General features: G+C 58.4%; 85 protein-coding genes and 4 pseudogenes. 42 read left to right on the top strand and 47 right to left on the bottom strand.

Annotated elements, in window-relative coordinates; genetic code table 11:
• Positions 1-145: 145 nt before the first annotated feature.
• Both EI969_RS13085 and EI969_RS13080 read left to right on the top strand, forming a co-directional pair.
• Positions 146-1,666, top strand: a complete 1,521-nt coding sequence (locus EI969_RS13085; RefSeq protein WP_160388185.1) for an APC family permease — start codon at positions 146-148, stop codon at positions 1,664-1,666.
• A 172-nt stretch (positions 1,667-1,838) separates the two neighbouring features.
• Positions 1,839-3,263, top strand: a complete 1,425-nt coding sequence (locus EI969_RS13080; RefSeq protein ID WP_160388184.1) for a gamma-aminobutyraldehyde dehydrogenase — start codon at positions 1,839-1,841, stop codon at positions 3,261-3,263.
• Between the two features lie 147 nt (positions 3,264-3,410).
• Here EI969_RS13080 and EI969_RS13075 read toward each other — a convergent pair whose 3' ends face one another.
• The gene (locus tag EI969_RS13075; RefSeq protein ID WP_160388183.1) at positions 3,411-3,647 is read right to left on the bottom strand and encodes a hypothetical protein; all 237 of its coding nucleotides are present in this window, start codon (positions 3,645-3,647) and stop codon (positions 3,411-3,413) included.
• A 180-nt stretch (positions 3,648-3,827) separates the two neighbouring features.
• Here EI969_RS13075 and EI969_RS13070 point away from each other — a divergent pair, with 180 nt between their 5' ends.
• The 6 genes from EI969_RS13070 (at position 3,828) to yghX (ending at position 11,044) form a co-directional block, all read left to right on the top strand.
• Positions 3,828-5,591, top strand: a complete 1,764-nt coding sequence (locus EI969_RS13070; protein WP_160388182.1) for an L-lactate permease — start codon at positions 3,828-3,830, stop codon at positions 5,589-5,591.
• A 182-nt stretch (positions 5,592-5,773) separates the two neighbouring features.
• Entirely contained in the window at positions 5,774-7,273 is a 1,500-nt protein-coding gene (gene glcD, locus EI969_RS13065; RefSeq protein WP_160388181.1) for a glycolate oxidase subunit GlcD, read from the top strand.
• Positions 7,273-8,337 (top strand): glycolate oxidase subunit GlcE, encoded by a 1,065-nt coding sequence (gene glcE / locus EI969_RS13060; protein ID WP_160388180.1) that lies wholly within the window; start codon positions 7,273-7,275, stop codon positions 8,335-8,337. The genes glcD and glcE overlap by 1 nt, the downstream gene beginning before the upstream one ends.
• Before the next feature lie 3 nt (positions 8,338-8,340).
• On the top strand, positions 8,341-9,558 hold the full coding sequence (gene glcF / locus EI969_RS13055) for a glycolate oxidase subunit GlcF (protein ID WP_160388179.1): 1,218 nt from the start codon (positions 8,341-8,343) through the stop codon (positions 9,556-9,558).
• A gap of 19 nt (positions 9,559-9,577) precedes the next feature.
• Positions 9,578-9,979 carry a heme-binding protein gene (locus EI969_RS13050; protein ID WP_160388178.1) on the top strand — a complete coding sequence of 134 codons (402 nt, stop codon included), beginning with the start codon at positions 9,578-9,580 and terminating at the stop codon, positions 9,977-9,979.
• A 177-nt stretch (positions 9,980-10,156) separates the two neighbouring features.
• Entirely contained in the window at positions 10,157-11,044 is an 888-nt protein-coding gene (gene yghX / locus EI969_RS13045) for a YghX family hydrolase (RefSeq protein ID WP_160388177.1), read from the top strand.
• 149 nt (positions 11,045-11,193) lie between these two features.
• Here yghX and EI969_RS13040 read toward each other — a convergent pair whose 3' ends face one another.
• On the bottom strand, positions 11,194-11,847 hold the full coding sequence (locus EI969_RS13040; RefSeq protein WP_150715062.1) for a peroxiredoxin: 654 nt from the start codon (positions 11,845-11,847) through the stop codon (positions 11,194-11,196).
• A gap of 122 nt (positions 11,848-11,969) precedes the next feature.
• Positions 11,970-12,914 (bottom strand): aldo/keto reductase, encoded by a 945-nt coding sequence (locus EI969_RS13035; protein WP_178120654.1) that lies wholly within the window; start codon positions 12,912-12,914, stop codon positions 11,970-11,972.
• A 129-nt stretch (positions 12,915-13,043) separates the two neighbouring features.
• On the opposite strand from EI969_RS13035, the gene EI969_RS13030 reads away from it, so the two are divergent.
• The 3 genes from EI969_RS13030 to EI969_RS13020 all read left to right on the top strand — a co-directional run bounded on the left by EI969_RS13030 (position 13,044) and on the right by EI969_RS13020 (position 15,227).
• Positions 13,044-13,832, top strand: a complete 789-nt coding sequence (locus tag EI969_RS13030) for an alpha/beta hydrolase (RefSeq protein ID WP_160388176.1) — start codon at positions 13,044-13,046, stop codon at positions 13,830-13,832.
• Positions 13,833-13,960: 128 nt separating this feature from the next.
• A complete protein-coding gene (locus tag EI969_RS13025) occupies positions 13,961-14,590 on the top strand; it encodes a hypothetical protein (RefSeq protein ID WP_160388175.1) in 630 nt (209 codons plus the stop codon).
• Positions 14,591-14,609: 19 nt separating this feature from the next.
• On the top strand, positions 14,610-15,227 hold the full coding sequence (locus EI969_RS13020; protein WP_160388174.1) for a metalloregulator ArsR/SmtB family transcription factor: 618 nt from the start codon (positions 14,610-14,612) through the stop codon (positions 15,225-15,227).
• 2 nt (positions 15,228-15,229) lie between these two features.
• Here EI969_RS13020 and EI969_RS13015 read toward each other — a convergent pair whose 3' ends face one another.
• Positions 15,230-16,117, bottom strand: a complete 888-nt coding sequence (locus EI969_RS13015) for a LysR family transcriptional regulator (protein ID WP_160388173.1) — start codon at positions 16,115-16,117, stop codon at positions 15,230-15,232.
• A gap of 91 nt (positions 16,118-16,208) precedes the next feature.
• Between EI969_RS13015 and EI969_RS13010 the strand changes: the two genes are divergently transcribed.
• The 7 genes from EI969_RS13010 to EI969_RS12980 all read left to right on the top strand — a co-directional run bounded on the left by EI969_RS13010 (position 16,209) and on the right by EI969_RS12980 (position 24,322).
• The gene (locus EI969_RS13010) at positions 16,209-17,651 is read left to right on the top strand and encodes an aldehyde dehydrogenase family protein (protein ID WP_160388172.1); all 1,443 of its coding nucleotides are present in this window, start codon (positions 16,209-16,211) and stop codon (positions 17,649-17,651) included.
• A gap of 13 nt (positions 17,652-17,664) precedes the next feature.
• Positions 17,665-18,651 (top strand): dipeptidase, encoded by a 987-nt coding sequence (locus tag EI969_RS13005; RefSeq protein ID WP_160388171.1) that lies wholly within the window; start codon positions 17,665-17,667, stop codon positions 18,649-18,651.
• Positions 18,652-18,757: 106 nt separating this feature from the next.
• Positions 18,758-20,311 carry a BCCT family transporter gene (locus EI969_RS13000; RefSeq protein WP_160388170.1) on the top strand — a complete coding sequence of 518 codons (1,554 nt, stop codon included), beginning with the start codon at positions 18,758-18,760 and terminating at the stop codon, positions 20,309-20,311.
• 25 nt (positions 20,312-20,336) lie between these two features.
• A complete protein-coding gene (locus EI969_RS12995; protein WP_160388169.1) occupies positions 20,337-22,049 on the top strand; it encodes a hypothetical protein in 1,713 nt (570 codons plus the stop codon).
• A gap of 1 nt (position 22,050) precedes the next feature.
• A complete protein-coding gene (locus EI969_RS12990) occupies positions 22,051-22,773 on the top strand; it encodes a DUF3726 domain-containing protein (protein WP_160388168.1) in 723 nt (240 codons plus the stop codon).
• Between the two features lie 32 nt (positions 22,774-22,805).
• Positions 22,806-23,180 carry a RidA family protein gene (locus tag EI969_RS12985; RefSeq protein WP_160388167.1) on the top strand — a complete coding sequence of 125 codons (375 nt, stop codon included), beginning with the start codon at positions 22,806-22,808 and terminating at the stop codon, positions 23,178-23,180.
• 281 nt (positions 23,181-23,461) lie between these two features.
• Positions 23,462-24,322: a CAP domain-containing protein gene (locus tag EI969_RS12980; protein ID WP_160388166.1), complete on the top strand. Its 861-nt coding sequence runs from the start codon at positions 23,462-23,464 to the stop codon at positions 24,320-24,322.
• 837 nt (positions 24,323-25,159) lie between these two features.
• Here the strand turns inward: EI969_RS12980 and EI969_RS12975 are convergent.
• The 10 genes from EI969_RS12975 to EI969_RS12930 all read right to left on the bottom strand — a co-directional run bounded on the left by EI969_RS12975 (position 25,160) and on the right by EI969_RS12930 (position 35,883).
• Positions 25,160-25,798 carry a DUF5074 domain-containing protein gene (locus tag EI969_RS12975; protein ID WP_160388165.1) on the bottom strand — a complete coding sequence of 213 codons (639 nt, stop codon included), beginning with the start codon at positions 25,796-25,798 and terminating at the stop codon, positions 25,160-25,162.
• A 35-nt stretch (positions 25,799-25,833) separates the two neighbouring features.
• Positions 25,834-27,054: a helix-turn-helix domain-containing protein gene (locus tag EI969_RS12970; protein WP_160388164.1), complete on the bottom strand. Its 1,221-nt coding sequence runs from the start codon at positions 27,052-27,054 to the stop codon at positions 25,834-25,836.
• A gap of 98 nt (positions 27,055-27,152) precedes the next feature.
• Entirely contained in the window at positions 27,153-27,449 is a 297-nt protein-coding gene (locus EI969_RS12965; RefSeq protein WP_160388163.1) for a hypothetical protein, read from the bottom strand.
• 32 nt (positions 27,450-27,481) lie between these two features.
• The gene (locus EI969_RS12960) at positions 27,482-28,015 is read right to left on the bottom strand and encodes a molybdopterin-dependent oxidoreductase (protein WP_160388162.1); all 534 of its coding nucleotides are present in this window, start codon (positions 28,013-28,015) and stop codon (positions 27,482-27,484) included.
• 80 nt (positions 28,016-28,095) lie between these two features.
• A complete protein-coding gene (locus EI969_RS12955) occupies positions 28,096-29,460 on the bottom strand; it encodes an OprD family porin (RefSeq protein ID WP_160388161.1) in 1,365 nt (454 codons plus the stop codon).
• A 282-nt stretch (positions 29,461-29,742) separates the two neighbouring features.
• On the bottom strand, positions 29,743-30,510 hold the full coding sequence (locus EI969_RS12950; protein ID WP_160388160.1) for an amino acid ABC transporter ATP-binding protein: 768 nt from the start codon (positions 30,508-30,510) through the stop codon (positions 29,743-29,745).
• The gene (locus tag EI969_RS12945) at positions 30,507-31,166 is read right to left on the bottom strand and encodes an amino acid ABC transporter permease (RefSeq protein ID WP_150715069.1); all 660 of its coding nucleotides are present in this window, start codon (positions 31,164-31,166) and stop codon (positions 30,507-30,509) included. Before EI969_RS12945 ends, EI969_RS12950 begins: the two co-directional genes overlap by 4 nt.
• Positions 31,167-31,176: 10 nt before the next feature.
• Positions 31,177-31,824, bottom strand: a complete 648-nt coding sequence (locus EI969_RS12940) for an amino acid ABC transporter permease (protein ID WP_150715070.1) — start codon at positions 31,822-31,824, stop codon at positions 31,177-31,179.
• A gap of 63 nt (positions 31,825-31,887) precedes the next feature.
• The gene (locus EI969_RS12935) at positions 31,888-32,676 is read right to left on the bottom strand and encodes an ABC transporter substrate-binding protein (protein ID WP_160388159.1); all 789 of its coding nucleotides are present in this window, start codon (positions 32,674-32,676) and stop codon (positions 31,888-31,890) included.
• Positions 32,677-32,835: 159 nt separating this feature from the next.
• Complete coding sequence (locus EI969_RS12930) at positions 32,836-35,883, bottom strand: aminotransferase class III-fold pyridoxal phosphate-dependent enzyme (protein WP_160388187.1); 3,048 nt, start codon at positions 35,881-35,883, stop codon at positions 32,836-32,838.
• A gap of 139 nt (positions 35,884-36,022) precedes the next feature.
• Between EI969_RS12930 and EI969_RS12925 the strand changes: the two genes are divergently transcribed.
• Together EI969_RS12925 and EI969_RS12920 are read left to right on the top strand one after the other, a co-directional pair.
• Complete coding sequence (locus EI969_RS12925) at positions 36,023-36,463, top strand: Lrp/AsnC family transcriptional regulator (protein WP_150715073.1); 441 nt, start codon at positions 36,023-36,025, stop codon at positions 36,461-36,463.
• 257 nt (positions 36,464-36,720) lie between these two features.
• A complete protein-coding gene (locus EI969_RS12920; protein ID WP_160388158.1) occupies positions 36,721-37,089 on the top strand; it encodes a hypothetical protein in 369 nt (122 codons plus the stop codon).
• A 207-nt stretch (positions 37,090-37,296) separates the two neighbouring features.
• Here the strand turns inward: EI969_RS12920 and EI969_RS31000 are convergent.
• A pseudogene (locus EI969_RS31000) lies at positions 37,297-37,875 on the bottom strand (methyl-accepting chemotaxis protein); the annotation flags it as partial.
• Between the two features lie 276 nt (positions 37,876-38,151).
• A pseudogene (locus tag EI969_RS30995) lies at positions 38,152-39,087 on the bottom strand (cache domain-containing protein); the annotation flags it as partial.
• A gap of 1,163 nt (positions 39,088-40,250) precedes the next feature.
• On the opposite strand from EI969_RS30995, the gene EI969_RS12910 reads away from it, so the two are divergent.
• Positions 40,251-40,829 carry a flavin reductase family protein gene (locus EI969_RS12910; protein ID WP_160388156.1) on the top strand — a complete coding sequence of 193 codons (579 nt, stop codon included), beginning with the start codon at positions 40,251-40,253 and terminating at the stop codon, positions 40,827-40,829.
• Between the two features lie 96 nt (positions 40,830-40,925).
• On the opposite strand, the gene EI969_RS12905 is transcribed toward EI969_RS12910, so the two are convergent.
• From EI969_RS12905 to EI969_RS12890, 4 genes are all read right to left on the bottom strand, one after another.
• Entirely contained in the window at positions 40,926-42,218 is a 1,293-nt protein-coding gene (locus tag EI969_RS12905) for an NAD(P)/FAD-dependent oxidoreductase (protein ID WP_160388155.1), read from the bottom strand.
• 106 nt (positions 42,219-42,324) lie between these two features.
• The gene (locus EI969_RS12900) at positions 42,325-43,068 is read right to left on the bottom strand and encodes an SDR family oxidoreductase (RefSeq protein WP_008145375.1); all 744 of its coding nucleotides are present in this window, start codon (positions 43,066-43,068) and stop codon (positions 42,325-42,327) included.
• A 74-nt stretch (positions 43,069-43,142) separates the two neighbouring features.
• Positions 43,143-44,246, bottom strand: coding sequence for an alkene reductase (locus EI969_RS12895; protein WP_160388154.1), 1,104 nt, complete (start codon positions 44,244-44,246; stop codon positions 43,143-43,145).
• A gap of 53 nt (positions 44,247-44,299) precedes the next feature.
• Positions 44,300-44,881, bottom strand: a complete 582-nt coding sequence (locus tag EI969_RS12890) for a TetR/AcrR family transcriptional regulator (RefSeq protein ID WP_160388153.1) — start codon at positions 44,879-44,881, stop codon at positions 44,300-44,302.
• Between the two features lie 230 nt (positions 44,882-45,111).
• Between EI969_RS12890 and EI969_RS12885 the strand changes: the two genes are divergently transcribed.
• The 3 genes from EI969_RS12885 to EI969_RS12875 all read left to right on the top strand — a co-directional run bounded on the left by EI969_RS12885 (position 45,112) and on the right by EI969_RS12875 (position 47,342).
• Positions 45,112-45,765, top strand: coding sequence for an SDR family oxidoreductase (locus tag EI969_RS12885; RefSeq protein ID WP_160388152.1), 654 nt, complete (start codon positions 45,112-45,114; stop codon positions 45,763-45,765).
• Between the two features lie 97 nt (positions 45,766-45,862).
• Positions 45,863-46,915 carry an NAD(P)-dependent alcohol dehydrogenase gene (locus EI969_RS12880; RefSeq protein ID WP_160388151.1) on the top strand — a complete coding sequence of 351 codons (1,053 nt, stop codon included), beginning with the start codon at positions 45,863-45,865 and terminating at the stop codon, positions 46,913-46,915.
• A 73-nt stretch (positions 46,916-46,988) separates the two neighbouring features.
• The gene (locus EI969_RS12875; protein ID WP_160388150.1) at positions 46,989-47,342 is read left to right on the top strand and encodes a LysR family transcriptional regulator; all 354 of its coding nucleotides are present in this window, start codon (positions 46,989-46,991) and stop codon (positions 47,340-47,342) included.
• Between the two features lie 93 nt (positions 47,343-47,435).
• Here the strand turns inward: EI969_RS12875 and EI969_RS30540 are convergent.
• Positions 47,436-47,534 (bottom strand): annotated as a pseudogene (locus EI969_RS30540) (LysR family transcriptional regulator); the annotation flags it as partial.
• Positions 47,535-47,699: 165 nt separating this feature from the next.
• Here EI969_RS30540 and EI969_RS12865 point away from each other — a divergent pair.
• Positions 47,700-48,353 (top strand): TetR/AcrR family transcriptional regulator, encoded by a 654-nt coding sequence (locus tag EI969_RS12865; RefSeq protein ID WP_160388149.1) that lies wholly within the window; start codon positions 47,700-47,702, stop codon positions 48,351-48,353.
• Positions 48,354-48,422: 69 nt separating this feature from the next.
• On the opposite strand, the gene EI969_RS12860 is transcribed toward EI969_RS12865, so the two are convergent.
• Complete coding sequence (locus tag EI969_RS12860; RefSeq protein WP_160388148.1) at positions 48,423-49,625, bottom strand: pyridoxal phosphate-dependent aminotransferase; 1,203 nt, start codon at positions 49,623-49,625, stop codon at positions 48,423-48,425.
• 347 nt (positions 49,626-49,972) lie between these two features.
• On the opposite strand from EI969_RS12860, the gene EI969_RS12855 reads away from it, so the two are divergent.
• The 6 genes from EI969_RS12855 (at position 49,973) to EI969_RS12830 (ending at position 53,387) form a co-directional block, all read left to right on the top strand.
• Positions 49,973-50,614 (top strand): TVP38/TMEM64 family protein, encoded by a 642-nt coding sequence (locus EI969_RS12855; protein ID WP_371925940.1) that lies wholly within the window; start codon positions 49,973-49,975, stop codon positions 50,612-50,614.
• Between the two features lie 81 nt (positions 50,615-50,695).
• Positions 50,696-51,079, top strand: a complete 384-nt coding sequence (locus EI969_RS12850; RefSeq protein ID WP_160388146.1) for a nuclear transport factor 2 family protein — start codon at positions 50,696-50,698, stop codon at positions 51,077-51,079.
• A 57-nt stretch (positions 51,080-51,136) separates the two neighbouring features.
• Entirely contained in the window at positions 51,137-51,523 is a 387-nt protein-coding gene (locus EI969_RS12845; protein WP_008145393.1) for a nuclear transport factor 2 family protein, read from the top strand.
• Positions 51,524-51,586: 63 nt separating this feature from the next.
• Positions 51,587-52,258 (top strand): NAD(P)-binding oxidoreductase, encoded by a 672-nt coding sequence (locus EI969_RS12840; protein WP_160388145.1) that lies wholly within the window; start codon positions 51,587-51,589, stop codon positions 52,256-52,258.
• Positions 52,255-52,899, top strand: a complete 645-nt coding sequence (locus EI969_RS12835) for an NAD(P)H-binding protein (protein WP_160388144.1) — start codon at positions 52,255-52,257, stop codon at positions 52,897-52,899. Before EI969_RS12840 ends, EI969_RS12835 begins: the two co-directional genes overlap by 4 nt.
• 44 nt (positions 52,900-52,943) lie before the next feature.
• Complete coding sequence (locus EI969_RS12830) at positions 52,944-53,387, top strand: SRPBCC family protein (RefSeq protein WP_160388143.1); 444 nt, start codon at positions 52,944-52,946, stop codon at positions 53,385-53,387.
• A gap of 49 nt (positions 53,388-53,436) precedes the next feature.
• On the opposite strand, the gene EI969_RS12825 is transcribed toward EI969_RS12830, so the two are convergent.
• The 3 genes from EI969_RS12825 to EI969_RS12815 form a co-directional block, all read right to left on the bottom strand.
• Positions 53,437-54,018 carry a TetR/AcrR family transcriptional regulator gene (locus EI969_RS12825; RefSeq protein ID WP_033053207.1) on the bottom strand — a complete coding sequence of 194 codons (582 nt, stop codon included), beginning with the start codon at positions 54,016-54,018 and terminating at the stop codon, positions 53,437-53,439.
• Positions 54,019-54,161: 143 nt separating this feature from the next.
• The gene (locus tag EI969_RS12820) at positions 54,162-54,548 is read right to left on the bottom strand and encodes a nuclear transport factor 2 family protein (RefSeq protein WP_160388142.1); all 387 of its coding nucleotides are present in this window, start codon (positions 54,546-54,548) and stop codon (positions 54,162-54,164) included.
• Between the two features lie 44 nt (positions 54,549-54,592).
• A complete protein-coding gene (locus EI969_RS12815; protein ID WP_256678309.1) occupies positions 54,593-56,065 on the bottom strand; it encodes an APC family permease in 1,473 nt (490 codons plus the stop codon).
• Between the two features lie 407 nt (positions 56,066-56,472).
• On the opposite strand from EI969_RS12815, the gene EI969_RS12810 reads away from it, so the two are divergent.
• Together EI969_RS12810 and EI969_RS12805 are read left to right on the top strand one after the other, a co-directional pair.
• Positions 56,473-57,486: a helix-turn-helix domain-containing protein gene (locus EI969_RS12810; protein ID WP_160388141.1), complete on the top strand. Its 1,014-nt coding sequence runs from the start codon at positions 56,473-56,475 to the stop codon at positions 57,484-57,486.
• 63 nt (positions 57,487-57,549) lie between these two features.
• Positions 57,550-58,425, top strand: a complete 876-nt coding sequence (locus EI969_RS12805; protein ID WP_160388140.1) for a LysR family transcriptional regulator — start codon at positions 57,550-57,552, stop codon at positions 58,423-58,425.
• A 61-nt stretch (positions 58,426-58,486) separates the two neighbouring features.
• Here EI969_RS12805 and EI969_RS12800 read toward each other — a convergent pair whose 3' ends face one another.
• Complete coding sequence (locus EI969_RS12800; protein WP_160388139.1) at positions 58,487-59,356, bottom strand: oxaloacetate decarboxylase; 870 nt, start codon at positions 59,354-59,356, stop codon at positions 58,487-58,489.
• Between the two features lie 566 nt (positions 59,357-59,922).
• Between EI969_RS12800 and EI969_RS12795 the strand changes: the two genes are divergently transcribed.
• The gene (locus EI969_RS12795; RefSeq protein ID WP_160388138.1) at positions 59,923-60,708 is read left to right on the top strand and encodes a hypothetical protein; all 786 of its coding nucleotides are present in this window, start codon (positions 59,923-59,925) and stop codon (positions 60,706-60,708) included.
• A gap of 186 nt (positions 60,709-60,894) precedes the next feature.
• Here the strand turns inward: EI969_RS12795 and EI969_RS12790 are convergent, their stop codons facing one another.
• From EI969_RS12790 to EI969_RS12755, 8 genes are all read right to left on the bottom strand, one after another.
• A complete protein-coding gene (locus EI969_RS12790; protein ID WP_160388137.1) occupies positions 60,895-61,923 on the bottom strand; it encodes an ABC transporter permease in 1,029 nt (342 codons plus the stop codon).
• 9 nt (positions 61,924-61,932) lie between these two features.
• A complete protein-coding gene (locus EI969_RS12785; RefSeq protein ID WP_160388136.1) occupies positions 61,933-62,901 on the bottom strand; it encodes an ABC transporter permease in 969 nt (322 codons plus the stop codon).
• Entirely contained in the window at positions 62,898-64,469 is a 1,572-nt protein-coding gene (locus tag EI969_RS12780) for a sugar ABC transporter ATP-binding protein (protein ID WP_160388135.1), read from the bottom strand. The genes EI969_RS12785 and EI969_RS12780 overlap by 4 nt, the downstream gene beginning before the upstream one ends.
• 56 nt (positions 64,470-64,525) lie before the next feature.
• Positions 64,526-65,686: an ABC transporter substrate-binding protein gene (locus tag EI969_RS12775; protein WP_160388134.1), complete on the bottom strand. Its 1,161-nt coding sequence runs from the start codon at positions 65,684-65,686 to the stop codon at positions 64,526-64,528.
• Positions 65,687-65,894: 208 nt separating this feature from the next.
• Positions 65,895-67,016, bottom strand: coding sequence for an LLM class flavin-dependent oxidoreductase (locus tag EI969_RS12770; RefSeq protein WP_160388133.1), 1,122 nt, complete (start codon positions 67,014-67,016; stop codon positions 65,895-65,897).
• Between the two features lie 46 nt (positions 67,017-67,062).
• The gene (locus tag EI969_RS12765; RefSeq protein WP_154863223.1) at positions 67,063-67,479 is read right to left on the bottom strand and encodes a carboxymuconolactone decarboxylase family protein; all 417 of its coding nucleotides are present in this window, start codon (positions 67,477-67,479) and stop codon (positions 67,063-67,065) included.
• A 96-nt stretch (positions 67,480-67,575) separates the two neighbouring features.
• Positions 67,576-68,223, bottom strand: a complete 648-nt coding sequence (ribB, locus tag EI969_RS12760; RefSeq protein ID WP_160388132.1) for a 3,4-dihydroxy-2-butanone-4-phosphate synthase — start codon at positions 68,221-68,223, stop codon at positions 67,576-67,578.
• A gap of 67 nt (positions 68,224-68,290) precedes the next feature.
• Entirely contained in the window at positions 68,291-68,794 is a 504-nt protein-coding gene (locus EI969_RS12755) for a flavin reductase family protein (RefSeq protein WP_160388131.1), read from the bottom strand.
• A 148-nt stretch (positions 68,795-68,942) separates the two neighbouring features.
• Here EI969_RS12755 and EI969_RS12750 point away from each other — a divergent pair, with 148 nt between their 5' ends.
• Together EI969_RS12750 and EI969_RS12745 are read left to right on the top strand one after the other, a co-directional pair.
• Positions 68,943-69,569, top strand: a complete 627-nt coding sequence (locus EI969_RS12750; RefSeq protein WP_160388130.1) for a glutathione S-transferase family protein — start codon at positions 68,943-68,945, stop codon at positions 69,567-69,569.
• A 16-nt stretch (positions 69,570-69,585) separates the two neighbouring features.
• On the top strand, positions 69,586-70,347 hold the full coding sequence (locus tag EI969_RS12745) for an SDR family oxidoreductase (protein WP_160388129.1): 762 nt from the start codon (positions 69,586-69,588) through the stop codon (positions 70,345-70,347).
• Between the two features lie 119 nt (positions 70,348-70,466).
• On the opposite strand, the gene EI969_RS12740 is transcribed toward EI969_RS12745, so the two are convergent.
• The 6 genes from EI969_RS12740 to EI969_RS12715 form a co-directional block, all read right to left on the bottom strand.
• The gene (locus tag EI969_RS12740; protein WP_160388128.1) at positions 70,467-71,708 is read right to left on the bottom strand and encodes an alpha/beta fold hydrolase; all 1,242 of its coding nucleotides are present in this window, start codon (positions 71,706-71,708) and stop codon (positions 70,467-70,469) included.
• A gap of 208 nt (positions 71,709-71,916) precedes the next feature.
• Positions 71,917-72,654 (bottom strand): GntR family transcriptional regulator, encoded by a 738-nt coding sequence (locus EI969_RS12735; protein ID WP_160388127.1) that lies wholly within the window; start codon positions 72,652-72,654, stop codon positions 71,917-71,919.
• Between the two features lie 401 nt (positions 72,655-73,055).
• Positions 73,056-74,792, bottom strand: a complete 1,737-nt coding sequence (gene ggt, locus EI969_RS12730; RefSeq protein ID WP_160388126.1) for a gamma-glutamyltransferase — start codon at positions 74,790-74,792, stop codon at positions 73,056-73,058.
• A 184-nt stretch (positions 74,793-74,976) separates the two neighbouring features.
• Positions 74,977-76,236, bottom strand: coding sequence for a cation:dicarboxylate symporter family transporter (locus EI969_RS12725; RefSeq protein ID WP_160388125.1), 1,260 nt, complete (start codon positions 76,234-76,236; stop codon positions 74,977-74,979).
• Between the two features lie 110 nt (positions 76,237-76,346).
• The gene (locus tag EI969_RS12720) at positions 76,347-76,772 is read right to left on the bottom strand and encodes a VOC family protein (protein ID WP_154863206.1); all 426 of its coding nucleotides are present in this window, start codon (positions 76,770-76,772) and stop codon (positions 76,347-76,349) included.
• A gap of 223 nt (positions 76,773-76,995) precedes the next feature.
• The gene (locus tag EI969_RS12715) at positions 76,996-77,922 is read right to left on the bottom strand and encodes a LysR family transcriptional regulator (RefSeq protein WP_160388124.1); all 927 of its coding nucleotides are present in this window, start codon (positions 77,920-77,922) and stop codon (positions 76,996-76,998) included.
• Between the two features lie 313 nt (positions 77,923-78,235).
• On the opposite strand from EI969_RS12715, the pseudogene EI969_RS12710 reads away from it, so the two are divergent.
• Both EI969_RS12710 and EI969_RS12705 read left to right on the top strand, forming a co-directional pair.
• Positions 78,236-79,611 (top strand): annotated as a pseudogene (locus EI969_RS12710) (transposase).
• A 511-nt stretch (positions 79,612-80,122) separates the two neighbouring features.
• Positions 80,123-80,395, top strand: a complete 273-nt coding sequence (locus EI969_RS12705; protein WP_160388123.1) for a DUF2790 domain-containing protein — start codon at positions 80,123-80,125, stop codon at positions 80,393-80,395.
• A gap of 56 nt (positions 80,396-80,451) precedes the next feature.
• Here EI969_RS12705 and EI969_RS12700 read toward each other — a convergent pair whose 3' ends face one another.
• The 5 genes from EI969_RS12700 to EI969_RS12680 are packed head-to-tail and all read right to left on the bottom strand — an operon-like array spanning position 80,452 to position 86,544.
• Positions 80,452-81,384 carry a LysR family transcriptional regulator gene (locus EI969_RS12700; RefSeq protein ID WP_160388122.1) on the bottom strand — a complete coding sequence of 311 codons (933 nt, stop codon included), beginning with the start codon at positions 81,382-81,384 and terminating at the stop codon, positions 80,452-80,454.
• A 55-nt stretch (positions 81,385-81,439) separates the two neighbouring features.
• Entirely contained in the window at positions 81,440-82,390 is a 951-nt protein-coding gene (locus tag EI969_RS12695; RefSeq protein ID WP_160388121.1) for an aldo/keto reductase, read from the bottom strand.
• Between the two features lie 23 nt (positions 82,391-82,413).
• Positions 82,414-83,892, bottom strand: coding sequence for an efflux transporter outer membrane subunit (locus EI969_RS12690; RefSeq protein WP_160388120.1), 1,479 nt, complete (start codon positions 83,890-83,892; stop codon positions 82,414-82,416).
• 19 nt (positions 83,893-83,911) lie between these two features.
• Positions 83,912-85,408 (bottom strand): DHA2 family efflux MFS transporter permease subunit, encoded by a 1,497-nt coding sequence (locus tag EI969_RS12685; RefSeq protein ID WP_160388119.1) that lies wholly within the window; start codon positions 85,406-85,408, stop codon positions 83,912-83,914.
• Positions 85,408-86,544 carry an HlyD family secretion protein gene (locus EI969_RS12680; RefSeq protein ID WP_160388118.1) on the bottom strand — a complete coding sequence of 379 codons (1,137 nt, stop codon included), beginning with the start codon at positions 86,542-86,544 and terminating at the stop codon, positions 85,408-85,410. Before EI969_RS12680 ends, EI969_RS12685 begins: the two co-directional genes overlap by 1 nt.
• A gap of 259 nt (positions 86,545-86,803) precedes the next feature.
• On the opposite strand from EI969_RS12680, the gene EI969_RS12675 reads away from it, so the two are divergent.
• Together EI969_RS12675 and mug are read left to right on the top strand one after the other, a co-directional pair.
• The gene (locus tag EI969_RS12675) at positions 86,804-87,430 is read left to right on the top strand and encodes a TetR/AcrR family transcriptional regulator (protein ID WP_160388117.1); all 627 of its coding nucleotides are present in this window, start codon (positions 86,804-86,806) and stop codon (positions 87,428-87,430) included.
• Positions 87,423-87,944: a G/U mismatch-specific DNA glycosylase gene (gene mug / locus EI969_RS12670; protein WP_160388116.1), complete on the top strand. Its 522-nt coding sequence runs from the start codon at positions 87,423-87,425 to the stop codon at positions 87,942-87,944. Before EI969_RS12675 ends, mug begins: the two co-directional genes overlap by 8 nt.
• Before the next feature lie 152 nt (positions 87,945-88,096).
• On the opposite strand, the gene EI969_RS12665 is transcribed toward mug, so the two are convergent.
• Entirely contained in the window at positions 88,097-89,179 is a 1,083-nt protein-coding gene (locus EI969_RS12665) for a sterol desaturase family protein (RefSeq protein ID WP_160388115.1), read from the bottom strand.
• Between the two features lie 77 nt (positions 89,180-89,256).
• The gene (locus tag EI969_RS12660) at positions 89,257-89,919 is read right to left on the bottom strand and encodes a hypothetical protein (RefSeq protein WP_160388114.1); all 663 of its coding nucleotides are present in this window, start codon (positions 89,917-89,919) and stop codon (positions 89,257-89,259) included.
• A gap of 151 nt (positions 89,920-90,070) precedes the next feature.
• On the opposite strand from EI969_RS12660, the gene EI969_RS12655 reads away from it, so the two are divergent.
• Positions 90,071-90,430, top strand: coding sequence for a DUF3302 domain-containing protein (locus EI969_RS12655; RefSeq protein ID WP_160388113.1), 360 nt, complete (start codon positions 90,071-90,073; stop codon positions 90,428-90,430).
• Between the two features lie 3 nt (positions 90,431-90,433).
• Positions 90,434-91,393 (top strand): HlyD family secretion protein, encoded by a 960-nt coding sequence (locus EI969_RS12650; protein ID WP_160388112.1) that lies wholly within the window; start codon positions 90,434-90,436, stop codon positions 91,391-91,393.
• The last annotated feature ends 169 nt before the right edge of the window (positions 91,394-91,562 follow it).

Below are 91,562 nucleotides of genomic sequence, written 5' to 3'. Positions count from 1 at the left end.
GCTGGCGATGGCGATTTCACGGACGCCATCGCCAGCAAGCCGGCTCCTACAGATAGGCGTGTTCATGACAATAAGCCCCAAAGGGGCACTGGCGGGCCAACCCGCCAACCTTGCAATCCACTGCCATTGATAATGAGGAAATAACATGAGTGGCTCATCCAATACGCGTGCAAGCAGCAGCGCCGATCAGGACGCGGAACAACTGCGCGCCCTCGGCTACAGCTCGGATTTCAATCGCAGCATGAGCCTGTGGGAGAACTTTTCCCTGGGCTTCACCTATCTGTCGCCGGTCGTCGGCGTCTATACCCTGTTCGGCCTGTGCCTGGCCGCCGGCGGCCCGCCGATGTTCTGGTCCTACCTGCTGATCGGCGCCGGGCAAATGCTGGTGTGCCTGATCTTCGGTGAAGTGGTTTCGCAGTTCCCGATTTCCGGTGGTGTCTATCCGTGGGCCCGTCGTCTGGTGGGCAAGCGCTGGGCGTGGATGGTCGGCTGGGTGTATGCCTGGGCGCTGTGCGCGACCATCGCCGGCGTCGCCGTGGGGGCCGGGCCGTACCTGGCAATCATGATGGGCTTCCACCCCGGACCCGAGGCGAATATCTACATCGCCCTGAGCATCATCCTGCTCTCGACCGCACTCAACCTGGTGGGCACCAAGCTGCTGGCGCGTGTGGCGATGTTCGGTTTCCTCTGCGAACTGGTCGGCGCGATTCTGGTGGGCGGCTACCTGTTGATTTTCGAGCGCCACCAGCCGTTCAGCGTGCTGTTCGACACCTTCAACCTGCAAGTCAACGGTTCGTACTTGCCGGCGTTCCTCGCGGCGTCCCTGGCGGGCCTGTTCCAGTACTACGGTTTCGAGGCCTGTGGCGATGTCGCCGAAGAAACCCCGAACCCGGGCAAGCGCATTCCCAAGGCCATGCGCATGACCATCTATATCGGTGGCGCGGCAGCGATGTTCGCTTGTCTGGCGCTGATTCTGTCGGTGCCGGACATGGCCAAGGTGCTGGCCGGCGAAGACACAGACCCGGTGGCGACCATCCTCGCCAACGCCTTCGGCCCGGTCGGTTCGCGCCTGGTGATGGCGGTGGTGATGGTCTCGTTCATCTCCTGCGTGCTGAGCTTGCAAGCAGCGGCCAGTCGCCTGTTGTTCGCCTATGCCCGCGACGAAATGATCGTCGGCAGTTCGCTGTTCAAGCGCCTGTCGGCCAACCATGTGCCGTCCTTCGCCCTGGTGGTCAGCGGTCTGGTGCCCGCCGCCATCGTTTGCCTGGGCATGTTCATGGCCGATGCCGTGGCGACCATCGTCGGTTTCGCGGCGATTGGTATCTACGTGGCGTTCCAGTTGATCGTCGTCGCAGCACTGATCGCCCGTGCCAAGGGCTGGCGCCCGAACGGCCAGTTCACCCTCGGTGCCTGGGGCCTGTGGGTGAACCTCGCCGCCCTGGTTTACGGCGTGTGCGCAATCGTCAACATGGTCTGGCCGCGTTCGCCGGATGCGCCGTGGTACATCAACTACTCGATGATCCTGACCACCCTGGTGGTGATGGGCGCAGGCCTGGTCTACATGCTGCTGGGCAAGCCTTACGACAAAGGCACCGCACCGGCGGGTGATGCCTGGAAGTTTTCCAAACCGGTGAAAGCACCACGGGCTGTGGCGGTCAGTAACTGACAACCAATTTCCAATATGGGAACCGGATCAATGTGGGAGCAAGCCTGCTCGCGAAGAGGCCGTCACATCCAGCATTGATGTCGACTGACACACCGCTTTCGCGAGCAGGCTCGCTCCCACAGTTTTGATCCGGTTTCGGCAGAAAAATAAAAGTGTTAGTGAGGAAAAAACCATGCAAACCAAATTACTGATCAACGGCCAACTGCAAGACGGCGAAGGCCCCGCCCAACCCGTCTTCAACCCTGCCTTGGGCCGTGTGCTGGTGGAAATCAACGAAGCCAGCGAAGCCCAGGTCGATGCCGCCGTACGCGCCGCCGATGCCGCGTTCGACAGCTGGTCGCAGACCCCGCCGAAAGAACGTTCGCTGCTGCTGCTCAGACTCGCCGACGCCATCGAGGCCCACGGCGAAGAACTGGCCAAGCTGGAATCGGACAACTGCGGCAAGCCCTACAGCGCCGCGCTGAACGACGAGATCCCGGCGATTGCCGACGTGTTCCGCTTCTTCGCCGGCGCCAGTCGCTGCATGAGCGGTTCGGCCGGTGGCGAGTACCTGCCCGGCCATACCTCGATGATCCGCCGCGACCCGGTGGGCGTTATCGCCTCCATCGCGCCGTGGAACTACCCGTTGATGATGGTCGCCTGGAAAATCGCCCCGGCCCTGGCCGCTGGCAATACCGTGGTGCTCAAGCCGTCGGAACAGACCCCGCTGACCGCCCTGCGCCTGGCCGAACTGGCGTCGCAGATCTTCCCCGCCGGCGTGCTCAACCTGGTGTTCGGCCGTGGTCCTAGCGTCGGCAGCCCGCTGGTCACCCACCCGAAAGTGCGCATGGTGTCGCTGACCGGGTCGATCGCCACCGGCTCGAACATCATTTCCAGCACCGCCGACAGCGTCAAACGCATGCACATGGAACTCGGTGGCAAGGCGCCGGTGATCATCTTCGACGACGCCGACATCGATGCCGCCGTGGAAGGCATCCGCACCTTCGGTTTCTACAACGCCGGGCAGGACTGCACCGCGGCCTGCCGCATCTATGCCCAGGCCGGCATCTACGAGAAGTTCGTGGAGAAACTCGGTGCCGCCGTCAGCAGCATCAAGTACGGCCTGCAGGATGACCCGTCGACCGAACTCGGCCCGCTGATCACCGCGCAACACCGCGACCGCGTGGCCGGTTTCGTCGAGCGCGCCATCGCCCAGCCGCACATTCGCTTGATCACTGGCGGCAAGGCTGTCGAAGGCAACGGCTTTTTCTTCGAACCTACCGTGTTGGCCGATGCACAACAGGACGACGAAATCGTCCGTCGCGAAGTGTTCGGGCCGGTGGTGTCGGTGACCAGGTTCAGCGATGAAGCGCAAGTGCTGGGCTGGGCCAACGATTCAGACTACGGCCTCGCCTCCTCCGTATGGACCGCCGACGTTGGCCGCGCCCATCGCCTGGCGGCGCGCTTGCAGTACGGCTGCACCTGGGTGAACACGCACTTCATGCTGGTCAGCGAAATGCCCCATGGCGGTCAGAAGCTGTCCGGGTATGGCAAGGACATGTCCATGTATGGGCTGGAGGATTACACCGTGGTTCGGCATGTGATGTTCAAGCATTAAGAGCTTCGCCTGTAGGAGCGAGCTTGCTCCGGGCGGCGTTCCGACGATGGACGTTAACGATGACGCGGCGTACCTGGCACACCGTGTCGTCCCATTCGCCAGCAAGCCGGCTCCTACAAAAAAAACCGATCTCCACGCAACCACCGCTCACAACGTCCGCTGGCTATTACCAATCCCCTTGGCAATATCGATCCCCCAGTCCATCGCCGCTTCCATGTCCAGCATGTGCGGCCGTGGGTCGTGGTTTTCATCGATGGCCGTGCCGTCCGGCCGATAGACGCCGATGAACATGCCCAGCGAGCCGTCTTTCAATATTTCCGCTTTGACTTTGATATTGCATCCATTCGATAGCGTTTCCTTGTGCTCCAGATGGCGCTCGGTCATGACTGCATTCCTCCCCTGACTGGATTGAAACCCTACTGGCCATGCTAGCTCAGCACTCTGAAATGCGCTGATTGGCAGGACCGAAGGCCGGCCCTGACAGCTGCGCAATGCCACCTATACTCAAGCCCACCTCCCCCCCAGGGGATCTGCACGTCCAACAATAAAATGCAGAGGTGGAACATGGTCTGGCAGCAAGTCTACGATCCGTTCAATAACCCGGTGCTTTCAACGCTGATGGCGGCTGTGCCGGTGGTGGTGATGCTGGCGTCCCTCGCGTTTTTTCATGTCAAGGCGCACCTGGCGGCGTTGCTCGCGTTGGCCTCGGCCTTGCTGATCGCGATCTTCGCCTTCGGCATGCCGGCGGACATGGCAGGTTCCGCGGCACTGTTCGGCGCGGCCAATGGTCTGTTGCCGATTGGCTGGATCGTGTTGAACATCATCTTCCTGCACCGCCTGACCACCGAGAACGGTTCGTTCAAGGTGCTGCAGGACTCCCTGGCGCGCATCACCGATGACCGACGCCTGCAATTGCTCCTGATCGCTTTCTGCTTCGGTGCGTTCTTCGAAGGCGCGGCCGGTTTCGGTACGCCGGTGGCGGTGACCGGGGCGATTCTGATCGGGCTCGGGTTCTCGCCGCTTGCCGCCTCGGGGCTGGCGCTGATCGCCAACACCGCGCCGGTGGCATTCGGTGCCCTCGGCACGCCGATCATCACCCTGGCCAAGGTCACCGGGCTGGATGAAATGGAGCTGTCGATGATGGTTGGCCGGCAGTTGCCCTTCTTCTCGGTGCTGGTGCCGTTCTGGCTGATCTGGGCCTTTGCCGGCTGGCGCAAGATGCTGGAAATCTGGCCGGCGATCCTCGTGGCCGGGGTCAGTTTTGCCGTTCCGCAATTCCTCGTATCCAACTATCACGGGCCGATGCTGGTGGACGTGATCGCCGCACTGATTTCCATGGCCTGCCTGACCGGTTTCCTCAAGGTCTGGAAACCGGCCACCGTGCACACCTCCGCTGCCCTGACCGGCCGGGTCGATAATTCGAAGATCGACGCCGAGCACGACGAAAAGCCCGTACCGACTGCAACCTTCGCCAACGAGGCGAAACCGGCGGTGATGCGCGCATGGATGCCGTGGATCATCCTCACGGTCTTCGTGTTCATCTGGGGCACCCAGGGCTTCAAGAACACCTTCGACACCCGCCCCGCCATCGACCCGCAAACCAGCGCCGCCAAGCTCGATCCCCAGGGTAAACCGCTGCGCGAGGCCAACCCGCTGTTCGCGCCGGTCGTGACCTTCACCACCCTGCACCAGCAGGTCGAGAAAGTGCCGCCCGTGGTGCCCGCGCCGAAAACCGAAGAAGCGGTGTACAAGTTCACCTGGTTCACCGCCACCGGCAGCGGCATTCTGCTGGCGGCGATTGTTGGTGGTTTGCTGATGGGGTACTCGATCCCGCAGCTGATCCGCCAGTACCTGCGCACCCTGTGGGTGGTGCGATACTCGCTGATCACCATTGCGGCGATGCTCGCCCTGGGCTTTCTCACGCGCTACTCCGGCCTGGACGCGACCATGGGCCTGGCCTTCGCCGCGACGGGCATTTTCTACCCCATGTTCGGCACCCTGCTTGGCTGGCTCGGCGTGGCGCTGACCGGCTCGGACACGGCATCCAACGTGCTGTTCGGCGGTTTGCAACGAGTGACCTCCGAGCAGTTGGGCATCAGCCCGGTGTTGATGGCCGCCGCCAACAGCTCCGGCGGGGTCATGGGCAAGATGGTCGACGCGCAGTCGATCGTGGTCGCCTCCACGGCCACCCGCTGGTACGGCCACGAAGGGGAAATCCTGCGCTACGTGTTCTTCCACTCGATCGTGCTGGCGATCCTGGTCGGTGGCCTGGTGACGCTGCAGGCCTATGTCGCACCGTTCAGCCATATGGTGGTGGGCGGTCATTAAATCGAATACCTGTGGGAGCGGGCTTGCCCGCGATGGCGGAGTGTCATTCAACATAGATGTCGAATGGTCTACCGCCATCGCGGGCAAGCTCGCTCCCACAGTGGAGACAACGATCCCATGGACAGCTGAGCCTGACAGGCCAATGATGAAGGTCATTGGCCTGCTGCGAGAGTCGAGAACCGATGAACATTCTCTACGATGAGCGCGTCGACGGCGCCCTGCCCGACGTCGACAGACAGGCACTGTTGCACGCCTTGAAAACCAGGCTGCCGGCCCTGGAAATCCTGCACCAGCAGGAGGAACTCAAGCCCTACGAATGTGATGGACTGTCGGCCTATCGCACCACGCCGATGCTGGTGGTGCTGCCCCGGCACATCGACGAGGTGCAAGGGGTGCTGCGCATCTGCCATGAGCTGCGCGTGCCCGTGGTGGCCCGCGGCGCCGGTACCGGATTGTCCGGCGGTGCGCTGCCCCTGGAGAAAGGCGTGCTGCTGGTGATGGCGCGCTTCAACAACATCCTGCACATCGACCCCGCCGCCCGAACCGCGCGGGTGCAGCCCGGTGTGCGCAATCTGGCGATTTCCCAGGCGGCGGCCCCGTTCGGCCTGTATTACGCGCCGGACCCGTCCTCGCAAATCGCCTGCTCCATCGGTGGCAACGTCGCGGAAAATGCCGGTGGCGTGCATTGCCTCAAGTACGGCCTGACCGTGCACAACGTGCTCAAGGTCGACATCCTCACGGTCGATGGCGAACAGTTGAGCCTGGGCTCCAACGCCCTCGACTCCCCCGGGTTCGACCTGCTGGCACTGTTCACCGGTTCCGAAGGCCTGCTCGGGGTGATCACCGAGGTCACGGTCAAGCTGCTGCCCAAACCGCAGTCCGCCAAGGTGCTGCTGGCGGCCTTCGACTCGGTGGAAAAAGCCGGGCGCGCGGTCGGCGACATCATCGCCGCCGGCATCATCCCCGGTGGCCTGGAAATGATGGACAACCTGGCCATCCGCGCCGCCGAGGATTTCATCCACGCTGGTTACCCGGTGGATGCCCAGGCCATTCTGTTGTGTGAACTCGATGGTGTTGAAGCCGATGTCGCCGACGATTGCGAGCGGGTGCGCCAGGTACTGCAACAGGCCGGCGCAACCGAGGTGCGCCAGGCCAGGGACGAAGCCGAGCGCGTGCGTTTCTGGGCCGGGCGCAAGAATGCCTTCCCGGCGGTGGGCCGCCTCTCGCCGGACTATTACTGCATGGACGGCACCATCCCCCGCCGCGAACTGCCCGGCGTGCTGCACGCCATCGCCGAACTGTCGAACGAATACGGCCTGCGGGTGGCCAACGTGTTCCATGCCGGCGACGGCAACATGCATCCGTTGATTCTGTTCGACGCCAACCAACCCGGTGAGCTCGACCGCGCCGAAGCCCTGGGCGGCAAGATCCTCGAATTGTGCGTGAAGGTGGGCGGCAGCATCACCGGTGAGCACGGCGTGGGCCGCGAAAAGATCAACCAGATGTGCGCGCAGTTCAACAGCGATGAGCTGACCCTGTTCCATGCGATCAAGGCCGCCTTCGACCCCGGCGGCCTGCTCAACCCCGGCAAGAACATCCCGACCCTGCACCGTTGCGCCGAATTCGGAGCCATGCACATACATGCCGGTCAACTGCCCTTCCCCGAGCTGGAGCGTTTCTGATGCACGGCCCTGAAGATTTCGACGACAGCCCGTCACTGCTGGAGCAGGTCAATCAGGCACTGGACAACGCCACGCCGTTGCGCATCCAGGGGTCCAACAGCAAGGCCTTTCTCGGGCGCACCACGGCCGGGGAAATTCTCGATACCCGCGCGCACTGCGGCATCGTCAGCTACGACCCGACGGAACTGGTGATCACCGCCCGTTGCGGCACGCCGTTGGCGCAGCTGGCGCAGGTGCTCGACGCCGCGCAACAGATGCTGCCCTGCGAACCGCCGGCCTTCGGCGAAGACGCCACGGTGGGCGGCATGATCGCCTGCGGACTGTCCGGACCACGGCGCCCGTGGTCCGGCTCGGTGCGGGATTTCGTCCTCGGCACGCGCGTCATCACGGGGCAAGGCAAGCTGTTGCGCTTCGGTGGCGAGGTGATGAAAAACGTCGCCGGCTACGACCTGTCGCGCCTGATGGCCGGCAGTCATGGTTGCCTCGGGCTGATCACCGAGGTCTCGCTCAAGGTACTGCCCAAACCCCGGCAGTGCCTGAGTATCAGCCTGGAACTGGACATCGAACGGGCCTTGCTGCACCTGGCGCAATGGGGTCAGCAGCCGTTGCCGATCAGCGCGGCCTGCCACGACGGCTCACGCCTGCACTTGCGGCTGGAAGGCGGTGAAGGCTCGGTGGCGGCGGCCCATGAGCGCCTCGGCGGCGAACGGCTCAACGCCTCCTACTGGGACGACCTCAACGAACAGCGCTTGAGCTTCTTCGATGAAGACCAGCCACTTTGGCGCCTGTCACTGCCGCACAACACGCCACGCCTGTCGCTGCCCGGCCGGCAGCTGGTCGACTGGGGCGGCGCCCAGCGCTGGCTGAAGTCCGATGCCGAAGCGGCGTTCATCCGCCAGGTCGTCGACGAGGTCGGCGGTCATGTCACCTGCTTCAGTCACGGCCTGACTGACACCCCGTTCCAGCCGCTGCCGCCGGCGCTGATGCGCTATCACCGCAACCTCAAACAACAACTCGATCCACGGGGCATCTTCAACCCCGGACGCCTGTACGCGGAGCTTTGAACCATGCAGACGACCCTGAGTGAAAGCGCCAGCCATCTGCCCCGCGCCGCAGAAGCCGAAAGCATCCTGCGCACCTGCGTGCACTGCGGCTTCTGCAACGCCACGTGCCCGACCTATCAATTGCTCGGCGATGAACTGGACGGACCTCGGGGCCGCATCTACCTGATCAAGCAAGTGCTGGAAGGCAACGACGTCACGCAAAAGACCCAACAGCACCTGGACCGCTGCCTGTCGTGCCGCAACTGCGAAACCACCTGCCCGTCGGGCGTCGACTACCACAACCTGCTGGACATCGGCCGGGCCGTGGTCGATGCGGCGGTGCCGCGCCCGCTCGGGCAGCGCCTGTTGCGCGAGGGCTTGCGCCAGACCGTGCCGCATCCCGATCTGTTCAAGGGCCTGGTCAATGGCGGACAGATGTTGCGCGCGCTGTTGCCCGGCCCGCTGCAAAGCAAGTTGCCGCGCAGTGTCTATCCGGCCAAACCGCGCCCCATGACCCTGCGCGCGCGGCAGGTGCTGATGCTCGAAGGCTGCGTGCAGCCCAGCCTGTCCCCCAACACCAATGCCGCTGCGGCGCGGGTGCTGGACCGGTTGGGGATCAGCGTCATCGGCAGCCGCGAGGCCGGCTGCTGCGGTGCCGTGGACTATCACCTCGACGCCCAGGCCGCCGGCCTCGATCGCGCCCGGCGCAACATCGACGCGTGGTGGCCGGCCATTGAAAAAGGCGCCGAAGCGATTGTGCAGACGGCCAGCGGTTGCGGCGCCTTCATCAAGGATTACGGCCATCTGCTCGCCAGCGACCCGGCCTATGCCGACAAGGCGAAAAGGGTCAGCGCGCTGGCCCGTGACCTGGTGGAAGTGTTGCGTGACGAACCACTGGAACAACTGGGCATCCACGCCTCGCAACGCCTGGCCTTCCATTGCCCCTGCACCCTGCAACACGGGCAAAAACTCGGCGGCGCCGTGGAAGCGCTATTGAAGCAAATGGGTTTCAACCTTACGTCCGTCCCCGACGGACACCTGTGTTGCGGCTCGGCGGGCACCTACTCGCTGACCCAGCCGGAACTGTCGCGACAACTGCGCGACAACAAGCTCAACGCCCTGGAAAGCGGCTACCCCGAGGTCATTGTCACGGCCAACATCGGCTGCCAGACCCACCTCGACGGCGCAGGCCGAACCCCGGTGCGGCACTGGATCGAACTGGTCGAGGCCGCCCTGCCTTGACCGAGCACTGGAGACGCCCATGAACAGCAAAGCCGTCCTGAGCCAGACCGAAGTCGGCCAGATCATCAACGCCGCCCGCGCCGAAGCCCAGGCCAATCAATGGGCCGTGACCATCGTAGTGGTCGATGACGGCGGCCACCCGCTGGCCCTCGAACGCCTCGACGGCTGTGCGCCGAGCAGCGCCTACATCGCCACCGAAAAGGCACGCACCGCGGCCCTCGGGCGGCGCGAATCGAAAAGCTATGAGGACATGGTCAACAACGGGCGCTACGCTTTCCTGTCAGCACCCTTGCTGACTTCGCTGGAGGGTGGCGTGCCGATTGTCTTCGATGGCCAGGTGATTGGCGCGGTCGGTGTGTCGGGCGTCAAGCCCGGGCAGGATGCGCAGGTGGCGAAGGCCGGGGCGCAGTGCCTGGAATGAAATTTTGGCTTCACCCTTTTTCCCCTGTGGATGGGCTTGTGGCGAGGGGGCTTGCCCCCGTTGGACTGCGCAGCAGTCCCATTTTCGGGGGCCGCTTCGCGACCCAACGGGGGCAAGCCCCCTCGCCACAGGCCCGCTCCAGGGCCCATGTCAAACCAGTCGAGAGGAGTTGCACCAATGACCCGTCTAACTGCAAAAGACTTCGCCCCCGAACTGCTGGAACTCTACGACTACTACGCCCACGGCAAGATCAACCGCCGGGAGTTTCTCGACCGCGCGGCGTTGTTCACCTTCGGCGGCATGACGGCCGGCGCCCTGCTTGCCGCGCTGAGCCCCAACTATGCGCTGGCCGAGCAGGTCGAGTTCACCGACCCGGACATCATTGCCGAGTACGTCACCTACCCGTCGCCCAAGGGCCACGGCCAGGTTCGCGCTTACCTCGTGCGCCCGGCCAAGGCCACCGGCAAAGTGCCGGCGGTGGTGGTCGTGCACGAAAACCGCGGGCTCAACCCCTACATCGAAGACGTGGCCCGGCGTGTGGCCAAGGCCGGGTTCATCGCCCTGGCCCCGGATGGCCTGACGTCGCTCGGCGGTTATCCCGGCAATGACGACAAGGGTCGCGAACTCCAGGCCACGGTCGACCCGGAAAAGCTGATGAACGACTTTTTCGCCGCCGTCGAGTGGATGATGAAACACCCTGCGGCCACCGGGAAAGTCGGCATCACCGGCTTCTGCTACGGCGGTGGCGTGACCAACGCCGCCGCGGTGGCCTACCCGGAACTGGGCGCCGCCGTATCGTTTTATGGTCGTCAGCCAACGGCCGAGGAAGTGCCCCGGATCAAGGCCCCGGTGATGCTGCACTACGGCGAGTTGGACACACGGATCAACGAAGGCTGGCCGGCCTATGAGAAAGCGTTGAAGGCCGGGGGCAAGACCTATGAGGCCTACATTTATCCGGGCTGCAATCATGGTTTTCACAATGATTCGACGCCGCGTTATGACGAGGCGGCGGCGAAGCTGGCGTGGGAGCGGACGGTGGGGTGGTTTAAAAAGTATCTGGTTTGAGGGGTCAGCAGGGCTGGCCCCATCGCGGGCAAGCCCGCTCCCACAGGGGGCTCCAGTGGACACAAAATCTGTGTCCGACACAGATCCAGTGTGGGAGCGGGCTTGCTCCGGGCGGCGTTCCGACGATGGCGATCTTAAGGTCGCCTCAATTACTTCGGCTGAGCCACCGTCCGCAAATACGGCTTCAACGTCTTGAACCCATCCGGGTACTTCTTCTTCGCATCTTCATCAGACACCGAAGTCGGAATGATCACGTCCTCACCCGGCCGCCAGTTCACCGGCGTGGCGACGGTGTGCTTGGCATTGAGTTGCAGGGAGTCGAGCAGGCGCAGCACTTCATCGAAATTACGCCCGGCGCTCATCGGGTAGATCAGCATGGCCTTGACCTTCTTGTCCGGGCCGACGAGGAACACCGAACGCACCGTCGCGTTGTCCACCGCCGTGCGCGCGCCGCCGCTGGCGTTGGGGTGGATCATGTCGTAGAGCTTGGCCACCACCAGGTTTTCGTCGCCGATCAGCGGATAGTTGACCGCGCTGCCCTGGGTCTCGGCGATGTCACCGACCCAGCGGTTGTGGTCACTGACCGGGTCGACGCTCAGACCGATGACCTTGGTGTTGCGCTTGTCGAATTCCGGCTTGAGCTTGGCCAGGTAGCCCAGTTCGGTGGTGCACACCGGGGTGAAATCCTTGGGGTGGGAAAACAGGACGGCCCAGCCATCGCCGATCCATTGGTGAAAATTGAGCGTGCCTTCGGTGGTGTCGGCGGTGAAATCCGGTGCTTCGTCGCCAATGCGAATTGCCATGTTCGATCTCCTTGCAGTGATGGACAGGGACGCCGTCAGGGCAACGAATGCGCGTTGGACGGCATGGACGCCGACAGTATAGGAGAGGTTGCGGGACTCGCCGGACCGCTTCGGGTGCGTCGCTAGCCGACCAGCGCAATCAGCTGCTGACGCTGGGCGTCGGTCAGCATCGGGCCGAATCCGGCGCGGGCGTTTTCCGCCATGTAGCGCGGGTTGCCGGTGCCCGGGATCACGCAGGTCACCGCCGTATGCGACAGCAGGAACTTCAGCGCCAGTTGCGGCCAGCTCTTGACCCCGACTTGCGCCGCCCAGCCTGGCAACGGTGTGTCCTTGAGTTTGGCCAGCAGGCCGCCACCGCCAAACGGCCGGTTGCAGATCACCGCCACGCCCCGCTCACGGCATAACGGCAGCAAACGTTTCTCGGCGCCGCGGTCGTCCAGGGCGTAGTTGATCTGCAGGAAATCCAGTGGCTCGGCCCTGAGCACCGCCTCCACTTCTTCATAGGCCGCCGCCGTGTAGTGGGAGATGCCGATGTAGCGGATGCGCCCTTGCTCCTTCCAGTGGCGCAGGGTCGGCAGGTGAGTCTGCCAGTCCAGCAGGTTGTGGATCTGCATCAGGTCGATGCGGTCGGTCTGCAACAGGGCGAAGGATTGTTCCATCTGCGCGATGCCTTCTTCGCGCCCGCGGGTCCACACCTTGGTGGCCAGGAACGCCGGCGAGCGCGGCTCGTGGATCGACAGCAATTCACCGGTGGTCTGTTCGGCGCGACCGTACATCGGCGAGCTGTCGATCAGCTTGCCGCCCTTGTCGAACAACGCATCCAGCACGGCGGACAAGTCTTTGTAGGCCGGTTGCGCAGGCTCGACATCGAACCCGCGATAAGTGCCCAACCCTACGATCGGCAAGGACTCGTTGCTGGAAGGAATGGCGCGGGTCTGCATGGTCTTGCCTCCTGTTCCCGTCGACGGCACGGCTTGTGCTCCCGCCGGACCGAACGTGAAGACCGCCGAAGCGCCGGCAGCCAGCGTGAGTATTTCTCTACGGGTGTAACCCTCAGGATGGCTCATAAAACGCTTCTCACCAGTCGCTCGGGTTCGACCTGTTGCGCCGACAACCCGGATATCCCGCGCCAAGGGTCGATTGACTACACTGAGAAAGCCTTGCGGCGCCAGCCACATTCAAACCTCGAGCAGTCAATGCCGCCTCCTAACGTTAGTCGAATGTCACGCACCCTGGTGTTACTCGTCGTCATCGTCGCAGCGTTGTACCTGGCGCTGTGCGTGGCGCTGTTCGTGTTTCAGCGGGCGCTGATCTACTACCCGCAACCGCGCACCGTCGGCTCGGCCGCTACCCTGCTCACCCTGCCGGTTGCCGACGCCCGGGTGCTGGTCTCTGTGCGCCCCCACGACGGCCCGAACGCGCTGATCTACTTTGGCGGCAATGCCGAAGACGTCTCGCGCAACCTGCCTTCCTTCTCGCAAGCCTTCCCGGACTACGCGCTGTACCTGCTGCATTACCGTGGTTATGGCGGCAGTTCCGGATCGCCTTCGGAAGAAGCTATTGCCCGCGACGCCTTGACCTTGTTCGACCAGGTCCACGCCACCCATCCGCACGTGGCGGTGGTCGGGCGCAGCCTGGGCTCCGGGGTTGCCGTGCGCCTTGCCAGCCAGCGGCCGGCCGCGCGGCTGGTGCTGATCACCCCCTACAACAGCCTCGAAGGCCTGGCCGCCCGACAGTTTCGCTGGTTTCCGGTGCGCTGGTTGTTGAAGGACAAATTCCAGTCCTGGCGCTACGCCGCACGCATCACGGTGCCGACGGTATTGATCGCGGCCGGAGATGACGAAGTGATTCCGCGCTCCAATACCGAGCGCCTGTTGAGTCATTTCACCAAAGGCGTGGCTTCGATGCAGGTCATCGAGGGGACGGGGCATAACTCGATCGGCGAAAGCCCTGAATACCTCAAGGCGCTGGGGGATGGGTTGTAACGGGATCAGCGGTCTTTGTAGCGACAGGCTATGGCCGTTCATCCGAGAACTCACCTGCGCCCAATAAAAACATATTTTTATGCCTATATTGATATTGTCGAACGTTCCCACTCTCTGAGGGTGCCGTCATGAATATCAAAACCCTGGCTTTGCTCCTGCTGGCTTTGTGTGCACAACCGGTCTGGAGCCAGACGCCTGCCGCTTCACCCGCCGCTGCCGACAGCCCCGCGCTGACCACGCGCCTGGCCCTGCGTGACCTTTGGGTCGAGCACATTTTCTGGATCCGAAACTACGCGCTGGCCAATCAATCCGCCGACCAGAAACAAGCCAAGGTCGCCGCCGACCAGGTCGTCGACAACGCCACCAAAATCGCCAACAGCATTGCCCCGCTCTACGGCCAACCGGCGGCGGATCAACTGCTCAAGCTGCTTGCCGGTCACTGGGGCGCGGTGAAACACTACAGCGATGCCACCGTCGCCAAGGATGCGAAAGGCAAGCAGGCCGCCGTCACCGAATTGACCAGCAATGCCAAGGCCATTGCGGCGTTCCTGGCCGGCGCCAACCCCAATCTGCCTGAGGCGACACTGGTCAACATGCTGTCGGCCCATGGCGGTCACCACATCGCCCAGATCGATGAGTTTGCCGCCCACGATTACGCCGCAGAAGCCGCTACCTGGGCGATGATGCGCACGCACATCCTGGCCCTGGCCGACGCGTTGACCGGCGCGCTGGTCAAGCAATTCCCGGACAAGTTCTGATATCGCACGAGGGCACCCCATGCTGGAAGGATTGGGCCGAACACAGCAGGACCTGCTCAATGCGCTGCTGCACCATGCCGGTGGCATGAGCATTGACGAGCTGGCGGAACACCTGGCCGTCACGCGCACGGCGATTCGCCAACACCTGGCGGCGCTGGAGCGTGACGGCCTGGTGCTGCGCGGCGACACCCGGCCAACGGGCCGTCGTCCGGAGCAGCTGTATCGGCTCACCGACCACGCGCGGGAGCAGTTCCCACGCCACTATCAGCTGCTGGCCAGCGTATTGATCGATGAAGTCGCCGCCATCATCGGCCCCGAAGCCCTGGCCTCGCTGATGCGCAGCATGGGCCGCAAGCTGGCGCTGGACCGTGAACAACAGGTCGTGGACGAAGCCAGGATCGTGCAGCACATGAACCAGGCGGGTTATGAAGCCGAGGTGTTTTTCCGCTCAGGCGACAGCCCGGAAATCGTTGCGCATAACTGCGTGTTCCATCGCCTGGCCGCCGAGCACCCGGTGGTCTGCGAACTGGACCTGGCCTTGATCGGCGCGCTGGGCGGCGCTGAAGTCGAGCACAGCGAATGCATGGTGCGTGGCGGGCATGTCTGCCGCTTCAGGCTGCGACCGACAGAACCCTGACCTTACAGATCGACCCTCTGCATGTTCGCCTTGAGAAACCCCATCAACTCGGCCGCCGCGGGCGACAGGCTCTGTCCCTTGCGGCACAGGATGCCGATCTGGCGCTCCACCCGCGGCTCTGACAGCGGCAGGAACACCAGCTTCTCGTTACCCTGCGGGAACGCCAGGGACGGCAGCGTGGTGATGCCGATGCCCTCTTCGAGCATCGCGATCAGCGAAATCATGTTGGAGACGAACAGCAGGCTGCTGTCCAGCAACCCCGCAGCTTCCGTGCCTGCAAGCAAGCGCGAGGTGCCATTGCGTACCAACGGATAAGCTTGCAGGCTCGACCAGTGCAACGCCTCGCCACTGGCCACCAACGGATGATCGTGGCGACAGACCACCCCTACCCGATCACTCAGGACCGGCACGAACTCGATGTTTTCGTCCGCCGTCCACACGCTGCTGATTGCAAAATCCACCTGCCCCTGGACCAGCAGCTGCTGCACGCTGTCGGCATTGCCGTCCTGCATGCTGATCTGCATTTTCGGGTGCTCGCCGACAAACCGTGCGAGCAGATGCGGCAACAACCGGCTGGCCACCGACGGCACCGTGGCGATGCTCACCTGACCGATTTCATGCCGCGCCAGCAGGCTGACTTCGCGGGCGATACGGTCGTGATGCGCGAGCAAATCCTCGAACAGCGGCAAGCAGTGTGCGCCGAATGGCGTCAGTTCGGTCTTGCCGCCCTTTTCGAACAATGGCTGGCCGAGTTTCTGCTCCAGCTCACGCACCGCCAGCGACAGCGCCGGTTGCGTGCGATAGGCCTGCCTTGCCGCGCCGTGAAAGCTTTTCAGCTGGGCGACCAGGACGAAATAGCGCAGTTGGGTAATCTTCAGCTCGGGCAGCACGGTAAGTTTTCCTTATCATTTCATATTTATTATTAATTTTTATTTGCAGACTAATACTCTCAAGATGGGACCAACGCAATCGGAGGTTCCCATGGCACTGCAACCCTACAAAAACTACATCGGCGGCAACTGGTGCGAAGGCCAGGGCGTCATCGCCAACCACAGCCCTTCGGATGTTCAAGACCTCATCGGCCACTACCAGCAAGCCAGCGCCGAACAGACGCTCGACGCCATCGCTGCCGCCCGCGACGCCCAGCCGCAATGGGCCGCCAGCGGCCTGGAACAGCGCCAGCAAGTGCTGATGGCCATCGGCAACGAGCTGATGGCGCGCAAGGACGAACTCGGCGAACTGCTCTCCCGGGAGGAAGGCAAACCGCTGGCCGAGGGCATCGGCGAGGTCAATCGCTCCGCGCAGTTCTTCCACTACTACGCCGCCGAAGTGCTGCGTCAGATGGGCGAGACCGCCGCCTCGGTACGCCCCGGCATCGAGATCGAAGTGCAGCGTGAACCGGTCGGCGTGGTCGGCATCATCACCCCGTGGAATTTCCCCATGGCCACCGCCGCCTGGAAGATTGCCCCGGCCCTGGCCTTCGGCAACGCCGTGGTGTTCAAGCCGGCCAACCTGGTGCCGGCCAGCGCCTGGGCCCTGACCGAGATCATCAGCCGCCAGGCCTTGCCCGCCGGCACCTTCAACCTGGTCATGGGCAGCGGCGCGGTGGTCGGCGAAAGCCTGATCCAGTCCGCCGACATCGACGCGTTGACCTTCACCGGTTCCCTGCAGACCGGTCGCCGCGTCGCGGTCGCCACCGCCGGCAACCTGGTGCGTTGCCAACTGGAAATGGGCAGCAAGAACGCCCTGGTGGTGCTCGATGACGCCGACCTTGAAATCGCCGTGGAATGCGCGTTGAACGGCGCCTTCTTCGGCACCGGACAAAAGTGCACGGCCTCCTCGCGATTGATCGTCTGCGACGGCATCCATGACCGTTTCGTCGAAGCGCTGGTGGCGCGCATGCGTCAATTGAAGGTCGGTCATGCCCTCGGCCAGGGCGTACAGATCGGCCCGGTGGCCGAAGCCCGGCAACTGGAGCAGAACCTGCATTACCTGCAACTGGCCGAAGACGAAGGCGCGACCCTGGTCGAAGGCGGCGAACTGCTGAACCTGGAGCCGGCCGGGCACTACATGCGCCCCGCCCTGTTCATCAACACCCACAACAGCATGCGCATCAACCGCGAAGAGGTTTTCGGGCCGATCGCCTGTGTGATCCGGGTCAGCGATTACGAACAAGCCCTGTCGGTGCTGAACGACACCGAATACGGCCTCACCGCCGGGATCATCACCCAGTCGCTGCGTTATGCCAGCGACTTCAAGCGCCGTGCCCGCACCGGTTGCGTGATGGTCAACCTGCCCACCGCCGGCACCGATTACCACGTGCCGTTCGGCGGCCGCAAAGCCTCCAGCTTCGGACCCCGCGAGCAAGGGCAATACGCCCGCGAGTTCTACACCGTGGTCAAGACCACCTACGTGCGACCTTGAACGGGAGACCAGCATGCACGACTTATTGATGATCGACGGCCTGCAGTATTCCCACTGGAACGAAGAGATTTTTCGCCAGATGCGCGAAGGCGGCCTGAGCGCGGTGCACGCCACCATCGCCTACCACGAGAACGCCCGGGAAACCCTGTCGCGCATCGGCGAATGGAACCGCCGCTTCGAAACCTGGCCGCAGCTGATTCGCCCGGTGCGCGAGGCTTCAGACATTCGCCTGGCCCATCAGGAAGGCCGCGTGGGGATTTTCTTCGGTTTCCAGAACTGCTCGCCGATCGAAGACGACATCAGCCTGGTGGAAGTTTTCCGCCAGCTCGGCGTGCTGATCATGCAGCTTACCTACAACAACCAGAGCCTGCTGGCCAGCGGTTGCTACGAGAGCGAAGACAACGGCATCAGCCGCTTCGGCCGCCAGGTGATCCGCGAGATGAACCGCGTCGGCATGCTCATCGACATGTCCCACAGCGCCGAGCGCAGCACGCTTGAAGCCATCGAGCTGTCGAGCCGGCCCGTGATCGTCTCCCACGCCAACCCGTCGAGTTTCCACGCGGCCAAGCGCAACAAATCCAACGCGGTGCTGCGCGGTATCGCCGAGTCCGGCGGCCTGCTCGGTTTCAGCACTTACCCGTTCCACCTCAAGGGTGCGTCGGGCTGCACCCTGGAAGACTTCTGCGACATGGTCGCCAGCACGGCGGAATTGATGGGCGTCGAACACATCGGCATCGGCACCGACCTGTGCCAGCAACAACCGCTGCAAGTGCTCGAATGGATGCGCAACGGGCGCTGGAGCAAAGACAAGGATTACGGCGAAGGCTCGAAGGACAACGCCAACTGGCCGGCACCGCTGCAATGGTTCCGCGACAGCCGGGATTTCCCGGTCATCGCCCAGGGCCTGCGCGCCCGAGGCTTCGCCGAGGACGAGGTACGCAACATCATGGGACTCAACTGGCTGCGCCTGCTGGAAAACGCTACGACGGCGCAAAACTGACTCTTGATCGACACCGTGAGGACAGCATGAAAAATAACAACAATAGCCTCCCGTTCATCTCCCCGACCGGCGATGCACAGCCCCAGGCGCGTATTTTGGAGGCATCATGAAAACTTCCGACACCCTGCAATCCGACGTCCAGCCAATGGACCTTGCACCGCCGAAAAAAGACATCGACTGGCCGCTGTTCCTGATCAGTGGCGGCTTCCTCGGCGCCTTCCTGATCGCGGCGCTGGTCGACATCGATGGCGTGTCGCACCTGGTGAACACGCTGTTCGCCTGGTCGACGAAGTTCTTCGGCCTGTACTGGCAGATCCTGATGCTCGCGACCTTCGCCATGAGCCTGTTCATCTGCTTCAGCAAATGCGGGCGGGTACGCCTGGGCGGCGTCGACCAGCGCCCCGATACCAGCACCTTCAACTGGATCGCCGTGATCATGTGCGCCCTGCTCGCTGGCGGCGGCGCGTTCTGGGCGGCAGCGGAACCGATGATGCACTTCGCCAGCCCGCCGCCGCTGTTCGCCGGGGTGCAGCCGCACACCGAAGCCGCCGGGCATGCTGCGCTCGCGCAATCGTTCGTGCACTGGGGCTTCCTGGCCTGGGCAGTGCTGGGCAGCCTGCTGGCCATCGTGCTGATGCATCTGCATTACGACAAAGGCCTGCCGCTGGCACCGCGCACCTTGCTCTATCCGTTGTTCGGCGAACGCGCGCTCAAGGGGCCGATCGGCACCCTCGCAGACGCCACCTCGATCATCGCCGTGGTCGCCGGCACCATTGGCCCGATCGGTTTCCTCGGCCTGCAGATCAGCAGCGCGTTGCACTCGGTGTGGGGCATTCCCAACGACCTGGTGGTGCAGTCCATCACCATCGTGCTGGTCACGGTGATGTACACCATCTCCTGCCTGGTCGGGCTCGAGGGCATCCGCTTCGTCAGTGGGATCAACGTCTGGCTGATGATCGGCCTGGCGGTGTTCATGGTGCTGCTCGGGCCCACCGCGTTCATTCTCGGCGGTTTTCCCAGCGCGTTCGCCTTGCACCTGGAGCAGTTCATCCCGATGACCCTGTTCCGCGCCGACCCGAAATGGCTCGACTGGTGGACGGTGTTCTACTGGGGCTGGTTCATTGGCTACGCGCCGATGGTTGCCCTGTACGTGGCGAAGATTTCCCGTGGCCGGACCATCCGCGAAGTGATCATGACCCTGTCGATCATCGCCCCGCTGGTGACCATGTTCTGGTTCACCATCGTCGGTGGTGCCGGCATCGGCATGGAATTGCACACGCCGGGCATCGTCACCGCCCACGGCGCACAACCCGAAGACTTGCTGCTGGGCGTGACCCAGAACCTGCCACTGGGCGGGCTGATCTCGGCGCTGTTCCTGTTCCTGAGCTTCATCTCGGTGGCCACCAACGGCGATGCGATGGCGTTCACCGTGGCGATGGCGATGTCCCGCAATGACAAACCCAAGGCATGGCTACGGGCCTTCTGGGCCATCGGCATGGGCCTGGCCGCCGTGGTGTTGATCACCATTGGTTCGGGCGGGGTCACGGCGCTGCAATCCTTTATCGTAATTACCGCCGTACCGGTTTCACTGCTGATCCTGCCATCGCTCTGGGATGCACTGCGCATCGCCCGGCAGATGGCTCGCGAACAGGCAGTCTGATATGAACCGTTCAGGAATCGCAACGATGTCGCACACCGACACACACACCGCTTCAGCCTTGCGGCCCGCCACCCGGGTCATGGACCTGGAGCGGCTGGGCAGTCACTTTCAAAGCCGCTTGAGTTTCGTGCGCAGCAGCATGCGGCGGATGATGAACGAGCAATGGCGCATCCAGCGCACCTGCTTCGATCTGGACGCCGAGGGCTTCGGCACGGCGATCTACCGCATCGACACCGCCAGTGCCCGTTATCACTGCGTGATTTTCTCCATGTACCTGCCCCCGGAAAAGCGCAGCGACCGGGTCATCGCCGATCAGTGGGACGTCAGTTTTGTCCTGCTCGCCGGCGATGTCGACGAGCAGCAACTGGCCGACCTGCGACGCAATGTGCCGCTGCAGGAAGCCGGGCGATTCGATTCGCGAGTGCTGGTGCTGTCGCGGGCCAACCGCAGCCTGCGCAACTTCGAGCGATTCCTCGAAGCGCTGGCCGAAGGCTGTCAGCCGGACCCTCGGCAACTGGCCGAGGTCGGCTACCTGTATCGCACCACCGCGGTGTACGGCAACGGCAAGTTCGGCATCGCCGACTTCAGTTGCCTGCAAGACACGGCGGACTTCACGCAACCCTTCAGCGCGCAGATGTTTACCGTGTACCTGCTGCGGCATTTCAGCATCGAACAGATCGAACACATGGCCCGGGCGCGCAACCCGCAGCGGGCGGTGGGCCTGGACCCTGCCCTGCAGCGTTACCTTGGAGTCGGCAACTCCACGGGGCTGGGCATGGCGCCGTTCCTGATCAATCACCCGCAACTGGTCAGCCAGTGGATTTGGGCTCGAGAAACGGCCTTGGGGTTGGTGCTGGCCCAAGCGGCTGACGTGCCTCGGGCGCAGCGCTTTCAGGCGTTGCTGCTTCGAGCCCGCCGGCACTTGCAGCAAACCAGCACCGAGGACCAACGGCAAAGCGCAATCGACCAGCAGACCCTGGCCGATCTCGAACAACTGGCCGAGTGGTTCGCGGGCCAGTCCGTCAACGCCGGTTTGTGGTCGCAACTGCAAGCCTGGGCCGACGTGAACGTGGGTGCCGGTTGCCAGGAACTGCTGGTCAGCCTGCTGCTGGAGTTGTACCCCGAACAGGTCGATCCGCTGGCCGGGCAGATGTCGGTCAACGAAGGCTTTCGCCTGAACGCCGAGATGCCACTCGATGAGCTGTGCGGGCTCATCGAAAGCACCTACCGCTGGGCGCTCGATTACGACTTGAACGACGCCGAGGCCAACCACTTTTTCTGGTATCGCTCGGCGGAAAAGGAAGAACCACGCCTGGGCGAACGGGCCATGGAACCGGGTGCAGAAAAGGAAATGCAACTGGGGATCGCACACAACATTCAACGCTGTCATCGCGCCCTGCTGGCCTATCGCGAGCAACACCCACGGCAATTGACCGCGCACTTTCTGCTGGCACAGCCGCAGTTCAAAGGCACGGTCTGCCGCCTGCAAGGCATGGCCCGCTGCGCCTTCGGCGAGATCCGCGCCAACCTGATGGACCGCAGCATGCTGCCGATCCACTTGCTGCGCTGCAAGCTGGCGTTCTTCGGCGCCGGCAAGTTCGACCCCAAGTCCAGCCGCTGGGTGCGCATCACTCTGTTCCAGGGGGCCCCACTGGTCAGCGAGATCGGCCAGCCGTTCGCCGACGACTGGAATTTCGCCGTCATGCCTGAACTGACCAACGCTGCCGGAGCACTCTGAAATGCGTGTATCGCTCAATGAAATCCAGGTGATCTGCCGCAAGGCCTTCGAAGGCATCGGGTTTGCGCCCGGTGATTGCGACGACGCCGCCGAGATGATCGCCAGGCTGCAACAGCAAGGCCTCGACGGCATCGGCGCGCTGAAAAAGGCCTTGGACTTTCTTCACGATGAAGTCGATCGCCCCATCGACACCTGCTACGAAGACGCCACGCAACTGACCCTCGATGCCCATGGCCAAAGCGTGTTGCGCTGCGCCGCCCAGGCTATCGAACTGGGGGTGGGCAAGGCCATGCGTGGCGGCACTGCACTGATCCGCATCCGTCATTGCCACAACCGCATCCTGCTGCTGGGCTACCTGGCGCGCTGTGCCGGACAGGGCCTGAATTTTTGTGTGTACTGGCGCGATGCCCGCCAGGAACTGGTCGCCACCTTCAGCGCCGGGCAGACCAGCCCGGCCTTGCGCGTGTATGACCTGCCGCAACCGGCACAGGGCGACGAGCAAAGCATCAATGTGCTGATTTCCAGGCACTTCGCGCTGCTGCCACGGCTGAGTGCCGAAGACGCGACCCCGACGTTCGAACACAGCCAGGCCACACCCGCGGGCGGGCTGCAGGTCGATGATGAAGTCTGGGCCCAACTGAAAAAACTCGGTGAGCGGGTGCTGGTGGAAAGCACCGAAGAATCCCGTCGCCGTGGCGCCGGCGAAGGCAGCGACACCCGGTAAAACCCCTTTCAAAATTGCATCAGGAATCATCAATGAAACAGGCGATCAAGACCGATCTCTTTGCCTCGCGCGCGCCTCTGGAATGGGCGATTGTCGGCAACGGCACGCTGTACACCGCGCAAATTCCCATCGACCGCCAGGGCCAGGTGGTGAGCGGCGGCATCGAAGCGCAAACCCGACAGACCCTGGACAATCTGCGCCATACCCTCGAGGCCGCCGACAGTTCGCTGGACGCGGTCACCCAGGTGCTGATCTACGTCACCGACCGCAGTTACCTGGCAACGGTGAATGCGGTCTATGCCGAGTATTTTCAGGCGCCCTACCCCAATCGCGCCGCCATGGTCGTGGCAGGGCTGGCCCGGGAGGAAATGCTGGTGGAGTTGGTGGTGTACGCCTGCGTGGGCTGACACGCCCCTGTACTCTGTACCCTGTAGGAGCGAGCCTGCTCGCGATGGACGTTAACGATAACGCGTGCTTCCTGATTCAACGCGTTGTATTTGAGTCCATCGCGAGCAGGCTCGCTCCTACAGGGGGGCCGTGTTGCCCAGCCGTTTCAATACCCTTCGTCGGACATTTGACTCCGACAATAAACAGGTTCACGCCCGCCGTGAACCTTGTTCCAGGACGCCAGTCATACCCCAGCGTTTTTCCTCTCCTATCGTCGTCATCTCATCCGAGTTGTCCGTCCATGCGCCAAACCGTCGTTGCCTTGCGCTTTTCTTCGCTGTGCCTGTTTACCCTGCTCCCCGTTTTCGCCAGCCCCGCCCACGCCGATGGGCAACGGCAACTGGTCGACGCCATCAACGACTACCGCGCCCATCCGCAACGCTGCGACCGGCGGCCCGCGCAACGCTTGTCACCCCTGACGCTCAAGTCGAACCTGGCCTTGCCCGTTGGCTATGGCGGCGGGCTGCGGGACCGGCTGAAGGCTTCCGGCTATCAGGCAACCATGGTGCGCTCTATCCGCGTGGTGGGTGCACGGGACGCCGAAGAAGCCTTCGATATGTTCCAGGACGAGCACTGCGCCGCACTGCTCGACAACCAGTACGCAGACATCGGCGTCAGCCGTTCGGGGAGCGAGTGGCAGGTGGTGCTGGCCAAGCCGGTGCTCGACGGACAGACCGGCGATCCACGCAGCGCCGCACAGGCGTTGCTCGCGCAGGTCAACGCAGCCCGGGGCAAACCGCGCCTGTGCGGTCGCCAGCGTTTCGCCGCCGCGCGACCGCTGTCCTGGAGTTCGGCCTTGGGTTCCGCTGCACAAAGCCACAGCAAGGCCATGGCCTACGGCAACTATTTCGCCCACCAGGATCCCGACGGCGACATGCCTTCCGACCGCGCCCGGGCCGCCGGTTACCGTGGCCGGCAGATCGGTGAAAACATCGCCGCCGGCCAAGGCTCCCCAAGCAAGGCCATGGCCGGCTGGCTCGCCAGCCCCGGGCACTGCGCCAACCTGATGAACCCGATGTTCACCCAGGTCGGTGCCGCTTACGCCGCCAACGCTCGCAGCGACAATGGTGTTTACTGGACAATGCTGTTCGGCGCGCCTTGAACCGCCGGCCAGCCTCACCGTGCGGGCATTAACAGGTTTGGAGGTCACTTCATTTCGGCGTGGGCAGGTCCCTTGTAGGAGCCGGCTTGCTGGCGAGGGTCGTTAACGATAACGCGTGCTATCTGGACTCACTCGGCGCACTTGGGTCCATCGCCAGCAAGCCGGCTCCTACAGGTACTTGAATCCCCGGCCAGCCCCACCGTGCGGGCATTAAAAAGCCCGCATTGAGCGGGCTTTGTGGGTGAATGTAACAAGTAGGTGGCCGGTGCTGGTCTCCGGCTTACAAGGTTTATCAGGCCTCCCACAAAAGAGTCGTGAAACTGTAATGGAACTCTTCTGCTTCACACGGCATAAGGGCTGGATCCCAGCGCGGGGATCTTTCTAACCGTGTACCCTTCGGAACGCGCCCCACGTCTCCTTGCTATCCTTTTGCGCATCAGTCTGCGTCTTCACCTACAGGGTTGAGGATAGCAAAACAGGAGCGTTTTCCAACCGGGCTTTTAGACCGATTTCGACCAGCAGAAAACCCGGCAGGAAACAAAAATACTATCGACAGGGAGATGACGCATGTCGACTCGAAAGCGGATTGGTATCACGTCAACGATCAGCATCCACAGAGCGACTGAGGCACTTTCAATATTTATGGTGCCTGACCCACCGCCATCGCGGGCAAGCCCGCTCCCACAGGGTTATTGGGTGTACGCGGAATCTGCGAGCAACCGAAATCACTGTGGGAGCGGGCTTGCCCCGGGCGGCGTTCCGACGATGGCGTCAAATCAGTCAATATCGATGGTGCCTGACACTCTGCAATCGCGAGCAAGCTCGCTCCTACAAGGATTATCCCCGCGAAGGCCGGCGCACCACCCTCACCTTGCCGCTATCCCCGCCACCGCAGAACAACCGCTCGCCGCCATCGGACTCCAGTCCCGACACGCCGACGCCCTCCGGCATCTTGAGGCTTTCCAGCACTTCACCGGTTTGCGCGTCGATGCGCCGCAGTTCGCTTTCATCGCCCTCCCAGGTGCCATGCCACAGCGAACCTTGCACCCAGGTCACCCCGGTCACAAAGCGGTTGGATTCGATGGTGCGCAGGATCTTGCCGGTCTCGGGGTCGATCTGGTGGATCTTGCGTTCGCGGTACTGCCCTACCCACAGCGTCCCTTCGGCCCAGGTCAGCCCCGAATCGGTGCCCGCGCCGGGCGCAGGAATCGTCGAGAGGATGCGGCCGCTGCGCGGGTCGATCTTGTGGATGCGGTCTTCGGCGATCTGGAACAGATGCTCGCCATCGAACGCCGTGCCGGCATGGGCAGCGACATCGATGGAGCCCAGCACCTTGCCGCTTTGCGGGTCCAGGGCGTTGATTTTGTCGTTGCAGGCGAACCAGACCTTTTCGCCGTCCCAGGTGACGCCGCACACATGGTCGACATCGGCAAACGGGCCATATTCACGAATGATTTCAGCAGTTGCGTGTTTCATTCCGGCATTCCTCGTTGGGGTTGGTGGCCTTCATCCTAGCCACCGGGCAGCGGCGCCGGGAGTAACAAGGTCGTCGCGAATCCCGGCACCGGCGGTGTCATCCAGCGCCGAGTGCGACCACGGCCAAACCATTGCACCTTGCCCTGTACCGCCAGTGCGTCGAGCGCCCGTTGCACCGTGCGCTGGCTGGTACCCAGCGCCAATGCCAGGGCGGAACTCGACCACGACTCGCCATCGGCGAGGCAGGCAAATACCGCGGCAAATTTTTCCTCGATCGGTTGCGCCAACGTCACCACATCCGTACAGACCGGCGATTGCAGAGCAAAACCGCGCTTCGTCGCGATGACCCCGGCCAACGGCTTGAGCGCCTGGCGCAACCTGCCGATTTCCACCCGAAGCCGGGCGCGATGGGATTCATCCGCGAGTTTCAAGCGGAACGCCCGGGCGATCAGCGTTTCCCGCGCAACGTCGGCGGGCCACGCCTCGGCCAGTGTGCGGGCAAGCACGAACAGGATCGGCCGCGTCGCGAGCGACACCGACATGCCACAGCCACGCACGACGTACCGGCAGGCATCCACCACCAGCGCCGTGGAACCGAGCAACGCTTCAACTTCATCGAGCAGCAGCGGTCGTTCCTCACCCTGGGCAATCAGGCGTGCCGCGGGGGCGTCGAGCAGGCGTACAGCCTGTTCGACCTCGGCCATCAGCGCGGCAATCCCCGCCTGTCCGGCCGCCTGCCCGGCCCTGGTCAACGCGTCCCGCGCCGCGTTTGATTGCAGGCGTCGAATGGCGATCCCCGCCAGCACCAGCTCATGGGTTGCGCGCAACGCCGGCGGCAATGGGCCGGGGTCGAGCCCGGCCATCAACTGCTGCGCCTCATCGAGCTGACCGAGCAACAGCAGACGGCGGATTTGCAGATAACGCGCATGGGCGGCATTGACCCGGTCACCGTGCTGTTCAAGCGTGACCCGCGCCGTTTCGAGCGCCTTGACCGGCCAGCCGAGTTCGCGCGAAGCCAGGGCGATTTCGGCCTCGGCCACCACGCATCGGGCACGGGCCAGCACTTCCTTGGGCGCAAAGGCCCGCTGCGCACGCTTGACCAGCGCCCGGGCCCGCAGCAGATCGCCCAACTGCGCCATGGCGATACCGCGCAGGGCCAGCGCCGGGGCGTCGTCGCGCAAGGCCACGCGGTCCAGTGCGCCCAGTGGATCGCCCGCCGCCAGCGCCTGGGCGGCGGCCGTGATCATCGAGTCCATAGCAATCGCGCCACGCTTGTCACTCCCATGATTCGATACCCGGGTTTAGTCTAAATCACGACCTTTCACCAGGCTGCTAGCTACTGGATGCGGCGGTGTCATTGACCACCGATGAAGACATCCGCCAGCTTGTCCACCAGCGCCGGTTTGGTCTGCGAGACCCAGCGCCGGGTCGCCCATTCCTGCCATTCCTCGGCACGATCGAGGGTGTAGCGCGGCACAAAGTCACCGAGGAAGCGGCCGAGGTTGTGCAGCGTGACCTCATGTCCGGCATTGGCCATTTGCTCGAGCAAATCCTTCAGGGCCACTTCGAATTCGGGCGGCCACTGTTCGCCGGCCAATACCTGCTCGACCGACGGGTGTCGATCGTAGCCAAGCGAATTGCGGACTGGCATGTGCGTGTCCTCGGTCCTGCGTTATGAGTGAGTCAGCCAAAGATGCTGCACAGTTCAATGCTGCGCAACCACTTCACCTGACGCGCCCCGGAATGACGATCGCTGCCCGAGACCAATGAAAGGTGTTCGCCGCAAGCGTCCTGCTCTGGCGAGTGTTGTCGGTACACCACCAGCACCGCATCGCCCACGTCGGTGTTGATCAGTTCGTTCCAGCTGAACAGCGCGACATAGCCGTCACTGGAGCGCGCCACCACATAGGCGCGCTTCCAGCCCTTGGGATCGTCGCTCTGCAGCCCGGCCTTGAGGACGATTTCGCGCAGCAGTACCCCGCGATAACCCTTTTTCCGGGCTTTCTGCGGATTACCCTCGCAGGTGTTGCTGGTCAGCGTCACCCAGTCATAACCCGGCATGGCTTGCAAGTCGGCCACGCTCAGGCGCAGCGGGTTCTGCACCTGCCCGACCACCTCCAGTGCCTGCCCGGCCACATCGATGCTCGCGGCGGGCAACGACACGGGTTTGGCGCCGGGGCGAATAAGGCTTTGCACAGTCGAAAAAATGGAACGCATGGCGATGCTCCTGTCGTGGTTGACCAATCACCTGCAGGTCCCGGAGAGCGCACCGCCAGCCCGGGACCGCTACGCCGTGGTTAAAGCAGCGGCAGGCTGTAGCTGAGGATCAGGCGGTTTTCATCCAGATCGCTGCTGGCATTGCCGCGCAGGCTGGCGTTGCGCCAGGAAACGCCCAACCCTTTGAGCGGGCCGCTTTGCAGCGCGTAGTCGATGCGCAAATCGCGTTCCCATTCCTTGCGATCGCCGGCGGCGGAATCGATGTTGTCGCCGCTCAGATAAGTGACCACGGTCTTGAGCCCCGGCACGCCCAGCGCGACGAAGTCATAGCCATACTCGGCCAGCCAGGTGCGCTCGCCGGCACTGAGGAACTTGCCGATCTGCCGGTCGGTGATCAGGTACGCCGTGGCGCCGTCGCCCTGGTTGACGAACGGGAACGCGCTGTCGCCGGACACTTGCTGATAGCCCGCGCTGAAGGCATGGCCGCTCAGGCTGTAGGTGAACAGCGCGCTCCAGGTGTTGTTGTCCACCTCGCCGGCGTGGGTATCCCCCGCGCGCCAGAAACCGCTGCTTTTGTAGCCCTGGGCACGTCCGGCCGCGTTGCCGTTCTTGCCATCGGCGCTGCTGTTGAAATAGCGCAGGTCCGTCTTCAGCGCGCCGGGGCCTATGGCCAGGGTGTGGATCAGGCCGAGGAAGTGCTGCTTGTAGAAATCCTCGAGACTGCCGTAGTAGTACTGGGCCGTCAGGTCCTTGCTGATCTTGTAGTCGCCGCCGGCGAAAACGAAGCTGTCCGAATCGGCCAGCGCGGTGCTCGCCGGGGTGCCGGCGGGACGCGTCGCACCGCCGATGCGCAGGTCGATATCGTCGGTGGAGCTGCGGGTCTTGGTGCTTTCCAATTGGCCGGCGGTGAGGGTCAGGCCGTCGATCTCGCTGGAGGTGATCTGCCCGCCTTCGAAGGTCTGCGGCAGCAGGCGACCGTCGTTGAAGTTGATCACCGGCAGCTTCGGCTGCAACGTACCCAGGCGCGCCTCGGTCTTGGAGATGCGCACTTTGCCGGTCACCCCCCCCTTGGAATATTCATCGACCGCGTGGCCGTCGCTGTCCGTAGGAAACAGCGCGCCCGGCGTGCGGTCGATCCCCACCTTGCCCGCACGACCGCCGCTGTCGAGCTTCAGCCCGGTCATGGCGATGGCATCCAGGCCAAAACCGACGGTGCCCTGGGTGAATCCGGAGATCACGTTGAGTTGCAGCCCCTGCCCCCACTCCTTGGCCTGGCTGGTGTAGGCGGCATTGCCCACGTTGCCCTGGCTTTCGCGGTTATCAGAGTTGAAATAGAAATTGCGCAGGCTCAGCGAGGCCTTGCTGTCATCGATAAAACCGGCGGCGATGGCCTGGTGGGTCAAGCCACCCAGGGTGATGGCCAGGGCCAGGGGTTGCAGCTTCATTGTGTTTACTCCGGTGTGGGGCTCTTGTTTTTTTGGTGTCCATGGACCTGATTCCCTCGTGATCTGACGTTTTCGCCTATCGCTATATATTTTTGTATATAGCGATAGGCGAAATTTAACGCCTGCGGGTTCGCAGGCGTGGTCAGTGCTACGTGATTGAGGTTCGCAAAGATCGAAACAGGTCTGGCGGCCTGCATCTTTCTAGAAGCTGACTTTGAAGTCAATAAATTTAACAAGGCGTTAATCACGCCAGCCGCCGGGGTTCAGAAGCGAAAGCGCACCTTACCTATCGTGCAAATGCTTCTTCAAGAACGACCGGGTTCGCTCCTGAACCGGGTTTTGCAGGATCTCTTCGGGTGCCCCCTCCTCGACCACCACCCCGCCGTCCATGAAGACAATCCGGTCTGCCACTTCGCCGGCAAAACGCATTTCATGAGTGACGATCAACATCGTCATGTGCTCCGCAGCGAGTTGCTTCATGACCAGGTTGACCTCTTCGACGAGCTCGGGGTCCAGTGCCGATGTCGCCTCGTCGAACAGCATGACTTTCGGCTGCATCGCCAGTGCCCTGGCGATGGCGACACGCTGTTTCTGGCCGCCCGACAGGCGAGAAGGATACTCATCGAACTTGCTGGCCAGGCCGACTTTCGACAAGTATTCCATTGCCAGTTCACGAGCGGCTTTTTTGCCGAGGCCCTTGAGTTTCACCGGGCCAAGGGCAATGTTTTCATACACGGTCAGGTGCGGAAACAGGTTGAAGTGCTGGAACACCATGCCCATCTGCTGACGCACGGCATTGATGTGCTGTTCGAACGCACGACCTTTCAATGGCCGGTTGACCTGCTCGCCCTCCAGCCAGATCTCGCCGTCGTCGAGCACTTCCAGGTGATTGATCGAGCGCAGGAGCGTGCTTTTGCCAGAACCGCTCGGGCCGATGATGGCGATGATTTGTCCGCGAGAGATGGAAAGATCGATGCCCTTGAGTACTTCAAGTGCTCCGTAAGCCTTGCGGGCGCCCTTCACTTCAACCATGAATTGCTTGCTGATCATCGTGACATCTCTACCTTGTTTTCGAGAAGATGCAGGCCGCCTTCCAGAACAAGATTGGCTGCATAGTAAATAACCGCAACAGTCAGGTAAAACTCGAACGGGCTATAGGTCTCGCTGACGGCAAGTTGCGCGCTGTAGACCAACTCGGCAATACCGATGATGGAAACCAGCGAGGTGTCCTTCAACAGCACAATCAGGTTGTTTCCCAGCGGCGCAATAGTCCTGCGCAGTGCCTGCGGCACGATGATGTAACGCTGGGTCTGTCCACGGCTGAGACCAATGGAACGCGCACCTTCAACCTGCCCCGGGTCTACCGACACCACGCCGGCACGAATGACATCGGCGTTGTAGACGGCAAAGTGCAAACTAAGACCAATGATGCCCGCCACCAGTGCGGGAATATCGATGCCCACTTGCACAAGACCATAATAAATCACGTACAACTGCAGCAGCAGTGGCGTACCCATCAACAACCAGGTCATGAAACGCACGGGCAGCGCCAACACCTTGGGCGCATAAAGAACGATGAGTGCAAAGGCTATCCCGGCCATCAAGCTCAACAGGCTGGAACTTACAAACATCACGACCGTCCACCAAAGACCGGTCGCAAGCAGCTCGGAATAAGGTGTAACTATACTGAGGTCCAGGCTTTGCATAGGAATGCTCTCACCTTGCCGCGAAGCGATTATCGAGATAGTCAATAATGAATCTGACCGAGTAGACCATCACGATGTAAAGCAGCGCAGACACCATGAAAATCTCAAAAGGCTTGTACGTTGAACTGATAAAGCGTTGCGCCGTATATGAAAGTTCAACCACAGAGATCGTCGACACCAGTGCAGAACCTTTGATAAGCGCCACGGCGTTCACCCCCAGCGGTCTTATCATCAACTTCGCAGCTTGTGGCAGCTTGATAAACCATAACGTCTGGCCGCGCCCGAAACCGATCGAGCGCGCAGCTTCTTCCTGGCCAGGGTCTACGTTGCTGATGGCGCCCCGAATGGATTCGGCCATGTAGGCAGCGATGTTCAGGCCCAGGCCGATTACGCCTGCCGCAAACGGCTCCAGTTCAAGCCCTATCTGCGGCCCGCCAAAGTAGATGATGAACAGCTGGACCAGGCAGGGAGTGCCGCGAAAAACGCTGATGTAGAGTCTGGCAAGGCATCGAAAGGCGAGAACCGTGGACAACCGGCCAGCCACCAGCACGATGGCGACCAGAAACCCAAGCACAAGAGCAAGCACAGAGATCTGCACCGTAATCCAGGCCGCCTCCAGGAAAAACGGGAATGTGCGTTGTATGAGAGTCAGATCCATGAGCACACTCGGAAAAGTCTGATTGGCTGGCTCGACGGTAAGTCGAGCCATGCTAAATACGAATTAGCGGATATCGTTGCCAATCCACTTCATCGAGATCTTTTCGTAGGTGCCATCGGCAAGCATGTCTTCAAGTGCCTTCTGCATCGACGCCTTGAGTTCAGGGTTATTCTTGCGCAACGCAATACCCATTCCCTCAAGAGCACCATCGCTATCCGGTGGAGTAATGATGCGCACTTTCTGCCCGGTTTCCTTGACGGCGACCAGCACCGGAACACTGTCCATCACAATCGCATCGATACGCCCGGCCTCCAGGTCGACCAGCATTTCCGGAAGGCCCTTGTAGGTTCTGACCTTCAGGTTGCCGCGAGCCCTGGCCCATTTATCGTGAGCGTCGCCGAGGGTCACGCCGACAGACACATCCTTGAGATCATCGAGGCTTTTGATCGAAGAATCGTCCTTCACCACGATCGTGCGGCCGGCATGATAATAGGGCCCGACGAAATCCACGGCCTTCTGCCGTTCCGGGGTAATGGTCATGGACGCGATAATGGCGTCATATTTTTTCGCCAGAAGACCGGCAATGATCCCGTCGAACGGCGTGGTGATGATCTTCACTTTTACCCCCATCCGCTCAGCCAGTGCCTCGCTGATGGAAGCGTCGAATCCGACAATCTGGTTCTGCTCGTTGGCAAAGCTGAAGGGCGAGTATTGACCGCTCATTGCGATACGGATTTCCCTGGAATCCTGGATCGACTTCAAATCATCAGCATGAACAACCGCAGTGGACAGTAGCGCCGCTGCCGCCACGGTAGAAGCGACAATCAAACCCTTGAGCTTTTTGGTTAGCATTGGATGGCACCTTGGAAGAATTGTTTTTTATTTTCTTGGAGTTATTCAGCCGGCCTTCATGAAAAGTCTTGCATAGGCACTTCTGGAAAGCACCCGGCAAGGTGTCAGCCTGCCTGACACATTGCCGGAGTTGGCCGACACTATGCCGGGCCTGCGAAACTAGCGGAGTGCGGCCCTGAAACTGTCGTCCAGGACCTCGAGCAGAAAATCAGCATTGGCCTGACTGAAGATCATCGATGGGCGCATCTTCAGGACGTTGTCATGGGGGCCTTCAGTACCGATCAAAATGCCCCGCTCCCTGGCACCATCGGCTACTTGTTTGGCCAACTGCGTGGCCGGCACTTTGCTCTTGCGGTCCGTGACAAGTTCTATCCCGAGGAAAAGACCCTGCCCACGCACATCCCCAATTGCCTCGTAGCGCTGCTGCAACTTGCGAAAGCCATCGAGCAGATAGTTGCCGATAGTCAGTGCGTTGAGCTTCAGGTTATCGCGCTCGATCACATCGAGTACCGAGAGCCCTACCGCACATGAAACCGGGCTGCCGGCAAAGGTATTGAAGTACTCCATGCCGTTATTGAAGCTGTCGGCAATTTCCCGCGTGGTCACCACTGCCGACATGGGATGGCCGTTGCCAATGGGCTTGCCCATGGACACTGCATCGGGCACCACACCCTGGGTTTCAAAAGCCCACCAGTGACTGCCTACACGACCAAAGCCGACCTGGACTTCGTCAGCCAGGCAAAGACCGCCCTCCGCACGCACCATTGCATAGACTTCTTTCAAGTAGTTTTCCGGGAAGAACAGTTGCCCGGCGACACTGGGAATGGACTCCGCCAGAAAGAACGCCGGCGCCCTGCCCTGCTTGCGCATGAGCTCGATCTGATCCGCCACGCTCTCGGCGTAACGCTTGCCAAGTTCCTCGAACGCCCACTGATCCACACCCCGGTAGGCATCCGGGACCGCCGCCTCGAACACATGGTCTGCCCGCCCCTTACCGGCTTTACGCTTGTATTTGTAGGGGCTCAGGTCGATCAGTTCCTGGGTCGTGCCGTGGTAAGCCCAATCCAGCACGATCGCATCGTTACGCCCGGTGTGATTGCGCGCCATACGCAGCATGAGGCTGTTGGCTTCGCTTCCCGAACAACCGAAGGAAGCGACCGCCAGACCTTCAGGCAAAGTGGCGGTGAGCCGCTCTGCATACTCGACGATATTGTCGTGCAGGTAGCGCGTGTTGGTGTTCAGGCGTGCAGACTGCCGCGAAAGCGCTTGCACCACGTCCGGGTGAGAGTGGCCGAGATGGCAGACGTTATTGAAGCAGTCCAGATACGCCCGGCCAAAGTTGTCGATCAACCAGACCCCGTCACCGCGAACGAACTTGATCGGGTCCGAATAGGAGATCGACAGGTTGGGCAGCAACAGCTCCTTGCGCTTGGCCACAAGCTCGGCCTTGGTGCGTCCGTCCTGGCTGTAGGTTTCCGCAGGAATCCCCGCGAGGGTCGATGCATCAGGGAACAGGTCCGCCCATACCTCAAGATAAGCCCGCTCACCCACGCCGATGAACTCGCCCGCTTTCAGCCCGGTGTCGGTGGACATCTGAAAATGCACATGGGGGATCCACCCGCCATTTTCCGTATCCGCGCCCATGTATCCGACCAGCGCACCAGCCTCCAGGCAGTCACCGGGCTTGAGCCGCGCCAGGGCTTCATGGGCCATGTGCCCCCACAGCGTCAGGAACGGCGGGCAACCTTCGGGCGAGTGCTTGAGCATGATCAAGCCGCCATAACCCAGCGGCTCATGCTCGACCTCGACGCTCTGCACCACACCGGCAACCGGCGTATAGAGCGGCGTTCCGGCGGGCATGATCAAGTCGACACCGAGGTGAATGATCCGCCGCTGCCCTTCGATGAACCGCGACTCAAACGCCGTGTCGGTGTAGATGGTCCGTTCCTCGCCCCATGGCCCGATGCCGAGCGGCACCTTGTGCTCGGCAGAAAAATCACTCCACCACTGGGTTGCCTGGGCTGGACGCCGCTCGGCTGAAGCGATGGTCATCACATGCGAAGCGTCGCCGAACGGGGCAATGACCTTGTTCATGGTCGCCGCCGATGGACGCACGATATCGGCGAAGGACTTGCTGTTTTCCGCCACCCAGCGACGCACCGCACCCGCGCCTTCGATCGCGTCAAAACCGCAGGCTTTGCGCAGGATCGCCGTCGCCAGCCGGGGGTTCATGCGGTCCATCCTTTCCAGCAGTCGCCAGGCCGGCGCTTCGCTGATGCCAAGGTAGGGATTGTCTTGCGTACGGTCGCAGCGCGAGGCCGACAAGGTGACGCTGGTGACCAGGCGCATCGCAATGAGATTGAACAGGACGTCAAGCTCCTCCGGCTGCAGAGGGTACTTGTCATGGAAACCGGCAGTGAGGGCGGCGGCCGCGCCGATCGGGTCTTCCATGTCGAGAATGGAATAGGCGCAGGTAATGGCGACTTCGGCAATCAGGATCGTATGGACCGCATCGCCAAAATCGATGACGCCGGAGACGCGCTGATGATTGTGCGAGTCGACGAGGATGTTCCAGTCATTGCCGTCATTGTGAATGACTTGCGCACGCAGGCGCGAAAGCTTCGGCTGGACGTTTTGTTCGAAGCTTTCAATGAAGCGTTCCAGAATCGCCCTTCTGCCGGGATCCTTGACGAAGTGCAGGCGCGACCGCGAACGTGCGGCGTGACGCAAATCCCAGTCGAGATCCCGCACCGCGCCCGGATGAATGAAGCCCTGAAGCGCACGGTCGATCTCACCGAACGACTGGCCCAGGCTGCGCATCAATTCGAAGGTACGCCTGACCTCGGCCAGCGGCGTTCCGTGCAACCAACTCACCAGGCGCACCGCATGGCTTTCGCCCGAGGGCGCTAGCGCAGTGGCAAGGAATTCACCGGCAAGGCTTTTCTTCAGGAAAGGCACGGCAAGCTCGGGATTATGAGTGGCGAGATGGCTGAGAATGGCCGTCTGAAACTCGCTTTCAACGCGCGGCTCCGTCGAGTTGACGACCTTCAGAATCCATCCCGCATCGGTTCCGGTGTTCAACCGGTAGTTGCGGTCGCGCTCGCCATCCAGCGGCGTGGCCGTACCAATAACGTTGAAAAGCTGCTCACTGAGTTTTTCGGCATCCCCGGTCGAGAACTGGGGGGCAGGATGCGAGAGATTTGTCATGGTAGTTGTTTTCCAGGCCATTTTTTTCAGATAGCTTGGCACGCAACGCCCGGGACGGCAGTAGGTATACGGTCGGCTTGCGCCTGCATATTGCCGGAATCGACCGGCACAATTTCGGCAGCAAAATTAGGGAGTTCTGATGCGCGACCTGGATGCGAAAGACCGCGAAATTCTCGAAATTCTTTCCAAGGAAGCCCGCATTGCCCTGAAGGCTCTGGCAGCGAGAATCGGGCTCTCAAGAAGCGCGACCAGCGAACGGGTCATCAACCTTGAACGCAATGGCGTGATCAGGGGATACCGGGCGGATATCGGCGAAATCGACGCCAACGTGATTCGCGCCATCCTGCTGGTCTGCCTTAAGCGCACGCCTGCAATGGGCCTGCTCGACCTGCTTGCGCAAAACTCGCAGGTCCGCCGCGTGTCCTCGGTCAGTGGCCAGCTCGACCTGGTCATCGAGATCGAATCGCGAACCATCGATGACCTGAACCGGGTCAGAGATGCCGTCGCCAGTCACGATTATGTTGAGGACATTACTACCGCTGTTGTTCTGCGGCGCGATATTGATCGGCAGAGTTCGTGATTTGTGTGGGGGAGAAATTGCACTGCATTTGATCAGGCGTTTGCGTTCGACCTGATCAGTGAGTTGCATTCGTTCTGACCACCCACTGCATCGGATTTGAGCCGGTTGCTTCTTGGCCATGATCGGCAGAGAACGGCCAGAAGCGGTCATTCCACCTGCCTGCCAAATTAGGGCGTTCCAGACTTCGGTGCGCGTGCTCGCAGTGCGTCGTAAGCGTGCAACTACACTCTGTGTAGTGAGCACCTTAAGGACAGCACATGGACATCACCATTCAGCGCAAGAAAGGAATGTTTGACAGCGCCTATGGCCAGGCTATCCCGCTGGCAATCTTGTTTGATGGAACGGTCGTGGGCCGCCTGGCAACGGGTGAAACATTATCTTTGGACCTTCCGGACGCTTGCGGGACGTTGCAAGTCGGTTTGCTTGACCCCAGAAACTCGCCTTACATTGGAAGCACGTCTGGTGAGGTCATATCGACCAGCAATGCACAGAGGGTTACCCCCGGACAAGCCGTTCAGTCTTTTTCGGTAAAGACTCGGAAATGGGTGTTCTTTGACGTGCTGGGTTTGGCGGGCTCAGCGCCGTTCAACCGCTGGGTACTGGCTCTTGAGACAGATCAACTTTAGGAAGCTTCTGACAGGCTTCAATCGGCCAAAAGCGAACCAAGAAGCTTGGCGAAATGAGGAATGCTGAACTCAAGCGCTCCGATCAGATAATCACGCAAAGGCCGCAGATATCGCCCGTGATAAAGCTCCAGAAACCGCGAGCGAAGCTCAGGAACGTTGACCTTGATCGGACATTGGCCCGCGCACGTTTTACTTTGGTGAGGTTTATCAGGTCCGAAAACGTCGTACCAAGCTGTCCAACTCACTGGAGAGTCCGGCCAAGCCATCGGAGTTAAGTCGCGCAGACTCCGCCAGTTCGGCCACCCGCTGTGCATCCCCATGAATCTGACTGATGTGCAGGTTGATGCCTTCGGCTACCTGATGTTGCTCTTCGGCAGCAGTGGCGATTTGAGTGTTCATGTCCCGAATCACGTCCACAGAATCTCGGATCTGTCCGAAGCTGGTCCGCGCCACGCCGATACGGTTAACGGACTGCTGCGAAACCTCCAGGCTGGCGCGCATTTGGTGGGTGACAGCACCGGTGCGTTTGGCCAGGTTGCCTAGCAGACCGTCGATCTCTGCAGTAGAGTCGGCAGTGCGTTTGGCCAGCGCTCGGACTTCATCGGCGACCACGGCAAACCCACGTCCCTGCTCGCCCGCACGGGCAGCCTCAATGGCGGCATTTAGCGCCAACAGGTTGGTCTGCTCGGCGATCGAACGAATCGTCCCGAGAATTGACTGGATGTCACTACTGTCGCGCTCCAGTTGCTGCATCGACTGAGCGGACTTTCCGATTTCCAGGCTCAGTTGATCGACACTACTGACCGCTGCATCAATCTGTTGCTGCCCCTCGCGGGCCTTTAGCCAACCGCTATCGGCTGACTCGGCGGCCTGGCTGCAGGAGCGCGCAATTTCATTGGCGGTGGCGACCATTTCATGGAATGCAGTCGAGACCATATCCACTGCTTCACGCTGACGCCCGGCGGCTTCAGCCATGTCGCTGGAGACCTGGGTCGAATCCCGTGAAGTCGCGAGGATATTGTTCGCAGCTTGGCCGATACGGTGGATCAGATCGCGGATGGCGGCCAGGAACTGGTTGAACCAACTAGCCAACTGCGCGGTTTCGTCGTTCCCGCGCACCTGCAAATTCTGCGTCAGATCCCCCTCACCCTGGGCGATGCCTTGCAAACCGCTGGCTACGCTGCGAATCGGTCGCACAATCAGGCCAGCAAAGCTAGCCCCGACCAACGCAAAAACGAGCGCCAGCACCCCGGCAATCAGGGCAATCAACCAAGCGAGTTGGGTGGCGGAACTCATGACCTCTTTGTGCTTGATCAGGCCAACGAAACTCCAACCCAATCGCTCGGACGGCCAAACGTAGGCCATGTAACGCTCGCCATTCAGTTCAACTTCAACCACGCCTTTGCCTGCCTTGGCCAACTGTTCGTAGCCTTTGCCGATTTCCGCCAGGTCTTTGAAGTTGTGCCCCGGCTGTTGAGGGTCGACCAATACCTTGCCGTCGCGCTCGACGAGCATCAGATAACCACTTTCGCCGAGTTTGATTTGCTTGATAATTTCAGTGAGCTGCTGGAGTGACACGTCAATACTGATTACGCCGCTGTTGCTGCCCAGTCGAGTATCAATACTGCGTACGACACTGACATAGACGGCGTCTTTCGGGGCGAAGTAGTACGCGTCGGTGCGCACGGTCTTGCCTGGATTACTCTGGGCGGACTTATACCAAGGGCGCTCGCGCGGATCGTAACTGGCACGCTTCGGATTATCCGGCCAGGAAACGAAGCCTCCGGCACTGTTGCCGAAAATAATATTGGAGTACGCCGGGTGGCTACTGGCCAAGTGCGCATAGAAAGCAAAGACTTGCTTATCCAGCGCGCCTTGCGGGATATCAGCGGCGTTCGCGCCGGTATAGTTTTTAAGGCTGCCGTCAGTGCCTTTCAGTAGCGGTTGGGAGGCGAGATACTCGACGTTCTGGCCGATACCTTCAAAGTACAACTGCATGGCATTGTCGACCTGACGGATTTCACGGTTACTACCGTCTATAAAACTGTCGATCGCTTCAGTACGCAGATTCATGACAACGAGCGTCGCGACTACGCAAATGGGAAGGCACGCGATGACAACAAACGCCCAGGTCAATTTCTGTTTGACGTTCATCTACACTCCAGAATTTTATCAAGTCGTTTTTATAAGAGCATTGCGTAGAGAAAGGTGGCGCTGGCAGTGGTAGCAGCTTGTTTACGCGAGGGTGGAACCTTAGCGGGCACTAACAAATAAAAAAAACAATAATAATTCATACTTAGCACAAATATAATTTATAAATCATTGCCTGATGAAGTCGCTCACTACCGACTATCTTTCGTCAAGCAACCCGATATCTGTCACGTTCCATTTTATCGAATTTAACAGCGAAGTCGCGGACTGCGGCATCTCCTTGCGCTTTGATAGGCAAGGATTGTTTCAACGGTATCGAGAGCTTGACCGCCGGCAGATATCCACGACTCCCTACAGATAATTCAATGCCCTGTGAAGATGGGCTTGTGTCTCTCAGCAAACGCCTTACGCCCTTCGGCGTAATCCTCGCTATTTGCCTGCCACTTCATCAGAAGTTAGTGGGGCAGCATTAGCACAAAGACTGTTGAGCATCATCTTGTTGGCGCCACCGATAGATAGAGGTGCGTTGCCCGAGAGAATCTGCCCCATCCGATACGCCTGGCTGTGTATGTTCAAAGGGCTACACCCAGCTTGAAGGGATCATAGCGCCGCGTAAGCCAACACCCACCATCTCTTGAGTGGTCTCGACACAATCAAAATTCTTGACATAATATGTAGTGATCACTATAAAACTTGATTTTATAGGTATCTCTCACCTCACATATGGTTCGGCCTTGCGCATCCGCTTCACGACTGGTGGAGCCCCCCTGAGCAAGCTGACCGTAGTCGCCCTGACCAACACAGCTTTCGAGGACATGTCTGGAGTGTTTCCGCTGGCGGTGCGCAGTGCCGCCTATGGGCCTACCGATCGCTGAAAGTTATGACACGCCGCCCATCAGGAGGTGCGTTATGAGAAACGTATTTTTTCCAGGTTGCGCAGAATCGACCTCCGCATGAACCCACCCTGCCCGGTCCAGCGATGGGATCGGGGCATTGATTTAGGAATTGAAATGGACGAACACATTGCCGCCGTGCCTCTGGAAAAGGCATACCGGCTCATCAATCACGGCCCGACCATACTGGTGTCCGCTCAAAATGAGGGCGTGAAGAACGTCATGGCCGCCGCATGGGCCTGCGCACTCGACTTTTCACCGCCAAAAGTGACCGTGGTTTTGGACAAGATGACCAAAACCCGTGAGCTGGTAGAACGCAGCGGCGTTTTCGTCGTTCAGGTCCCGACCGTGGCACAGCTCAAACTGACGAGCGATGTCGGCAGCTCAAGTCTTTCCAACGATCCCGGCAAGCTTGCCCATTGCGGTGCCGAGCTGTTCGACATCAATGGTTTTGACGTGCCATTCGTTGCAGGCTGCTCCGCTTGGCTTGCATGCAAGCTGTTACCCGAGCCACACAACCAGACGACTTATGATTTGTTTATCGGCGAGGTCGTTGGCGCTTGGGCAGACACACGTGTCTTCAAGGACGGGCACTGGCACTATGAAACCGCCAACCCGGATTTTCGTAGTCTGCACTACATTGCAGGAGGGCACTTTTACGCAATCGGTGAAGCGGTGAATATCGACGGGAAGTAAATTCCCCAGCAAGCGCCCGCCCCTGTCGGCTCACGGCACTAATAGGGTGAATGAGCGCAACGCCCGAGTGGCGCTGCGCTTAAACATCGTTACAGCCTAGTGCAGCTTCAACCGCGGCTCAGTCCCTCGACCAATCCGATTGCCCAACATCAGCAGCAGGGTCGGGAACAGGCCATACAGAGCGACCTGGTGCATGCGGTACAACGACGCATAAAACACCCGCGCCAACCAACCTTCGAGCATTACGCTGCCGGTCAAATTACCCATCAGGTTACCCACAGCCGAGAAGCGTGATAGCGAAACCAGTGAGCCGTAGTCCTTGTACTTGTAGGTCGGCATTGGCTTGCCTTGTAGCCGAGCTTTCAGGCTCTTGGAAAGCATCGACGCCTGTTGGTGAGCGGCTTGAGCCCGAGGCGGTACGTTTTGCTCGCTGCCAGGCTGCGGGCACGCGGCACAGTCACCGAAAGCGAAGATATTGTCGTCAAGTGTGGCCTGCAAGGTCGAGCGTACCAGCAGTTGGTTGATGCGATTGGTCTCCAGGCCGTCGATACTCTTGAGGAAGGACGGTGCACGAATGCCAGCAGCCCAAACCTTCAGGCTGGCCTCAATCACATCGCCGTTACGGGTCTTCAGATGCTCGGCGGTGACCTCACTGACTGTTGCGTTGGTCATCACCCTCACGCCGAGTTTTTCAAGGGTTTGATGCACTGGCGTACTGATGCGATTCGGCAGCGCCGGGAGCACTCGCGATCCGGCCTCGATCAAGGTGATGCGCATGTCCTGCGGCTTAATGCGATCCAAACCATAAGCGGCCAACTCATGAGCAGCGTTGTGCAGTTCGGCAGCCAATTCCACACCGGTTGCACCCGCACCGACAATCGCCACGCTGATGTTCTCGTTTTCACTCCCCGCGTGGGCGCGCAGATAATGGTTGAGCAACTGCTGATGGAAGCGCTCGGCCTGTTCACGGGAGTCAAGGAACAGGCAGTGCTGCGCAGCACCCACGGTACCGAAATCGTTGGTGTTGCTACCCACGGCGATGACCAGAGTGTCGTAGCTAAGGGAGCGTGCCGGCACCAGTTCGTGCCCGGCATCGTCGAAGGTAGCCGATAGCTGGATTTGCTTAGCGGTACGGTCGAGCCCGCTCATGCGGCCAAGTTGGAACTGGAAGTGATTCCACTTGGCCTGGGCCACGTAATTCAGCTCGTCTTCGTGAGCGTTCAGTGAACCGGCGGCCACTTCATGCAACAGAGGCTTCCAAATATGGGTCAGGTTGGCGTCGACAAGGGTGATGTGAGCAGCGCCACGCTTGCCCAGGGTCTTGCCCAGACGCGTCGCAAGCTCCAGACCGCCAGCGCCACCGCCGACAATCAAAATACGGTGTGTCATTGAAAGGTCTCATTGCTTTTACGGGAGAGACAGGAAAGATCCTGTAGCGCCCGAACACCGTGCATCGCGACAGTGTCCGGGCTTGGTAGGTGTTGCTGGGTTCTGCTTACCAATCCTGGCGGGTAGGCGAAATGATCACCTCGTTGACGGTGACGTTTGCAGGCTGGTCCAGGGCATAGACCACCGCTTTACCAATATCGTCGGGTGCGATGGCAATCTTGTTCAGCTCTTGGGCAGCCTTGCGCCCTGCTGGATCGGTAACTTTGTCTGCCCAACCGGTATTGGTCACACCCGGGCTAACGGTGTTAACCCGAATTCCGTGGTGGACACCCAACTCCTTGCGCATCGACTCAGTCATTGCCTGAACGAAGAACTTGGTCGCGCTGTATACGCCAGCCGAAGGACCCACTTGGTGGCCCGCTACGGAATCCATGTTCAAGATCTGACCAGACTTCTGTTTCAGCATGAACGGCAGCACAGCCGCGACGCCATTCAGGTAACCCTTGATGTTCACGTTGATCATCTTTTCCCAATCATCGACGGCCAGGTCCACCCAAGTGGAAAACAGCATCAGGCCGGCATTGTTGATCAGGATGTCTACCGAACCGAAGGAGTCTTGAGCGAACTGAGCCAACGCCTTCATATCTTCCAGATTGGTGACGTCGCTGACACGACCCACCGCCTCACCACCGTTCGCTTTCAGCTCGCTCACAATGGCATCCAGACCTTCTTGATCCAACGCAGCTGCGACGACTCGAACGCCTTTCGCGGACAGGGCGCGAGCCGATGCAGCACCCAGACCTGAAGATGCGCCAGTGATGATCGCTGTCTTGTTTTGCAAATAGTTCATGGGAGTTCCTCTCGAGAATGACTGCCCACACGTGTCGGGCAGTGGGTTGGGGTATCGCGGGTGTTGGTTAGTAATCAGTAGTTGCCGACAGGCCAATCGGTGTAGCCCTTGGCTCCACCGCCGTAGAACGACTCACGCGATGCAATGGTGAGTTCGGCACCACGACGCAGGCGTTCGACAAGGTCAGGGTTGGAAATGAACAGACGGCCGAAGGCAACCGCGTCGATCGTGCCCTGCGCTCGACGCTCGATAGCCATTTCCAGGTCGTAGTTGTTGTTGCCAATGAATGGCCCCGCGAACTGTGCGCTCAGAGCGTCCATATCCACGCCCACCGGCACCTCACGCGAAGTCGCGGTAGCACCCTCGACGAAGTGCAGGTAAGCGAGATCGAATTTGTTCAATTGCTGAATGAGGTAGCCATACATCGCCATCACGTTGCTGTCTGGCGGCGTGTTGCCGGCATCGGGCGTGACGGGCGACAAGCGAATGCCCACGCGTTCATTGCCCCAGATTTTGACGATCTCTTCGGTCACTTCCAGGGTGAGGCGCGCGCGGTTCTCAATCGACCCGCCATATTGATCGGTGCGGTGATTAGTCGAATCACGCAGGAACTGATCCAGCAAATAACTGTTGGCCGAGTGAACCTCTACGCCATCAAACCCAGCGCGCTTGGCATTTTCGGCGGCACGCTTGTACTGCTCGATGATTCCCGGGATTTCATCGGTTTCGAGAGCCCGAGGCATCGACACAGGAACAAAACCATTCACGGTATAGGTATCGCCTTCGGCCTTGATGGCGGAGGGAGCGACCGGCGCTGCGCCATCTGGCTGCAACTCCACGCTGGAAAACCGGCCCACATGCCAAAGCTGGCTGACGATCTTGCCGCCAGCGGCGTGCACTGCGTCGGTCACTTTTTTCCAACCAGCGACCTGCTCATCGCTCCAGATGCCTGGTGTCGCAGCGTAGCCGCGTCCCTGAGCGGAAATATTGGTTGCTTCAGCTACGATCAAACCCGCACTGGCCCGCTGGGCGTAGTACTCGGCGTGCAATTCATTGGGAATGCCATCTTCGGCATAGCGGCTACGTGTGACGGGCGCCATTACGATTCGGTTGGCAAGTTCCATCGCCCCCATGGTGACGGGAGTGAACAAGTCAGTGCGGTTACTGTTATCTGTCATGGTGAACCTTAGATAAATAGACCAGTCGTCTAGTAATGTGATAAATAAAATGACTACGACAAGAGTCGCTTTGCCATCGTCAGAGAGTCTTCAAAAGCACTGCTGCGTTTGCCAATCTTCATCATCAAAGAGGCACCGAGCCAAATCTGATAGAGCGACTGCGCAAGCGTCGAGTTAGGAATGGCGGATGTGATCGAGCCATCAGCGTGACCCTGCTCGATGCAGCGCTCCAGCCGCACGTGAACCGCTTGCGTACCTTTGTCGAGCACCTGGCGCATACCTTCAGAAAGGTCACACACCTCAGCTCCCAATTTGACCACCAGGCATTTGTCAGTCGGTAAATCTGAACATTGGGTTTGCGCCCAGTAATGGAAATAACCAAGCAGTCGATCAGCAGCCGGGGTGGTGCCGGCCAGCAGCGAATCGACTACGGCCAGGTAGTCGGCAAAATACTGTTCAAGCAGCGCTTGGCCGAATTCATCCTTGGATTTGAAGTAGTGGTAGAACGAGCCTTTCGGCACTTGTGCTGTAGCCACCACTTCTGCCAGGCCGACACCGGTATAGCCCTTATGGGTCATCAACGCCCTGGCGATATCCAGGATGTGTTGGCGTGTTTCGGAATGACGTTTTTTCATAATACCACAACCATAGTAAAAAATAGACCAGTCGTCTAGTTTCTATTTCAACGATCACATCCACGCCCGACCAACGGAGCAGATATGCAGGGAAGCCTTAGCTCGTGTGAACTGGTATGCCAACGACTCCTGCATTTTTTGCATTATATAAATGCGATTTCCATAAATTATCTCTATTTGCGCACCTGTTAGCCTTGATTACAGGCTCCACCCCGTTATCAAGGACTCACATGAAAACATTTCTAAGCATCGGTACTGGCCCCGGAATCGGATTTGCGACAGTCGAACGTTTCGCCCGTGAAGGCTATCGCGTGGTGCTCAGTGCTCGAAATATGGATAGGACGCTCGCACTCGCCGAACGCTTGATATCCCAGGGCTATGAGGCCCACACCCGCCAAGTTGATGCCGGCAATGCACAGGATGTAGCGGCGCTGGTGACCCAAGTCGAAGCGCAATTTGGCGCATTGGATGTGCTGCACTACAACGCCGCGATCATTCGGCAGGCAACTGTCGCTGAACAACCGGTCGACACCTTCAACAGCGATCTGGCTGTGAATATTGGTGGAGCACTAGTCGCCACTCAGACGGGGCTGCGCTCGATGTACAGTCGCAACGCGGGGACCCTGCTGCTGACCGGTGGTTTTTTCGGGATCACTCCAAATCCTGACTTTCTTTCTCTGAGCCTGGGTAAAGCCGGCATCCGATCGCTGGCGCTCGGCCTGTTTGAACCGGCCAAAACCCAAGGCGTCCATGTGGCAACCGTGACTGTCGCCGCATTCGTCAATCCGGAGTCCGAGGAAGCCCTTGGCGTCGCCGAAGCATTCTGGACATTGCACAGCCAGCCAAAAGAAAACTGGACCGCGGAAGTCACCTACTCTCGCTGATTGCTCCCGGGGATGGCGTACCAACGCGTCCCATGAATGCACGTTCGGCACAGCCCAACGCGGCGCCGACCCGTTTTTGACGCATCAGGAATTCGCTATGCAATACAAAGCTTATGCAGCGCAATCGCCCACGACGCCCTTGACCCCGACCAACATCCCTCGACGCCAAACCGGCGAAAGGGATATGGCGATCGAGATTCTCTACTGCGGCGTTTGCCATTCCGATCTGCACGCCGCGCGCGGTGAGTGGCCTGGAATGCGCTACCCGCTAGTCCCGGGACACGAGATCATCGGTCGAGTGTCTGCCATCGGCACTTCGGTCTCGAAACACCAAGTGGGAGACATCGTGGGTGTCGGATGCATGGTGGGCAGTTGCCGCCATTGCCAATCTTGCGACGACGGCCTGGAACAGTATTGCGAAGGTCCCCATGGTTGGCAGCAGACATACAACGGCTGGCTCGACGGCAGTGGCGAAAATACTTACGGCGGTTACGCCGATGGCATCACCGTTGACGAACACTTCGTGCTGAAGATTACGCACCCTGAATCGGACTTGGCGGCGGTAGCGCCACTTCTTTGCGCAGGCATCACAACCTGGTCTCCACTTCGCCATTGGAAGGCAGGGCCCGGCAAGAAAATCGGCATCGTCGGTATCGGTGGTCTCGGCCACATGGGCATAAAACTGGCTCGCGCGATGGGCGCCCATGTCGTGGCATTTACAACCTCCCCCTCCAAAATCCAGGACGCGTGCGACCTTGGCGCTGATGAGGTCGTTGTTTCACGCAATTCTGAGGAAATGGCAACTCATACCAAAAGCTTTGACTTCATCCTCAACACCGTCGCCGCACCTCACGATCTCGACGCATTCATGAGTCTGCTCAAACGCGACGCAACCATGACCATGGTCGGGGTACCTGACAACCCTCACCCGTCGCCTAGTGTAGCCAATCTGATTTTCCAGCGCCGTCAACTGGCCGGTTCACTGATCGGGGGCATTTCTGAAACTCAGGAGATGCTCGATTTCTGCGCAGAGCACGGCATTACTTCAAACGTCGAAATGATCAAAATGAAGGATATCGAACTGGCGTTCCAGCGTATGCAGAAGAGCGACGTGAAGTACCGCTTTGTCATCGACATGGCAACCATTTGATTCGCCTGGGGCGGAATGCTTTGCAAGCCGCCCCGGCACAGCCAGAATTCCCGACATGCGCAAAGGAAACAGGATGAGCGACAACGTCTCCAGAGAGACAGCACCCACATCGTTCAACGCAGGATATCTCGCAGGATTCAACCTTAATTGTCTGGTGATATTCGCCACTCTCTACCGAGAGAAAAGCGTTACCCGAACGTCGGAGCTTTTGAACATAGGGCAACCCGCTGTCAGCAATTGCCTGTCCAAGCTAAGGCTGGCGTTTCAAGATCAACTGTTCCATCGAAAAGAGGGTGCAATGGCTCCCACTCAGGTCGCCGATAATATGGCGAAGCTTCTGATACCGCTTTTGAGCGGTATCCAGTGCGTGCTGGAACAACATGCGGATAACGATCGGGGGCGTGAGCCTGCTGTGATGAAACGGTGAGATTAAAAGCGTGCTGCCAAAGCTGAGTCCGAGGCGGTCACAAGCCCCAACACCCAGTCAACTCTGATCAGGTAAAACCCTCGCTGGGAATGCTTACTCGTTCAGCTTTTCCATGACCATTGCAATGAACGCTGATACCGCCAGCGGCAAAAGTTGCCGACTGAGGTAAAGCACATGCAAGCCGTCACCCGTGCTGTGGTAATTCGGTAGCACAGAGTGATAAACCCAATCGACTGTCTGCTATGAAGGGGCTAGCAAGGCCGGTATCCATGCCTTTTGTGTATCATTCGATTCTACAGACCATAACTGAGCAGTTTCTTCAGCTGATTGGCCCTGCATCATCGAGGCAACGCACGAATGACCGACCCCATACCCACGCTGGCCGTGCGCCCTAAAAAAGGACGTCCACGCGCCTTTGATCGCGAGCAAGCCCTGTTTAATGCGCTCGAAGTGTTCTGGAAACGCGGATACGAACCGGCCTCCGTGGCGGAATTATGCACGGCCATGGGCATCAACCCACCAAGCCTCTATGCCGCGTTTGGCAATAAATCAAAGCTCTTCCTCGAAGCGGTCAATTATTACGAAGCCAGATTCTGGGATGCCACTTGGGAACGCATGGATAGCGAGCCGGACCTGTACCGTGCCATCACCGATTTTTTCCATTCCGCTGCTGCGATCGTCACTGAGCCCGAGGCACCATGCGGCTGTATGGTCGTATTGGCGGGTGTCAATGTGTCAGAGAGCGCTCAAGAGATCACCAACGCCCTCAAGGCACTTCGCCAGGAAGGTCGGGATTATCTGCAGCAGCGCCTCGACCGCGCCGTGGAAGATGGGCAACTGGCGGCTGATGTCGACACCCTCGTCCTTGCCGCCGCGTTGAATACACTGTTGGAAGGCATGTCGTTGCAGGCGCACGATGGACTTTCACGGCAAACCCTGGAAGGTATCGCGGCAACGGCCGTCGGCATGCTGCCATTACCTGCAATTCGCTCAACCCAGGAATACTCGTAGCGCTTGCTCCTTCGACAGCGGCAACCTCTCGGCCTCAGCGCTAAGCCTCGGTATCATCCGGAAAGCGGATCAGACGAGTTGGTCACAAGCCTGGCGTATCCGCGAACAAGCGTGTTCAAGCACTGCTGTGGAGGTAGCAAAGGAAATTCGGAAGTACCCCTCCAAACCAAATGCACTACCCGGCACGACCGCCACCCTGGCCGCCTCCAGCAAATAGCGACTGACCTCTACATCATTTGTGAGCTCGACACCCACAGGCGTCTTGCGCCCGATAAGGCCGGCACAAGAAGGAAACAGATAAAACGCCCCCTCGGGACGGCGACACATCAAGCCGGGAGTATCGTTGAAAGCATCCAGGCATAGATCTCTGCGCTGACGGAACACTTCGTTGCGTTCGGCCAGGAAGTCAATCGGGCCATCCAGAGCGGCAACCGCGGCGGCTTGGGATATCGCGCAGGGATTGCTGGTGGTTTGGGATTGGATAGTTGCCATGGCCGCTATCAGATCCTTTGGCCCACCGGCGTAACCGATGCGCCAGCCGGTCATCGAGTAAGCTTTGGACACCCCATTTACTGTCAGAACACGATCGCGTAACGCCGGCACCTGCGAAGCCATGGTGGAAAACACCCAGCCGTCGTAACTGAGGTGCTCATACATGTCATCCGTCAGCACATAGACCTGCGGATGGCCGAGAAGCACGGCGCCCAATTCCTTCAGTTCAGTCGCGCTGTAGCCGGCCCCGGTTGGATTGCTCGGGGAGTTCAGGATCACCCACTTGGTTCGCGCAGTAATGGCCTTCTGGAGCTGAGCTGCCGTGATTTTGAAATGTTGATCCGCCGGGCAACTCACCTCCACCGGGGTCCCCCCCGCCAAGCGGACCATGTCCGGGTATGACACCCAATAAGGTGCGGGAATGATGACCTCATCTCCCGGATTGAGAGTAGCCAGCAAAGCGTTGATCAGGACTTGCTTGCCACCGGTCCCTACGCTGATTTCACTGGTGTCATAAGTCACGCCGTTTTCGCGCTGAAATTTGCGCACGATCGCAGCCTTGAGCTCGGGGGTGCCATCGACATCGGTGTAACGGGTTTGTCCTGCATCAATCGCAGCCTTTGCCGCTGCATTGATGTGGTCGGGTGTCGGAAAGTCGGGCTCTCCGGCCGACAGACTAATCACATCAACACCTCGCCGGCGCAATTCAGCCGCCTGACGTGTGATCGCCAGCGTTGGCGATGGTTTGACCGCGTGCAGCAGATGTCCCAGCAATTGCATGAAGCCACCCTTCAGTTGTTGTTGATTGCTGAAGGGATCCTAACGGGCTTAAAACAGCAATAAAAACAATATATTTCTGTGTAATACATCATATTTATTTGCTTATTACCCCCTGCGTACTACCCCGCTCTCCCGTCCATCCACGCGTTTTGTCAAAGAACAATCCAGCGAAGCGATCAAACGCCTTGACACTATCTGTAGTGATCGCTATAGAATGAGACCTAATATATAGCGATCGCTACAAATAGATTTTTGATCAACGCCGTTCGGATGCGGTCGGAGTACCCAATGCTGCAATGTGCCATGTCATTCACCGTAGACCGATGGGTGTGCGCGGAGTCGATGGTGTGATCGAAGTGATCATGCAGTCAGCCACCCAATGGGTTGAGGCTTTGCACTCAATGGGCGGAACAGGCAGCGCCTTGTATGCGCTGGTCTTCCTGCTGGCAACAGTGGCCTTCGTGCCCGCCTCGCCCCTTACGGCCATTGCCGGATTTTTATATGGACCGGTAGGGGGGACTCTGCTTGTGTCGCCTGTCGGTATGGCGTCGGCAATGATCGCATTCGTCATGGGGCGCACTTTTTTGCGCCCATTTGTACTGAGACGACTGGCAACTCGCCCTCGGCAAGCCGCGATTGACAGAGCGCTCGCCCGAGATGGCTTTCGAATTGTCCTGCTTCTGCGCCTGGCTTCCATCGTGCCCTTCGCCCCTCTGAGTTACGCCCTCGGCGCAAGCCGTATCAGTGCTCGGGACTTTCTACTGGCGTCCTGGCTCGGGCTGCTGCCAGGCACTTTTTTGTACGTTTATCTGGGGTCACTGGTTTCCAGTGTCAGCGACATCCTCAGTGGCGAAGCCACTGCCGGCAATGCAACCCACGTGCTGACTGGAATGGGTTTGGCGGCAACGGTGCTGACATTGCTAAGCATCGCTCATTGCGCACGCAAGGCCGCCAACCAATCCATCGAGAAAGAGTTGATGCACGAATGAACGGTGGAAAGCGGCCCCCTCAATTCAGGTTTCGGCGTGAACCGAGCCTTGTCATTCCCCCCTTAAATCAGGAGAAACACCATGACCAAGCCTACTTATGTGCAGGAATACAACGCCATCGTTGAGGTACTGAACCAGTACAACGAAGGTGGTAAACAGGCCAAGAGCAGCATCATGAAACCGGCCTTCAGCGAGCAGGCGACCATCTTTGGAGTCGATGCCGATCACAAATTGACGGGCGGCCCCATCCAGGGTTTGTTCGACATCATCGACAGCGCGTTTCGTCCGTCGCCTGAAGCCCAGGGCGTGATTGTCAATATCGATATCGTCGGCACTGCCGCCAGTGCTCGCATCGACACAAACGATATCTCGGGCTTCTGCTTCACCGATTTTTTCAACCTGCTGAAAGTTGAAGGCAAGTGGACCGTGGTGAGCAAGATCTACCACACCCACGTTGCCCCTTAACCCTGAGCGCAAGCCAAGCGGGCGCCGCGGGCGCCCGCTCCAAGAAGGATATTGACGATGAGCAAGAACATCAAAGCGGTACCTACCCAGGAATACAACGCCGTTATCGCCGTCGCCCAGCAGTATGCCGACAGCCTCAAAGTAGGCAGTGCAGACGGTTTGGCTGAAGCCTTTCACAAGGATGCGGTCATGTACGGCTTCACCAACGGCAAGCTTTTGGGCGGCTCGATCACCAACCTGTTCGACTTCGTCCGTAGCAACGGCAAGGCACCGGACATTACCACTCGCCTCGACGTCCTGGCCATCACGCCTACGACTGCGGTGGTGCGTGTGGACATGGAAAATGATGCCATTGGCGCCGACTACAACGATTACCTGACGTTGATCAAAATCGACGGTAGCTGGAAAGTCATCGCCAAGGTCTACCACCAGTTCGAAGGCTGATCAGTCTGTATCGGCCCGCCGTAGCGGGCCGGTCTGTGCCGCGTCGCTCGATCAGGAGGAACCATGAACACAGTTTTTATCGTCGGTGGTGCGGGCAAAGTCGCCCGACGCCTTGCTCAGCAACTGGTGGCACGCGGTCACGAACCTCGCTCGCTTTACCGACATTCGGAACAAGCCGAGGAGCTCAAAGCACTGGGTGCCACACCGATCGCCGGCAGTTTGCTTGAACTCGATGCGAAGGGTCTGGCTGGACTCATGACCGGCAGCGACATCGTGGTATTCGCGGCCGGTGCTGGCGGCAAGGGCGGATCGCAAATGACCAACGCCATTGATGGCCGCGGACTTGAAGTGGCCGTGGCGGCCGCCCGGCGTGCGAACATCAAGCGCTTCATTCTGGTATCTGCCTTTCCGGAAGCCTCACGTGGCGAAACTGTCTCCGAGACCTTCGAAAACTACATGAAGGTCAAGAAGCTCGCGGATATCCATCTGGCCGAGACTGATCTTGACTGGGTCATCGTGCGTCCTGGCACGCTACGGGATGCACCCGGCACCGGCAGAGTCCGTGCAGGCCTCGCAATCCCCTATGGCGATGTGCCCCGCGACGATGTAGCGGCAACCTTGCTACAGATTATCGAAAGGCCCGCCGTGAACCGAATCATCATCGAACTGACCCAGGGCGATACACCGGTCGGTGAGGCGATTCAGCGACTCACTCGCGATTGGAGCCAACAGTGAAATTGCTGCTCATCGGTGCGAGCGGATTCGTCGGACGCCACGTTCTGGAACTGGCACTGTCGGATCCACGCGTCAGCATCGTATACGCTCCGACACGTCGTGCGTTACCTCAAGACCCGAAGCTCATCGCTCCTGACATAGATTTCGATCGCCTCGACCAGCAGGCCCCTTGGTTGCATGTCGATGCGGTGATCTGCACGCTGGGCACGACCCTCAAAACGGCTGGGTCCAAAGCGGCATTCAAGCAAGTCGACCATGATTATCCGCTGGCCGTTGCCCAACTGGCACGAGCGCATGGTACGCCCACTTATGTGCTCAATTCGGCCATCGGCGCCAATGCCCAATCCCCTTTCTTTTACAACCAGGTCAAAGGCCATCTGGAGAAGGATCTGGCGGACTTGGGCTTTGAGTCACTGACGTATGTACGGCCAGGGGTCATTGGTGGAAAGCGTGAGGAAGTTCGTCATGGAGAACGCTCGCTGGTGTTCTTCCTCAAGGCGGCATCTGCACTCTTACCTGCACGTTGGCGGCTCAATCCGCCTTCTGCCATCGCTCATGCATTGCTGGAGGCGGCCATTGATCCTGCCTCTGGCGTTCATGTGGTGCCGTCCGACCGTCTGGTCCAGATCGGCAAGCAATAACGAATTCAAATTTGCAACATAACGACAGACAGAGGTTTTAAACCATGGCAAAAGTTGAGTATTGCGCCCTCATTGACGGCGAAGCCAGTCGTGTCTGGGATGTGCTGAAGCAATTCGGCCAGATCAGCAAGTGGCACCCTGCGATTCCTGAAAGCATTATCGAGGATGGCCAACCTGACGGACTGGTTGGCTGTATTCGCCGACTGACCTTGCAAGACGGAGCGGTTTTGCGCGAGAAGCTGCTGGCGGTTGACGAAACCAACCTGATGTTCTCCTACCGCTTCGAAGAGGCGCCGCTGCCGGTGGACAACTATGTGGCCATCGTGAGACTGCTGCCACTGACAGGGCAAGACAAGACTGTTGTCCTATGGTCGGCAAGTTTCGACACTCGCGATCCCGATCCTAAGGGCGAGCAGACTGCTGCTATTCAGTCGCTGATTGTTGGCGGCCATGAAAGCCTTCAGCGCTATCTGAACGAGACGGCGTAAGCAAAATGCCCCGGACAACCATGCGGTTGCCGGGGCGTTTAACTCTGGGCTAAGACAGAAGACGTCGACTCATCTCAAGCGCGCCTTCAAAAGGTTGATGGGTTCTGCCGACCTTGACGAGCAACGAGGCCCCTAACCACATCTGGTAAAGCCCTTCTGCCAGCGTGGGTGCGTCAGCAGTTGCCGTGATGGACCCGTCCGCCTTCCCCTGCTCAACACATCGTGTAATCCGCTGAATGATCAGCGCGGTGCCTTTTTCAAGAACGGTGCGCATGTTTTCGGACAGATCACAAACCTCAGCACCTAATTTGACCACCAGGCATTTCTGGTCAGTGTGATCGAATGCCTGTGTCTCAGCCCAATATCGCAGATAGCTCAGCAGTCGCTCAGCCCCTGTACCCTCCCCGGCCAACAGCAAATCGACCCGCCCGATGTACTCCTGAAAGTACTCATCAAGCAGGGCCTGGCCAAACTCGTCCTTGGAGCGGAAGTAGTGATAGAAGGAGCCTTTGGGCACGCCAGCCGTAGCGAGGATTTCGGTCAGGCCGACAGCCGTATAGCCCTTATGGGTCATAAGCGCTCTGGCGACATCAATGATGTGCTGACGCATGTCGTGGAGGGGTTTCTTCATAATGCGCCGCATGCTATCAAAAAATCGATCAATCGTCTGGTGCCTAGGGACGCAGTCGTTTGTTCGAACTTTCGCATGGGTGCATGTTAGTGCGCAAAAAACTGCCCGCTTGAAAAGCGGGCAGCGTGCAAGCTGGCGGTCAATCAGTCCTGAAACTGGTGATACACCTTGGCGATCACCTTCCAGGCGCCATCAATGCGGATCAACGTCAGGTAATCGTTATAGTCAGCGCCGATGGCGTCCTGCTCCATGTCCACGCGCACTACGGCAGTGCTTGGCGTGATGGCCAGAACGTCCAGTCGGGTGGTGATGTTCGGGGCTTTACCATTGTCGCGAACGAACTCGTACAAGTTGCTGATCGAACCTCCCAGCAACTCTCCATTGGTGAAGCCATACATCACCGCTTCCTGATGAAACGCCTCCTCCAGGCGCTCAGGACTGCCAGTACGCAAGCCATCGACATATTTCTCGGCAACAGCAATGACCGCGTTGTATTCACTTGTTGCGACCGCTTTAACATTCTTGCTCATGATTATTTTCCCTCTTCAAATGTTGACGACAGGCATAAAAACTTTCAGCCTACTTGTTTTAACAAAGCGAACCGTGCAGGACTCATGACTTTCATCAACAACGCTGCAATACACCCGACCACAAAGGAGACCATAACAATCATTTCCATGATGGATGCCGCGACGGCTGCATTATCGCCCCCGATTAAAGCGGGCAAATTCTGCACCGCAACGATTAAACAAGCGACCAATCCGATAAGACCACCAATGGGTGCTATGACAGTATTCAAGACAGGGTGAAATTCAGTGCTCTTTCTAAAAAACACCAGCACAGAAACGCAAGTCAGGGAGAGAATCACCATATATCCGAGTGTTCCCGCGGTTGCACCCCAGGCGTAAATCTGTGTGACTGGATCCATTCCAATGATTGCGCAAAGGGCGACCGCCAGTAAGGACATTGTCGTTTGCAATACAGAGGAGACAAAAGGTGAGCCGTGCTTCTCATGGACACTGCCAAGCTTCGAATGCAGCACCCCAAAGCGTCCCAATACGTATTGATAACGCACTACAATGTTATGCAGAGACAGCACACAGGCAAACAGACTGGTCACCAACAGCACCTGCATAACATCGACAAAAGCTTTGTTGGTATATCTTTCCACCATGGTCAAATACATGTCGCCAGGATGCTCAGTCGCCTGCTGTACGACCTGTGATAGTCCAATACCGTTTACCTGGCACCACATGGATACAGCGTAAAACACGCCAATCAGGAACACCGCAATGTAGGTTGCCTTAGGGATCGTCACATTGGGGTTTTTCGCTTCCTCCCTGTAGACCACCGTCGATTCAAAACCGGTAAAACAATAAATTGCAAACATGATCCCCAGGCCCGGCGAACCTGAAAGAATGGTCGCTGATGAAAAAGGTTCCAGAGCATCCGAGCCGATATTCCCACTGCCTATAATCGCCGCGTCTACCACCAGTACAATAACGATCTCGAGCACCAGCGCCACGCCCAGAAACTTACTGCTCAATTCAATTTTCTGATAACCCAAAACACCCACAACGGCCGTAATCACTAGCGCAAGCAGCCACCACGAGATATTAATTCCCAAGGTAGTCAGTAGAAGCTGAGACAGTGCGTAGCCAATATAAGCCTCCAGCGCGACCAGTATCATAAAATATGAAATCACTGCCATCGTCGCCGAGCCCAACCCTATGGATCGACCCAACCCTTTCTGGATATATGAGTAGAACGCTCCTGCATTGGTGATATATCTCGACATGTAGATAAATCCTACACTGAAGAGAAACATGATCACCGTTGCAACCATTGCATCAAACGGTGCCGCCGCCCCGTTACCCATCGAGATAATCAAGGGGGTATTGGCCACCATGACCGTCAGAGGTGCGGCCGTTGCGACGACCATCAGCACTATCGAAGTGACACCCAAGGATCCGGACAGCCCCGGTTTATTATTAATAGTTTCAGGTTCTGAAGTGTGCATATTCGCCCCTATGGATATCTTTTCCATACAAATAGATCACTGAATATTCCAGACTTCCCTGCCCTGGCGGCGAGTTGGATTTCGTGGAGCGAGCAAACGTATTCAGCGCTCTTTAAACTTATCAAATCGCCGCTTCAGTAAGTCTGCATAAGTCTCTAGAGCGATGAGGCATTAGAACCAGGCGCTGTGGGCTACCTGAAACTTTAGTTGTTTGCCTATCATTCACTTAGACTAAGTGCATTGCGTTCATTCTTACGCCTGGGGCGAAGGGTCCGCTATCAAATATCGGCGCGTTTTGATGCGTCGTGCGTCTCTTTTTTCAGAGCGCACTAAAATGACGCACCCATGAGCGGTGACTATGCTTTAAATGCGTTGAATGACTCGAGGTTGGAACGAAGATTGCTGCATTACAAGCAGTCCACGGAGATTGCAAAATGCAGCAAAGTCCAAATACGACCTATTCCTCTTCGATCCCCGCGAGAGTGGCGTGCGTCAGGTCAAATGATCCGTTTCTACAATCAAGAATTCTTCCCGACTGGGAGCAGGATTACACTCAACTCTCATGTGGCAACTTCGAGGGAGGTGTCGCACGTGCCTCTCTCGGACGAGTCCAGGTATTCCGGGAATGGATCAATCAGGCCATTGACCAACGATCGGTGGCCGACACCGATATTCTGATGATTGGAGTCACCCTGCACCAAGGCACGTGCTCCTGGCAGAATCGTGAGATGCAGGCTGATTCGTTATTCATCATGCGCCAAGGTGAGGAAGCGCGCTTTCGTGCGACCGCTGAATCGGACATCCTCGCCGCGACCATCGACGCCTCGTTTCTCGAAACACTTTCTCAAGGCCTCTACGGAGTTGGCACAAGCCGCCTGATCAACGGCGCGTGCATGCTCAAGGGGGACGCTCAAGGGATATCTCGATACAAATCCCTTCTGCTCTCGGCACTCGGTTCAGCCGTCCAGAACCCGCAATCGATGGACAGTGAGTCGGCGCGACTACAGCTGTCCGAGGATGTCGCCGTAGCAGCGCTTCAAGCGATGGGGAGTCTGTCGGTAAACACAACACACTCACCCAGGGACCATCGAGTTCATCGAGCGATGGTGGACCGGGCTCGGTTGTTTATTTTGAGTCATCAGACAGGCAGCCCGACGGTAGAGGATCTGTGTGAACACTTGCACATGAGCAGGCGCGGACTCCATAGCGCTTTTATGCAAGTGGTCGGGGTAAATCCTTGCACCTACATTCGCCAGATCCGCCTCCATGAAGCCAGAAAAGACATCATCAATGGCGCGCCCTCGGTATCCGAAGCGGCCATGCGATGGGGGTTTTGGCACTTCGGAATGTTCTCTCAGTACTACAAAAACCAATTTGGAGAGTTACCTTCCGAAACGCATCGCAACCCTCCAGGCGTTGCAATGGGAACTTGGCCCCCATTGTCCTGACGCACCACCAAATCGCAAAAAAAATAAATGTATTTTAGCCAAAAACACAATTAATATTTGCCGATGATTAAAGAACTGAAAACATTTATCGCCGTGGCGAGAGAAGGCACTTTTGCTGCTGCCGGTAGCAAAATAGGACTTACACAAGCGGCAGTCAGCGCACAAATGCAACGCCTCGAGGCAGAGCTAGGGATCGAGCTGTTCGATCGCAAAGGACGCTCAGCGCATCTGAACCGAATGGGGCATCAGGTTTTACTGCAGGGGCAGGAACTGGTCCGCCAGTTCAGTAATCTGGGCACTACGACGGTAGGTCTCCCCGCCAGCATTTTGGTCACTGTCGGAGCCATTGCCTCCGTGCAGCGCTCTTTTTTGCCCGACGCCCTCGCTCACTTTCATCAGCAATGTCCTGAATGCCGAACTCGCGTCATTCCTGGCCTGTCCATGGAATTGGTCAACCAGGTCGATGCTGGCGAGATCGATATGGCTGCAATCATCCGCCCTCCGTTCTCACTTCAAAGCGATTTGCGCTGGACCACACTGGCGCGCGAACCCTACCGCCTGATTGTCCCGGTCGACATGCCGGGAGATGACTGGTCCGAACTGGTTTCCAGTCAGCCTTTCATTCGCTATGACCGATCTTCTTTTGGTGGTCGGCAGGTCGACCGATTCTTGCGACAAACGCATGTGTCTTTACGTGAGGTATGCGAGCTCGATGAGCTGGATGCGATCATCAAACTGGTCGCCAATGGGGTCGGCGTAGCACTGGTCCCAGAAACAGCGACACATCAAGGATGGCCAGCAGAGGTACGCGCTGTAGACTTGAAACAACGCACCTTCCACCGAGATATAGGCCTCGTACACCGCGCACGCAGAAGCCTGACGGAACCGGTGAAGGTGCTTGTTCAATTGATTACCGAACAGGTTCAGAAAAATCAGTAAACACCGCCACGGCTAACTTGCGGTTTTTGTACTGGCAGGCGTGACAGTCAAAAGTAATTCACTACTCATCAACGTTCATGAATTCTTTGGCCCACACCTGGAAACGCTCAGGTCGCGTATAGGTATGGGTCAATTCTGTAGCGCTCAGGTCAGATGTGCTGCGAGTGATATTACGCTGTTCGCGCAAACAGTCATATGTCGCTTTGATCGAAGCAAAATAGGCGGCATGGCCAGCAACAACAATCCGTACACCCAGCGAACCTAGACGTTCGCTGTCGCAAAGTTCAGGATTTCCATAAGTCACCAGCATCAGAGGGAGCGTCATGCCTTCGGCAATCTGCTCCAAATGCTCAAAATCCTTCACACCTACGAGACAAATGGCATCTGCACCAGCATCTGTGTAGGCCTGAATACGGCTCGTCACTTGTGCGACGGATAACGAGCTTGCATTGGTACGGGCAATGATAGCGAGCTGCGAATCAACTCGAGATTCAACGGCCGCTTTGATTTTTCCGCTGCCCTCCTCAATGGATATGAGATCCGTCGATTTACGGCCAAACTGTGCCGGCAAGAGCGTATCTTCGATAGTCAGTGCAGCGACTCCAGAACGCTCCAGCTCAGCCACTGTACGCATGACATTCAGCGCATTGCCATAACCATGATCGGCATCGGCAATGATCGGCAGTTGTGCGACTCGTCCAATCCGCGTCGCCTGCTCTGCAAATTCACTCAGCGTAATAAGGGCGAAGTCGGGCGCAGCCAATACCTGCAATGAAGCGACGGATCCGCCGAGAATGCCGACTTCAAATCCCAGGTCAGCAGCAATTCTTGCGGACATAGGGTCGAACACAGATGCAGTGTGATAACAGGCACACGATGCAAGCAGCTTACGAAATTCGCACCTCAGCTCTTGATGGGAAACTCTAGACATAATCGCTCCTCTGGCGAGTGAAACTGACTGTGGCCTTAAAACTGGAGTAGCGATCTGGCATGGAGATAGACTCACGTAATTAATCATTTTTGCGCTATCTACTACTCATTTTACGTATTGAAAAAATGATTAAAAAGCTGATATTTTTTTATCTGATCATAAATTTTATCGATGAATCACGTCTGTGATCAGCGAGTTCAAAACCGTATTGACCCAGGGCAGAACCCAGCTTCAGCCCTGGTAGACGTCGTTGAAGCTGCGAACCTCCGCCATAGCCACGAAGGTCACCAGTCCATCCGGGCCAACTCTACCCAGTAAATCGTGCATTTTTTGCATGACAGTTATGCGCCAAAGGCCCGTTACTTTCTGTTTATGCAGCACTTACACTTCACCTACCGACCCAGTCGGGAAGGTACAGGCATGAAAGCTTATTCAGCATTGGGTGGCGTACCTGACAGTCCACCCCATCTTCCTGCTGGCTCCTGGCGAGCTGAAATCCAATATAAAAAATGCGTTCTCGCGCAACTCCCGCGATTTAACTGTTCTCACTTTGCAGGAATCGATCAATGACCCAAGACCTTTGTTCTTCCCAAGGCCCAGACGCATTGTTTTTGCTCGACAACGCAGCGGGTAACTACAAAATCCTGCCTGGCGGTATGGCGTATTGCACCGGCATCGTGCCCCATGAAGGTTTCGAGGTGGTCCGGGTACAGTTGCAGACATGGCTACCACTGGATCAGGCTTATCCATTCATCGAAGCTTTTCTGAACAAAGTCGGTCGACCTGTGCAAGCCTTCTGTGGCATCGAGATGCGCGTGCCAGCGCAATTGACCTCGGAAGACTGGACTAACTTCAATACTCCATACTTGGCGCAATTGCGTCGCTGGGGATTGATGTATGGAGACCTCAGTGGAGTGTGCCGTTCGAACATCGCGCTCGCGGACCACCCACCGCAAACAGCATCTTTGTGTGCCTTCAGCTACACAGCACCTACGACGTCGAAGGACGGAGGCTTTTGTCTGTCTGGCACAGCGGATATTGCGCCGGATGGCAGTGTCATCGCCGAAGGCGACACTAGCACGACGGCCATGCATCAACGTGCCAGGTACACAATTGACGTGATCAGCGCGAGCCTCTCCAGACTGGGCCTGTCGTGGCGAGATGCCAACCAGATCGCGATTTTTCATGTGCATGAGATTCCCAATCTCTGGGAAAGCACGTTACTTGGAGAATTGGGCGAGACACTGAGTCGGGGGGTGGTCGTATACAGGGCACGCCCACCGATTTCGGGTGGTGAAGTGGAACTTGAGGCGAGAGGGGCAAGGCGCGAACTGATTTTGGCAGGAAGTTAGCGTTTTACATTTCACCCACAAGATACACCCTTCAGACCAATTAACTAGTCACTCCTGCCCTCCTGCGAATAACATGCCTTATATTGCAACTCATTAGGCATCCTGCTGTATGAGTTGCACATTATCTGTTCGGCCTGCAGTGCGTTCCATTATGTTAGGAGGCAGCGCCCCTATCACTGCTACTTATCAGATTTGATTACGGATATGAGGAAGACGTGCATATACCGCAACCATGGGCACGATTAGCAATCCAATCACCGCCTGCTGGCCTGCATAAGTCATCCCCATGCCAACCAGCAATGAACTCAGAACGGTGAGTACCAGTACACCCAAAACTGTGGCACCGTACCCCCCCGCGCCCCCCAGAAGGGACGTACCGCCGATGACTACTGCGGCAACGGTGCTGAATAGGTAAGGATCTCCTACACCGACATAACCGCCCCCGGAAAATCCCAGCAGCAGCACACCCGTAAGCGCTGACATCACACCGGCGATACCGTGCACCGCTGTCCAGGTGCGTATTTCCGATATCTGCAGGCGTGATGCTGCAGTACGACTTCCACCGAGGGCATAGATACCCCGGCCAAACCACGTGTTTTTCATAACCCAGATTATGGTAAGGCTAATAACTAACCAAATAATCACAACAGGTGGAATTGGCAGGCCAAAAAACTTTCCGTTAAAAGCCGAGAGGTTAGTGAGCCACGCCGGAACCGGCGCGAAACTATTCCCACCGAATGCAGAACCAAGCGCTGTATAGATCTCGGTTGCTCCAACTACCGCGAAGCCCACACCCAATGACATGATCAGTGCCTGGCCTTGCAATCGATAGCTAAGCAAGCCATTGATGCAACCAACCACCATCCCCAGTGCCAGAATGATGATGATCGCTGCGGCAGGCGGTATTCCGTTATTAAGCAGTCTAGGCAAAAGAATATTGGCGGCGCCGATCACAAATGGAATGGAAAGATCCAATCCACCCAACAGCGAAACCATTGTCTGCCCGATCGACGCCAAGCCCAAGAACGCAGCGAGCAACAGAATCGATCTAGCATTTTGCAAAGAAAGAAATCCACTTACCGTCAATGCACCGCACACTACAAGCATAATCAACAGAGCAGTACCGATGGCGATGGCTCGATTCTCGCGCAGGCTATCGTGCAGTCGGCTCGCGGGGGCTAGCTTCAACTGCGAAAAAAGTTGGAACACAGGCATATGAGACTCCTATCGGGCTCGCACCCGGCTAACCGCCAGTACATTTACCAAGAGGGAAATAATCAGAATTAGCCCGAATGCGAGCTTGGTCGCTGACCCCGAAATAGTCCCAAAGTTGAATGTCGCCAGTAGGTTGGCAATCAGGAACATATTCAAAGCGCCAAGGATCGACCCTATTGCCCCACCACGTCCTCCGGCCAAACTTGCGCCCCCGAGAACCAAAGCCGTCACCGCCTGAAGCGTGTAGGTGCTGCCCTGGGTCGGATCTCCAGAAGAAATTAATGCGGTGTAACTCACTGCCGCCAACCCTACAAAAACTCCACTCAAGATATGAGCACCAATACGTACGGTCTCAATCTTGATTCCCGCGGTATAGGCCATTCTTTCATCGGCCCCAGTCAAGCGCAGATGGGTGTGAAAGGCCGACCTCCAAAAAAGGAACCACAGAGCAATAGCCCCTAACAGCACAAAACTGACCGGGGACAGAAGACTGATACCGGCCCCCCAGCTCATCATCCAATCAGGCGCCAAACCGCCAGCCCGTTGCATGATCAGTAGATTGACGCCTGTTAATATGAGGTAGCTGGACAACGTAACGATGATCGGTGCGACGCGGACATGGATAATGATTAAGGCTTGTCCTATTTGCCACAAGACCCCTACCAACATGGCCCAGCCAAAAATTGCAATTGGATGAGTGACTCCGCTCTTTGTGAGCCAGGCTATCAACGTAACGTTGATGAATCCCATTAACGGGCCCACTGACAGGTCTACGGTTCCTCGCCCTGCCATCACTGTTGGAGTAAGCGCTAGGGTGCAAAGGATCAGAGGGGTCGCCACCAGTACCGCACCCGCCAGACCACTGAACGAAAATAAGTTGGGCGTGCGCAACAACGCCAGCACCGCCAAGGCAAAAAACAGTGCGCAAGGCACCGCAAGGTAGCGATACTGCGCCAGCAATCGTTGTGAATGACTCATGCGCTTACGCCCTCCCGACGGTCAGAAAGCTGATGCTCGCAGGATTCCTGCCCAAACATCGCTGCCAACATTTCATCCTCATTAATAGAGTTGCCACTCAGGGATCGGAAGACCGTGTTTTTTACAAACACTTCAACCCGGTCTACGAACCCCTGGAACTCCTCCATTTCAGAAGACATGTAAATGACCGCACCACCTGCATCGGCGAAGCGTCGTAACTCTGCGTAGAGGTCACGTTTCGTGCCTAAATCGACGCCACGGGCGGGATCGTTCAAAACGATCACCCTCGGGTTGCGCGCAAACGCACGACCAATCAACACTTTCTGTTGATTGCCCCCTGACAGCGACGTGATTTTATTCGACGCCAGGCCGATCTTGATGTGCAGACGACTCACCTCGGCCTGGTAGATCTCGTTGATACCAGACCGTCGAATGACTCCAAGCGGGCCAAGGCAACGGCGGTATATTCCGATAGCCAAGTTTTCGAAGATGCTTTGATCGGGAAAAATTCCTTCGCGTTTTCGATCGCCCGATACATAGGCGACACCCAACCGCTCGGCATCCGCGAGGCTAGACAGTCGGGAGGTACCGTCCTCAGCGTGAACCTCAAGTACGCCGCTGTTAGCCACCTCGATTCCGGCGACTACACGCAAGAACGCATCTTGCCCCTGCCCGTCCAAGCCGGTCACACCGATAATCTGTCCTTGCAGGAGTGAAAAGTTGAACGGTTCGGTACCCGCCGATAACTGCAGATCATTGACCGCCATGATTTGCGGACCCTCGATCCTCCGCGCGGTACCCGCCACGTGGCACGCCGAAATCACCTTGCGCTCGTGCGGCGTCATCATCGCCAGCAGATTCTCTTCAGTGATCTGCGACTTCTCAAGAACGCCGATGCTTTCGCCGTCACGCAAAATCGTTGCACGATCAGCAATGCGTACAAGTTCTGCGATTCGATGCGTCACGATCAAAATTGTTGCGCCGTCAGAGCGCAAACGATCTATTTCCGTGTGCAACCGAGAAGTTGCATCAAGATCCAGCGCCGCGGAAGACTCATCAAGAATCAGCACCTTGGGACAACGCAAAATAGCGCGGGCAATAACAATCCACTGCTTCACACTTAGAGGCAACGTGCCAACCAGTGCATTTATGTCCACTGGTTGACCGACTAAACGCGCCATCAATTCGGCCGCTGCGCTCTCACGTTCTGCTCGGGTAGAGACTGTTCGAAAAAGCTTGTCGTGACCGACATAAAGGTTGTCAAGAACGCTTGCCTCCTGAGCGATGAGAACCTCCTGAAAAATCGTCGCCAGGCCCGCGTCACGTGCCTCAATCGGTGAACGAGGGCTTCGACCCAGAATGGTGACCTCCCCCAGGTCCGGCAAAAGTACGCCGGACATGATTTTTGCCAGCGTGCTTTTTCCTGATCCATTCTCCCCCACTATTGCATGTACCTCACCGGCACGAGCCTCTAGATCCACTCCTTTGAGTGCTCGTGTTTCTCCGAAGGACTTGGCAACACCTTTTAGGCGCACAGTGGTAATACCGACAATCTGTTCAGAACTCATAGCAGGTCCCTTCTTCCAGGCTGGCTAGTTGAGCGTTAAGCGAATTGGCTTTTGGATTAAGGCTTGGGACGCCAAGTGAGCGGATCTTCAGGGCGCAGGAAGTAACCTGCTGCCACTTCCTTTGGCCACCAACCATCATTCGCCGGCTCTAACCATGCCGTAGAGTTGGGATCACAGTTTTGCCCAAGGGCCGCGTTCACTTCATCAATGCTGTAAGTGATAACCGGGCGCGGAATAGATTGAACCTTGGGACCCTGCCCCTCCAAGGTGCGCATCATTACGTCCCAGACCATGCGAGCTTCGGCTCGAGGGGGCCAGAAATGAAAGCTTTGATCAATGAATCCCGGATTGTTGCGCCAGAAACAGGCCGCTGATGCCTCGCCACCCAGCACGACCGGCATCAGGTCGCGACCCGACTGCCGCACAGCATTCAACACACCATTTTCCGAGGCTGACTGCACGACAATGCCATCCACCTTGCCGGGGTTTGTCGCCAGGAATTTTTGCACCTCGACCTGGGCGACCTGATCGGTCCAGTTACCCGCGACATTGCCTACCAGTTTGATACCGGGGAATTCAGCCAATACGCCCTTCGCGCCTGCATCAAAGCTGTCTGAGGATGCAAAACCCGGGATGCCCGACACCAACAGTACATTACCTTTACCGCCGATTTTCTCGGCCAACCATTTACCCGCCGCATAACCGCCTTGGGTGTTATTTTCGGTAACGTTGATGGCATAAGGCGATGTGACATAACCCGAGAAAGAAAATACCGGGACGCCTTTCGAATGGGCATATTCGATCGTCTGATTGATGGCCGTAACATTTGAGCAGCAGATGATGATTGCATCAACACCGCTATCAACCATTTGGCGCATTTGTTGGATTTGGACTGCGTCTTTCAAGTCGGACTGAGTGACGACCAGTTCCGATATAAGCCCTGCTTTTTGATAGGCAGGCAGAATAACATTGGTCATCTCATCCTGAATGGAGGCTCGCCAAGTATTACCCGCATATGTCGAAGCATAACCGATCTTCCAAGGTGGCTGTTTTTTCGCCACAAAATCGCGAAATGCGCTGGGCCCTAAAGGAAGTTGAGGATCAACTCGTTGATAAAGCGCCTGTTGATCTGCGGGTAGTTCATCGACCCCCTTAGCACTAACAGCACTCGCCAGCAAAAAAATTACGGGAATTGCCGCATAAGCAAATCGCTTCATTTCATTGTCCGCCTAATATTATTGTATTTATTATTGACGCCTGACCTCAATACAAAACCAGCAAACTACTGCATCGCCTCCTTTTTTTAAAAGTACACGAATGCGCGCGTGCAAATGTGAGCCACAATTACCACACACGCACAACAATAAATTCTTGACCTACTACTCACAAAAGGTGTTTGCAATCTGCAAACACCTTTCGATAACTTTACTGTCGCAGACCCGCCTGCTTAAGCAAGGGCATGACCCGTTCATTAAAGAAAGGAAGTTCTTCATTATAATCGACCATCGTCAACAGCGTTCCGTCGACACCTGTCTTCTTCAGATCGATCAATCCTTGAGCGACTTGCTCAGGAGAACCTACAATTGGGAAGCCCCCCCAACCCGCGATAAAACGCTCCTTGAACTTCTGATACATTTCCGGAGAGTGATTTTGCGACTGTACTTGCAAGACCTCAGCGAGGTTATCGCACGCCACCGTGTCTCCCTTCTCTTTCACGTAATAATCATAATATTCACGTGCTTCCTTTTCTGTTTCGCGAACAATGACCGGGCACGAGGTAAACGTTCCCAACTCTCGGCCAAACTTTGAGCGAGCCAGTTCTTTAACATGCTTGACCCAGGCAGCGCCCTTTTCCATGTCTTGCATGAAACCAAAGTTGAAGTCACAGTGTTTCGCTGTGAAATCCAGTCCCTTGCCAGACGATCCCGCGCAAATCATTACCGGGCGACCGGCCTTGTTATAAGGCTTCGGTTCCATCACGGCGTCTTTGGTCTTATGGAAGTCGCCATTGTAGTCGACACCATTGCGTTCCCAGAGACCCGCCACGATGTCCATCCACTCATCAGCGTATTCATAACGCTGATCGTGCTCCATCATTTCACGGCCAAACATTTCCATTTCCGGCGTAAACCATCCAGTGACCAGGTTGAGGCCGAAACGCCCCTTGGAAATATGGTCAATCGTGGTCGCCATTTTTGCGGCAACGATCGGGTGAATGGTCGGTACGTGAGTGGTGGAGAAAAATTGCAGTTTGGTGGTCACTGCGGCCATGGCGGCTGCCCATGTGAATGTTTCCATGTTACTGCCGTTGAAGTTTGTCTCCCCACCAAATCCACGCCAGCGAGCGATGGGCACCATACACTCCCAGCCTGCCGCCTCAAGCTGCTTGGCGATTTTGACGTTGTGTTCAAATGTGGGCTCAAACGTTGACTCGGCAGTCGTAATAGCACAGGCATTTGAACAGTTGGTTCCGAAAACGCCCAATTTAAGCGCGTTATCGTTGAACATCGGGTTACCCGTTTCGTGAAAACGTTCCTGCATGTCCATTTTGCAATCCTCTTTTTATTTTTTTAAACGTTGAAGTGCCGTTGGATTAAACGCCCATATCGTCGAAAACTTCCTGTGCCAATCGGAAGCCATCAATGGACGCTGGCACGCCGCAGTAAATAGCCACTTGAAGGAGTACCTCGCGGATTTCTTCTTTGCTCAAACCGTTATTAATAGCGCCGCGCACATGCAACTTCAATTCATGCGGACGATTCAGTGCGGAAATCATCCCCAGGTTCAAGAATGAACGCGTGCGGCGATCCAGGCCCGGACGATTCCAGATAGCATCCCAGCAATATTCGGTTACCAGTTCCTGAACCGGCCAGTTAAAATCGGTCGCCTTTGCGATAGAGCTATCGACATAGGCCTCACCCAAAACTTCACGACGGGTTTTAAGGCCTTCGTGGAATCGCTCGGAAAGTTGGTTTCCGTCGGGTGAAGTGATCTTGGCTTGACTGTTCATTCTATCTTCCTCGAGGTGAGTTATAACCTTCGTAACCATACGGCCACGTAAGCAGCCATCGTGCTAGAGGTTTACGGTTTAAAAAATCATGTAGGTTTATGCAACCAGACTAGGTCTTACATATTGAAACTGAAGAGATTTCCTTGCTTTCCATGCAATTAAGTCGGCAATCGAAATAATGAGGAGTCCGTTATCACGCGCGAAAATCTCCAGGTCCGCACGACGCGCCATGCTGCCGTCGTCCTTCAGGATCTCGCAGATGATGCCCACCGGCGATAGTCCTGCCAGTTCAGCCAGATCCACAGCAGCCTCGGTGTGACCGGCACGTTTCTCAACGCCACCTTGGCGAGCAATGAGCGGAAAAATATGCCCAGGCCGGGCAAGCGACTCAGCCTTGGTTTCAGGTGAGGCGAGTGCTCGGAGTGTCAACGCGCGCTCGGCAGCCGAAACGCCGGTGGTAATCCCTGCGATGAGATCAACCGACACGGTAAATGCCGTTTTCATGGAGTCGGTATTTCGTTCCACCATCAAAGGTAATTCGAGACGGCGTGCGACAGGTTCTGGCATAGGCGCACACACAATGCCTCGACACCGACTCACCATGAATGTCAGCGCTTCTGTCGTCGCGAACGCTGCGGCCATGACGACATCACCTTCATTCTCACGCCCCTCATCATCCACCACGATGACCATCCCGCCAGAGGCAATCACTTTTAACGCGTTTTCAATCGTTGCAAAGACCATAACAACCTCTACTGAACGCTGACGGCATGCCGCTCAAGAGATGAAACCAAAGCGCCAGACAACAGCATCATTTGATGGCCGCGGATCTTGCGAAGCCACCGTTTTCGTAAAGCAACGGGGAGATATCCGGGCGTGTATCGACCCACAGCACTCTGCCAAAGATCACGTCGTGCGAGCCGATGGTTGTGACCGAACTGACCTCGCACACCAGTGAGGCTTGGGCATCCACCAGCACAGGTACACCGTGTTCTTCAATCCATTGACCGTGCTCGAAACGCTCCTCGCCCTTCAACTGGCCGCTGAAAACCGGAACGAGATCGACATGGGAGTGATGGAGCATATTGACCGCGAACCTCCCGCTCTCCTCCAGCGCAGCACTGATGGACGCCGAGCGGTTAACACAGACCAGAATTGTTGCGGGATCAGTAGTCACTGACTGCACAGCTGTGGCAGCCATTCCGAAAGGCTGCCCGAGGTGGCGGGTGGTAATCAGCGAAATCGTCGAGGTCAATCGACGCATCGCTTGTTTGAAGTCGTTAACCAGCTCTGTTTCTTGTTCTTGTTTTTTCATGTCTGCCTCGTCCAAGGAGTCGCATGGGTCATGTGAATCCAAACGTACAGATCGTCAGACAATCTGTCAAAACTATTTTGGCTGATTGACAGATTGTCTGACGATACTTATAAAGAATCTCGAATTTCATTCCACAAAGGACACAGACATGCCACGCACGCTGTTTGGCCACATGAAATCCAGCAATGTCATGAAAGTCGTCTGGCTTATGGACGAGCTGGGCCTTGACTACGAGCGGGTCGATATCGGGAACGTCTTCGGCGGGCTTGAAGAAGACGACTATCGGAGCAAAAACCCGACCAGCCTCGTTCCTACACTGGTCGATGGTGATTTCACGCTTTGGGAAAGCAATGCTGTGCTGCGTTATTTGTGCAACGCCTATGCCCCCGACAGCTCGCTCTACCCCGTGGACCCGAAAAGACGCGGTGTGGTCGACCAATGGTTGGACTGCCAGCAAACTCAGTTGACCCGTCCACAAACGGTGGTGTTTTTTCAGTTGATTCGCACACCATTGGAGAAGCGCGACACACAAGCGCTGGAAACAGCCATTCGGGAAGCTGGCAGAGTGTGGAACTGGATAGAAGCCCGACTCGGCGCGCACGATTACATCTGTGGCAGCGAGATGACCATCGCTGATATTGCCTGGGCCGTGCATGGGCACCGCTGGCTGAACATGGACTTTGCGCGGGCTGACCTGCCCAACGTGAAGGCATGGTATGCGCGAATGCTGACGCACGATTCCTTCCGCCAGAAATGGGCCGGACCGGTGACTTGATCAGGGGATGACGACAATGGAATTAGAAAACAAGGTATGCATCGTGACTGGCGCAGCCAGCGGCATTGGCAAAGCCATCGCGACGATATTTGCGAAGAATGGCGCCTCGGTCATCGTGGCCGATGTGAACGTCGAGGCCGCACAGTCGACCGCGGATGAGATTGGTGCCACCGCTATTGGCTGCAATGTGGCAATCAATGCAGAGGTGCAGGCGTTAGTCGAAACGACGGTTGCCCGCTTCGGCCGTATCGATGTGCTGGTCAACAACGCCGGCTTCGGTCTGACCGGGAACGTTGTCACCATTGAAGAGCAGGATTGGGACCGACTGATGTCAGTCAACCTCAAAGGCATGTTCCTGTGCGCCAAGCATGTCATACCTATCATGGCCCGGCAGAAATCCGGCTCGATCATCAATACCACATCGTATACGGCCACCAGTGCCATTGCTAACCGCACGGCCTATGTTGCCTCCAAAGGCGGCGTTTCAGCGCTGACGCGAGCGATGGCACTGGATCATGCGGCGGATGGCATACGCGTGAACGCCGTAGCGCCCGGCACCATCGACAGCCCTTATTTCGACCGGATCTTCGCTCAATCTGAAACACCGCAAGCGTTGCGTGCAGCCTTGGAGGCACGGGCGGTGATGAATCGAATGGGCAAGCCCGAGGAAATTGCAGAAGCCTTCCTGTTCCTCGCTTCTGACCGCTCTCGCTTTGCCACCGGCAGCATCCTGACCGTGGACGGCGGTTCTTCAATTGGCAACCACTTGGTCGACTGACCCTGTACCTGTGACCTTTGGCCCGGTGAGTAACCGGGCTTTTTTTCGTCTACGAAGTTATCTGCCACAACAGAAAACTGACCCACCCGAGGGCTTGAGGTCAGCTTTCCTGTATTTACTCAGGCCCCCTTCAGCTCGGCCTCACTCACTACATGTTCGAGCCCCTGCATCAGGTAAGGCCGGAAGTTATCCGGGTGCTCCGTCATGGGGAAGTGCCCCAACCCCTCCATGACCAGGTGCAAGGCCCCAGGAATCAAATGGGCTAGTTTGGCGCCATCCGCGGGGGTTGCGGAATAGTCGTAATTACCTGAGAGCAGGGCGACTGGTGTGCGCGCAGCATCGATCCGCGGCGCGGTCTCGGCACCATCGAACTCATCACTGTAAAACGCCAGATCGCCTGGGTAGACACCAGGTCCTCCCTGCGAATAAATCCAACTGGCGCGACGGCGATCCTCAATGGGACTGGTCGGACTCATCAGGCCTCGAACATAAGCGCCGTTGTGTAGCCCCCCATGTACTTGCACATGGTTCTGATAGGGATTTCGGCGGCCACGGGACTGAAAAGGAGGCTCCAGCGCTACAACACCGATCAGGTGTTCAGGGTGCTCCGCTGCCAGCACCAAGGACATTGCGGCGCCCATCGAACCACCGACGACGATGGCGGGGGTGCCTATCACCTGCTCAATAAACGCCGTACACCATTGCTGGTAGCATTCGCTTGTCAGCAAATAAGGGGCACCGTCCCAGTCGCGGGGTGGCATCGATTTACCGTGAAATGGAAGGTCGATCGCATACATGCGAAATTGCCGAGCCATTTCGATATCGGCCATTTGTCCAAAATACTGGCGGCCGTCTGCACCGGCAGTGTGGAGGAACAAGATGGGCACGCCCTCCCCGGCTACCTCGTAATAAATCTCATATTTCTGCCCCAGTACGCTGACAGCGGCATACTGCCCTTGAATTTGCGAAATTGATCGCTGCACGGACATTGCTGGAGCCGCAGGAGTCAGGGTAATCAGTTCGAACAAGCGCTCAAGAAACGGCCGCGCCTGGGCGATCAGTTGCGAATCGCCGCTCACTTCGAAAGCAGGATTGGCAATCTGTAAAGCGGTGAAACTATGGTAGGTCGCGACAGGCGGTACGCACAGCACATGCCCCCATTGCTCTTCGGCGGCCTCGATGCGGATGGCTGGCTGGCCGGAAAAGCCTTTGAACAGATAACCATCGGCAACACTGAGCCCAGTGCTTTGCGATCCGACGCTGAACTCAACGGTTATTGAGAGGCCCGGGGCGAGCCGGCGCAGTTCGAGGTCGGGGTAGGCGTTAACCAGCCTCTCTTTCAAACTGATGAATGCAGTCATTATTTTTCTCCTGCGTCACTCTTGCAGTGACGAGTCATCACGTCAGTGTCTTACAGCCCAAGCGGGGCCGTACCGATTTCAACTGGTCACGCGCTCTTCCGTTACCTGCCCCGAAAGCAGCACACAAAGCACCGGTTTACGGGCAACCGGGCAGCAGAAAAACGGCGCAACCACGTCGTGATGAATATCCAGATTTGCAGACAATCTGTCAATCAGACATAGCGGTATCTTCCTGCTCGACGCTTTCCAAATAATTGATGGCAACCCTGGCCGACAACTCGATGTGTGCTCGGCACGCTTCTGCCGCCTTGGCACCATCCCTCGACTTGATCGCTGTCACGATCTCTTTGATTTCCTTGACTGAGTGCTGGAGGCGACCGGGCTGGGTCATGGAGGTGGCGCGCAACAATGTGATCCGGTTGTGTAACGTGGTCAGCATCTGGACGATGAAAATATTATTGCTGCCTTCCATCAAGCAGACGTAAAACTGGGTCTTGGCTTCAAGCAACGCATCACGCGCAGCCCTCAAACTATCGAGGTCCCGGTCAGGGTATTGCCAATATTGCTGAGCTCGAAACTCGAAAACCGCAGCAGCTTCCTCAAGGCGACGGATCTGCGCATCCGTACCCACCAAGGCGAATTCCTGCCCGGAGAAGCTTTCCAGAAGTCCGCGTACCGCATACAGCTGGCGCGTTTCCTCCAAGGAGATTTTATTCACAGAAGGCCCTTTGTGGGGGTTGCAGGTAATCAGACCTTCCGCCTCAAGCTGTCGTAACGCTTCTCGAATGGATGTACGGCCGACTCCAGTCATCTCGCAAAGCTCACGCTCGACCAGTCGCTGGCCAGGCCGAAGCACACCGGAGGAGATGGCTTCTCGAATCTTGTCTTCTACTAACAAGCGCAGCGTCGCGCCGCGCTTGGGGACTTGGAGGCTTGATTCACTCATCTACGCACTCTCCCTCATATCGTCTTGATTAGGCTATTCACAAAAATGACAATTCAAACTCGGCTTGACGCAACTATCGGAGACGCTGGTGTGCAGCCCAGAATCATACATTTCGCCGAACAGATTGTCTGATTGTATGCGATGAGTCCAGTGTGCTGCTACAAAGTCGAATTTCGAGCACGGCTGCAGGCTAACGCGCCTCATCGCGCGTGACAGAAAGAAGGAAGTATCAGGGGGCGGACGACTTGAGCGACGGGGGGTATGGCGGATCACATAAATGAGGGAGCCAGGTGAGAAAAAACACCCAAGCGTTAGAGCGGTGAAATGAGGAAGCCTGCACAGCAAGGGTGCAGGCTAGGAGCCGGGCGATGCGACAGCGGGCTGCCGCATGCTTCAAACGATTACTTCGCCAGCGAAGTCACGCCCCTTCCCCTCGGGTCTGCAACTGGCTCAGGGACTCGACCCTCGACCTTGATCGCCTGGACATCACCGTTAAAACCCTGATCAGCCAGGTTATAGCCCCTGGCTTCAAGGTCGGTTGCCAACTGCCCGGAGATAGGGGCATAAGGCTCCCAGAAAATGGTGTTCGCCGGCAGCAACTGGTGATGGAAGCGCATCGTTGCAACTGCATCCTTCAATGGAAGCTGGAAGTCATAGGTGTTGCTGACCACCTGAAAGATCGAGGTAAAAATCCGCGAGCCGCCTGGTGTGCCAATGACCAGAGCAACTTTTCCGTCCTTCAGGAAAATTGTCGGCGTCATCGAAGACAACGGACGCTTTCCAGGCTCAATCGCGTTGGTGTCATTGCCCACAACCCCCATCTGATTCGGCACACCCGCAAGGGCGGAGAAGTCATCCATTTCGTCGTTGAGCAGAATGCCGGTCTTGCTTGCGACCACACCGGAGCCGAAGAATCCGTTGAGAGTATAAGTGTTAGAGACCGCATTCCCCCATTTGTCTACGATTGAAAAGTGAGTGGTTTGCGGCTTTTCCGGGGAGGCGATGTTCAGACCAGCGACTACTTTAGCGGTGTCCGAGGGCTCTGAAACATTGACCTGCGCTGCACGGCTGGCCAAGTACTTTTCATCCAGCAACTGCTCCACCGGCACTTTGTAGAAATCAGGATCACCCAAGTATTGAGCGCGATCCGCAAACACGCGCTTCTCGATTTCAGCGACCAGGTGCATGTAGCTGACGGAATTAAGCGGGACGCCCTGGAAATCCGTTTGGCGCGCTTCCTTCATCTTCAAAAGCTGCACCAGAGCAATACCACCGGAGCTGGGAGGCGGCGCCGTGACGATCTGAAAGCCATTCCAGTTCGCCTGTATCGGCTCTCGCCAGACGGCCTTGTAGCCCTTGAGATCCGCCTCACTGATCAAACCACCATGAGCGTCCATATCACTGACGATCAGTTCGGCGGTCTCGCCGGTGTAAAAGCCATCCGGCCCTTGTGCGGCGATTCGCTTCAGCACCGCCTCCAACTCAGGCTGCTTGAATGTTGACCCCGCGTGCAATTTGCCGAAGTACTCGGCGAAATTGGTTTTACCGGAGAATCGCTTTTCATTTTCGGTCGCTGCCAGATTGGCTAACGTGTCATCGACGACAAAACCCTCATGCGCATAGTGAATCGCTGGCGCGATCAGATCCGCCCACTTGAGTTTGCCAAAACGTTGATGAGCTTCCCACATGCCAGATACCGTGCCTGGCACGCCCACCGCGCGGTGGCCAATGACACTTCCGTCAAGATTGTCAGCCGCAATCACTTGGCCTTTGCTATCGACAAACATGTCTCGCGTCGCCTTGAGCGGCGCACGCTCACGGTAATCCAGGAAGTAAGGTTTGCCCTCGTGGTAAACCGTCATAAACCCGCCACCACCGATATTTCCAGCCTCGGGGTAGGTCACCGCCAGCGAAAACGCAATGGCGACTGCCGCATCAATGGCATTACCGCCTTTGGCGAAGATGGCATTGGCCGTGTCCGCGGCCAAGCGGTCTGGTACGGCTACTGCAGAAGCGTCCAACTGAGAAAGAGGGCTTGCTGACGCCAGCTGAGGAACGCTTACGGTGAGGAACGACGCACACAGCGCGCTCAACAAAGCACACCGACGTGCCAAGTCGAGCAAAGATTTTTTGCACATAAACCACCTGTTTTTTTATTAATAATTGGCAGCAACGTTGGCGACTCCGAGTGTGCGATTGAGCTATTACAACCGCACAACTCGGCGCCTGAAGAACAGCAAAAGCGGAATAGTTATTATCTGTACTGCACGAACAAAAAGAGCCCTCGGCGTGGATCACGCCAAAGACTCTTTTAAAGGGAGGTTACGCTTGCTCCCCTACTCGCTCGACACGTGAAGGTTCAAGACTGGCCTTCTCCCACTTGGCAATAACCAAGGGGGCGATTGCATTACCCAGCACGTTCAACGTTGTCGTCCCGCTGTCGATAATTCTGAAGATACCAGCGATCAACGCGACCCCTTCCAAAGGAAGCCCGGCAGATGCCAGGGTGGCAGACAGAATAATGATGGCAAAGCCAGGCACTCCAGCGGCTCCCTTCGACGTCAATACCATCGTGACCACCAGCAGAATCTGCTGAGTCAGCGACAGGTCGATGCCGTACAACTGAGCGATAAAGATCGTCGCTACGCCGAGGAAGATGGACGCGCCATCCAGATTGAACGCATATCCCACCGGAACCACAAAGCTGACGATTCGTTGAGGGACGCCATAGTTCTCCAACTTTTTCATCAACTGCGGCATGACCGCCGCGGACGCCGCACTGGAGAACGCCAGAATCAGCTCATCCCTGAAGTACTTGATCAACTTGAAGACGTTTTCGCCAATCAGGTAGCAAATGCCGCCAAGGAAAATCAAGGCAAAAGCAATCAGCGCGAGGTAAACCACACCAATCAATTTGAGCAACGGTAACAACGATGCAAAGCCAAAGGTCGCGACGGTCGCACCGATCATACCGAATACGCCGATCGGCGCATAAGCCATGACAAACGAGACCACCTTAAACATCGCATCAGACAAACCTTGAATTACAGAAATGACCGGTGCGCTTTTCGCTTTTGGCAGAGTATTCAATGCCATTCCCAGGAGAACGGCAAAAAACAGTACTGACAGCAACTTTCCTTCCGACATCGCCACAATCACGTTATCGGGAACAATGTTCTGCAAAATAATCAGCGCGCCTTTCGAGGGCTCCATGTTAACCGTCGATGTACTGTGCGAGATGCCAGCAATTTCGGTGCCTTTTCCAGGCTCGAAGAAGTTGGCGAAACACAGGCCGAGGACAATGGCCAAACTGGTAATCGCAAAGAAATAAGCCAGCGATTTGGCCCCCATGCGTCCGAAGGACTTGTTATCGCCGCCACCGGCAATACCGAGGATCATGCAGCAGAAAACAATGGGAACAACAACCATCTTCATCATTTTAATGAAAATGTCGCCAAGGGGTTTAAGAACTTCGGTACTGACCCAGACCTGATTTTGTGGATGGGTATTGAAGTACCAACCGACAAGCACACCGAGCAAAAGCCCAGCAACAATTCGCCAAACCAATGGGATACGTTTCATGTCTAGCCTTTTTGTTGGAATGAAAGGACTGCTTGAGGGCAGTAGCTAGATTCATGAGCTTCCAGCTCATTAGGGTTTCCTGGCGCCATATTCGTGCGCCAGGTTATTTATTACTTGGCGAAGAGCTGGCTCATATCCTTGAATGCTTTGAACTCAAGCGCGTTACCACACGGGTCGAACAAGAACATCGTGGCTTGCTCACCGACCTGCCCTTTGAACCGAATGTAGGGTTCGATAACAAACTCAGTACCGAAGGACTTCAGGCGCTCAGCCAATGCTTCCCATTGCGCCCACTCCAGAATGATGCCGAAGTGGGGAACCGGTACGTCGTGGCCGTCAACCGGATTGCTGTGAACGCTTTCTTGAGACGCGGTCTTTGGATGCTCGTGGATGACCAATTGATGACCATAAAAATCAAAATCGACCCATTGAGTGCTGGAGCGCCCCTCGGAGAGTCCAAACACTTCGCCGTAGAACGTACGCGTAGCGGCCAGGTCGTAAACAGGAATTGCCAGGTGGAAAGGAGAAAGACTCATCAGGACTCCGAATGCAGTTTTTATAGGTTTATGAAGTCGGACAGCACGCTTACCGTCCGACAGCTTCTTTGAAGATGGATTTATGCTAAAGCGGCTCCATCGTAAAAAAAATCAATATATATTTTTCATAAACACAAATAATTTTTATCAATTATTCAACGCAAAAATACGCCGCTTGTTGCGGCGTATCGGAGTACTTAGGTTTAGAAGGCTGCTGATTTTTCTACTGGTCCCAACCTGCCTGAATAGCGCGGGTGATTTCGTCGACGAATACGCGTGTTTTGGTTGGAACGAGTCGCCCCGGCGGCATCAACGCGTAAACCCCGCCACTCTCCGAGCCCTGCCATTGCGGCAGGACAGGCACAAGTTCACCATTGCGAACGGCGGGCCCCGCTAGCCAATCCGGAGTAAGAATGATGCCGACGCCGTTGGCAGCCGCTTGAAGCAGTGACTCTGAATTGTCCGAAATCAACGGGCCAGTTGGCCGTACCGTCCGGTGCTGACTGCCGTTTTTCAGTACCCAGTCTGGCCAGCTTGAGTGACTACTGAATCCCAGGCAGGCATGTTCAGCCAACGCTTCAGGCGTCTGAGGTTGCCCCCGCAAAGCGATATAGCTCGGGGATGCATAAAGCAGGTTGCGAAAGGGAGCGATCTGCTTGGCGACGAGCGTGCTGTCGCGCAACACTCCCACGCGGATAGCCACGTCAAACCCCTCCGCCACTACGTCGACGTAGCGATCGGCAAAACGCGCATCCACCCGGATTTTTGGATGCTGTGCGATGAACGCCGGCAACAATGGCGCCACCCATCTGCGTCCAAAGGTGACGGGGAGTGACACCCGGAGCAATCCCTGTGGACTGGCCGCAAAGTTACTCGCCTCTTGGCCGGCACTGTCCAATTCATCTAACAATGCACGTACGCGTTGATAGTAAAGCGTTCCAACTTCAGTTAGAGAGACGCGCCGCGTGGTGCGGGACAAAAGTCGAATTCCGAGTCGCTCTTCCAGTTGCCCAATCCTTCGCGAGATGATCGTGGCGTCTCGTCCTATGACCTTGGCGGCATCTGTGAAGCTGAGGGCTTCTACTACCGCCACGAAGGCCGACAGCTCGTCCAGGGTCACGCGACCTAATAACTCCTGCATGTTGTGCATGATGTTCGTTCATTCCGTCCTGATTACTCAGCATTGTGCATCGGTCAGTGTATTTCGAGAATAAGCCGCCCACGGGTGAAATATTCTTTCACCCTCTCAGTGCAAGTCGGTGCTTCAAATCACAACAACGGGCAGATCGGCCGAGCTAGCACCGCGTTGCGCGCTTTGCTGGGTGGTATTCATGTTAACTGCGAAATTGCACTCCACTTGACCACCCGCTTGCATTCGACCTGTCATTTGCATTCGTTCTGACCACCGATTGCATCGGGCCTGCGGCAAAATCTCTGCATTGGCCAGCAGGCAAGCACGCAACATGATGGGACAGTTATCGAGTGGGCAGGAGCGACTGTGTTAGTCGTTCAACCTTGAAAGATCACATCCCCGCCAATCACCGTCTGCGCAGCATTGATCGGTGTCTCGATCTGAACGATCTGCGCCATTACCTCGCCGATTTCTATAGCCCGATTGGGCGTCCGTCGATTGATCCCGAATTGATGATTCGCATGCTGATCGTGGGATATTGCTACGGCATTCGCTCAGAGCGGCGGTTGTGCGAAGAGGCCCATTTGAACCTGGCGTATCGCTGGTTCAGCCGGTTAAGCCTTGAAGATGAAGTCCCCAATCACTCGACCTTTTCCAAGAATCGACATGTCCGTTTTCGGGACAGTAATCTGTTTCGCTGGTTGTTCAATGAAGTGCTGCGCCGCTGCATGGACGCAGGTCTGGTCAATGGCGAAGGCTTTGCCGTGGACGCCAGCATCATCACAGCGGATGCGAGTCGGCAGCGCGGCGTACCGGGAGATGAACAGGTCAACCGGGGCGATCCGGCCCTGAGCACCCGCGCCGTGCGTGAGTACCTTGAGGCACTTGATGAAGAGGCTTTGGCCCGAAACGCTACCGAAGCGACTCTCGCTGACGGATCCTCAGGCTCGCTGGACCGCTGCTCCAGGCGGCCCAGCGTTCTAAGCTTATTCCACGAATTATCTGATCGATACCGAGCAAGGCGTCATCGTGGATGTGGAACCCACACCGGTTCATCGCACGGCCGAGGTCGAGAGCACCAAGACCATGATCTCTCGCGTTGAAGCGCAGTTCGACATCAAGCCGGAACGCCTCATCGGCGATACCGCGTACGGCACCGCGCCGATGCTGGCCTGGATGGTGGAGGAAAAAGACATCGAACCGCACGTGACGGTGTGGGACAAAACCGAGCGCAAGAACGACAGTTTTTCGAGCAACGATTTCCACTGGGATGAAGAGACTGAGGAATACCGCTGCCCGGTCTGCAACGCATTGCGCAGCGAATGGCGAGCCTTCAAGAACGAGCGCTCACACGTCACCAAAGCCAACACCATCATCTTCCGATCCCGGCAGACCGACTGCGTTGCCTGTCCGATGAAAGCCAAGTGCTGCCTAAACACATCGTTTCGCAAGATCGCTCGCGGCGTCCATGAAGCCGCGCGTGATGTGGCTCGGCGCATCGCAGCGACGCCGACATATCAGCGCTCTCGCCACGAGCGTAAGAAGGTCGAAATGTTGTTTGCTCACCTCAAGCGCATCCTGAAACTGGATCGCTTGCGGGTACGTGGCATGAGTGGCGCGACCGACGAGTTCACGCTGGCCGCCGCGGTGCAGAACCTGCGACGGCTGGCCAAACTGACCTCTCAAGGGCCACCGCTCACGGGATAAGTGCGTCTGCACGAAGCAAAAAACCTCAAATTATCCCAATAACCGAGCAGCAAAGGTCAACGAAGGGCCGAAAAACCACGCAACGTGGTGAGTAGGCTCTCCAGAGGCGGCCGTGCCTGAGTTCAGGCGAGCTCAAAATCCGACTTTTTCAACAGAATCGGCCGTTAGCTGCCTGCCGCGAAGGGTAGCTATGGGTCGTTCTCTGCCGGCCATAGCCATAAAGCATGCTGGTCAAATCCGATGCAAATGACTGGTCAAGTCAAATGCAAATGGGTAGGCAAGTCCTTGAAACTACCTACCTGGGGGAGAAGACTCAAGACCGACTCCCCCCAAAAGCCCCCCTCGATTCATGATCAATCCGGCAACAGTGTTTATCCCGCCGACCGATTTTTACCCCCCCGCCAAACACCTAACATTGGCTCTACCCAAGTGAGTAAAGCCAAACAGGCACAACCCACTCACGCGGGAAAAATCGTTCCAGGAATAACGCTCCAACCCCGAGGTAAAGATCATGAAACTCCTGAAAATCGCACTCTTGCTTACGCTTGCCGCCACCGGCACCCAGGCCTTTGCAGACGACAACCACTCCACTGCCGCAACCAGCCAGGCACCAGTCGAAACCTACACATACGGCACAAAGCTCGATATCAAACGCGTCATCGAAGTCTCGGAAATCGCCAATGAATGCGGACCGGTTCCGGCGCGCATGACCTACGAAGATTCCCAGGGTCAACGCCGTACCATCGAGTATCAAGTGATGGGCAGCGGTTGCTCGAACGGGTGAGCACTGTACGGGCGCTGGAGGGTCGACACTCCATGCGTATGGCGCCAGCCACATCGCTACACAGCTGCACCGACAATTTTTTCATCAGACGCCAGCAACCCGGGAATGGAATGCTTCAGGAATTCCACCCAGGTTTTTATTTTTGCATCGACGAACTTGCGTGAAGCGTAGATCGCAAACAGGTTCAACTCTTCAAGCCGATACTCCGGCAATACCCGCACCAGCGTCCCCGCCCGCAGGCCCTCGACGGCCGACGCGATCGGCTGGATGCCAATGCCCATTCCGTTCTTGATCGCGAAGGTCATGGCGTCCGCCGTGTTGACGTGAAAGGGCGACACCGGCGTGCTGAACGTTTCTATCCCTTGCGGGCCTTCAAACACCCAGTTCTCGGATGGCATGACCGTGTTGACGATGCGCAGGCAATCATGGCCGTCGAGTTCACCGGGCGAGCCGGGAACCCCGCGTTTTGCCAGGTACGCCGGCGACGCGCAGAGAATGCTGTAGGTGATACCCAGCCGCTGGGCGACGAAGCCGGAATCGGGCAGGTCCCGTGCCAGCACGATCGACATGTCATAGCCCTCCTCCAGCAAATCCGGCAGGCGATTGGTCACGGTCAGGTCGAACAGCACCGAAGGGTAGGTTTCCCGGTAGCGGGCGATGGCGCCGATCACGTAGTGGTTGCCGATGGCCGACATGGCGTGGATTTTCAGGCGGCCCGCGGGCATGACCTGGGCCGTGCCGGCCTCGGCATCGGCTTCGCGCATGTCCTCGAGTATCCGCTCGCAGCGCTGCAAGTAGCGCACGCCGGCTTCGGTCAACGCCAGGCGGCGGGTGGTGCGGTTGATCAAGCGCGTTTGCAGCCGGGCCTCCAGGCTGGAAACGGCTTTGGATACGTTGGTCGTGGTGGTGTCCAACATCGTCGCCGCCGCGGTGAAGCTGCCGCTTTGGGCAACCGCGGTGAAACAGCGCAGGGTCTGCAAAACATCCATCGGTGTCACCTCAAGGGATAGGCGGCCCTGTGACGGACCGCCCTGATGCCAGGCACTACGGCTTGCGTGGAATGAATCCGGGCACTCCGGTTTCAACCACCGAGTTGAAGCGTATACGGGTTGTGATGTCTTGCTGGATCTCGATCATGGCCCTGTGCGGCAAGGTCGCGATATCGATATTTTCGCGGATATGGCTAGGCGTGGCCGAGGTGGTCAGGAACGCCACGCCGCGCTGTACCGACCAGGCCAACGCGACCTGAGCCGGGGTTTTCTGCAGGCGGCGGGCGATGCCGGTGAGCACCGGGTCTTGCAGCACATTCGGCTCCATACCATGCCCCAGCGGCGCAAACGCCAGCACGATGATCCCGTGCTCCTTGCAGAATTCCAGCAGCTCCCACTCCGGCAGATAAGGGTGGGCCTCGACCTGCACCACGGCCGGTTTTATCCGCGCCTCAGCGACCAACGCCTTCAACGCTTCCAAGGTGATATCGGACACCCCGATGGACCGCGCCCGCCCCTCATCCACCAACCGCTCCAGTGCCCGCCACGTCTCGATCAGCGTCACGCCCTTGTCGTAGATGACGTTGCCCTGCTCGTCCCGCGGGTCCTGGTTGTCGCCGGGTTGAAAGGCAAACGGCGTGTGGATCAGGTAGCAGTCGATGTAGTCCACTTGCAGGCGCTGGCAACTGGCTTCAAACGCAGGCTCGACGCGCTCGGGGCGATGGTTGGTGTTCCACAGCTTGGTGGTGATGAACAGTTCTTCGCGGCGGATCTTGCCCGCCGCCAGTACGTCCGTCAGCGCCACACCGACCTGCGCTTCGTTGCGATAGCGCTCGGCGCAATCGAAATGGCGGAAACCGGCGGCCAGCGCTTCCTTCACCGCGTCAGTGGTGGTGGCAAGATCGCGGAACAAGGTGCCGAAACCGACTGCCGGCATCTCGACCGTGCCATGGTTGAGCGGGAAGCGGGTATCGCGCAGGCCGTCGTGAAAGGCTTCATAGGTCATGTGTCTACTCCAGGCCGCAGCCATTATTGATACGAAGGTTTCTGCCCGTCGCCAGAGGCAACGCGTTGCTCGAACGCACCGACCGAGTTGCCGCCCAGCGCAATGAACAGCTGCACGGTGTCGAGGTACTGCGCGGTTTTCACGCGGATATGTCCCAGCAGCGCCTGCTGATAAGCACGCTCCGCTTCCAGCACCTGAAGGATGCTGTTCTCGCCTTGCGCAAAGGCTTGCCGGTTCAACTGCAGGCTGGTGTCGGCCGCGCGCAGGGCGTCGGTCTGGGCCAGGTGTTCCTCGGCGTCATGGTTGATCGCCTGCAAGGTGTCGGCGACCTGGCCGAACGAGCTGATGACCGTCTGCTGGTAACCGGCGAGCGTCGCCTTGTAGCCGTCGACGGCCGCCTGTTGTTCGGCTTTGAGCGTTCCGCCATCGAAGAGCGGCCCAGCCAACCCCGCAGCAAAACCCCAGAGTGCCGCGCCGCCGTTGCCGGAAGCCGCCTGCGCCAGGGACGCCGAAAGCGTGACGTGGGGATAGAGATTCGCCGTCGCCACGCCCACCGCCGCGCTGGCCATGTGCAGTTGCGCCTCGGCTTGCTGCACATCCGGCCGGTCGTGGGCCATTTCCGAAGGCAGGCTCACCGGCATGTTCGACGGCAGGACAAACTCGCTCAATTCGAAGTCGGGAGCGACCCAGTCCGCCGGCCCCTTCCCCGTCAGGATCGACAGCGCATGCCGGGCGGCATCGCGCTGCTGAGCCAGGGGCGGCAACAGCGTGCGGTCCTGGGCGAGTCGGGTCTCGGCCAGCGACACATCGATCTGCGTGGCGCTGCCATTGCTGCGGGCCATGCGTACCAGCTCAAGGTTGCGCGTGTCGTTGGCCAGCAGTTTCTCCACGGCCTGGATCTGCGCGTTGGCGGAGGCCAGCAGCAACGCCTGGCTGGCGACGTTGCCGGTCAGGGTCAGGTACGCCGCTTCGTAGCGGTGAGCTTGCAGCTCGGTGAACGCCTGCTGCTGCTCGACCAACCGCTTGTTGGCGCCGAACACATCAAGGTCGAACCCTACCCGCGGCCCGATCGCATAGAAGTTGGCGATCGAAGGTTCCTTGCTGTTGTGCAGCCGTTGCCGACCGGCCACGGCCGCGAAATCGACCTGCGGATACAGCGCCCCCTGCGCCGCCGCAACCGAAGACGCGGCCTGGCGGATCGTCGCGTCGGCGGCCAGCAGATCGAGGTTGCCGTCGATGGCGCGACGCATCACCTGGTCGAGTTTCGGCGAGCGCAAGGCAGACCACCAATCGCCACTGACCTTCTTGCCCAGGTCGATGCGTGGGTGGTTGCCGTCAGCAAGGCGCTGCTCGGCTTGCCGGTCATAGTGCTGCGACGCACTCGCCGCCGGGGCCCGGTAATCGGGGCCAACGGTGCAGGCGGTGAGGCATGCAAGCAGCGACAATCCCATGAATTTCGTTTGCAGCACAAAGCGGTTGAGGACCAGCGCATAAGCATTCATTTGGCGAACTCCACGAAAACTAATTGGCCGCAACGGGCTTGCGAAGAAACAACACCAGCGGGCTCACCATCAGCATCACCACGAGCAGGATCTTGAACTGGTCGACCACGGCGATGAACGCAGCCTGGCCGGTGATCATTTCGTTGAGCCCTTCCAGCACCTGCAACGGCGCCGAGGTCAGCGACTGCGTGGCGACGCGATATGGCGTCAGATTGCTCACCAGCGCCATGTGCATGGCCTGGGTGTTGTTGAAGAAAAACAGCTGCACGATCGCCACCCCCAGCGTGCTGCCATAGACCCGGGCCAGATTGAACAGGCCGGTGCCTTCCGGGCGCAGCGCCGGGTCGAGGGTGCTGAAGGCGACTTTGCTCACCGCCGGCATCAGGATGCCCAGGCCCGCGCCCTGGACCGCACCGGCGACCGCCACGGGCCACTCGTCCATCAGCGGCGAATAGCCGAGCATCATCCAGTTGGCATAAATCACGATGGCGACACCGGCCGCGACGAAGAAGCGCCGGTCGAAGCGCTCGGGCAACCGCCCCATCAGCAGGAAGGCGCCGACCAGGCCGATGCCACGAGGAATGGTCAAGGCGCCGGTGGTGTCCGGCGGATAACCGAGAATCTCGTCGAGCATCGGCGAGGTCAGGGCCATGGTCGACAACAGCACGAAACCGAGGACGAAAAAGATCACCGTCGACAACACGAAGTTGCGGTCCTTGAGCAGGCGCTTGTTGAGGAAATGCACCTTCGAGGTCAGCACATGCACCACGAACAGGTAGATCCCCAGCGCCGACGCCATGGCTTCGATCCAGATCTCCGGCGAGGCGAACCAGTCCAGGCGCTCACCCCGGTCGAGCAGCATTTGCAGGCTGATCAGGCCGAGGGTGAAGGTGCCGAAGCCGAAGAAATCGAACGCCGGAGGTTTCTCGGCTTTCTTCTCGGTCAACAGCAGTGCCGCCACCAGGAAGATGAACGCCGACAGCGGCACGCTGAGGTAGAACATCGGCCGCCAGCCAAAGTGTTCGGCGATCCAGCCACCGATGCTCGGGCCGCTGACGATGCCGAACAGCACGATGGCGGTCCAGCTCGCGCCAAAGGTTGCACGCTTGTGCACCGGCAAGGTTTCCATGGCGATCGCCATCGACAACGGCGCCAGTACGCCACTGGCGAGGCCTTGAACGATGCGCGCGCCGACGAACTCCAGCGATGTCGTCGATGCCGTGCCAAGCAACAAGCCCAGCACGAACAACGCCAGTGCAGTCTGATACACAAGCTTCAGGCCAAAGCGTGCGGCCAGCCACTGCGCGATTGGCATGCTGATCGCACTGGCGGCCAGGTACGCGGTGAAAATCCACCCCGCCTGATCGTCGGTCATCGACAGGCTGCCCTGAATCAACCTCAGTGCCGAGTTCGGCAACGGCAGGTTGGCCGACTGCATATAAGTCGCCAGCAAGGCGGCGAACCTCAGCGAGCGCGCACCCTCCCCACCGGGACTTACCAACGATTGGGCGTTCATCAGGAGTTACCTGCGGTCAGCAACGCCTTGAGCGGGTGCCACCAGGGGCTTTGAAACTGGGTGTCGATCCTGACCGTGGCACTGGTCCCGGAGAACAGCGGCAGCGCCGGGTCCGGTTCGTCGAGTTCAAGCCGCACCGGTACCCGCTGCGTCACCTTGACCCAGTTGCCGGTCGCATTTTCCGGCGGCAGCAGGGCGAAATCCGAGCCGGCCCCCGGGCTCATGCTGGTGACGTGGGCCTTGAACACGCGATCCGGGTAGGTATCGATGCGGATGGTGGCTTGCTGGCCCGGGCGCATGTGGGCCACGTCGGTCTCGCGGAAGTTGGCCTCGATCCAGATCTCGTGGCTGGACAACAGGGCAAAGGCCGGGGCACCACTGTTCACGTGGTTGCCCACCTGCAGGTCGTCGACCTTGGCCACGATGCCGTCCTGCGGTGCATACACCGTGGTGTACGAGAGGTACAGCTGCGCTTCGTCGAGCTGCGCCCTGGCCTCGCGCACCGTCGGGTGACTGTCGGCCTCGATGTTCGGGTTGCCGTTCAAGGCCACCACGGTGCTGGCGATCTGTTGCTCGATGGACGCGATCCGCTGCCGCGCGACCTTCACGTCGGTGTCGGCCCGTTCGTAAATCGATTTGGAAACGAACTCGGTCGCGACCAGTGCTTTCTTGCGGGCAAAGTCCTTCTGGTCGAAGTCGGCCGACTCTTTCGCCGACTGCAGTTCCGCCTGCTGCTGGCGATAGCTGGCCTTGAGCCCGTCGATACGCAGGCGCGCCACGCTGAGCTGTGCCTGTGCGCGGTCGACGGCGATCTGGAAGGGTTTCGGGTCGATCCGGAACAGCACCTGGCCCTTGTGAACCTGCTGGTTGTCCTCGACGGCGATGTCGACCACCTGCCCAGAGATCCGCGCATTGATCGACGCCTTCGCCACCCGGGCGTAAGCGTTATCGGTTGAAACATACGCCAGGCCCGACACATGGTGGGCATAGCCGAGCGCGGCGAAGAGGATGGGAACGCCCACCATCAACCAGGGTCGCAACCGCAGTTTCAGCGGTTTTCCGGTGGGTGCGCCGACCGGGTTGGGGCCAGGCTGCTCGAAGGTCTGTGAAGCCGGGATATCGAACTGTTTGGTCATGATCGAGTTCACCTTTAGCCGGGTATTCGGGCCGGCATCGGCAACAAGCGCCAGCGGCCCGGATGAGAATGGATGCAGTAAGGAAGCAAGCCCGTGCGCGGTCGGGAGGATCGCTCCCAGCGCGTCGGTTTCGTCGCCGCAACACTCAGTTCGCGCTCGGCTACAACAAACCCTGATCAAGGAATTTCTGATTCCTTAATTTTGTGCGATGGTGTAAGAATATCCCTCGACCCAGCTCTTCACAAGGATTTTGTACGACATGGCACAAAATAAACCGACAGAGGGTAAAGGCCGCGGCCGCCCTCGGGCCTACGACCCGCAGACAGCGTTGCAACAGGCGCTCGGGGTGTTCTGGAACACCGGCTATTCCGGCGCGTCCCTGGACAGCATCGCCACCGCCGCCGGCATGAACCGGCCCAGCCTCTATGCGGCCTTCGGCGACAAGCACGCGCTCTATATCAAAGCGCTGGAACAATATTGGGAGTTCGCCGCGGCGGCGATGCACGAGGCGCTGACGGACCTGGACGTGCCGTTGAGCGAGGCCCTGCAGCGTTTCTACGAGGGACAGCTGTCGATTTATTTCTCGGGCGACGGCCAGCCGCGCGGTTGCTTCGCCATCGGCACGGCCACCACCGAGGCCGTCGAAGACCCGCAGATTCGTGAGGTGTTGTCCGACCGCTTGAGCCGGCTGGATGCCGAGCTGGAGGTTCGCCTGCAAGCGGCGAAAACGGCCGGCGAGTTGAAAGGCGATGCCGACCCGGCGGCCCTGGCCGTGCTCGCCTCGTCTTTGCTGCACAGCATTTCCATACGTGCCCGGGCCGGTAAGTCCCGCGCCGAACTGACGGCGCTGGCGCGCAATGCAATCAGAGTGATCTGTGGTGAGTGAAAAACTCGAGGATATTCTGGCCGGGCAGTTGGCCGTGATCTTCTGCGGCATCAACCCTGGCATGACTGCCGCTGCCCAGGGGCACCATTTTGCCGGGCGCGGCAATCGCTTCTGGCGCACGCTGCATCTCGCCGGGTTTACCCCCGAGCAGGTGCAACCGGAAGACGACCGAACGATCTTGCAGTATCGATGCGGATTGACCGCAGTGGTCGAACGGCCAACGGCCAGCGCCGATCAGTTGTCTTTGCACGAGTTCACCGCCGCTGGCGCCGACTTCGAACAGAAAATCGCCCGCCATGCCCCGCGTTTCGTGGCGTTCCTGGGCAAGGCGGCGTATGGCGCGCTGTCCGGCCGGCGGGAGGTCGCCTGGGGCCTGCAAGCGCAAACCTTCGGCAATGCGGCGGTCTGGGTCTTGCCCAACCCCAGCGGCAGAAATCGTGGCTTCAGCCTTGAGCAACTGGTGACGGCGTACCGCGAACTGCGCCTGGCCGTCGAGGAAAACCGGCGGATGTGATCACGCCGGTGGAATCGTCGCGAGCATACCGATCAGGATGGTCAACAACAGAAAACCGCCGAGAAAAATCGTCATCTTGGCCATGCGGCCTCCCACGCTATGAATTGGCGGTACAGGGGCGTCATGCGCTGCCCCTGCGGCGTACCGAAGACTTATTGTGGGCTGGCAGCTGTATCCGTTACAGAGGCAGATTGCGCTGAAAAATACGGATCAGATCCTCTGTCAGCTTGTGCTTTCTGACGTTTTTCAGCGAGGACCTGGCGGGCGATGTCCACAAACGGCGTGACGATCAAACCTTTCATCGTCAGGTAACGCTCGTGATCCTGCTCACCGGTACCGTAGTGAATGACCTCGGGCCTGGACTGCGTGACGTAGAGCGTGCCGAACATCCAGTCCCACAGTGACAGATTGATGCCGAAGTTCTTGTCGAAGTGTCGCGGCGCATCGCTGTGATGGATCTGGTGTTGGGCCGGGCTGCTGATCACCCGCTCGAGCACCGGCCCGAAGGACAGCCAGACATGGCTGTGGCGCAGGTTGGCCGCCAGGCTGTTGAAGATGAACACCATGTAGGTCACCCCAAACAGGGTATAGCGGCTGACCTCTCCCCCGCAGAAGTACCAGAAGACGCCGGCAAATGCGCCGACGCAGATGATGTCCGTGATCTTTTCCACCACCTCTTCGAGAAAGTGCACGCGGCTGGCCGTCGCCGGCACCAGCACGGGCGCCGAATGATGGACTTTGTGGAAGGCCCACAGGTAGCGCGAATGAAAGGCGCGGTGGCCCCAGTAATGGCTGAAGTCCTTGACCAGGAACACCCCCAGCCCATAGAGCAGGGTCAGCGCGAGGTTCTCCTGCACTTGCGTGCGCGCCCCCCACAGGTTGGTGAAGAAGCCGATGTAATCCGCCGAACGCAGGACATACGGATCGACCAGGCCGACGATGGGCAGCACCAGGACAACCTTGAGGATGGCGAGTACGAAGTAATAGCGGTAGTCGAGCAGCGCCGAGCGATGCAGGTACACCCGGCAGCCGCCGATGAACTGGCCGAACGAGCGCGCGTCGGTCAAACCCCGGGATTTACGCAGGCGGAACAGGCAATAAGCGATGCCGTAAGACATGCAGAGAAAGGATAGACCGAGTCTGCCGTTGAAGTCGAAAATGCCGAGGAACTGCCGGGTGACCGGTTCGATCACCCACTGGAGTAAATAGAAATGGATAGTGCCGAGAATATCCATATCAGTCTGCCCCGGGTAAATGGAAGGGCAATTGTAAATGAGAACGAGTCTTTAGTGTGTTGAATAATGACCAGTCGTCAGCCACCGAGCGCAATGATTGCAAGGATCAGCACGGCCCCCGTGGCGGCCATGATCACCCCGCCCTGCCATTGCCTGGCGCCCGCGTAACCGGCGAGCATCCAGCCGGCGATGAACAGCACCACAAGGCCGACCAGGTTGGACAACCGGATGGCGAGTGCCGTCTGATCGAGCAGTATGAACGGCACCACCAGCGGAAAAGTCGAGCACACCACCAGCAGGAAAACCCCGAGAGCACCCTTGAAGTCGGTCCAGCCCAGGCCTGCCCTGACCGGCAAGGACGGCTGCTCGAGCAGCCGCCGGCGCAACAGTTCCAGGCCCTCGCTGCCGGCCGCCGTGGCGAACTGCATCGGCAACACCTGCGCAACCAGCGCCTGCCCGGCCGCAGCGTCCGCACCATTGCGCAAGGCCAGGTACAGCTTGATCCTGCGCGTGCGCTCGACCAGGGCGCGCAACAGGTACATGACCGCATCGGCCAGCCCCCAGGCGAGATTGCAACCGAGGGCGGCGATCATCATCGTGCGTTCGGCGGCCTGGTCTGCCGTGGCCACGCTGATGGTGCCGGTGAACGTCATGGCCATCAGCAGGCCGAAGATCACCTCGGTAATGCGCTCGACAGGGTCAAGCACAGGCGCCCTCTCGAATTGTCCATTGGTTTGCATGAATTCACCTCCCCCGGGGCTGCCTGCACGATAGCGGCCGGCGCGTGGGCCAGGCACCGGTTGCCCGGGCTGGCGATGCGCATCCCCGTCAAGTGTAGATTGAACGGCTACACTCATGCGCACACGTTATCCGCTTCAAGAGGAGTGATTCATGCTTGATTATTTTGCGCTGGGCCTGCTGATTTTTGTCGGGCTCATCTTGTTCTACGGGATCATTCTGCTCCACGACATTCCCTATGAAATCGCCGTCCACCGCAACCACCCTCACCAGGATGCGATCCACGCCACCGGCTGGGTCAGCCTGTTCACCCTGCACGCGCTCTGGCCGTTCCTGTGGATCTGGGCCATGGCCTATCGGGAGGACCGGGGCTGGGGATTCAGTGACGGGCACTCACCCAAGAGCCATGTGGTTCACCTGGAACAACAGGTCGCCGCACTGCAAGGGCGGATCGAGCGCCTCGAAGCGTCGGCGGGCCAGCTGCCATCGGACAATCGCGGCGAGGGCATCTAAGCCATGGATCTTTTACTCATACTGACGTATGCGGCATTCTGCGTTGCCATCTTCAAGATCTTCCGCATCCCCCTGAACAAATGGACGGTGCCCACGGCGGTGCTGGGCGGGATCCTGATCATCGGTGCGCTGATTTTCACGATGAACTACAACCACCCATACTCCGAGGTGGCGCGTTCCTATTTCGTCTCGGTTCCGGTGATCCCCGTGGTCAGCGGCCAGGTGATCGACGTGCCGGTGAAGACCAACCAGCCCCTGGAAAAAGGCGATGTGCTGTTTCGCATCGACCCCGCGCCGTTCGAGTTCCGGCTGAAATCCCTCAAGGCACAGCTGATTGCCGCCCAGGCCGATCGCGCAAGGATCACCGAACTGATCAAGCGAAATTTCAGTACCCAACGGGAACTGGACATTATCGTCGCTCGCAGTGACGACCTGAAGGCACAACTGGACAACGCGCAGTACGAACTCGACAACACCACGGTCCGCGCGCCGAGCAAAGGCTTCGTCACCCACGTTTCGCTGCGTCCGGGCATGATGGCGACCAAATTGCCGCTGCGCCCGTCAATGGTGTTCATTCCAGCCGAAGGGCATTACTTCTCCGCCTGGATGCGCCAGAACAGCCTGTTGCGCCTGACCGAAGGCGACGAGGCTGAAGTCGCGTTTGACGGCATCCCCGGCAAGGTATTCGAAGGCAAGGTCAAAACCGTCGTGTCGGTCATCGCCGAAGGCCAGATTCAACCCTCGGGTACGCTGATCGGCTTCACCGGTTCACCACCGGCCGGCCGGGTCCCGGTGATCATCGAGATCACCGATCCCGACTATGCCCAGTACGCCGCCCAGATGCCGGGCGGGGCCTACGGCCAGGCGGCGCTGTACAGCCAGCACTTCCATCACATCGCGATGATGCGCAAGATCCTCCTGCGCATGGCCGCATGGATGAACTACATCTTTCCGTTCCATTGATACGGCCGCGTCGCAGCTCCTACAAGGGACCGCGTCCTGGTCGAAACACGCAATACCTGTAGGAGCCGGCTTGCCGGCGATGGATTCAAGTGCGCCGCGTTTATCCGGTTTACCCGCGTAATCGTTGACGACCATCGCTGGCAAGCCAGCTCCTACAAGAGACCGCGTC

Origin of the sequence: Pseudomonas sp. PB101 (assembly GCF_009764265.1) — a bacterium.
Classification (GTDB): domain Bacteria; phylum Pseudomonadota; class Gammaproteobacteria; order Pseudomonadales; family Pseudomonadaceae; genus Aquipseudomonas.
This window is presented reverse-complemented; position numbering and strand designations above follow the sequence as displayed.

Bases quoted from the DNA above. Each gene is read 5' to 3' on its own strand.
- EI969_RS13085 (WP_160388185.1), top strand. From the start codon at position 146: ATGAGTGGCTCATCCAATACGCGTGCAAGCAGCAGCGCCGATCAGGAC.
- EI969_RS13080 (WP_160388184.1), top strand. From the start codon at position 1,839: ATGCAAACCAAATTACTGATCAACGGCCAACTGCAAGACGGCGAAGGC.
- EI969_RS13075 (WP_160388183.1), bottom strand. From the start codon at position 3,647: ATGACCGAGCGCCATCTGGAGCACAAGGAAACGCTATCGAATGGATGC.
- EI969_RS13070 (WP_160388182.1), top strand. From the start codon at position 3,828: ATGGTCTGGCAGCAAGTCTACGATCCGTTCAATAACCCGGTGCTTTCA.
- glcD (WP_160388181.1), top strand. From the start codon at position 5,774: ATGAACATTCTCTACGATGAGCGCGTCGACGGCGCCCTGCCCGACGTC.
- glcE (WP_160388180.1), top strand. From the start codon at position 7,273: ATGCACGGCCCTGAAGATTTCGACGACAGCCCGTCACTGCTGGAGCAG.
- glcF (WP_160388179.1), top strand. From the start codon at position 8,341: ATGCAGACGACCCTGAGTGAAAGCGCCAGCCATCTGCCCCGCGCCGCA.
- EI969_RS13050 (WP_160388178.1), top strand. From the start codon at position 9,578: ATGAACAGCAAAGCCGTCCTGAGCCAGACCGAAGTCGGCCAGATCATC.
- yghX (WP_160388177.1), top strand. From the start codon at position 10,157: ATGACCCGTCTAACTGCAAAAGACTTCGCCCCCGAACTGCTGGAACTC.
- EI969_RS13040 (WP_150715062.1), bottom strand. From the start codon at position 11,847: ATGGCAATTCGCATTGGCGACGAAGCACCGGATTTCACCGCCGACACC.
- EI969_RS13035 (WP_178120654.1), bottom strand. From the start codon at position 12,914: ATGAGCCATCCTGAGGGTTACACCCGTAGAGAAATACTCACGCTGGCT.
- EI969_RS13030 (WP_160388176.1), top strand. From the start codon at position 13,044: ATGCCGCCTCCTAACGTTAGTCGAATGTCACGCACCCTGGTGTTACTC.
- EI969_RS13025 (WP_160388175.1), top strand. From the start codon at position 13,961: ATGAATATCAAAACCCTGGCTTTGCTCCTGCTGGCTTTGTGTGCACAA.
- EI969_RS13020 (WP_160388174.1), top strand. From the start codon at position 14,610: ATGCTGGAAGGATTGGGCCGAACACAGCAGGACCTGCTCAATGCGCTG.
- EI969_RS13010 (WP_160388172.1), top strand. From the start codon at position 16,209: ATGGCACTGCAACCCTACAAAAACTACATCGGCGGCAACTGGTGCGAA.
- EI969_RS13005 (WP_160388171.1), top strand. From the start codon at position 17,665: ATGCACGACTTATTGATGATCGACGGCCTGCAGTATTCCCACTGGAAC.
- EI969_RS13000 (WP_160388170.1), top strand. From the start codon at position 18,758: ATGAAAACTTCCGACACCCTGCAATCCGACGTCCAGCCAATGGACCTT.
- EI969_RS12995 (WP_160388169.1), top strand. From the start codon at position 20,337: ATGTCGCACACCGACACACACACCGCTTCAGCCTTGCGGCCCGCCACC.
- EI969_RS12990 (WP_160388168.1), top strand. From the start codon at position 22,051: ATGCGTGTATCGCTCAATGAAATCCAGGTGATCTGCCGCAAGGCCTTC.
- EI969_RS12985 (WP_160388167.1), top strand. From the start codon at position 22,806: ATGAAACAGGCGATCAAGACCGATCTCTTTGCCTCGCGCGCGCCTCTG.
- EI969_RS12980 (WP_160388166.1), top strand. From the start codon at position 23,462: ATGCGCCAAACCGTCGTTGCCTTGCGCTTTTCTTCGCTGTGCCTGTTT.
- EI969_RS12975 (WP_160388165.1), bottom strand. From the start codon at position 25,798: ATGAAACACGCAACTGCTGAAATCATTCGTGAATATGGCCCGTTTGCC.
- EI969_RS12970 (WP_160388164.1), bottom strand. From the start codon at position 27,054: ATGGACTCGATGATCACGGCCGCCGCCCAGGCGCTGGCGGCGGGCGAT.
- EI969_RS12965 (WP_160388163.1), bottom strand. From the start codon at position 27,449: ATGCCAGTCCGCAATTCGCTTGGCTACGATCGACACCCGTCGGTCGAG.
- EI969_RS12960 (WP_160388162.1), bottom strand. From the start codon at position 28,015: ATGCGTTCCATTTTTTCGACTGTGCAAAGCCTTATTCGCCCCGGCGCC.
- EI969_RS12955 (WP_160388161.1), bottom strand. From the start codon at position 29,460: ATGAAGCTGCAACCCCTGGCCCTGGCCATCACCCTGGGTGGCTTGACC.
- EI969_RS12950 (WP_160388160.1), bottom strand. From the start codon at position 30,510: ATGATCAGCAAGCAATTCATGGTTGAAGTGAAGGGCGCCCGCAAGGCT.
- EI969_RS12945 (WP_150715069.1), bottom strand. From the start codon at position 31,166: ATGCAAAGCCTGGACCTCAGTATAGTTACACCTTATTCCGAGCTGCTT.
- EI969_RS12940 (WP_150715070.1), bottom strand. From the start codon at position 31,824: ATGGATCTGACTCTCATACAACGCACATTCCCGTTTTTCCTGGAGGCG.
- EI969_RS12935 (WP_160388159.1), bottom strand. From the start codon at position 32,676: ATGCTAACCAAAAAGCTCAAGGGTTTGATTGTCGCTTCTACCGTGGCG.
- EI969_RS12930 (WP_160388187.1), bottom strand. From the start codon at position 35,883: ATGACAAATCTCTCGCATCCTGCCCCCCAGTTCTCGACCGGGGATGCC.
- EI969_RS12925 (WP_150715073.1), top strand. From the start codon at position 36,023: ATGCGCGACCTGGATGCGAAAGACCGCGAAATTCTCGAAATTCTTTCC.
- EI969_RS12920 (WP_160388158.1), top strand. From the start codon at position 36,721: ATGGACATCACCATTCAGCGCAAGAAAGGAATGTTTGACAGCGCCTAT.
- EI969_RS12910 (WP_160388156.1), top strand. From the start codon at position 40,251: ATGGACGAACACATTGCCGCCGTGCCTCTGGAAAAGGCATACCGGCTC.
- EI969_RS12905 (WP_160388155.1), bottom strand. From the start codon at position 42,218: ATGACACACCGTATTTTGATTGTCGGCGGTGGCGCTGGCGGTCTGGAG.
- EI969_RS12900 (WP_008145375.1), bottom strand. From the start codon at position 43,068: ATGAACTATTTGCAAAACAAGACAGCGATCATCACTGGCGCATCTTCA.
- EI969_RS12895 (WP_160388154.1), bottom strand. From the start codon at position 44,246: ATGACAGATAACAGTAACCGCACTGACTTGTTCACTCCCGTCACCATG.
- EI969_RS12890 (WP_160388153.1), bottom strand. From the start codon at position 44,881: ATGAAAAAACGTCATTCCGAAACACGCCAACACATCCTGGATATCGCC.
- EI969_RS12885 (WP_160388152.1), top strand. From the start codon at position 45,112: ATGAAAACATTTCTAAGCATCGGTACTGGCCCCGGAATCGGATTTGCG.
- EI969_RS12880 (WP_160388151.1), top strand. From the start codon at position 45,863: ATGCAATACAAAGCTTATGCAGCGCAATCGCCCACGACGCCCTTGACC.
- EI969_RS12875 (WP_160388150.1), top strand. From the start codon at position 46,989: ATGAGCGACAACGTCTCCAGAGAGACAGCACCCACATCGTTCAACGCA.
- EI969_RS12865 (WP_160388149.1), top strand. From the start codon at position 47,700: ATGACCGACCCCATACCCACGCTGGCCGTGCGCCCTAAAAAAGGACGT.
- EI969_RS12860 (WP_160388148.1), bottom strand. From the start codon at position 49,625: ATGCAATTGCTGGGACATCTGCTGCACGCGGTCAAACCATCGCCAACG.
- EI969_RS12850 (WP_160388146.1), top strand. From the start codon at position 50,696: ATGACCAAGCCTACTTATGTGCAGGAATACAACGCCATCGTTGAGGTA.
- EI969_RS12845 (WP_008145393.1), top strand. From the start codon at position 51,137: ATGAGCAAGAACATCAAAGCGGTACCTACCCAGGAATACAACGCCGTT.
- EI969_RS12840 (WP_160388145.1), top strand. From the start codon at position 51,587: ATGAACACAGTTTTTATCGTCGGTGGTGCGGGCAAAGTCGCCCGACGC.
- EI969_RS12830 (WP_160388143.1), top strand. From the start codon at position 52,944: ATGGCAAAAGTTGAGTATTGCGCCCTCATTGACGGCGAAGCCAGTCGT.
- EI969_RS12825 (WP_033053207.1), bottom strand. From the start codon at position 54,018: ATGAAGAAACCCCTCCACGACATGCGTCAGCACATCATTGATGTCGCC.
- EI969_RS12820 (WP_160388142.1), bottom strand. From the start codon at position 54,548: ATGAGCAAGAATGTTAAAGCGGTCGCAACAAGTGAATACAACGCGGTC.
- EI969_RS12815 (WP_256678309.1), bottom strand. From the start codon at position 56,065: ATGGAAAAGATATCCATAGGGGCGAATATGCACACTTCAGAACCTGAA.
- EI969_RS12810 (WP_160388141.1), top strand. From the start codon at position 56,473: ATGCAGCAAAGTCCAAATACGACCTATTCCTCTTCGATCCCCGCGAGA.
- EI969_RS12805 (WP_160388140.1), top strand. From the start codon at position 57,550: ATGATTAAAGAACTGAAAACATTTATCGCCGTGGCGAGAGAAGGCACT.
- EI969_RS12800 (WP_160388139.1), bottom strand. From the start codon at position 59,356: ATGTCTAGAGTTTCCCATCAAGAGCTGAGGTGCGAATTTCGTAAGCTG.
- EI969_RS12795 (WP_160388138.1), top strand. From the start codon at position 59,923: ATGACCCAAGACCTTTGTTCTTCCCAAGGCCCAGACGCATTGTTTTTG.
- EI969_RS12790 (WP_160388137.1), bottom strand. From the start codon at position 61,923: ATGCCTGTGTTCCAACTTTTTTCGCAGTTGAAGCTAGCCCCCGCGAGC.
- EI969_RS12785 (WP_160388136.1), bottom strand. From the start codon at position 62,901: ATGAGTCATTCACAACGATTGCTGGCGCAGTATCGCTACCTTGCGGTG.
- EI969_RS12780 (WP_160388135.1), bottom strand. From the start codon at position 64,469: ATGAGTTCTGAACAGATTGTCGGTATTACCACTGTGCGCCTAAAAGGT.
- EI969_RS12775 (WP_160388134.1), bottom strand. From the start codon at position 65,686: ATGAAGCGATTTGCTTATGCGGCAATTCCCGTAATTTTTTTGCTGGCG.
- EI969_RS12770 (WP_160388133.1), bottom strand. From the start codon at position 67,016: ATGGACATGCAGGAACGTTTTCACGAAACGGGTAACCCGATGTTCAAC.
- EI969_RS12765 (WP_154863223.1), bottom strand. From the start codon at position 67,479: ATGAACAGTCAAGCCAAGATCACTTCACCCGACGGAAACCAACTTTCC.
- ribB (WP_160388132.1), bottom strand. From the start codon at position 68,223: ATGGTCTTTGCAACGATTGAAAACGCGTTAAAAGTGATTGCCTCTGGC.
- EI969_RS12755 (WP_160388131.1), bottom strand. From the start codon at position 68,794: ATGAAAAAACAAGAACAAGAAACAGAGCTGGTTAACGACTTCAAACAA.
- EI969_RS12750 (WP_160388130.1), top strand. From the start codon at position 68,943: ATGCCACGCACGCTGTTTGGCCACATGAAATCCAGCAATGTCATGAAA.
- EI969_RS12745 (WP_160388129.1), top strand. From the start codon at position 69,586: ATGGAATTAGAAAACAAGGTATGCATCGTGACTGGCGCAGCCAGCGGC.
- EI969_RS12740 (WP_160388128.1), bottom strand. From the start codon at position 71,708: ATGACTGCATTCATCAGTTTGAAAGAGAGGCTGGTTAACGCCTACCCC.
- EI969_RS12735 (WP_160388127.1), bottom strand. From the start codon at position 72,654: ATGAGTGAATCAAGCCTCCAAGTCCCCAAGCGCGGCGCGACGCTGCGC.
- ggt (WP_160388126.1), bottom strand. From the start codon at position 74,792: ATGTGCAAAAAATCTTTGCTCGACTTGGCACGTCGGTGTGCTTTGTTG.
- EI969_RS12725 (WP_160388125.1), bottom strand. From the start codon at position 76,236: ATGAAACGTATCCCATTGGTTTGGCGAATTGTTGCTGGGCTTTTGCTC.
- EI969_RS12720 (WP_154863206.1), bottom strand. From the start codon at position 76,772: ATGAGTCTTTCTCCTTTCCACCTGGCAATTCCTGTTTACGACCTGGCC.
- EI969_RS12715 (WP_160388124.1), bottom strand. From the start codon at position 77,922: ATGCACAACATGCAGGAGTTATTAGGTCGCGTGACCCTGGACGAGCTG.
- EI969_RS12705 (WP_160388123.1), top strand. From the start codon at position 80,123: ATGAAACTCCTGAAAATCGCACTCTTGCTTACGCTTGCCGCCACCGGC.
- EI969_RS12700 (WP_160388122.1), bottom strand. From the start codon at position 81,384: ATGGATGTTTTGCAGACCCTGCGCTGTTTCACCGCGGTTGCCCAAAGC.
- EI969_RS12695 (WP_160388121.1), bottom strand. From the start codon at position 82,390: ATGACCTATGAAGCCTTTCACGACGGCCTGCGCGATACCCGCTTCCCG.
- EI969_RS12690 (WP_160388120.1), bottom strand. From the start codon at position 83,892: ATGAATGCTTATGCGCTGGTCCTCAACCGCTTTGTGCTGCAAACGAAA.
- EI969_RS12685 (WP_160388119.1), bottom strand. From the start codon at position 85,408: ATGAACGCCCAATCGTTGGTAAGTCCCGGTGGGGAGGGTGCGCGCTCG.
- EI969_RS12680 (WP_160388118.1), bottom strand. From the start codon at position 86,544: ATGACCAAACAGTTCGATATCCCGGCTTCACAGACCTTCGAGCAGCCT.
- EI969_RS12675 (WP_160388117.1), top strand. From the start codon at position 86,804: ATGGCACAAAATAAACCGACAGAGGGTAAAGGCCGCGGCCGCCCTCGG.
- EI969_RS12665 (WP_160388115.1), bottom strand. From the start codon at position 89,179: ATGGATATTCTCGGCACTATCCATTTCTATTTACTCCAGTGGGTGATC.
- EI969_RS12660 (WP_160388114.1), bottom strand. From the start codon at position 89,919: ATGCAAACCAATGGACAATTCGAGAGGGCGCCTGTGCTTGACCCTGTC.
- EI969_RS12655 (WP_160388113.1), top strand. From the start codon at position 90,071: ATGCTTGATTATTTTGCGCTGGGCCTGCTGATTTTTGTCGGGCTCATC.
- EI969_RS12650 (WP_160388112.1), top strand. From the start codon at position 90,434: ATGGATCTTTTACTCATACTGACGTATGCGGCATTCTGCGTTGCCATC.